The sequence below is a fragment of the Nonomuraea sp. NPDC049309 genome (assembly GCF_043196965.1).
GTDB classification, from domain to species: domain Bacteria; phylum Actinomycetota; class Actinomycetes; order Streptosporangiales; family Streptosporangiaceae; genus Nonomuraea; species Nonomuraea fastidiosa.
On record NZ_JBICSH010000002.1, the window covers coordinates 686,036 to 798,739 of the forward strand.

General features: G+C 71.1%; 106 protein-coding genes and 3 tRNA genes (2 of these 109 only partly in view). 55 read left to right on the top strand and 54 right to left on the bottom strand.

The window, feature by feature from the left end; translation table 11 throughout:
* Both ACGFIM_RS17125 and ACGFIM_RS17130 read left to right on the top strand, forming a co-directional pair.
* Positions 1-1,308: the end of a HAMP domain-containing protein gene (locus ACGFIM_RS17125; protein WP_393201060.1), read on the top strand. The gene continues 2,898 nt to the left of window position 1, outside the view; 1,308 of the gene's 4,206 nt are visible here — the last part of the coding sequence; its start codon lies beyond the left edge, outside the window; the stop codon is at positions 1,306-1,308.
* Between the two features lie 3 nt (positions 1,309-1,311).
* Positions 1,312-1,941 (top strand): response regulator, encoded by a 630-nt coding sequence (locus ACGFIM_RS17130; protein WP_364061926.1) that lies wholly within the window; start codon positions 1,312-1,314, stop codon positions 1,939-1,941.
* Positions 1,942-2,036: 95 nt separating this feature from the next.
* Here ACGFIM_RS17130 and ACGFIM_RS17135 read toward each other — a convergent pair whose 3' ends face one another.
* Positions 2,037-3,524 carry an NYN domain-containing protein gene (locus ACGFIM_RS17135; RefSeq protein ID WP_393201063.1) on the bottom strand — a complete coding sequence of 496 codons (1,488 nt, stop codon included), beginning with the start codon at positions 3,522-3,524 and terminating at the stop codon, positions 2,037-2,039.
* Between the two features lie 180 nt (positions 3,525-3,704).
* On the bottom strand, positions 3,705-6,353 hold the full coding sequence (locus ACGFIM_RS17140; RefSeq protein WP_393201065.1) for a sigma-70 family RNA polymerase sigma factor: 2,649 nt from the start codon (positions 6,351-6,353) through the stop codon (positions 3,705-3,707).
* 605 nt (positions 6,354-6,958) lie between these two features.
* On the opposite strand from ACGFIM_RS17140, the gene pyrE reads away from it, so the two are divergent.
* Positions 6,959-7,492 carry an orotate phosphoribosyltransferase gene (gene pyrE / locus ACGFIM_RS17145; RefSeq protein ID WP_393201067.1) on the top strand — a complete coding sequence of 178 codons (534 nt, stop codon included), beginning with the start codon at positions 6,959-6,961 and terminating at the stop codon, positions 7,490-7,492.
* Between the two features lie 181 nt (positions 7,493-7,673).
* Here pyrE and ACGFIM_RS17150 read toward each other — a convergent pair whose 3' ends face one another.
* Both ACGFIM_RS17150 and ACGFIM_RS17155 read right to left on the bottom strand, forming a co-directional pair.
* Positions 7,674-8,129, bottom strand: a complete 456-nt coding sequence (locus tag ACGFIM_RS17150; protein ID WP_393201069.1) for a hypothetical protein — start codon at positions 8,127-8,129, stop codon at positions 7,674-7,676.
* 49 nt (positions 8,130-8,178) lie between these two features.
* Positions 8,179-8,892, bottom strand: a complete 714-nt coding sequence (locus ACGFIM_RS17155) for a DedA family protein (protein ID WP_393201071.1) — start codon at positions 8,890-8,892, stop codon at positions 8,179-8,181.
* 187 nt (positions 8,893-9,079) lie between these two features.
* On the opposite strand from ACGFIM_RS17155, the gene fbaA reads away from it, so the two are divergent.
* The 3 genes from fbaA to ACGFIM_RS17170 all read left to right on the top strand — a co-directional run bounded on the left by fbaA (position 9,080) and on the right by ACGFIM_RS17170 (position 11,930).
* Positions 9,080-10,102, top strand: a complete 1,023-nt coding sequence (gene fbaA, locus ACGFIM_RS17160) for a class II fructose-bisphosphate aldolase (protein WP_393201073.1) — start codon at positions 9,080-9,082, stop codon at positions 10,100-10,102.
* Between the two features lie 34 nt (positions 10,103-10,136).
* Positions 10,137-10,547 carry a DUF3151 domain-containing protein gene (locus ACGFIM_RS17165; RefSeq protein ID WP_393201075.1) on the top strand — a complete coding sequence of 137 codons (411 nt, stop codon included), beginning with the start codon at positions 10,137-10,139 and terminating at the stop codon, positions 10,545-10,547.
* Between the two features lie 99 nt (positions 10,548-10,646).
* A complete protein-coding gene (locus ACGFIM_RS17170; protein WP_393201077.1) occupies positions 10,647-11,930 on the top strand; it encodes an adenylosuccinate synthase in 1,284 nt (427 codons plus the stop codon).
* A gap of 4 nt (positions 11,931-11,934) precedes the next feature.
* On the opposite strand, the gene ACGFIM_RS17175 is transcribed toward ACGFIM_RS17170, so the two are convergent.
* The gene (locus ACGFIM_RS17175) at positions 11,935-12,582 is read right to left on the bottom strand and encodes a GNAT family N-acetyltransferase (RefSeq protein WP_393201079.1); all 648 of its coding nucleotides are present in this window, start codon (positions 12,580-12,582) and stop codon (positions 11,935-11,937) included.
* A 49-nt stretch (positions 12,583-12,631) separates the two neighbouring features.
* Between ACGFIM_RS17175 and ACGFIM_RS17180 the strand changes: the two genes are divergently transcribed.
* Positions 12,632-13,597 (top strand): glycerophosphodiester phosphodiesterase family protein, encoded by a 966-nt coding sequence (locus tag ACGFIM_RS17180; protein WP_393201081.1) that lies wholly within the window; start codon positions 12,632-12,634, stop codon positions 13,595-13,597.
* A gap of 40 nt (positions 13,598-13,637) precedes the next feature.
* Here the strand turns inward: ACGFIM_RS17180 and corA are convergent, their stop codons facing one another.
* Positions 13,638-14,678 carry a magnesium/cobalt transporter CorA gene (corA, locus tag ACGFIM_RS17185; RefSeq protein WP_393201083.1) on the bottom strand — a complete coding sequence of 347 codons (1,041 nt, stop codon included), beginning with the start codon at positions 14,676-14,678 and terminating at the stop codon, positions 13,638-13,640.
* Positions 14,679-15,655: 977 nt separating this feature from the next.
* Between corA and purD the strand changes: the two genes are divergently transcribed.
* The 5 genes from purD to ACGFIM_RS17210 all read left to right on the top strand — a co-directional run bounded on the left by purD (position 15,656) and on the right by ACGFIM_RS17210 (position 22,349).
* The gene (gene purD, locus ACGFIM_RS17190; protein ID WP_393201085.1) at positions 15,656-16,876 is read left to right on the top strand and encodes a phosphoribosylamine--glycine ligase; all 1,221 of its coding nucleotides are present in this window, start codon (positions 15,656-15,658) and stop codon (positions 16,874-16,876) included.
* A 113-nt stretch (positions 16,877-16,989) separates the two neighbouring features.
* Positions 16,990-17,826: a phosphoribosylaminoimidazolesuccinocarboxamide synthase gene (locus ACGFIM_RS17195; protein ID WP_393201087.1), complete on the top strand. Its 837-nt coding sequence runs from the start codon at positions 16,990-16,992 to the stop codon at positions 17,824-17,826.
* Between the two features lie 76 nt (positions 17,827-17,902).
* Positions 17,903-19,168, top strand: coding sequence for a UDP-N-acetylglucosamine 1-carboxyvinyltransferase (gene murA / locus ACGFIM_RS17200; RefSeq protein ID WP_393201089.1), 1,266 nt, complete (start codon positions 17,903-17,905; stop codon positions 19,166-19,168).
* A gap of 200 nt (positions 19,169-19,368) precedes the next feature.
* Entirely contained in the window at positions 19,369-20,658 is a 1,290-nt protein-coding gene (locus ACGFIM_RS17205) for a GTP cyclohydrolase IIa (protein WP_393201091.1), read from the top strand.
* A gap of 731 nt (positions 20,659-21,389) precedes the next feature.
* Positions 21,390-22,349, top strand: coding sequence for an EamA family transporter (locus tag ACGFIM_RS17210; protein WP_393201093.1), 960 nt, complete (start codon positions 21,390-21,392; stop codon positions 22,347-22,349).
* Here the strand turns inward: ACGFIM_RS17210 and hisC are convergent, their stop codons facing one another.
* From hisC to ACGFIM_RS17240, 6 genes are all read right to left on the bottom strand, one after another.
* Positions 22,350-23,408: a histidinol-phosphate transaminase gene (gene hisC / locus ACGFIM_RS17215; protein WP_393201095.1), complete on the bottom strand. Its 1,059-nt coding sequence runs from the start codon at positions 23,406-23,408 to the stop codon at positions 22,350-22,352.
* A 47-nt stretch (positions 23,409-23,455) separates the two neighbouring features.
* Positions 23,456-24,139, bottom strand: a complete 684-nt coding sequence (locus tag ACGFIM_RS17220; protein WP_393201097.1) for an NUDIX domain-containing protein — start codon at positions 24,137-24,139, stop codon at positions 23,456-23,458.
* 57 nt (positions 24,140-24,196) lie between these two features.
* Entirely contained in the window at positions 24,197-25,996 is a 1,800-nt protein-coding gene (locus ACGFIM_RS17225; protein ID WP_393201099.1) for a DUF4434 domain-containing protein, read from the bottom strand.
* Between the two features lie 28 nt (positions 25,997-26,024).
* Entirely contained in the window at positions 26,025-27,125 is a 1,101-nt protein-coding gene (locus ACGFIM_RS17230) for a glycosyltransferase (protein ID WP_393201101.1), read from the bottom strand.
* Positions 27,126-27,144: 19 nt separating this feature from the next.
* Complete coding sequence (locus ACGFIM_RS17235) at positions 27,145-28,392, bottom strand: nucleotide sugar dehydrogenase (protein ID WP_393201103.1); 1,248 nt, start codon at positions 28,390-28,392, stop codon at positions 27,145-27,147.
* Between the two features lie 130 nt (positions 28,393-28,522).
* Positions 28,523-30,208 (bottom strand): glycosyltransferase family 4 protein, encoded by a 1,686-nt coding sequence (locus ACGFIM_RS17240; RefSeq protein ID WP_393201105.1) that lies wholly within the window; start codon positions 30,206-30,208, stop codon positions 28,523-28,525.
* Between the two features lie 56 nt (positions 30,209-30,264).
* Between ACGFIM_RS17240 and wecB the strand changes: the two genes are divergently transcribed.
* From wecB to ACGFIM_RS17255, 3 genes are all read left to right on the top strand, one after another.
* Entirely contained in the window at positions 30,265-31,395 is a 1,131-nt protein-coding gene (gene wecB, locus ACGFIM_RS17245; RefSeq protein ID WP_364061858.1) for a non-hydrolyzing UDP-N-acetylglucosamine 2-epimerase, read from the top strand.
* 54 nt (positions 31,396-31,449) lie between these two features.
* Positions 31,450-33,486, top strand: coding sequence for a glycosyltransferase (locus tag ACGFIM_RS17250; protein ID WP_393201108.1), 2,037 nt, complete (start codon positions 31,450-31,452; stop codon positions 33,484-33,486).
* Between the two features lie 83 nt (positions 33,487-33,569).
* Positions 33,570-34,535: a winged helix-turn-helix domain-containing protein gene (locus ACGFIM_RS17255; RefSeq protein WP_393201110.1), complete on the top strand. Its 966-nt coding sequence runs from the start codon at positions 33,570-33,572 to the stop codon at positions 34,533-34,535.
* A 1-nt stretch (position 34,536) separates the two neighbouring features.
* Here ACGFIM_RS17255 and ACGFIM_RS17260 read toward each other — a convergent pair whose 3' ends face one another.
* Positions 34,537-35,211 (bottom strand): hypothetical protein, encoded by a 675-nt coding sequence (locus ACGFIM_RS17260; RefSeq protein WP_393201112.1) that lies wholly within the window; start codon positions 35,209-35,211, stop codon positions 34,537-34,539.
* A gap of 249 nt (positions 35,212-35,460) precedes the next feature.
* On the opposite strand from ACGFIM_RS17260, the gene ACGFIM_RS17265 reads away from it, so the two are divergent.
* The 6 genes from ACGFIM_RS17265 (at position 35,461) to ACGFIM_RS17290 (ending at position 41,486) form a co-directional block, all read left to right on the top strand.
* Positions 35,461-37,029 (top strand): hypothetical protein, encoded by a 1,569-nt coding sequence (locus ACGFIM_RS17265; RefSeq protein WP_393201114.1) that lies wholly within the window; start codon positions 35,461-35,463, stop codon positions 37,027-37,029.
* Positions 37,026-37,886, top strand: a complete 861-nt coding sequence (locus tag ACGFIM_RS17270; protein WP_393201116.1) for a PrsW family intramembrane metalloprotease — start codon at positions 37,026-37,028, stop codon at positions 37,884-37,886. The genes ACGFIM_RS17265 and ACGFIM_RS17270 overlap by 4 nt, the downstream gene beginning before the upstream one ends.
* Positions 37,887-38,110: 224 nt before the next feature.
* A complete protein-coding gene (locus ACGFIM_RS17275) occupies positions 38,111-40,144 on the top strand; it encodes a nitrate- and nitrite sensing domain-containing protein (protein WP_393201118.1) in 2,034 nt (677 codons plus the stop codon).
* 13 nt (positions 40,145-40,157) lie between these two features.
* Positions 40,158-40,565 (top strand): roadblock/LC7 domain-containing protein, encoded by a 408-nt coding sequence (locus tag ACGFIM_RS17280; RefSeq protein ID WP_393201120.1) that lies wholly within the window; start codon positions 40,158-40,160, stop codon positions 40,563-40,565.
* The gene (locus ACGFIM_RS17285) at positions 40,562-40,933 is read left to right on the top strand and encodes a DUF742 domain-containing protein (RefSeq protein ID WP_393201122.1); all 372 of its coding nucleotides are present in this window, start codon (positions 40,562-40,564) and stop codon (positions 40,931-40,933) included. Before ACGFIM_RS17280 ends, ACGFIM_RS17285 begins: the two co-directional genes overlap by 4 nt.
* Positions 40,914-41,486 carry an ATP/GTP-binding protein gene (locus ACGFIM_RS17290; RefSeq protein WP_393201124.1) on the top strand — a complete coding sequence of 191 codons (573 nt, stop codon included), beginning with the start codon at positions 40,914-40,916 and terminating at the stop codon, positions 41,484-41,486. The genes ACGFIM_RS17285 and ACGFIM_RS17290 overlap by 20 nt, the downstream gene beginning before the upstream one ends.
* 22 nt (positions 41,487-41,508) lie before the next feature.
* On the opposite strand, the gene ACGFIM_RS17295 is transcribed toward ACGFIM_RS17290, so the two are convergent.
* The 4 genes from ACGFIM_RS17295 to ACGFIM_RS17310 form a co-directional block, all read right to left on the bottom strand.
* Positions 41,509-41,883: a DUF742 domain-containing protein gene (locus tag ACGFIM_RS17295; RefSeq protein WP_393201128.1), complete on the bottom strand. Its 375-nt coding sequence runs from the start codon at positions 41,881-41,883 to the stop codon at positions 41,509-41,511.
* Positions 41,880-44,141: a nitrate- and nitrite sensing domain-containing protein gene (locus ACGFIM_RS17300; RefSeq protein WP_393201131.1), complete on the bottom strand. Its 2,262-nt coding sequence runs from the start codon at positions 44,139-44,141 to the stop codon at positions 41,880-41,882. Before ACGFIM_RS17300 ends, ACGFIM_RS17295 begins: the two co-directional genes overlap by 4 nt.
* Positions 44,142-44,197: 56 nt before the next feature.
* Entirely contained in the window at positions 44,198-44,875 is a 678-nt protein-coding gene (locus ACGFIM_RS17305) for a DUF998 domain-containing protein (protein WP_393201134.1), read from the bottom strand.
* Positions 44,876-45,085: 210 nt separating this feature from the next.
* Positions 45,086-46,501 (bottom strand): xylulokinase, encoded by a 1,416-nt coding sequence (locus ACGFIM_RS17310; protein WP_393201137.1) that lies wholly within the window; start codon positions 46,499-46,501, stop codon positions 45,086-45,088.
* Positions 46,502-46,518: 17 nt separating this feature from the next.
* Between ACGFIM_RS17310 and ACGFIM_RS17315 the strand changes: the two genes are divergently transcribed.
* The gene (locus tag ACGFIM_RS17315; protein ID WP_393201140.1) at positions 46,519-47,088 is read left to right on the top strand and encodes a hypothetical protein; all 570 of its coding nucleotides are present in this window, start codon (positions 46,519-46,521) and stop codon (positions 47,086-47,088) included.
* 403 nt (positions 47,089-47,491) lie between these two features.
* Here ACGFIM_RS17315 and ACGFIM_RS17320 read toward each other — a convergent pair whose 3' ends face one another.
* Both ACGFIM_RS17320 and ACGFIM_RS17325 read right to left on the bottom strand, forming a co-directional pair.
* Positions 47,492-47,680 (bottom strand): hypothetical protein, encoded by a 189-nt coding sequence (locus ACGFIM_RS17320; protein ID WP_043619667.1) that lies wholly within the window; start codon positions 47,678-47,680, stop codon positions 47,492-47,494.
* A 59-nt stretch (positions 47,681-47,739) separates the two neighbouring features.
* On the bottom strand, positions 47,740-48,189 hold the full coding sequence (locus tag ACGFIM_RS17325) for a MarR family winged helix-turn-helix transcriptional regulator (RefSeq protein ID WP_393201143.1): 450 nt from the start codon (positions 48,187-48,189) through the stop codon (positions 47,740-47,742).
* A 61-nt stretch (positions 48,190-48,250) separates the two neighbouring features.
* On the opposite strand from ACGFIM_RS17325, the gene ACGFIM_RS17330 reads away from it, so the two are divergent.
* The gene (locus tag ACGFIM_RS17330; protein ID WP_393201146.1) at positions 48,251-48,760 is read left to right on the top strand and encodes a VOC family protein; all 510 of its coding nucleotides are present in this window, start codon (positions 48,251-48,253) and stop codon (positions 48,758-48,760) included.
* A gap of 45 nt (positions 48,761-48,805) precedes the next feature.
* The gene (locus ACGFIM_RS17335) at positions 48,806-49,102 is read left to right on the top strand and encodes a hypothetical protein (RefSeq protein ID WP_393201149.1); all 297 of its coding nucleotides are present in this window, start codon (positions 48,806-48,808) and stop codon (positions 49,100-49,102) included.
* A gap of 162 nt (positions 49,103-49,264) precedes the next feature.
* On the opposite strand, the gene ACGFIM_RS17340 is transcribed toward ACGFIM_RS17335, so the two are convergent.
* Positions 49,265-50,545, bottom strand: coding sequence for a TIGR04013 family B12-binding domain/radical SAM domain-containing protein (locus ACGFIM_RS17340; protein WP_393201152.1), 1,281 nt, complete (start codon positions 50,543-50,545; stop codon positions 49,265-49,267).
* A 15-nt stretch (positions 50,546-50,560) separates the two neighbouring features.
* On the bottom strand, positions 50,561-51,142 hold the full coding sequence (locus tag ACGFIM_RS17345; protein ID WP_393201155.1) for an NADPH-dependent FMN reductase: 582 nt from the start codon (positions 51,140-51,142) through the stop codon (positions 50,561-50,563).
* 82 nt (positions 51,143-51,224) lie between these two features.
* Between ACGFIM_RS17345 and ACGFIM_RS17350 the strand changes: the two genes are divergently transcribed.
* From ACGFIM_RS17350 to ACGFIM_RS17370, 5 genes are all read left to right on the top strand, one after another.
* Positions 51,225-51,557, top strand: a complete 333-nt coding sequence (locus ACGFIM_RS17350; protein ID WP_393201158.1) for a winged helix-turn-helix transcriptional regulator — start codon at positions 51,225-51,227, stop codon at positions 51,555-51,557.
* A gap of 511 nt (positions 51,558-52,068) precedes the next feature.
* Positions 52,069-53,202: an MFS transporter gene (locus tag ACGFIM_RS17355; RefSeq protein ID WP_393201161.1), complete on the top strand. Its 1,134-nt coding sequence runs from the start codon at positions 52,069-52,071 to the stop codon at positions 53,200-53,202.
* Between the two features lie 250 nt (positions 53,203-53,452).
* Positions 53,453-54,520 carry a S1 family peptidase gene (locus ACGFIM_RS17360; RefSeq protein ID WP_393201164.1) on the top strand — a complete coding sequence of 356 codons (1,068 nt, stop codon included), beginning with the start codon at positions 53,453-53,455 and terminating at the stop codon, positions 54,518-54,520.
* A gap of 292 nt (positions 54,521-54,812) precedes the next feature.
* A complete protein-coding gene (locus tag ACGFIM_RS17365; protein ID WP_393201167.1) occupies positions 54,813-55,469 on the top strand; it encodes a class I SAM-dependent methyltransferase family protein in 657 nt (218 codons plus the stop codon).
* A 449-nt stretch (positions 55,470-55,918) separates the two neighbouring features.
* Positions 55,919-57,283, top strand: a complete 1,365-nt coding sequence (locus ACGFIM_RS17370; RefSeq protein WP_393201170.1) for an amino acid permease — start codon at positions 55,919-55,921, stop codon at positions 57,281-57,283.
* Between the two features lie 319 nt (positions 57,284-57,602).
* Here the strand turns inward: ACGFIM_RS17370 and ACGFIM_RS17375 are convergent.
* Positions 57,603-57,692 (bottom strand) — tRNA-Ser (locus tag ACGFIM_RS17375).
* 280 nt (positions 57,693-57,972) lie between these two features.
* A complete protein-coding gene (locus tag ACGFIM_RS17380; RefSeq protein WP_393201173.1) occupies positions 57,973-58,536 on the bottom strand; it encodes a YceI family protein in 564 nt (187 codons plus the stop codon).
* A 105-nt stretch (positions 58,537-58,641) separates the two neighbouring features.
* Here ACGFIM_RS17380 and ACGFIM_RS17385 point away from each other — a divergent pair, with 105 nt between their 5' ends.
* On the top strand, positions 58,642-59,130 hold the full coding sequence (locus ACGFIM_RS17385) for a MarR family winged helix-turn-helix transcriptional regulator (protein WP_393201176.1): 489 nt from the start codon (positions 58,642-58,644) through the stop codon (positions 59,128-59,130).
* Positions 59,131-59,214: 84 nt separating this feature from the next.
* On the opposite strand, the gene ACGFIM_RS17390 is transcribed toward ACGFIM_RS17385, so the two are convergent.
* Entirely contained in the window at positions 59,215-59,709 is a 495-nt protein-coding gene (locus ACGFIM_RS17390) for a SigE family RNA polymerase sigma factor (protein ID WP_393201179.1), read from the bottom strand.
* 217 nt (positions 59,710-59,926) lie between these two features.
* Between ACGFIM_RS17390 and ACGFIM_RS17395 the strand changes: the two genes are divergently transcribed.
* Together ACGFIM_RS17395 and ACGFIM_RS17400 are read left to right on the top strand one after the other, a co-directional pair.
* Positions 59,927-60,874, top strand: coding sequence for a hypothetical protein (locus ACGFIM_RS17395; protein ID WP_393201182.1), 948 nt, complete (start codon positions 59,927-59,929; stop codon positions 60,872-60,874).
* Between the two features lie 5 nt (positions 60,875-60,879).
* On the top strand, positions 60,880-61,671 hold the full coding sequence (locus ACGFIM_RS17400; protein ID WP_393201185.1) for a MauE/DoxX family redox-associated membrane protein: 792 nt from the start codon (positions 60,880-60,882) through the stop codon (positions 61,669-61,671).
* Positions 61,672-61,773: 102 nt separating this feature from the next.
* Here ACGFIM_RS17400 and ACGFIM_RS17405 read toward each other — a convergent pair whose 3' ends face one another.
* Positions 61,774-62,955, bottom strand: coding sequence for an AAA family ATPase (locus ACGFIM_RS17405; protein ID WP_393201188.1), 1,182 nt, complete (start codon positions 62,953-62,955; stop codon positions 61,774-61,776).
* Between the two features lie 344 nt (positions 62,956-63,299).
* Here ACGFIM_RS17405 and ACGFIM_RS17410 point away from each other — a divergent pair, with 344 nt between their 5' ends.
* The gene (locus ACGFIM_RS17410) at positions 63,300-63,761 is read left to right on the top strand and encodes a MaoC family dehydratase (RefSeq protein WP_364061759.1); all 462 of its coding nucleotides are present in this window, start codon (positions 63,300-63,302) and stop codon (positions 63,759-63,761) included.
* Here the strand turns inward: ACGFIM_RS17410 and ACGFIM_RS17415 are convergent.
* The 6 genes from ACGFIM_RS17415 to ACGFIM_RS17440 form a co-directional block, all read right to left on the bottom strand.
* A complete protein-coding gene (locus ACGFIM_RS17415) occupies positions 63,756-64,016 on the bottom strand; it encodes a hypothetical protein (protein ID WP_393201192.1) in 261 nt (86 codons plus the stop codon). The genes ACGFIM_RS17410 and ACGFIM_RS17415 overlap by 6 nt on opposite strands.
* On the bottom strand, positions 64,013-65,593 hold the full coding sequence (locus ACGFIM_RS17420; RefSeq protein ID WP_393201195.1) for a radical SAM protein: 1,581 nt from the start codon (positions 65,591-65,593) through the stop codon (positions 64,013-64,015). Before ACGFIM_RS17420 ends, ACGFIM_RS17415 begins: the two co-directional genes overlap by 4 nt.
* Complete coding sequence (locus tag ACGFIM_RS17425) at positions 65,590-66,321, bottom strand: prolipoprotein diacylglyceryl transferase (RefSeq protein WP_393201198.1); 732 nt, start codon at positions 66,319-66,321, stop codon at positions 65,590-65,592. The genes ACGFIM_RS17420 and ACGFIM_RS17425 overlap by 4 nt, the downstream gene beginning before the upstream one ends.
* A 1-nt stretch (position 66,322) precedes the next feature.
* On the bottom strand, positions 66,323-67,033 hold the full coding sequence (locus tag ACGFIM_RS17430; RefSeq protein ID WP_393201201.1) for a hypothetical protein: 711 nt from the start codon (positions 67,031-67,033) through the stop codon (positions 66,323-66,325).
* Positions 67,034-67,925: 892 nt separating this feature from the next.
* Positions 67,926-68,570, bottom strand: coding sequence for a response regulator (locus ACGFIM_RS17435; RefSeq protein ID WP_393201204.1), 645 nt, complete (start codon positions 68,568-68,570; stop codon positions 67,926-67,928).
* 202 nt (positions 68,571-68,772) lie between these two features.
* A complete protein-coding gene (locus tag ACGFIM_RS17440; RefSeq protein ID WP_393201207.1) occupies positions 68,773-70,044 on the bottom strand; it encodes a sensor histidine kinase in 1,272 nt (423 codons plus the stop codon).
* A gap of 318 nt (positions 70,045-70,362) precedes the next feature.
* Between ACGFIM_RS17440 and ACGFIM_RS17445 the strand changes: the two genes are divergently transcribed.
* Both ACGFIM_RS17445 and ACGFIM_RS17450 read left to right on the top strand, forming a co-directional pair.
* Complete coding sequence (locus tag ACGFIM_RS17445) at positions 70,363-70,569, top strand: DUF4352 domain-containing protein (RefSeq protein ID WP_393201210.1); 207 nt, start codon at positions 70,363-70,365, stop codon at positions 70,567-70,569.
* A gap of 198 nt (positions 70,570-70,767) precedes the next feature.
* A tRNA-Arg gene (locus ACGFIM_RS17450) sits at positions 70,768-70,840 on the top strand.
* 137 nt (positions 70,841-70,977) lie between these two features.
* Here the strand turns inward: ACGFIM_RS17450 and ACGFIM_RS17455 are convergent.
* Both ACGFIM_RS17455 and ACGFIM_RS17460 read right to left on the bottom strand, forming a co-directional pair.
* Positions 70,978-71,748 (bottom strand): hypothetical protein, encoded by a 771-nt coding sequence (locus ACGFIM_RS17455; RefSeq protein ID WP_393201213.1) that lies wholly within the window; start codon positions 71,746-71,748, stop codon positions 70,978-70,980.
* A 200-nt stretch (positions 71,749-71,948) separates the two neighbouring features.
* Positions 71,949-72,311, bottom strand: a complete 363-nt coding sequence (locus ACGFIM_RS17460) for a tyrosine-type recombinase/integrase (protein WP_393201216.1) — start codon at positions 72,309-72,311, stop codon at positions 71,949-71,951.
* 329 nt (positions 72,312-72,640) lie between these two features.
* Here ACGFIM_RS17460 and ACGFIM_RS17465 point away from each other — a divergent pair, with 329 nt between their 5' ends.
* Positions 72,641-72,913: a CPCC family cysteine-rich protein gene (locus ACGFIM_RS17465; protein ID WP_393201219.1), complete on the top strand. Its 273-nt coding sequence runs from the start codon at positions 72,641-72,643 to the stop codon at positions 72,911-72,913.
* A gap of 388 nt (positions 72,914-73,301) precedes the next feature.
* Here ACGFIM_RS17465 and ACGFIM_RS17470 read toward each other — a convergent pair whose 3' ends face one another.
* The 3 genes from ACGFIM_RS17470 to ACGFIM_RS17480 all read right to left on the bottom strand — a co-directional run bounded on the left by ACGFIM_RS17470 (position 73,302) and on the right by ACGFIM_RS17480 (position 76,157).
* On the bottom strand, positions 73,302-74,543 hold the full coding sequence (locus ACGFIM_RS17470; protein ID WP_393201222.1) for an MFS transporter: 1,242 nt from the start codon (positions 74,541-74,543) through the stop codon (positions 73,302-73,304).
* Positions 74,544-74,898: 355 nt separating this feature from the next.
* On the bottom strand, positions 74,899-75,549 hold the full coding sequence (locus tag ACGFIM_RS17475; protein WP_393201225.1) for a hypothetical protein: 651 nt from the start codon (positions 75,547-75,549) through the stop codon (positions 74,899-74,901).
* Positions 75,546-76,157, bottom strand: a complete 612-nt coding sequence (locus tag ACGFIM_RS17480) for an RNA polymerase sigma factor (protein WP_393202578.1) — start codon at positions 76,155-76,157, stop codon at positions 75,546-75,548. The genes ACGFIM_RS17475 and ACGFIM_RS17480 overlap by 4 nt, the downstream gene beginning before the upstream one ends.
* Positions 76,158-76,266: 109 nt before the next feature.
* Between ACGFIM_RS17480 and ACGFIM_RS17485 the strand changes: the two genes are divergently transcribed.
* From ACGFIM_RS17485 to ACGFIM_RS17495, 3 genes are all read left to right on the top strand, one after another.
* Complete coding sequence (locus ACGFIM_RS17485) at positions 76,267-78,771, top strand: glycoside hydrolase family 2 TIM barrel-domain containing protein (RefSeq protein ID WP_393201228.1); 2,505 nt, start codon at positions 76,267-76,269, stop codon at positions 78,769-78,771.
* 111 nt (positions 78,772-78,882) lie between these two features.
* Positions 78,883-79,974, top strand: coding sequence for a DUF6745 domain-containing protein (locus tag ACGFIM_RS17490; RefSeq protein ID WP_393201231.1), 1,092 nt, complete (start codon positions 78,883-78,885; stop codon positions 79,972-79,974).
* A 10-nt stretch (positions 79,975-79,984) separates the two neighbouring features.
* Positions 79,985-80,425: a hypothetical protein gene (locus tag ACGFIM_RS17495; RefSeq protein WP_393201234.1), complete on the top strand. Its 441-nt coding sequence runs from the start codon at positions 79,985-79,987 to the stop codon at positions 80,423-80,425.
* A 36-nt stretch (positions 80,426-80,461) separates the two neighbouring features.
* Here the strand turns inward: ACGFIM_RS17495 and ACGFIM_RS17500 are convergent, their stop codons facing one another.
* The 3 genes from ACGFIM_RS17500 to ACGFIM_RS17510 form a co-directional block, all read right to left on the bottom strand.
* Positions 80,462-81,442, bottom strand: a complete 981-nt coding sequence (locus ACGFIM_RS17500) for an LLM class flavin-dependent oxidoreductase (RefSeq protein ID WP_393201238.1) — start codon at positions 81,440-81,442, stop codon at positions 80,462-80,464.
* A gap of 219 nt (positions 81,443-81,661) precedes the next feature.
* Positions 81,662-82,990: a glycoside hydrolase family 6 protein gene (locus tag ACGFIM_RS17505; RefSeq protein WP_393201241.1), complete on the bottom strand. Its 1,329-nt coding sequence runs from the start codon at positions 82,988-82,990 to the stop codon at positions 81,662-81,664.
* Between the two features lie 250 nt (positions 82,991-83,240).
* Positions 83,241-83,801 carry a TetR family transcriptional regulator gene (locus tag ACGFIM_RS17510; protein ID WP_393201244.1) on the bottom strand — a complete coding sequence of 187 codons (561 nt, stop codon included), beginning with the start codon at positions 83,799-83,801 and terminating at the stop codon, positions 83,241-83,243.
* Positions 83,802-83,900: 99 nt separating this feature from the next.
* Here ACGFIM_RS17510 and ACGFIM_RS17515 point away from each other — a divergent pair, with 99 nt between their 5' ends.
* The 6 genes from ACGFIM_RS17515 to ACGFIM_RS17540 are packed head-to-tail and all read left to right on the top strand — an operon-like array spanning position 83,901 to position 88,280.
* Positions 83,901-85,712 (top strand): MDR family MFS transporter, encoded by a 1,812-nt coding sequence (locus ACGFIM_RS17515; RefSeq protein ID WP_393201247.1) that lies wholly within the window; start codon positions 83,901-83,903, stop codon positions 85,710-85,712.
* On the top strand, positions 85,709-86,131 hold the full coding sequence (locus ACGFIM_RS17520; protein WP_393201250.1) for a hypothetical protein: 423 nt from the start codon (positions 85,709-85,711) through the stop codon (positions 86,129-86,131). Before ACGFIM_RS17515 ends, ACGFIM_RS17520 begins: the two co-directional genes overlap by 4 nt.
* A complete protein-coding gene (locus ACGFIM_RS17525) occupies positions 86,128-86,364 on the top strand; it encodes a hypothetical protein (RefSeq protein WP_393201253.1) in 237 nt (78 codons plus the stop codon). Before ACGFIM_RS17520 ends, ACGFIM_RS17525 begins: the two co-directional genes overlap by 4 nt.
* A 16-nt stretch (positions 86,365-86,380) precedes the next feature.
* Positions 86,381-86,857, top strand: a complete 477-nt coding sequence (locus ACGFIM_RS17530) for a universal stress protein (protein ID WP_393201256.1) — start codon at positions 86,381-86,383, stop codon at positions 86,855-86,857.
* Positions 86,858-86,886: 29 nt separating this feature from the next.
* Positions 86,887-87,633, top strand: coding sequence for a M15 family metallopeptidase (locus ACGFIM_RS17535; protein ID WP_393201259.1), 747 nt, complete (start codon positions 86,887-86,889; stop codon positions 87,631-87,633).
* An 11-nt stretch (positions 87,634-87,644) separates the two neighbouring features.
* Positions 87,645-88,280, top strand: coding sequence for an NUDIX domain-containing protein (locus ACGFIM_RS17540; protein ID WP_393201262.1), 636 nt, complete (start codon positions 87,645-87,647; stop codon positions 88,278-88,280).
* A 4-nt stretch (positions 88,281-88,284) separates the two neighbouring features.
* On the opposite strand, the gene ACGFIM_RS17545 is transcribed toward ACGFIM_RS17540, so the two are convergent.
* Complete coding sequence (locus ACGFIM_RS17545) at positions 88,285-88,635, bottom strand: STAS domain-containing protein (RefSeq protein WP_393202580.1); 351 nt, start codon at positions 88,633-88,635, stop codon at positions 88,285-88,287.
* 28 nt (positions 88,636-88,663) lie between these two features.
* On the opposite strand from ACGFIM_RS17545, the gene ACGFIM_RS17550 reads away from it, so the two are divergent.
* Positions 88,664-88,750 (top strand) — tRNA-Ser (locus ACGFIM_RS17550).
* A gap of 1 nt (position 88,751) precedes the next feature.
* Here the strand turns inward: ACGFIM_RS17550 and ACGFIM_RS17555 are convergent.
* Entirely contained in the window at positions 88,752-91,595 is a 2,844-nt protein-coding gene (locus ACGFIM_RS17555) for an AAA family ATPase (RefSeq protein ID WP_393201265.1), read from the bottom strand.
* A 114-nt stretch (positions 91,596-91,709) separates the two neighbouring features.
* Here ACGFIM_RS17555 and ACGFIM_RS17560 point away from each other — a divergent pair, with 114 nt between their 5' ends.
* Positions 91,710-92,666: an NAD(P)H-quinone oxidoreductase gene (locus ACGFIM_RS17560; protein ID WP_393201268.1), complete on the top strand. Its 957-nt coding sequence runs from the start codon at positions 91,710-91,712 to the stop codon at positions 92,664-92,666.
* A 5-nt stretch (positions 92,667-92,671) separates the two neighbouring features.
* On the top strand, positions 92,672-93,190 hold the full coding sequence (locus ACGFIM_RS17565; protein WP_393201271.1) for a bacterial proteasome activator family protein: 519 nt from the start codon (positions 92,672-92,674) through the stop codon (positions 93,188-93,190).
* A 369-nt stretch (positions 93,191-93,559) separates the two neighbouring features.
* On the opposite strand, the gene ACGFIM_RS17570 is transcribed toward ACGFIM_RS17565, so the two are convergent.
* On the bottom strand, positions 93,560-94,357 hold the full coding sequence (locus ACGFIM_RS17570) for an HAD family hydrolase (RefSeq protein WP_393201274.1): 798 nt from the start codon (positions 94,355-94,357) through the stop codon (positions 93,560-93,562).
* 224 nt (positions 94,358-94,581) lie between these two features.
* Here ACGFIM_RS17570 and ACGFIM_RS17575 point away from each other — a divergent pair, with 224 nt between their 5' ends.
* Positions 94,582-94,785, top strand: a complete 204-nt coding sequence (locus ACGFIM_RS17575; protein ID WP_080043977.1) for a cold-shock protein — start codon at positions 94,582-94,584, stop codon at positions 94,783-94,785.
* A 654-nt stretch (positions 94,786-95,439) separates the two neighbouring features.
* Entirely contained in the window at positions 95,440-96,984 is a 1,545-nt protein-coding gene (locus tag ACGFIM_RS17580) for a hypothetical protein (RefSeq protein ID WP_393201277.1), read from the top strand.
* Between the two features lie 39 nt (positions 96,985-97,023).
* Here the strand turns inward: ACGFIM_RS17580 and serS are convergent, their stop codons facing one another.
* The 4 genes from serS to ACGFIM_RS17600 all read right to left on the bottom strand — a co-directional run bounded on the left by serS (position 97,024) and on the right by ACGFIM_RS17600 (position 101,114).
* Positions 97,024-98,286 carry a serine--tRNA ligase gene (gene serS / locus ACGFIM_RS17585; RefSeq protein ID WP_393201280.1) on the bottom strand — a complete coding sequence of 421 codons (1,263 nt, stop codon included), beginning with the start codon at positions 98,284-98,286 and terminating at the stop codon, positions 97,024-97,026.
* Between the two features lie 181 nt (positions 98,287-98,467).
* Positions 98,468-99,388 carry a prephenate dehydratase gene (gene pheA / locus ACGFIM_RS17590; protein WP_393201283.1) on the bottom strand — a complete coding sequence of 307 codons (921 nt, stop codon included), beginning with the start codon at positions 99,386-99,388 and terminating at the stop codon, positions 98,468-98,470.
* Between the two features lie 75 nt (positions 99,389-99,463).
* Positions 99,464-99,886, bottom strand: coding sequence for a DUF4446 family protein (locus ACGFIM_RS17595; RefSeq protein WP_393201286.1), 423 nt, complete (start codon positions 99,884-99,886; stop codon positions 99,464-99,466).
* A 22-nt stretch (positions 99,887-99,908) separates the two neighbouring features.
* Entirely contained in the window at positions 99,909-101,114 is a 1,206-nt protein-coding gene (locus tag ACGFIM_RS17600) for a glycosyltransferase 87 family protein (protein ID WP_393201289.1), read from the bottom strand.
* Positions 101,115-101,239: 125 nt separating this feature from the next.
* Between ACGFIM_RS17600 and ACGFIM_RS17605 the strand changes: the two genes are divergently transcribed.
* Positions 101,240-103,774 carry a hypothetical protein gene (locus ACGFIM_RS17605; protein ID WP_393201292.1) on the top strand — a complete coding sequence of 845 codons (2,535 nt, stop codon included), beginning with the start codon at positions 101,240-101,242 and terminating at the stop codon, positions 103,772-103,774.
* Here the strand turns inward: ACGFIM_RS17605 and mptB are convergent.
* From mptB to ACGFIM_RS17625, 4 genes are all read right to left on the bottom strand, one after another.
* Positions 103,677-105,362, bottom strand: a complete 1,686-nt coding sequence (gene mptB / locus ACGFIM_RS17610) for a polyprenol phosphomannose-dependent alpha 1,6 mannosyltransferase MptB (protein WP_393201295.1) — start codon at positions 105,360-105,362, stop codon at positions 103,677-103,679. The two genes, ACGFIM_RS17605 and mptB, sit on opposite strands and share 98 nt — an antisense overlap.
* 212 nt (positions 105,363-105,574) lie before the next feature.
* On the bottom strand, positions 105,575-106,117 hold the full coding sequence (locus ACGFIM_RS17615) for a DinB family protein (protein WP_393201298.1): 543 nt from the start codon (positions 106,115-106,117) through the stop codon (positions 105,575-105,577).
* Between the two features lie 39 nt (positions 106,118-106,156).
* Complete coding sequence (locus tag ACGFIM_RS17620) at positions 106,157-106,885, bottom strand: glycosyltransferase family 2 protein (protein WP_393201301.1); 729 nt, start codon at positions 106,883-106,885, stop codon at positions 106,157-106,159.
* A gap of 46 nt (positions 106,886-106,931) precedes the next feature.
* On the bottom strand, positions 106,932-107,279 hold the full coding sequence (locus tag ACGFIM_RS17625) for an STAS domain-containing protein (RefSeq protein ID WP_345393493.1): 348 nt from the start codon (positions 107,277-107,279) through the stop codon (positions 106,932-106,934).
* A gap of 187 nt (positions 107,280-107,466) precedes the next feature.
* On the opposite strand from ACGFIM_RS17625, the gene ACGFIM_RS17630 reads away from it, so the two are divergent.
* On the top strand, positions 107,467-107,856 hold the full coding sequence (locus tag ACGFIM_RS17630; protein WP_393201305.1) for a hypothetical protein: 390 nt from the start codon (positions 107,467-107,469) through the stop codon (positions 107,854-107,856).
* 18 nt (positions 107,857-107,874) lie between these two features.
* Here the strand turns inward: ACGFIM_RS17630 and ACGFIM_RS17635 are convergent, their stop codons facing one another.
* Positions 107,875-108,972, bottom strand: coding sequence for a sensor histidine kinase (locus ACGFIM_RS17635; protein ID WP_393201308.1), 1,098 nt, complete (start codon positions 108,970-108,972; stop codon positions 107,875-107,877).
* Positions 108,973-109,051: 79 nt separating this feature from the next.
* A complete protein-coding gene (locus tag ACGFIM_RS17640; RefSeq protein WP_393201311.1) occupies positions 109,052-109,747 on the bottom strand; it encodes a response regulator transcription factor in 696 nt (231 codons plus the stop codon).
* Positions 109,748-109,841: 94 nt separating this feature from the next.
* On the opposite strand from ACGFIM_RS17640, the gene ACGFIM_RS17645 reads away from it, so the two are divergent.
* From ACGFIM_RS17645 to ACGFIM_RS17655, 3 genes are all read left to right on the top strand, one after another.
* Positions 109,842-110,015 carry a hypothetical protein gene (locus ACGFIM_RS17645; protein WP_393201315.1) on the top strand — a complete coding sequence of 58 codons (174 nt, stop codon included), beginning with the start codon at positions 109,842-109,844 and terminating at the stop codon, positions 110,013-110,015.
* Positions 110,015-110,212, top strand: a complete 198-nt coding sequence (locus ACGFIM_RS17650) for a DUF6412 domain-containing protein (RefSeq protein WP_393201318.1) — start codon at positions 110,015-110,017, stop codon at positions 110,210-110,212. Before ACGFIM_RS17645 ends, ACGFIM_RS17650 begins: the two co-directional genes overlap by 1 nt.
* 321 nt (positions 110,213-110,533) lie before the next feature.
* The gene (locus ACGFIM_RS17655; RefSeq protein ID WP_393201321.1) at positions 110,534-111,175 is read left to right on the top strand and encodes a YidC/Oxa1 family membrane protein insertase; all 642 of its coding nucleotides are present in this window, start codon (positions 110,534-110,536) and stop codon (positions 111,173-111,175) included.
* On the opposite strand, the gene ACGFIM_RS17660 is transcribed toward ACGFIM_RS17655, so the two are convergent.
* Positions 111,159-111,590 carry an ATP-binding protein gene (locus ACGFIM_RS17660; RefSeq protein WP_393201324.1) on the bottom strand — a complete coding sequence of 144 codons (432 nt, stop codon included), beginning with the start codon at positions 111,588-111,590 and terminating at the stop codon, positions 111,159-111,161. The two genes, ACGFIM_RS17655 and ACGFIM_RS17660, sit on opposite strands and share 17 nt — an antisense overlap.
* A 142-nt stretch (positions 111,591-111,732) precedes the next feature.
* Positions 111,733-112,704 carry the 3' portion of a PAS domain S-box protein gene (locus ACGFIM_RS17665; protein WP_393201327.1) on the bottom strand. Its footprint extends 897 nt past the window's final position, so only the last 972 of its 1,869 coding nucleotides appear in the window; the start codon falls outside the window, past its right edge — the gene reads right to left on this strand; it ends in the stop codon at positions 111,733-111,735.

The window sequence follows — 112,704 nt, forward strand, 5'->3', positions numbered from 1 at the left end:
GAGCTGCGCACGCCGCTCAACAGCCTGCTCGTGCTGGCCAAGCTGCTCACCGAGAACGCCGAGGGCAACCTCACCTCGCAGCAGGTGGAGTTCGCGCGGACCATCCACAGCGCGGGCTCGGCGCTGCTGCAGCTCATCAACGACATGCTCGACCTGTCGAAGGTCGAGGCCGGCCGGATGGACATCCACCCCATCCAGGTGTCGCTGCCGAAGATGGTCGAGCTGCTCGAAGCCGCCTTCGCGCCGGTCGCCCAGGACAAGGGCCTGGACTTCAGCGTGGAGATCGAGCCCGACGTGCCGCAGGAGCTGCGCGCCGACGAACAGCGGCTGCAGCAGGTGCTGCGCAACCTGCTGTCCAACGCGGTCAAGTTCACCCCGCGCGGCGAGGTCAAGCTGCGCGTCTCCAGGGCGGCGCCCGGCGTGCAGTTCGACGACGACTCGCTGCACGACGCCGAGGACCTGCTGGCGTTCCAGGTGATCGACACCGGCATCGGCATCGCGCCCGACAAGCGCGACGTCATCTTCGAGGCCTTCCGCCAGGCCGACGGCACCACCAGCCGCAAGTACGGCGGCACCGGCCTCGGCCTCGCCATCTGCCGCGACATCGCGCGGCTGCTCGGCGGCGAGATCCACGTGGACAGCGAGCTGGGCAAGGGCAGCACGTTCACGCTCTACCTGCCCGCCTCCTACACCGGCCCGCTGGCCGCCACCGACGGAAGCTCCGCCTCGCGGCGCCAGCTCATGACGCCGCCGCCGGAGGAGGTGACCACCACCGCCGCGACGACCAGCGCCGCGCCCGAGCCGCCGATGCCGCTCGACCTGCCCATGCCCGAGCTGGTCGAGCCGCCCGTCGAGACGCCCAGCAAGTGGCAGGGCGACGACCCGCTCAACGGCGCGAAGATCCTCATCGTCGACGACGACATCCGTAACGTCTTCGCGCTGACCAGCGTGCTCGAACGCCACGGCTCCACCGTGGTCTACGCTGAGAACGGGCGGGAAGGCATCGAACAGCTCGAACGGAACGAGGACGTCGCGCTCGTGCTGATGGACATCATGATGCCGGAGATGGACGGCTGGGCCACGACCTCCGCCATCCGCCGCATGCCGCAGTTCGCCGACCTGCCGATCATCGCCCTGACCGCCAAGGTCATGCGCGGCGACAGGGAGAAGTCCATCGCGTCGGGCGCGTCCGACTACGTTCCCAAGCCGGTCGACGTCGACCGCCTGCTCGAGCGCCTGCGCGGCTGGCTCAGCCGGGGAAGCGGCGGCTCGGCCGACACGTCCACAGCGCCATCCGAAGGGTCGTGATCGATGCCGGAGCGTGCCAAGATCCTCCTCGTCGATGACCGCGAGGAGAACCTGATCGCCCTCGAGGCCATCCTCAGCTCGCTCGACCTGGTGCCGGTGCGCGCCAGATCGGGCGAGGAGGCGCTGAAAGCGCTGCTCAACACCGAGTTCGCGCTGATCCTGCTGGACGTTCGCATGCCCGGCATGGATGGCTTCGAGACGGCCGCCCACATCAAGCGGCGCGAGCGCACTCGCAACATCCCGATCATCTTCCTGACCGTGGTGGACAGCGCGCCCGACTACGCCTTCCGCGGCTACGCGGCGGGCGCCGTCGACTACCTCACCAAGCCGTTCGACCCGTGGGTGCTGCGGGCGAAGGTGTCGGTGTTCACCGAGTTGTACAACATGAACAAACGGCTCGCCGAGCAGGCCAGCATGCTGCGCGACCGGCTCAGCGGCGAGCTGCCGCCCGGCGCGGGCGACCAGGCGTCGGTGCTGCCCGAGCTGTCGCGGCGGCTGACCGCCGTCGAGGACGAGCTGGCCAGGGTGCGCGAGCTGGCCCGCAAGTCGCAGGACCCGGCGCTGGCGGTGCCGCTCGCCGACCTCGCCGACCGCGTCGCCCGGCTGCGCGCGGGCTTCGACGCCCTCTCCTGACCTCCTCCGCCCGCCTGCACGACCCCAGGCGGGTGAGGGTCAGTCCCTCTCCTGACCTCCTCCGCCCGCCTGCACGACCTCAGGCGGGGTGAGGGTCAGTGGCGAGCGCGTTCCAACGCGTCCCAGAAGCCGCGCCGCAGGGCGTGACGCACCTCATCGTGCAGCAGGAAGTCGATCGGCAGCGACGAGCCCTGGAGCAGGCGGGCCTCCAGGTCGGAGGGCATGCGGGGCTTGCGCGCGAGCACGGCCTCCAGCCAGAGCGCGGGCGCGTCCCGGGCGACGGACTCGCCGAAGTCGTGGCCCTCTCGGTGCGCGGACTTCACGGCCTCGGCCAGCGTGGTCGCGCCGGCCGTGGCGGCGGGCGGCGGGTTGACCGGGGCGGGCTGCGGCCCGGTGTAGGGGCCGAGCTGCGCCGGCTGGTAGGTGCTGCCGCTCGACTGGGCGGGCTGCTGCTGGTAGCCGCCGCTCGACTGCTGCTGCTGGTAGGAGGTGCCCGGCTGCGCCGGGAACTGGCCGGTGTTGCCGTTGCCGTTGCCGCTCTGCGACGACTGCGGCTGCGCCTGGACGGGCGCGGTGGCGGTCGGGTTCGCGGGCGCGGGCGGCGGCGTCTGCGCCGGCTGTTCGGGCTGATAGTTCGCGTACGTCGGCAGCACGGGCTGCGACTGCTGCTGGCCCGGCGACGGCCCGTTGGACGCCGCGTGGCTGCCGGTGGACGAGGAGCCCGGCTGCGATCCCGCGGCGTGGCTGCCGGTGGGCTGCGGCGCCTGCTGTGACTGCGTCTGTTGAGCCTGCTGCGCTTGCTGCGACTGCGGCTGCTGGACCTGCTGCGCTTGCTGCGACTGCGGCTGCTGGACCTGCTGCGGCTGCTGGACCTGCTGGGGCTGCGGCAGGGGCGGCAGCGAGGACGACGACGACGGCAGCGACGGCTGCTGCGACGGCTGAGCGGGCTGGGGCTGGGGCTGGGCCGGCTGAGCGGGCGGCAGCGAGTGGGCGGCCTGCCCGTTGCTGAGCGGCTGGTGGCCGTTGGACGCCTCGGTGGCGCCCGAGACGAGCGTGACGTACGGCCGCAGATGGACCGCTCCCAGCTCCACGAGGTCGTCGCACTCCTGGCGCAGCGAGCGCGAGACGGCCCAGCCGCCCTCGGCGGCGATGTGGATCACGGTGACCCGGATGCCCAGGTCCTGAGCGTCGCACACGACCTGCGCCAGGTCCTCGTCGCCGCTCACCACGACCGCGTCGCAGATGGCGTTGTTGCGGGCGAGCGTCATCAGGTCACGATGGACCTGGGCGTCCACGCCCTCGCGACGGCCCGGCCTGATGCGCGAGAGCCGCAGCTTGAGCCCGGGGATGTCGGCCAGCGCGTCGTGCTCTGGAGTGCGGCGGCCCTCGACCGTCGCCTCGTACCAGTAGCAGCGCAACAGCGGCAGCCCGGTGCGCTCACGCGACAGGCTGGTCATCAGCTGGAGCAGCCCCGGGTAGTCCCAGGCGACCGCTTCACGATGACGCGTGCCGTGCACGGCCATCGCGCCATCGGCCAGCAGATAGCCAGCGTCCACGAACAGCGCGCAGCGATCCACTGACACCGCCCCTTTCCTGGTGGTCCGACCTTGCTGGCTCTGCACCGTCAGAGACCGGACTCGGCGGCCCTCTCTCAGGGTAATGAAAGCAGGTGATCGCGCGAGGCCTAATCCCGACGATTCGAATAGCACTCGCCGTCCCACCAGAGCAATCAGCCGAACCGTACCAGTTTGTCCCGTTCACGGTCACCGCCTCGCCGGTACGCTCACCGCGACCGCTCCGAACAGCACCACGTCCTTGTCCGTGACGATCGTCAGCCCGGGATCGGCGCCCAGCACGGCGGTGACCGTGTCGACGTCCACCCCGAACGTCAGCTCCGGCACGCCGCGCGCAGAGCCGTCGAAGACGTTCTCGCGGTCGCGGTCGCCGCCCACCGGGGTCAGCGCGCCCGTGCCCAGCGAGACCTTGTCGCCCCGCAGGTCCACATCACCCTCCCAGACGACCAGCTCCGCCCTGGCCGGCGCTTGCGCGGGCGTGAGACCGCCGAGCGGGAAACGGACGCGTTTCGACGCGCCGCCGATCACGGTGGCCGTATCGAGCACCACGGCCTGGCCGTACGGCTCGCCAGGGTCGGCGACGACCAGCACCAGGCTCCACCCCGCGTGGCGGGCGGGGCCCTCCTCCATGGGGGCGTCGGCGGCCCAGTAGGTGCCGCTCTTGCCGACCAGGTGGGTGACGTCGGCGAACGCCTGGTAGACCGGGCCGAGCGGCAGCTCGCGCACCGCCGCGTCGGCGGGCTTGACCGTCACGTAGCGCCGCCGCCCCGGAGGCCGCAGCTTGATCGGGCCCGCCTCGCCGCCCGCCGCCGACCAGTACAGGCCCGCCCACACCACCTTGCCGCCCTTCGGCAGCGTCAGCTTCGCGCCGCTCGACGACCTGGTCTCCGGACGGTCGTCGAGGTCGAGCGCCATCATCGGCCACAGGTCGTTGTCGCGCTGCGCGCCCGCCCGCCTGCGCGCCTCGGCGCAGCTCGTCACCTCGCGCGGGCAGCTCAGCAGGGTGTTGCCGATCGCGCGTACCGTCACAGGACCGTCGGTGGCGAACCTGGCGGGCGCGCCGGACGCGCGTACACCGTGCCTTGCCTTCGCCTGCACGCGCAGCGGCCCCGCCGCGACCCGGACCGACGGGCCACCGCCCTCCGGCGCCCTCTCGGCCACCAGGACCCGCAGGAACACCGACGTCCCCTGTCCCGCGGCCAGCGGCTTCCTCGTGCACCTGGCCCCGCTGGAGGACGGCCGGCAGCTCCACCCGTCCATCGTGATCTTCGGCCCGGAGGCCCCGCCGGGCTTCTGCCCGCCCGCCCCACCGGATTTCGGCGGGGCCTCATCCGACCTCCGCCCGACCGCACCCTCGACCCCCGCGGACGCCATCGCCCCAACCCCGCGACCCGCCGCCGCCTCGGCCACCGCTCCGCCCCCGCGACCGGCCGCACCCTCGACCGCCCCAGAGATCGCCGCGCCACCCTCCCGACCGGCCGAGGCGGAGACCCCCTGAGCGGACGAGACCCCGGACTCCCGCCGCCCGGAGGAGACCGTGGAGGGGCGAGCCGCCGAGACCGCGAAACCGGAGCGGGCCGCCGAGGAGGGGATGAGGGTCACGCCGGACGGCAGGCGCACGTCGGCGGACAGGCTCTCGCTCACCGAACCGCCGTAGTTGTGCAGGCGCAACGCGATGAGGCCGGTCTCGGCGCGAACGAGCGAGCCCATCGGCTCGATCGTGACCCGCAGCCGGGCGGGGCCGGGCTTGGGCGTCCTGGCGGGCGGCGGCACCCTGGCCGGCGCCTCGCTCGGGCTCGGCGCGCGTACCGGCACGGGGGTGTCGGAATCGGACGGCGCATCGACCGGCACCGGCTCGGGCATGATCGGCGACTGCGCGACCGGCGTGGCCGCCGGAGGCGCGGCCTGCAGCGGACGTTCGTCGGAGACCAGCAGCAGCCCGGCCGCCGTCGCCACCAGCACGGCCATGCCGCCCGCCATCATGGCCTGCTGCTGCCTGGGCGTCTGCCGCAGCCGCCGCAGCACGCCGAGCAGGCCGCCCGCGCCGCCGGTCGCCATCGCCTTGGCCAGCGCCGCCGCGTAGCCGCCGAACATCGGCCCGGCGATCAGCGGGCCCACCATGACGCGCAGCCCGCGGTTGACGTCGGCCAGCTCGAGCAGCACCCCATGGCACTCCTCGCAGGACTTGACGTGCTCGTCGACCGCCTTGGACTCGCGCCTGGCCAGCCCGCCGCGTACGTAAGCCCCCATCGTGCCCAGCACCGGCCGGCACTCGCGCCGCGGCGGCGCGCCCAGGTGCAGCTGCAGGTACGCCTGCCGCAGCCCCTCCCTGGCCCGGTACGCCAGCGCCGCCACGCCGTTGGCCGACAGGCCGAGCAGCGGCGCCACCTGCGCCGGCTTGGCCCGCTCGACCTCCGTGTGCCACAGCACGGCCCGCCACCGCTCGGGCAGCGACAGGTACGCCCTGGCGATCAGCGACTTCTCCAGCCCCGCCAGCGCGGGATCGATGAACGGCACCCCCGGGTCGTACTCCTCGATCTCGCCCGTGCTCACCTCGCGGCTCTCCACGCGCGAGCGGTCGTGGACCGTGCGGCGCACGACGGTCAGCAGGTACGTGCGGAAGCTCGTGTCGGGCCCGCCGCCCCTGCCCACCAGATCGAGGATCTTCGTGAACGCCTCCGCCACCACGTCCTCGACCTCGGCACTCCTGACGAGCTGCCGGGCCATGGCACGCGCCGCCACCACGTGACGCTCGTAGAGCTGCCCGTAAGCAGGGGCATTGCCCTCCCTGACCGCTTGAAGGAGCTCTGCGTCGCTCTGTGCCGATTCGGTACCCATAGTGACCTCACGATTACGCGGGGTTGCCCGCGCAATCATTCCGCACTCCCCCTGTTGACTAAACCGCACACGCCCCTTTACTCCACGCGACCGCGCCCTTGAGTCCGGCGACCGGCATCCCGACCGCCCACGGGCCGAGCCCCGACAAGGGCCCCACGGGAAGAACAGCGGCAAGAGCGGCGGCAGGGACAGCTGCGGGGAGCGCAGCAGCAGGTGCGGCCGCGGGGAGCGCAGCGAGGCCGGCGGCGGTGAGCACAGCGCGGCGCGAGCACCGCACCGCACCGCACCGACGTCACGCCTCAGCGGGTCCGAGCGAGAGGCACGGGCGATCCGCACCTGGCGACGCAGAGATCGGCCCAGGCGAAGGCGAGCGCACGCAAGCGGCCTTGCCACGCCTCGCGGCGCGGGAGCCCCGCCGAGCACGGGGTCAGCAGACGGCAGCGGCGCTACCGCGCCTCACAGCGTGGGGGCGTCGCGGCCGAGGGGCGAGCGGCGGAGGCCGGACGGTGCGGGTGCGGCGTGGCGGCAGGACCGCGGAAGGTGCGGGTGTGGCGGGTGGTGTACCGGCGGGGGGCGGGGGTGGGCCGGAGCCTAAGCTTGGACGCATGACGGATCGCGATACCCTCCTGGCCGAGATCACGAAGAAGGCCATCGTGCACGGCAAGGTCATCCTGTCCTCCGGCAAGGAGGCCGACTTCTACCTCGACCTGCGGCGCATCACGCTCGATGGCGTGGCGGCGCCGGTCGTCGGCCGCGTGATGCTCGACCTGACCGCCGACCTCGACTACGACGCCGTCGGCGGGCTCACGATGGGGGCCGATCCTGTGGCGGTCGCGATGCTGCACGCGGCGGCGGCGCGCGGCCGTACGCTCGACGCGTTCGTGGTGCGCAAGGCGCAGAAGACGCACGGCCTGCAGAAGCGCATCGAGGGGCCGGAGGTCAAGGGGCGGCGGGTGCTGGTCGTCGAGGACACCTCGACCACGGGTTCGTCGCCGCTGACGGCCGTGGAGGCGCTGCGCGAGGCGGGCGCCGAGGTGGTGGCGATCGCGACGATCGTCGACCGAGGCGCCGCGGAGCGGATCAAGGCCGAGGGGCTCGAATACCGCTCGGCGTACACGCTGGCCGATCTCGGACTTTGAGCACAATGACGCAGGCCGGGGCTGGTCTCGGGCTTCGAACGCCCTGCTTCAGATCAGGGCCGGTCTCGGGCTTGTGACACATCGCTGCAGGCCGAGGGCGGTCGCGGGTATTGAACGCGCCGTTGCCGGCCGGGGCTGATCCCGGAGTCACGCCGGGGGCGGTGGAGGCCGATTCGCGGGGTCAGCCGGGGGCGGTGGCGGTGAAGGCTTCGCGTTCGCCGGGAGCGCCCTGGGGGCGGAGTTCGCCGTTCTCCGTGACGCGGACCGTGGCGGCGTCGGTCAGCACCACGTCCAGCTCCGGCTCGAAGTAGCTGACCTCCTCGCCCCGCGCCATGTCCCGGTACAACAGCACGTCCCCACCCGGTACGCGGACCGTGACGAGGGGGCAGGTCTCGGCGATGCATTCGATGCGTACGGTGGGCACCCGCGCGCCGGCGGAGGGGGTTTCCGCGTCCGTCTCGGCGCCTTCGTCGGGCGCCGGCGATGAGCGTCCGCGCGCGGTCTCACCGGCTGTGTCGCCGAGCACGCCGAGCAGGGCGCGGCCGCCGACGAAGAGGAGTGCCACCACGGCCAACGCGGCCACGACGAGGAGCGCTAATCGGGCGAGGCCCATCGGTTCAGACCTGTGGCGTCCCACAGGGGGCAGCGTACCTGGAGACGATCCGCCCCGCCCGGCTCACGAACGGTCAGTATTGGCCGTCGAAGCCCGTGGGCACGCGGTGGTGCTTGCCGTTGGGCTCGGGGAGCCGCTTGCCGGCGCGGCGGTGCTTGATGGCCTCGACGATGATCGGGATCAGCGAGATGAACACGATCAGGAAGACGCCGGGCAGGATGTACTTGTCGATCTGCTTGGGGTCGACCTGGGCGCCGAGGAAGTTGCCGAGCAGGATGAGGCCCTCGACCCAGACGACGCCGCCGATGACGTTCCAGATGAAGAATCGCTTGGGGCTCATCTGCAGTACGCCGGCGACGGGATTCATGAACGTGCGGACGATCGGCACGAACCTGGCCAGAATCACCGCCCTGGCGGGACCGAACTTCTCGAAGAACTCCTCGGCCCTGACGACGTGTTCGCGCTTGAACAGCCGGGAATCGGGTTTGTCGAACATCTTGCGGCCGAAACGCATGCCGAGGAAATGCCCGAGCTGAGCGCCCGCGATGGCGCACAGCGGCGTGCCGATCACCAGAACGGGGAAGGAGAGCGGTTCGATGCCCATGCCCTGGGCGACCGAGGCCGAGCTGAAAATCCCCGCGGCCACCAGCAGCGAGTCGCCGGGCAGGAAGAACCCAAGGAGCAGACCCGTTTCAGCGAAGATGATGGCGAGAACGCCGATGGTGGCGAAAGCGCCCAGAATGGTCAGCCACCATGTCGGGTCAAGGAGATTCAAGAGCCAGTCCACGGCGGAGAGCCTACCTGTAGCCGGGATGCGGCAGTTGACCTTCAAGCATGCTGTCACCGCCATCCACCGTCAAACGCGCGCCGTCTCCACTACCGACCATGAAGCGCGCGTTGTCTCTACCACAGCGGGTAGTGAGCCGGGATACTGGGCCCTGGCGCGAAGCCGCAACTTCTCAGGGAGATGAATCATGCCTATTGCGACTCCAGAGGTCTACGCTGAGATGCTCGACCGGGCCAAGGCCGGCGGATTCGCCTACCCGGCGATCAACGTCACCTCCTCGCAGACGCTGAACGCCGCCCTGCGTGGCTTCGCCGAAGCCGAGAGCGACGGCATCATCCAGGTCTCCACGGGCGGCGCCGAGTACCTCTCGGGCAGCACCGTCAAGGACATGGTCACGGGCGCGACGGCGCTCGCGGAGTACGCCCGGGTGGTGGCGGCGAAATACCCGGTCACGGTGGCGCTGCACACCGACCACTGCCCGAAGGACAAGCTCGACGGCTACATGCGGCCGCTGCTCGACATCTCGATCGAGCGGGTCAACAAGGGTCTCGAACCGCTGTTCCAGTCGCACATGTGGGACGGCTCTGCCGTACCGCTCGATGAGAACCTCGAGATCGCCAAGGAGCTCCTGGACAAGTGCGCCAAGGCGCGCGTGATCATGGAGATGGAGATCGGCGTCGTCGGCGGTGAGGAGGACGGCATCGTCGGCGAGATCAACGAGAAGCTGTACACGACTCCCGAGGACGCGCTGGCCACCGCCGAGGCGGTCGGCCTGGGTGAGAAGGGCCGCTACATGCTGGCGGCGACGTTCGGCAATGTCCACGGCGTCTACAAGCCGGGCCACGTCAAGCTGCGGCCGGGCGTGCTGAAGGAGATCCAGGACGCGGTGGGCGCCAAGTACGGCAAGGACAAGCCGTTCGACCTGGTCTTCCACGGCGGGTCCGGCTCGCTGCTGGAGGAGATCCACGAGGCCATCTCGTACGGCGTGGTGAAGATGAACATCGACACCGACACCCAGTACGCCTTCACCCGCCCGATCGCCGACCACATGTTCCGTAACTACGACGGCGTGCTGAAGGTGGACGGCGAGGTCGGCAACAAGAAGACCTACGACCCCCGCTCGTACGGCAAGGCCGCCGAGGCCGGCATGGCCGCCCGCGTGGTCGAGGCGTGCCAGCACCTCAAGAGCGCTGGGACGAAGATCTCATAGTCATGTGGGCGGCCCGGCGGGTATGACTTGTCCTATGGAAAACCTTCTCGCCGGGCCGCCCCCGACCAAGCTGCCGGACCTGCCCGAGGCCAGGCAGGCACTGGAATCCGGTGCCAAGGCGGCCGACGTGGCCGCACGTTTCCCCGCCTATCCGGCTGCGTGGGCCGCGCTGGCGGAGGAATACTTCGCCCAGGGCCACGCCGTGACCTCTTACGCCTTCGCCCGCACGGGCTACCATCGCGGGCTCGACCAGCTGCGCCGTAACGGCTGGAAGGGACACGGCCCCATCCCTTGGGAGCACGAGCCCAACCGCGGCTTCCTGCGCTGCCTGTACGCGCTGCACCGCGCCGCTCAGGCGATCGGCGAGAAGGACGAGGCCGAGCGTTGTCTGCAGTTCCTCAAGGACAGCACGGAGACCGGGTACGACGCGCTGACCAAGGCCTGACCCTTGGGACGAATAGGCACGTTCGGGTAGTCTCTCTACGCAAGAGCCCCTGTCGCGCTTGCGCCAGGGGTTTTCGTTTTGTGCTCGGGAGACTGAACCATGCCGGCTGCCGTACTCGTGGGTGCCCAATGGGGCGATGAGGGCAAGGGCAAGGCCACCGACCTGCTCGGTGGCGACGTCGACTATGTCGTCCGCTATCAGGGGGGCAACAACGCGGGTCACACCGTGGTCATCGGTGATCAGAAGTACGCGCTGCACCTGCTCCCCACGGGGATCCTGTCACCGGACGTCGTTCCGGTCATCGGAAACGGCGTGGTGATCGACCCGGGTGTGCTGCTCGGAGAGATCGACGGGCTCGCCGAGCGGGGCATCTCCGCCGAGCGGCTGCTGATCTCGGCGAACGCGCACCTGATCATGCCGCACCACAAGGCCCTGGACAAGGTGACCGAGCGCTACCTGGGCAAGGCCAGGATCGGCACCACCGGGCGTGGCATCGGGCCTGCGTACGGCGACAAGATCGCCCGGATGGGCGTGCGCGTCCAGGACCTGCTCGACCCGGGCATCCTGGCGAAGAAGATCGAGGTCGCGCTGACCGAGAAGAACCAGGTGCTGACCAAGGTCTACAACCGGCGCGGCATCGACCCGGCGGCGGTGGTGGACGAGTACCTCGCCTACGCCGAGCGGCTCAAGCCGCACATCGCCGACACCTCGCTGGTGCTGTCGAAGGCGCTGGACGAGGACAAGTTCGTGCTGCTGGAGGGCGGCCAGGGCACGCTGCTGGACATCGACCACGGCACGTACCCGTTCGTCACCTCCTCCTCGCCCACCTCGGGCGGCGCGTGCGCGGGCGCGGGCATCCCGCCGAACCGGCTGACGAAGATCATCGGCATTCTCAAGGCGTACACGACGCGCGTCGGCTCCGGCCCGTTCCCGACGGAGCTCGAGGACGAGATGGGCGAGTGGCTGCGCACGACCGGCGGTGAGTACGGCGTGACCACCGGCCGCAACCGCCGCTGCGGCTGGTTCGACGCGGTGATCGCCCGGTACGCGACCCGGATCAACGGCATCACCGACTACTTCCTGACCAAGCTCGACGTGCTGTCGGGCCTTGAGCGGATCCCGGTGTGCGTGGCGTACGACGTGGACGGCGTGCGGCACGAGGAGATCCCGATGACGCAGACCGACTTCCACCACGCGGTGCCGATCTACGAGGAGCTGCCCGGCTGGCAGGAGGACATCTCCAGCGCCAAGTCGTTCGAGGACCTGCCGCCGAACGCGCAGGCGTACGTGCGCGCCATCGAGGAGATGAGCGGCGCGCCGATCTCGGCGATCGGCGTGGGCCCCGGCCGCGACCAGACGATCGTGGTGCGCCCGCTGGTGTGAGCGGCTACGCCGTGAGCACGGCCGCCGTCATGGGGGTGTGCAGCGTCCACCCGAGCGTGGAGTAGAGCGCACGCCCCTGGGCGGTGGCCACCAGGACGCCCTTGGTGGCGCCCATCGAGGTGGCCGCTGTCGCGATCGTCTTCATGACGACGGTGCCGAGGCCGCGGCGGCGGTGGTTCGCGGCGGTCTCCACCTGGTCGACGACGGCGGTCTCGCCGGCGATGGCGAACTGGCCGCGCGCGGCGACCTCGCCCGCCGCGGTCAGCACCCGGGCGACGGTGACGCCCGCCCGCGTGGTGACGGCCAGCGTGTAGCCGTCGGGCGCGGGCACGGGGTCGCGGGCCAGGCGGGCGGTCATCATGAACTCCGGGTCCTGCACGGCCCAGGGCTCGGGCAGCAGCGGTGCCATGGCCTCGGGCGGGGCGCAGAGCTTGAGCCAGGTGCCCGGCGTGCGGATGGTGGCCGTCAGGCGGCGGAGGATCTCGGGCGTCGGCGCCGAGACGATGTGGCGGGCCACGTGGCCGGGCAGCCCGACGTCCACGCGCAGGCCCCACGGTTCGCGTACGGGCCGGGGCGCTTTACGGGAGATGACCCAGCCGTCAACCCACGCCCGCACTGTCGGGAAATGGGCTGATTTGAGAACCTCCGTCATGACGAACAGCCTATTGTCTGGCCTGAACCATCCGACCGGGCGTATCAGGATGAAAAGGACACGGCGTGGCACTGCCTTCAAGGGCCTCCGGCCAGGTAGGGTCCCGGGTGTGCGCGTTGAGATACATGGTCACCGGGGGGCTCGCGGCCTCTGGCCGGAGAACACCCTGCCCGGGATGAGCCGCACGATGGAGCTGGGCGTCCACGCGCTGGAGCTCGATGTCGCGCTCACCGCCGACCGCCGCCTCGTGCTCACGCACGACCTGACGGTGTCGGCCGTCACCAGCGCCGACCGGCGTCCGGCCTATCCCGGCGATCCCCTCTACCCCTACGTCGGCAAGCCCATCAACTCCCTGACGCTGGCACAGCTGCGCACGCTCGACGTGGGCGTACGCGTGCCGCGGCACCCCAACGACCCGTTCGCCATGACGCAGGTCCCCATGCCCGAGACCCGCATGCCGACGCTCGGCGCGGTGCTGGGGCTGATCAACGCCTACGACGCCGACGGCGTACGGGTGCACGTCGAGCTGAAGTCGGACCCGACGCGTCCGCACCTCACGTCGGACCCGCACATGTTCACCGAGCTCGTGCTCGAAGAGCTCGAACGCCACCACAGGCTGGACAACGCGGCCATACTCAGCTTCGACTGGCGGATCATCAGGCACGCCGAGAAGCTCGCGCCCGGCACGCGGCGCTTCGCGCTCATCGAGCTCGACACCCTGCACTGGAACGAAGGCGTCGGCGACGACGTGCCCGCCGCGGCGCGCGACGCGGGCGCCACCACGCTCTCGCCCGAGCACATCATGGTCGACGAGACGCTGATGGCGCAGTGCGCGGCCGCCGGGCTCGACGTCGCGGTGTGGACCGTCAACGACACCGCCCTGGCGGCGCGGATGCTGGACCTGGGCGCGGCCGGGATCGTCACCGACTACCCCGACCGGATGCGGGAGCTGTGGCGGGAGCGGGGGCTGGAGCTGCCCGAGCCGGTCGGCCCGCTCAAGCCTGTCGGCGTGTGAGCCGCACCGGGGCTCTTACAGCCGGCCGTCGCGGTGGCCTTCAGAGCCAGCCGTTACGGCGGAAGCCCCGGTGCAGCAGCACGCAGACCGTCACCATGACGCCCAGCACCGCCGGATAACCCCACACCTGGTTGGTCTCGGGCATGAAGTCGAAGTTCATGCCGTAGATGCCGGCGATCATCGTGGGCACGGCCAGGATGGCCACCCAGGAGGAGATCTTGCGCATGTCCTCGTTGGCGAGCGCGTTGGAGCGCGCCAGCGCGGCCTGCAGTATCGAGTTGCACAGCTCGTTCGACGACTCCACCTGCTCGCACACCCGGGACAGGTGGTCGCCGACGTCGCGGAAGTACTCGCGCATCTCCGACGGGATGGCGCGGCGCTGCGGCAGCGCCTGAAGCGGCGCCTGAAGCGGCGTCACCGCCCGCTTCATCTCCAGCATCTCGCGCTTGAGCTGGTAAATGCGGTTGATGTCGCGGGAGCTGACGTCGGCGAAGACCGTCGCCTCGACCTCCTCCAGCTCCAGCTGCATCAGGTCGGCCACCTGGAGGTAGTGGTCCACCACGTGGTCGGCGATCGCGTGCAGCACGCCGGACGGGCCGCGGCTCAGCAGCTCCGGCTTGTCCTCAAGCCGCTCGCGCACCCCGCCGAGCGGACAGTGCCGGCCGTGGCGCACCGTCACCACGAAGTCCGGGCCGAGGAACATCATGATCTCGCCGGTGGCGATGATCTCGCTGCCGTCGCCCGGCTGCTCGTGATCGAGGTAGGCGACCGTCTTGAGCACCATGAACAGCGAGTCGCCGTACCGCTCGACCTTGGGGCGCTGGTGCGCCTTGACCGCGTCCTCGACCGCCAGCGGGTGCAGGCCGAACACCCCCGCCAGCCACTCCACCTCCGGGGCGGCGGGCTCGTGCAGGCCGACCCAGACGAAGGCGTTCGCCTCGTCGGAGGTCGCGTTGTGCTCGCGTACGAGCTCCAGCGCCTCGACGATGCCGGGCGCGGGCATCTTCTTGCCCTGAACGTAGGCGCCGAACTCGACGACGGAGTCGCCCGGCGGCACGCGCACCGGCGCCGCGGGCTTCACGTGCTGATGCTTGGCACGCGTAGGTACGGAAGAGTGTCGGTTGATGCGACGGAAAAGGGTGGACGAGCGCATGGCAGTCCCTTTCCGCCCGACCAGGCACGCTCCACGCGCGACGAAGTCACCTCAATCAAACACAGATGCGTGGAGGCACGATCAGGCTGCCGAATTGGAGTGGTCGGGGGTATTCACGGCGTACGTGTGCGAGCACGTACTGCTGGGATCACCAGGATTCATCCCGGACCACCTCCAATCACAAGAGACGCCGTAGAGCCGCCTTAACCTACCACAGGCGGGAAGAACCCATCCGACGATACTCGCCCCCAGGCCCCCGCCGACGTAGAACTCCACAAAGTTTCTTGCCTATTCCCCTTCCCCACAGAAGACCTCCGCCCCTCCCGCCCCTCCGCAAACCGGAGAGAAGTACGGCGAGCCGGGCCGGACGCGGTGCCGTACCGGAGGCACGCAAGCGCCTCCGAGAGCGAAGACCCGCACATCGGACCACCCCCTGAGCGACCGATCCGGGCGGCCCTCCCCTGCAGAGAACTCGCCGTACTTCGGTGCTGTCCTTGGGGGAGAAAGGGAACTCCGGAGGCGGGAGGGACAGGTAGGGCTCGCCGCCGCTCGGCCCGAGCCCGGCCCGCCGCGAGCCCGGCCGACCCGCCACACCCCGACCCACCGCAGCCCGATCCGAGCCGCCGCAGCCCGTCACGATCCGCCACAGCGCGGCGAGCGCGGCCGGCGCAGGCGGCCCACCACCCTCCTCCTCGAAAGGACAGCACCGAAGTGCGATGGGAGGCTTAGGAGCGGGACGTCAGCCAGGCGGGGCCCGGCCCGTTCACGGTGAAGGGCGGGGGCCCGGGGGCGGGGCGCACATCCGCCGGAACCGGGGCAACATCCCCCGAGAGGGGCCGGCGGGCACCCCAGGGGCGGGTGGGCGGGGGAGTCGGGGGCGGTGGCGGGCCTGCGAGAATGGGGCGGTGCGCGTTCTAGTCATTGGATCCGGAGGGCGTGAGCACGCCCTGTGCCGTTCACTCAAGCTCGATCCGCAGGTCAGCGAGCTTCACTGTGCGCCAGGCAATCCTGGCATCGAGGAGGTCGCCACCGTCCATCCCGTCGATCCGCTCGACCCCGAGCAGGTGGCGGGGCTGGCGACCAGGCTGCGGGTCGATCTGGTGGTGATCGGGCCGGAGGCGCCGCTCGTGGCCGGGGTGAGCGACGCCGTACGCGAGGCGGGCTTCGCCTGCTTCGGTCCTTCGCGGGACGCGGCGATGATCGAGGGCTCCAAGTCGTTCGCCAAGGAGATCATGACGGCCGCCGACGTGCCGACCGCGCGTTCGCGCACCTGCACGACGGAGGCGGAGGCGGCGGCGGCGCTCGACGAGTTCGGCGCCCCGTACGTGGTCAAGGACGACGGGCTCGCGGCGGGCAAGGGCGTCGTCGTGACCGAGGACCGCGACAAGGCGCTCGCCCACGCGCGGGCCTGCGAGCGGGTGGTGATCGAGGAGTACCTCGACGGGCCCGAGGTGTCGCTGTTCGCGCTGTGCGACGGCAGCACGGCGGTGCCGCTGCAGCTCGCCCAGGACTTCAAGCGCGCCTACGACCGCGACCAGGGTCCCAACACCGGCGGCATGGGTTCGTACACGCCGCTGCCGTGGGCGCCCGACGGGCTGACCGAGCAGGTCATGCGGGAGATCGTGCATCCGACGATCGGCGAGCTGACCCGGCGCGGGCTGCCGTACCAGGGGGTGCTGTACGTCGGGCTGGCGCTGACGTCGAAGGGCCCGAAGGTGGTGGAGTTCAACGCCCGCTTCGGCGACCCCGAGACGCAGGTGCTGCTGGACCGGCTGGAGACGCCGCTCGGCGGGCTGCTCATGGCCTGCGCGACCGGTGAGCTGGGGCTGGACCCGGTCTTCAAGGACGGCTCCGCGGTGTGCGTGGTGGTGGCGTCCGAGGGCTACCCGGACTCGCCGGTGAAGGGCGACGTGATCCGCGGCCTGCAGTCCACGGGCGATGCGTACGTGCTGCACGCCGGCACGGCGTGGAAGGACGGCGAGATCGTCTCGGCCGGCGGGCGGGTGCTCAACGTCATCGGCCACGGGCCCGATCAGGAGAGCGCGCGGCGGGCGGCGTACGAGCTGGTCGATCGCATCGAGATGCGCGGGTCGCACCACCGTACGGACATCGCCGCCGTGAAGTGACGTGACGGCGCGGGCGAGGGTCGCACGGGTCGCACGGCCCCTCGCCCGCGCCGGCCCCGGCCGGGCGCGACCCCTCGCCTGCCGGGGCGGCGGGCCGGTGGCAGACTTGACCCGTGAAGCACGTGCACTCTGGCAAGGTCCGCGATCTCTACGAGACGGACGACGGCCTGCTGGTGATGGTCGCGTCCGACCGGATCTCGGCCTTCGACCACATTCTTGAGCCCGACATCCCCGACAAGGGGGCCATTCTCACCCAGCTTTCGCTGTGGTGGTTCGACCAGCTCAAGGACGTCGTGCCCAATCATGTCGTCAAGCGCGGCGACGACGCGCGCAGCGTGGTGTGCAGGCCGCTGAAGATGGTCCCGGTCGAGTGCGTGGCCAGGGGCTATCTGACGGGCGGCGGGCTGAAGGAGTACCGCGCCACGGGCACGGTGTCGGGGGTGCCGCTGCCGCCGGGCCTTGAGGACGGCTCCAAGCTGCCCGCGCCCATCTTCACGCCGTCGACCAAGGCGCCGCAGGGGCAGCACGACGAACCGATCTCGTACGAGCGGGTGGTGGCGGAGGTCGGCGCGGAGACCGCCGAGGAGCTGCGCAGGATCACGCTGGCCGTCTACGAGCGCGGCGCCCAGATCGCGGCGGAGCGCGGCATCATCGTGGCCGACACGAAGATCGAGCTGGGCTGGGACTCCGACGGCGTGCTCACGCTGGGCGACGAGGTGCTCACTCCGGACTCGTCGCGTTTCTGGCCGGCCGACGAATGGCAGCCCGGCCGCAGTCAGACCTCTTTTGACAAGCAATTTGTACGCGATTGGCTGCTATCGCCCGAATCCGGATGGGACATTTCCACCGGAAACCCCCCACCGCGCCTCCCTGACCACATCGTCGAGCGCACCCGGCAGCGATACCTAGAAGCGTATGAGCGCATCACGGGGGCTCCCTTTAGCGGATGATTCGGCTGGGTCGACTGGTGTGAGCGACTACTGTTGGCCCGTCCGAGCCTCACCGGAAATCAAGGAGCCGCACGAAATGGTCCGTTACCGCGTGCGCGGTGGCAACGCACTGCGTGGAACCGCGTTCATCCAGGGCGCGAAGAACGCCGTGCTTCCCATGATCGGTGCGGCCCTGCTCGCCGCCAAGGGCCGCACCGTCCTGCGCAACGTGCCGATCATCGAGGACGTGCGCCGCGCGGTGGAGCTGGCCGAAGCGGTCGGCGCGTACGTCGAACTGCACGAAGCCGAGCGCACGCTGGTCATCGACGCCTCCAAGGTCAGCAGCCCCGTCCTGCCCGCCGAGATCGCCCGGCGCTTCCGCGGGTCGGTGCTGTTCACCCCCGCGCTGCTGCACCGCCTCGGCGAAGCCGTCGTGGAGGGCGTCGGCGGCTGCAACCTGGGCAGCCGCAACCTCGACTTCCACTACCTCGGCTACAAGCGCCTGGGCGCGGTCGTCGACGAGGGCGAGACCGTCATCCGCGTCAAGGCGGCCGGCCTGACCGGCGCCACCCTCTACCTCGACACCCCGTCCCACACCGGCACCGAGAACCTCATCATGGCCGCCTGCCTGGCCAAGGGCCGCACGGTGATCGAGAACGCCGCCCTCGAGCCCGAGGTGCTCGACGTCATCGACATGCTGGACAAGATGGGCGCGCGCATCAGCGGCGGCGGCACGGGCTTCATCACCGTCGAGGGCGTCGACGAGCTGCACGCCGTCGAGCACACCGTCATGCCCGACCGCCTCGACGCCGGCGTCTTCGCCATGGCGGCGGCGATCACCCAGGGCGAGCTGAGCCTCGTCGGCACCGGCCTCGACCTCGGCGTCGTGCGCTACAAGCTGGAGCAGATGGGCGTCGAGTTCCACCGCCAGGGCGCCGTGCTCCACGTGCGCTGCGACGGCCCGCTACGCCCGATCAACATCATCACCGACACCTATCCCGGCTTCGCGACCGACCTGCAGTCGCCGATGATGACGGTCGCGGCGCTCGCCGACGGCACCAGCTACATCCACGAGCGCATCTTCGACGGCCGCTTCGCGCTGGCCGGCGAGCTCAACAAGATGGGCGCCGACGTCGAGGTGGAGGGCAGCAGGGCCATCGTCCGCGGCCGTACGCCGCTCACCGGAACGCACGTGACCGCTCACGATCTGCGATCGGGCATCGCGCTCGTGCTGGCCGGGCTGGCCGCCGAGGGCGAGACGGTGATCGACTCCGGTTACCTGATCGACCGCGGCCATGCACATCTCGCGGCCCGAATGCGTGCTCTCGGAGCGGACATTACACGAGAGATTTCTGAGCGCTAAAAACGCCAGAAAAGTGGCGTTGAGCTGCTAAAACACGTTGTCGGACGGTCAAGCTGAACGGCTTTCCGGAAAAGTCGGGCGTGACATTACGGCCCCCGCGAGCGATCGTTCCAAAAGAGAGCACTGCAACGGACGGCAGGATGGGACGAACATTGGTCGAGAGGGCCGAAGAAACTCCCCGAGTGTCACGCCCGGGCGCTATGACACCGGACCTCACCATCGGCGTGGTCGGACCCCACGACCTGGTCGAGCGAGTCATGCTGATGGGACACGCCGCGGCGCCGCTGCCGTGTCGCCTGGTCGCCGCGGCCTACCGCGACGAGCAGGAGGCGCCCGACAAGGTGACGCGGCTCGGTCCCGGTGTCGACGCGTGCCTGTTCGCCAGCCCGGTCCCCTACGACCTGGCCCGGCGTTCAGGCGTGCTGACGATGCCCGCGACGTACGTGCAGCTCGGCGGAGCGGCACTGGTGGCGGCGCTCGCCAAGGCGGCGCTCGACACCCGCATCGACCCGAAACGGGTCAGCATCGATGTGGTCACCAGGGCCGACGTCGAGGAGGCGTACACCGACCTCGGCATCCCCGCGACGGACGTGCACAGCCGCGACGAGCCGGGCGCCACCGGCACCATCGCGGCCTACCACGAACGCCTCGCCCGGCAGGGCGCCACCACGGGCGCGCTCACGTGCCTGCCCGCGGTGGCCGAACGCCTGCAAACGGCGGGCGTGCCCGTCATCAGGATCCGGCCGACCTCGGCGGCGGTCCGTACGGCGCTGCACACCGCGGCGCTGCTCGGAGCGCACCACCGCCTGGAGGAGTCGCAACTCACCGTCGTGCTGGTGGAGGTGCCGACGCTGCGCGAGCCCGTACGGCGTGCGGCGCCCCGCTACTGGCGCGACGAGCTGCGGCTGTCCCTGCACCGGCTGCTGGTCCAGGAGGCGAACCGGATCAACGCCACCGTCTGGCCCATCGACGATCACAGCTATCTGGTGACCGCCACCAGAGGCTCGGTCGCGGCGGCCACGGACGGGTTCAGGGTGTTGCCGTTCGCCGCCAGGATCAGGGACGAGCTGGGGCTGGCGGTCGAGGTCGGCGTGGGCATGGGCCGCACGACGCACGACGCCGAGTCGCACGCCCGCGCCGCGCTTGCGCGCACGCAGGCGGGCAAGCAGGCACAAGGCTTCGCGGTGGACCGCGAGGGCCGGGCGCTGATCCCGGCTCCGCGGATGCCGCCGAGCGGGGCCACCGCACTGAAACCGAAAGGAGTCGAGGTACTGGCCCGGCTGGCGGCCAAGCTCGAAGGCGGCGACACGGTGGTCGACGCCGAGGGAGCGGGCAAGATGCTCGGGGTCACGCCGCGTACGGCACGGCGGTTGCTGCGCACGTTGGTTGACGAGGGACTCGCGTGGCCGCTTCCGCCGAACCGCACGCCGCAGCCGGGGCGTCCGCGCCAGCTCTACCGGCTGATCGTGGAGAAGCTCGGGCCCCGCTGAGCCGGGACGACGAGGCCGGTCCGCTCTGTGCGGGCCGGCCTTCTTTCTTGGTCCGGCTTTCTTGGTCCGGACGTTGACCGGGGTGTGTCCGCTTCGGGGACATTGCGGGCGCACTTTTGTCAACGGATTGGTTGACCCGTGGAGATGCGGGTATGTTCTCCGACGCCCCCGATCGACGGGATTCGGACGGGGGCACCAAATCCCCATCGTCGTCGGCGCTCCGGTGCGTTGATCCCGCCCGACACGGGGGCGTTTTTCGTACCTTTTTGTACCTTTTCTACGGCGATTCCGTCTGATTGCGGGAATGACGATCGGGACCGGTCCATGGAGTAGCGGCTATGCGCGCCTGTACGCCACCGTGAGCGTCCGCCACCGCACGGGCGGCTCTGGGGGATTCGGCCATCCTGAACGCCCCCCAGAATCGGCCCTGTAAGCCCTCCCTGCCCGGATCCGCCCCCTTGCTCCGGCGAGGCCGAGCGGATAGCCCGGCGCGGAGCGCGCCCACCCGACGGCCACCGCACGGCCGCGAGCGTGAGGGGCGCGGGGCGCGGGGCGCCAGACCGCGAGCGCGGGGCGCGGGGTGTGTGGATGGGCGCTTGGGAGCGGAGCGGGCCGGTGGGGTGGGCGGGCGTCCGGGATGCTCCAGGGCGTCGGATAGGTCAGGGGGTGGGAGGTCTGAGGCGGAATATTCGCGGGTGATTTGTCATGCCCGAGCTGTACAGTCATGAGCCATGAGTGCAAACGCTCCTGTCAGCCGATCCCCGCTCCTCGTCTGGGGCGCGCTGGCGATTGTTTACGTCGTGTGGGGCTCGACGTACCTCGGCATCAGAATCGCGATCGAGACGCTGCCGCCGCTGCTGCACGGCGCCACGCGGTTCGTCACCGCCTCACTCCTGCTGGCGGCGTTCCTGCTCATCACGAAGGGCAAGGCCGCGTTCACGATGACGCCGCGCCAGTTCGGCGGGGCCGCGCTTGTCGGGTTGCTGCTGCTGACCGGCGGCAACGGCATGGTGGCCGTGGCGGAGCAGCATATCTCCAGCGGGCTGGCGGCGCTGCTCGTGGCCAGCGTGCCGCTGTGGCTGGTGGTGTTCCGGATCATCGCCCGCGACCGGCCGGCTCTGCTGACGGTGGCGGGGGTGCTGGTCGGATTCGGGGGCGTGGCGGCGCTGTCGCTCAGCGGCGGCGGCGAGGAGGCCGGTACGACCGGGATCGTGGTGATCCTGCTGGCCTCGCTGTCGTGGTCGATCGGCTCGTTCATCTCCAGCCGCATCCCGATGCCGCCCAACGTGTGGACGGCCAGCGCGGTGGAGATGCTGGCGGGCGGCGCCGGGCTGGCGGTCGTCAGCACCTCGATCGGCGAGCACGCCGACCTGGCCGCGGTGTCGGTGCGGTCGTGGGCGGCGCTCGCCTACCTGGTGCTGGTGGGCTCGCTGGTCGGTTTCACCGCGTACACGTGGCTGCTCGGCAACGCGCCGATCTCGCTGGTCTCCACGTACGCCTACGTCAACCCGGCCGTGGCCGTCGTGCTGGGCGTGCTGGTGGTGAACGAGCACGTGACGGCGCAGATCGTGCTCGGCGGCGTGGTGATCCTCATCGGCGTCGCCCTGGTGGTCTCGACAGAGCGACGCGCGAAGAAGGCACCGGCCCCCGCACAGGCGGGCGAGACGACGACCAGCCCGCAGAGCGCCTGATCAGCGGGGGAAGCGCTCGGCGACGGCGAGGAAGGCGTCGTTGGCCTCGGGCGAGCCGATCGACACCCGCACGCCTTCGGGGTGGAACGGCCGCACCGCGACGCCCTCGGCGGCGCAGGCGGCGGCGAAGTCCTGGGTACGCTCGCCGAGCCGCAGCCAGACGAAGTTCGCCTCGGTGGGCGGGACCGTCCAGCCCTGGCCGATCAGCGCCTCGCGGACGCGGGTGCGCTCCTTGACCACCTGCTCGACCCGGTCGAGCAGCTCGTCCTCGGCGGCCAGGGAGGCGATGGCGGCGACCTGGGCGAGGTGGTTGACCGCGAACGGCACCATCGTCTTGCGCACGGCGGTGGCCACGGGCTCGTGCGCGATCATGTAGCCGACGCGCAGCCCGGCCAGGCCGTACGCCTTGGAGAAGGTGCGCAGCACGGCGACGTTGGGCCGGTCGCGGTAGAGGGTCAGGCCGTCGGGCACGTCCTCGTCGCGCACGTACTCGCGGTAGGCCTCGTCGAGCACGACCAGCACGTCCTGCGGCACCCGGTCGAGGAACGACTCCAGCTCGGCCCTGCGGATGGCGGTGCTCGTCGGGTTGTTCGGGTTGCACACGAACACCATGCGGGTCCTGTCGGTGATCGCCTCCGCCATGGCGTCGAGGTCGTGGTCCTCGCCCGCGAGCGGCACCCGTACGGACGTCACCCCGGCCAGGTCGGCGAGCAGCGGGTACGCCTCGAACGACCGCCAGGCGTAGACCACCTCGGCGCCCGGCTCACCCACCGCCTCGAAGAGCTGCTGCGCCACGGTCACGGAGCCGGCGCCCAGCGCGACGTGCTCGGCCGGGACGGAGAAGCGCTCCGCGATGGCCTCGGTCAGCTTGACCGCGCCCGCGTCGGGGTAGCGGTGAATGGTCCGCGCGCCCTCGGCGATGGCCTCCACCACGGAGGGCAGCGGCTCGTACGGGGACTCGTTGGACGACAGCTTGTACGACCGCCCGTCGGGCGCGACGACCGCCTTGCCCGGGGTGTAGGGGGCCATGGTGTCCAGAATCTGGCGGAAACGAGGCATGGCATCACCTTAAGAGGAACGGCCGGGTGTGGCATCACCCGGTCCACTCATTGTTCGAGACCGCCCTGTTCCTTGAGACTGCGCAGCATGGGCGGGTGGAGCAGCTCGGCGGGGCCGCGGCGGTAGAGCTTGGCGGGCCGCCCGCCGTCGCGGGTGGTGGTGGCGCCGGTCTCGACGAGGAAGCCCTCGGCCTTGGTGACCTTGCGGTGGAAGTTGCGCGGGTCGAGCGTGCGGCCCCAGACGATCTCGTAGACCCGCCGCAGGTCGGCGACGGTGAACTCGGGCGGGCAGAACGCCGCGCCGAGCGAGGTGTACTCGAGCTTGCCGCGGGCGCGTTCGACGCCGTCGAGCATGATGCGCCGGTGGTCGAAGGCCATCACGGTCAGCGAGTCGATCGGCTGCCAGCTCATGTGGGCCTTCTCCGAGGCCGGCAGGTCGGGGGCGAGGCCGAGGTAGGCGACGCTGAGCACGCGCTGGCGCGGGTCGCGGTCGGGGTAGCCGTAGGTCTGGAGCTGCTCCAGGTGCACGGGCGCGCCGGGCAGCCCGGCGCGTTCGGACAGGATGCGGTGGGCGGCGGCCGGCAGGTCTTCGTCGAGCTGGATGAATCCGCCGGGCAGCGACCAGCGGCGCAGGAACGGCGGGTTGTCGCGGCGCCACACGAGAGCGCTCAACGCCTGGTTGCGCACGGTGAGCACGACCAGGTCGACACTGACCGGGATGCGCGGGACCATGCCCGGCACGTTACACGCATTCGTATGAACGCAGCGAACCGTGCGTCGACCGGCACGTCATGCCGGTGCCGCGATGCGGACGTGCAGCTGCTCGGTCGTGGCCTGGCCCGACGGCAGCCTGACCCCGATGCGCACCCATTCGCCGGGCGGCACCCGCGTCCAGTCGAACGGCACCCACGCCGCCGCCATGCCCTCGGGCAGCTCCTCCTCGATGGGGTCGCGGTCGAGGTAGCCGGTGCTCGCGATGTCCCGCTCCTCGGTGCCGCCGGACCACTGGATGGTGACGGTGCCGAGGTCGAGGTTGTAGCCGCGGACCTCCACGCCGTCGTCGGCCTCGCGGGGCCGCCTGATGGCGTCCACGGCGATGGGGCGCTGCCAGTCCTTGATGACCTCCTGCTCGATGGACGGCTCGCCGCACGTCATGAAGTCGCTCCACATGTAGGAGACGATCTTCTGGACGTACCGGCCGGCCATCGTGACCGCCTGGTCGAGGCGCTGCTTGTCGGTCTTGCCGCGGGTGCCGGTGGGCGCGCACGGCTTGTCGCCGGACGGCTCGAAGACCTCGACGTTGGCCCAGAGCTGCACGTGGTGGCCCTCGTCGATCATCTGGTCGCGCGCCTCGGACATCGCGCGGTAGTAGTCGCGGGTGGAGCCGTGGTAGGCGGTCCCGTACGTCGACTCGCCCACCACCGGCCGCAGCCGCTCGTCCACCTCGGTGTCGCGCTCGTCCGGCCAGAACAGCCCCACCTTGCCGGTGCCGCGGCTGTCCTGCGGCGCGATGATGCCGACGCCGGTGCGGGCGAGCGCCTTGAAGCCCTCGGCCACCTGCTTGGGCGTCTGCCCGAACGCCACCCGCTTGCGCGCGTCGAGGTAGGGGCTGATGAGGATCGGCTTGCCCGGCAGCTCCTGCTGCACGATGCGGTGCTGGTCGGCGTAGACCTCGAGCGTCGGGTTGCTCGCCAGCGTCGCCGACATCTGCACCTCGAACGGCTGGTAGACGCCGCCGAGCGACTCGCGGTCGGCGAAGCGCCGGCCGTAGTCCTGCAGGATGCGCCTGGTCAGGGTGGTGAGCGTGCCGATGTGGCGCTTCTCCGCCCGGGTCGGCGTCTGGTGATCGCGCGGGGCGAGCGGCAGCGCCGGGAAGATCCGCATGCCGAACCGGTCGCCCAGGTCGAGCAGCTCTCTCAGGCTGTCGGACGGCGATCCGGCCACCAGGATCATGTCGTACGACTGCGCCTTGCTGCTGAAGTCGCAGGTGGCGTCGTCGGAGCCGTCGGCCTGGGTGATGAGCCGGTAGTAGATGCGCTTGCCCGCCTCGATGGAGTGCTCCATCTGCGGGCAGCGGTACAGGCCGGGGCCGAACGCCTCGTCGGTCCTGTAGACGTACACCCGGCCGATGCGGTTCTTGGGGTTGGCCGCCTTCAGGTCGCGCTCGGCGGCGTCGTGGCAGCTCATGCCGTCCTCGACGCAGGCCTGGTACAGCGAGTCGATCTCGCCGTCCTTGGTGCGCACCTGGCCGGAGGCGGTGACCGTGCGGAACTGCAGGCCGTAGCCGATCCTGATGATCGTGTCGCCGCCGACGCGGTGGATCTCCTGGAGCTGCTTGCGCCAGGTGCAGGGGTTCGACTTGGGGGTGATCCAGTAGCCGGTCACCGCGTACGGGGCGATCTCGCCGGTGTCGAACGTTCCACAGGGGTCGGTGAACTCGCTCACCTTCGGCGTCGGCAGCGTGCTCGACGGCTTGGCCACCGGGGACCGCGCGGCCGTCGGCTCGGAGCCGCCGAACGGCAGGACGAGCACCACCGCGGCGATCACCGCGAGGATGGCTGCGCCCGCGACCAGTAAAAGCCAGCGCACGTTCAGGAACCTACCCGCCCCTCGTGGGTCACGACTTGAGCGGCGGCTTGACCCCGGCCCAGGCCTCCAGCTGTGCCACGAACCGCTTGGCCGAGTTGGGCCAGTGGTGGTTCGCGCGGGCCGCCGCGTAGCCGCGCGCCCCCTGCCGCCGCCGTTCCTCTTCGTCGTCCCGCAGCGTCAGCACCGCCTGGGCGACCGCCTTCGGGTCCTCCCATGGCACCACGACGCCGCTGTCGTAGCGCTCGACCAGCTCGACCGCGCGCGGCGACGGCGTGGTGATGACCGGGATGCCGTGCGCCATGTACTCGACGATCTTCGTCGGCATCGAGTGCCGGTAGTTGGGCTCGTCGTGCAGCAGCGACAGGCCGGCGAGCGCGCCGTCGAGCCGCTTGAGCGCCTCGTCGTTGGGCATGAAGTCGCGCCACTCCAGCAGGCCCTCGGTGACGGCCTTGTTGAGTATGGGGCGGCTCTGCGGGTCGGCGTACCCGATGAGCTCGACCGCGACCCGGTACGGCTGGAGCAGCTTGGCGACCTCGACCGCCTCGCACACGCCGCGCGCCCGCGACAGCCACCCGAGGTAGACCACCCGGTCGTCGCCGGGCGGCGTCACCGTGTCGGGCACCCACGTCTCGTTGGGCACGATGAGGTGGGCGTGCTTGAACCGGCCCGCGTACGCCGTCTCGGCGAGCAGCAGGTGCAGGTGCCGCTCGGCGGTGCCCTCCAGCAGGCGGGCGAGGAAGCGTACGGGCGGGCGCAGGATCGCGGGCAGCCACGGCTTGAGCGAGAGTGTGGCGGGGGTGTCCTCGTGGACGTCCCACACGACGGGCGGCCTGTTGCGCACGCCCCACACGGCGAACAGCAGCTCGGGGTCGTGGATGAGGACCAGGTCGACCTTGTCGCGCATGCGCTTGAACAGCCGCCGCGCCGCGAGCACGGCGGCGATCCGCTTGCGCTGGGCCGCCCGCGGCAGGTCGACGCCGTTCACCCAGGGCCTGGGGACGACGCCGTGCGCGGTATAGGAGGCGGCGTACGTGACCTCATGACCGGCGTCCACGAGAGCGCGGATCTGCCGATGCAGGATCCTCGCGTCCTCGGGGTTATGCACCACCGTCATGACGAGCACGTGCACTGCGCGCAGCCCTCCGTCGCTACAGCCGCTCGACGCGTTCACCCTCGGCGAGCACGCCGCGGGTATCCAGCACGAGCTTGGCCTTCGCCTCGACCATGTCGAGATCGAACGCGGCATGCTGCTGCAGCAGCAGCGTCACGTCCGCGCTCGTCACGGCCTCCGCCAGATCCTCCTCACGCTTGATGGGCGTGCCGTCGACCGACCACTCCTTGACGTAGGGGTCGGCGAACGACAGCTCGGCGCCCAGCTCCAGGAGCGCCCGCGCCACCGGCAGCGCCGGGGTCTCGCGCTCGTCGGCGATGTCCGGCTTGTACGTGACGCCGAGCAGCACGACCTTGGAGCCGTTGACCGCCTTCTTGTGCCGGTTGAGCAGGCGCTGGGCGCGGGCGACCACGTACGACGGCATCCGCTCGTTGATCTCCTGCGCCAGCTCGACGAACCGGAACGGGTAGCCGAGCTTGCGCACCGTGTACGACAGGTACGACGGGTCCACGGGGATGCAGTGACCGCCGACGCCGGGCCCCGGCAGGAACTTGTGGAAGCCGAACGGCTTGGTGGAGGCGGCCTCGATGGCCTCCCACAGGTCGATGCCCAGCTCGTCGCAGAAGATCGCCATCTCGTTGACGAGCGCGATGTTGACGTGCCGGTAGGTGTTCTCGAGCAGCTTGGCCATCTCGGCCTCGCGGGTGCCGCTGACCGGCACGACCCGCTCGACGAACCGCCCGTAGAACGCCATGGCCCGGTCACGGCAGGCGAGGGTGTAGCCGCCGACCACCTTGGGCGTGTTGCGCAGGCCGAACTTGGGGTTGCCCGGGTCGATGCGCTCGGGCGAGAAGGCGAGGTGGAAGTCCTCGCCGGCGACGAGGCCGGACGCTTCGAGCAGCGGCCTTGCCACCTCGTCGGTGGTGCCCGGCCAGGTGGTGGACTCGAGCACGACGAGCGTGCCCTTGGTGAGGTTGCGGGCGACGGCCTTGGTCGCGCCCTCCACGGCGGACAGGTCGGGGCGGTGGTCCTCGTCCAGCGGGGTGGGCACGCAGATGACGATCGTGTTGCTTCTGGCCAGCACGGTCTCATCGAGCGTGGCGCTGAACCCGTTGGCCAGCATGTGCTCGAGGTCGGCGTCGGTCAGGTCGTCGATGTACGACCGCCCGGCGTTGAGCGAGTCGACCTTCACCGGGTCCACGTCGAGGCCGACGACCCGGAGGCCGGCGCTCACCGCCTCCTTGGCGAGCGGCATGCCGACGTAGCCCAGACCGATGACAGCCAAGTCGATTTCTGTCACAGCTGTGCCTTTGGGAGCCGGAAACAACACTTCATGGTGGCAAAGGTTATCTCAAGTCCACCTAGCTCACGCCTAATGCGAGCGAACCAGTCACAAGAGACAGCCATCTGAACGGTCAACGTTCGGTAAGTGAACGGTATAGAGCCTGATAAGTCTCGGCAACGCGGCTCCAAGTGCGCTTGGCCGCGACCTCGGCCTTGCCCGCCTCGCCCATCTCCCTGCGCTTGGCGGGGTCGTCGCGCAACCCGGCGATGGCCTTGGCCAGCGCCTCAGGATCGCCTGGTGGCACGAGCATCCCGGCGCCGTCGGTGCCGATCAGCTCGGCCAGCGCGGGCAGATCGCTCAGCACGACCGGCTTGCCGAGCGCCATGGCCTCGACGGGTTTCAATGGCGTAACAAGTCGGCAGACCCGGAGGTCCTCGCGCGGGCAGGCGAAGATGTCGATCGCGTCCTGGGCCTGCAGCGCCTCGTCGGGGCCGACCCTGCCGGGCAGGATCGCGTCCTTCAGCCCCAGCTCCTCGACGAGCTGGAGCAGGTTCTCGCGCTCGGTGCCGTCGCCGACGAGCAGCACGCGCACGGGAGAGCCCTCGTCGCGCAGCAGCGCCGCCGCCCGCAGCAGTGTGGCGAATCCCTCATAGGCCACGATGCTCGACACCGAGCCGACGACGATCTCGTCGTCGGCGATGCCGTACGCGCTGCGGAACGAGGCGCCGTCGTACTGCGCCGTGAGCAGCGAGTCGTCCACGGCGTTGGGCGCGAGGTGGATCTTCTCCCGCGGCACGCCGCGCTCGACGATCTCCTGGGCCATGGTCTCGGCCAGCGTGACGACCGCGTCGGCCTCGCGCATGAGGAACGCCTCGCGCTCGCGCTGCAGCACGTGACGCTGGCTGCCGACCCTGATCGGGTTGCGCGAGGCCCAGGTCTCCTCCAGGAAGCCGCGGACCTCGTAGACGAACGGCGTGCCCGTGCGGTCGCGCACGGCGTGGGCGACCGAGCCGTTGCGGTGGTCGGTGGCCGCGTGCAGGATCTGCGGGCGCAGCTCGGTCACGAGCTTGGTGACCCGGTCGGCGGCCCTGATGATGCGGCCCTGCGTCTCGAACGGCATCTCGATGTGCGGCTCGGGCAGCAGCCGGTGGTAGGGGATGCCGTCGATCTCGTCATACGGCGCCGCGTCGGCGTGGCCCTGCAGCATCGGCCAGCCCCAGCTCGTGACCACGTGCGGGTCGATGCCCGCGGCCTTCTGGGCGGTGACGATGCGGTGGGTGCGCACGGTGTAGCCGGCCTGCGTGTACGGCAGCGCGTTCGTGACGAGGTGGAGCACCCGGTTGGGCACGCGGTTGAGGATGGCGACCTTGGGGGCCGGCGGGATGGGGTCGGGGCTGATCGCCGCCAGCTCGCCCCGGTAGTAGGCGGCCCTGCGCTTGACGAACGGGTACTTGGTGTGGGCCTCGAGCACCGCGGCGGCCTCGCTGATCCGCCCGGCGTCCCAGTGCTCCTTGGCCTCGTTCCACGGGCCCTTGACCACGCGCATGCCGAACTTGCGGACCATGCGGCGGGCCTTGCGGGCGGCCGGCCAGGCGACGCTGCCCACGACGGGACGCAGCCTCGGCGGAAGCGTCTCGGCCGCGGCCTGTGCCACGCGGACCGGGTCGGTCCTGACCTTCGTCCACACGACGCGGGAGACGATGACGGGGTGGTTGACGAACCCCCTCAGAAGCCCACCGACGCCGGCACGGGCGGACTTCGCGGAGACCCGGTCGTTCGTACGGGAGGAGTCTTGACGACTGGCGTCGGATGCCACGGTGGGACCGTACCATAGGCAGCGTTTTTTCCCTTCCGCTATGAAAGGCGAGGTCAATGAGGGAGAACCCCCTGGTCCTGCACGTATTGGGCGCTCGCCCCAATTTCGTGAAAGCGGCCCCGGTGGTGCGGGCACTCGGCGAGCTCGACGTGCGGCAGGGCATCATCCACACCGGTCAGCACTACGACGCGCTCATGTCGGACGTCTTCTTCGCCGACCTCGGGCTGCCCGAGCCGGTGGCCAATCTGGGCGTCGGGTCCGGCAGCCACGCCAAGCAGACGGCCGCGCTGCTCGTCGGCCTCGAAGAGGTCGTGCAGGAGCAGGACCCCGACCTGGTCGTGGTGTACGGCGACGTGAACTCGACGCTGGCCGCCATCCTCGTCTGCGCCAAGCTGGGGGTGCCGACGGCGCACGTGGAGGCGGGCCTGCGCTCCTACGACCGCAGCATGCCCGAGGAGGTCAACAGGGTCGTCACCGACGCCCTGGCCGACGTGCTGTTCGCGACCTCGCCCGAAGCGCTGTCGTACCTGGCGTCCGAGGGCGTGCCCGCCCACAAGGTGCACCTCGTGGGCAACCCGATGATCGACAGCCTCTTCTCCGCGCTGCCCAAGCTCGACCCCGCGCCGATCAAGGCCAGGCTCGGCCTGCCCGGCAGGTACGCGGTGGCCACCCTGCACCGCCCGGCCAACGTCGACACCGCCGAGGCCGCCAAGGAGCTGGTGGACGCGGTGCTGGAGGTCTCGCGGCAGGTCCCGGTCGTGGTGCCGGTGCACCCGCGCGGCAAGGCACGGCTGGCCGAGGCCGGTCTCGTGGACGGCGAGACCGTCAAGGTCATCGACCCTCTCGGGTATGTGGACTTTCTCTCACTCGTACGCGGCGCCGCGCTCGTCGTCACCGACTCCGGCGGCGTGCAGGAGGAGACGACCATGCTCGGCGTCCCCTGCCTGACCGTCCGGCCCAACACCGAGCGGCCGATCACGATCACGCACGGCACCAACCGCCTGGTCACGCCCGCGCTGCTGCCGGTCGCCGCGGAGAAGGCGCTGGCCGACGGCGCCGCCACCCCGGCGGGCGAGCTGCCGGTGCTGTGGGACGGCAAGGCGGGCCCGCGCATTGCCACGGTGATCGCCGCCTGGCTGAAGGGCGACAACCTCGCGCCTGCCTCTCAGGCCAAACGCCCCGAATAGCGGCAAACCCCGCCGTAGTATGAAACACCTCCGCTGAGCGATAGGCGTACCACCATGGCCGAAACCCCCGAACAGCCCACGTATCAACGGCTCGGGCCCGTCAACTGGCTGCCCGAGGAGCGCAAGCTCGTCGAGCGTTACGAGGCGGAGATCAGGGAGCTGCGCAAGCGGCTGGAGATCGCCGAGGCCAAGGCCGCGTACGCGACATGGAAGCTGGAGGCCACGCAGGCCAAGCGCACGTACAAGCTGGGCGAGGCCCTGGGCTCGAAGAAGCCCAGGAAGATCGTCGAGGCGGTGCGGTCGCGGGAGCGCGCGCCCAAGCCGCCGATGCCGGTCAGCGAGGCCATCCAGCAGGCCGAGAACCGGCCGCCGCTCGTCGAGGTGCCGGCGGTCAAATGGCCGAAGGGCCCGATCAACCGGCCCGACCTGAAGGTCGCGGTGATCCTCGACGACTTCTCGCGCATGGCCTTCCGCTACGAGTGGGACCAGATCGAGTTCGGGCTCAAGGACTGGCCGGACATCTTCGCCGAGAAGCGCCCCGACCTGCTGTTCTGCGAGTCGGCCTGGCACGGCAACCAGGGCCGCTGGCGCTACCAGATGACCGGCACCAACGCTCCCAAGGAGCCGCTGCGCGAGCTGGTCGCCTGGTGCAAGCGGGAGGGCATCCCCACGGTCTTCTGGAACAAGGAGGACCCGCCGAACTTCGACTTCTTCATCGACACGGCCAAGCTCTTCGACTACGTGTTCACCTGCGACGGTGACATGATCCCGAAATACCGGGAGGTCCTCGGGCACGACCGCGTCGACGTGCTGCAGTTCGCCGCCCAGCCGCGCGTGCACAACCCCATCCAGCAGAACAAGGGCCGCCTGCACGACGTGGTCTTCGCCGGGATGTACTTCCGCGACAAGCATCCCGAGCGGCGCGAGCAGATGGAGATCGTGCTCGACCCCGTCAGGGAGCTCGGCCTGCACATCTTCGCCCGCAACGGCGAGGTCGACGAGAAGTACGCCTGGCCCGAGAAGTACCGGCCGCACATCGTGGGCGAGCTGCCCTACGACCAGATGCTGGCCGCGTACCGGATGTACAAGGTCTTCCTCAACGTCAACTCCGTGCTCGACTCGCCCACCATGTGCGCGCGGCGCGTCTTCGAGCTGTCCGCCTGCGCCACCCCCGTGGTGTCCGGGTGGTCGCGGGCCATCGAGGAGACCTTCGGCGACCTCATCCCCATCGCGCGCGAGCCCGTCGAGGCGTACAACCAGGTGCTCCACCTGATCAACAGCCCCGAGCTGCGGGCCCGCCTCGGGCACCTCGCGATGCGCGAGGTCTTCGACAAGCACCTGTTCTCCCACCGCGTGGACCAGATCCTGCAGAGCCTCGGCCACAAGGTGACGCCGCGCTCGCGCTCGATCAGCGTCGTGCTGCCCACCAACCGCGCCTCGCAGATCGAGCACGCGATCTCGTCGGTGGCCAAGCAGCGGCACCGGCCGCTCCAGCTCGTCATGGTGCTGCACGGCCTCGACATCGACCCCGTCGTGGTGGCCGACAAGGCCAGGATGGCCGGCGTCACCGACGTCGTCGTCCTGCCCGCCGACCCCTCGCTCAGCCTCGGCGCCTGCCTCAACCTCGGCATCGCCGCCGCCGAAGGCGAGCTGATCGCCAAGATGGACGACGACAACCTCTACGGCGAGCACTACCTGTCCGACCTGGTCAGGGCCTTCGACTACTCCGATGCCGAGCTGGTCGGCAAGGGCGCGCACTACGCGTACTTCGAAGGCATCAACACCACGATGCTGCGGCTGCCCGGCCTGGAGCACCGCTACTCGTGGCTGGTGCAGGGCGGCACCTTCCTCGGCAAGGCGGACTTGTTCCGCAAGTACCAGTTCGCGGACATCACCCGGGGTGAGGACACGCACCTGGTCCGCCGGCTCAAGGAAGACGGGGTCAAGATCTATTCCGCCGACCGGTTCAACTTCGTGTACTGGCGCAGCGCCGACACGAAGATGCACACCTGGCAGGCCGACCACATCAAGCTGACCCGTAACGCCCAGTTCTCCTTCGTCGGCCGCCCGGACGACCACGTCCTCATCTGAGACGTCATGTGACGCAGCGTCACCTAAATCTACATATGATGACGAAGCGATAAGTGTGACGTAGTGGGTGAAGGGGCGCGTTCGTGCATACGAGCCTGCTCATCGAACGCATCGACCGCGTGCCGGTGACGGTCACCCTGACGCCCGGCCTGTCGATGCTCGCCTTGATCACCGACGCCCTGGCGGGCCGCGCGCGCGGCGCGCCCGAGTCGTGGCGGCGGCTGGTGCGCTCGGCCGCGCGCCGGCCCGACCCGACGGTGGTGCGCTCGCTCGCCAGCCCCGGCTTCAGTGTGCTGCCCGACCTCGTGCTGCCCGGTGAGTTCACCCGCGACCTCACCGTGCCCGACCAGCTCGACATGCTCCGCGACCTGCCGGGCGACGCGCTGGTCGCGGAGGTGGAGACGATCGTCGGCGGGCGCCCGCCCGAGCACTGGCGGCCCGCGCTCACGCAGCCGCAGCGCTGGCTGCACGGCTACGCCGCCCTCCTGGAGGAGGTCTGGTCGGCGATGCGGCCGGTCTGGGAGCGGGCGCGGCCGCTGCTGGAACGCGAGGTCGAGCGGGTGGCGGTGGCCGCCGCGCGCCGCTCGCTCGACGTCCTGCTCAACAGCCTGCACCCCAACTGCCGCTACCGCGACGACACGCTCAGCTTCCCCGACTTCGAGCCCGAGCACTTCACGATCGGCTCGCGCGGCCTGGTGCTCATGCCCATGCTGGCCGGCCCCGAGGCGCTCATCTCCCGCCTCGACGGCCCCGAGGCCGTCTGGCTCGGCTACCCGCTGCCGGGCGCCGACCTGCCGCCGTGCCGGCGCGAGGACCGCCTGCGCCTGCTCGTCGGGGACGTGCGCGCGGCCATCCTGATCGCGCTGGAGCGCCCCCTGACCATGGGCGCGCTGGCAAGACGCGTCGACTACGCGCCCAACGCCGTCAGCTACCACTGCAACCGGCTGGAGTCGGCCGGGCTGATCTCCCGGCGGCGCGACGGGCGGGAGATCTACGTCGAGCGCACTCCCCGCGCCTCGGTGGTGGTGGACCTCTTCGCGAGCTGGTGAGCTATCTGCTCGCCCTGGCGAGGTTCTGGTCGGCGAGGTCGGCCAGCTCGTAGAGGCCCTTGGGTTTCACCTGGCGGCCGACGACGAGCATGGACATGACGGTGGTGCCGCGCCTGATCATGACGGAGCCGATCTGCGCGTTCTGGTCGCCGCCCTTGGCGGTGGTCAGGTAGGCGCGGGACTGGTCGCCCTTGGCGGGCATCTCGAGCGTGCGCGTGGTGTACGTGACCGGCGTGCCCCCGACGTCGGCCGTGTACGAGGTGCACTTCTCGGGCAGCGCGGCGGGGAAGTCGGGCTCGGGCAGCGATACGACGGCCTGGCTGATGGAGCCGCGCTCGGCGGAGAAGGCGACCACGGCGGCGGGCGACTGGGCGATCTCGGCCTTGGCCGCGTCGAGCTGGGCCGCGCCCGCGCACTCGGGATGCTGGAGCTTGGCCTGGCGTACCGCCTCCAGGCCCTGCTGGGTGGACTTGAGCGAGCCGAACGCGCCGGTCTCGGGCCCGTAGGCGACCTGCATGCCCTTGGGCACGGGCAGCAGGGCGGCGCGCAGCCGGTCGGTCTCGGCGGCCGACGGCGCGGACGGCGCGGTGGCGGCCGGGGCGGGCGGCTTGTCGGCGGCGGAACATCCGGCGAGTACGAGTGCGCTCAGAAATATGCCGGAAACTGCTTGACGCATGGGTTCTCCATTTCACTCCAGCGGCATTGAGAAACGTTAGAGGAAGTGGCGCGCGAGGGGCCGTACAACGGCGCTATCCGCGGTATTACGCGGCTTCGTGAGCCATTTACCGTTCGCCCTGCGCAACGGGCTTCACCTCGGCTGATGCATCCACAAAGCGGCATCATCCGTAATGGGGCGGGCAAAATGTTCGCCGATGCGCTGCGCGTCCCTGTGCGGCTTTTCCCGGGCGCTGCCGATGATCGCGGCATGAGCCTGACCCCGCGCGATCTCGGCATGGACGTTCCCATTTCCCGCCGCGACTTCTTCGACGGGATCGCCGCCGGCTGCGTGGCCGCGACCGTCGCCCCGTCCGCAGCCCCGTCCGCGGCCCCGTCCGCCGCCCCGTCCGCCGCCGTGCCGGCGCGGGCGGCCCAGCAGCCCTCAGGGCCGCCCGCGCCCCGTACGCCCTTTACAGTGCTCGGCGACACCGGTGAGGCGCTCAGCGTCCCGCACGCGCTGCGAGACGGGCGCTTCTGGGCGCACGCGGGCACCCCCGTGCCGACGGGCGAGCGGTACGGGCTGGTGGTCGTGGGCGCGGGCCGCAGCGGGCTGGAGGCGGCCGCCGAGTGGTCGCGCCGCCGGCCGCGCGACCGCGTGCTGGTGCTGGACAACCATCCCGAGGGCGGGGCGCGGCGCGAGCCGCTGCGCAGGGGCGTGGCGTTCGACGCCGTGATGTGCGACAGGGAGAGCTTCGGCGCGGACACGCTCGTCACGCTCTCCGGCCCCGGCTGGATCGACCGGCTGCCGATCGACGGGCAGGCGCGCGAAGACCTGCGCACCCTGTACGGCGACCCGCCCGACTGGCTGCCGGGCCTGTCGGCGGAGGCGAAGGAGGAGCGGCTGGCGGGACTGACGTACTCGGCGTTCCTGCGCGAGGTGTGCGGCGCGCACCCGGACGCCGAGCGGTTCTGCCGCACCATGTCGGCGCCCGAGTGGGGCTACGACACGCGGGCGTTCGGGGCGATCGACGCCTGGGGCACCGGCTATCCGGGCTTCGGCGGGCTGGGGCTGGACCGGTCGAGGCCGTCACGGTACAACTCGGCGACCGTACGGGCCGAGTGGCACGGAGCGTCCCGTACCAGACCGGCCCCGCCGGACGTCCCCGTGCGGTGGTCCAGCCCGGTGGTGTCGGTGCGCGACGGCGCGCGTGCGGCGACCGTCGGCTACTTCGACGGCCACCTGGTGCGCACGGTCGAGGCCGGGGCCGTCATCCTGGCCTGCCCGAGCGCGGCCGTCCCGTACCTCGTGCCCGATCTGCCGGAGGAGCGGCGCAGGGCGCTGTCCAGGGCCGTGCGCGTGCCGCTGCTGACCGCCGAGGTGCGCCTGAGCGACCCGGAGGCGTGGCGGCGGCTGGGGGTGCGCAGGGTGCGGTGGACGGGGGCGTACTGGTGCGCCGCCGAGTTCGCGCCGCCAGACCGGGTGCGGCTGCTGGCCGCGCCGTGCCGTTCCGAGCTGGGTCCCGACGCGGGCTCGGCGGCGGGGCGGCGCGAGCTGTTCAGGACGCCGTACGAGGTCTTCGAGCACACCGTGCGCGATCAGCTCGCCAGGCTGCTCGGCCCGGCCGGTTTCGACCCGGGACGGGGCATCGCGGCGATCACCGTGCACCGCTGGGGGCACGCGATTCCCCCGGAATATCGGCGGCCCTGGCATGAGTTCCACCCGGACGGACCGTCCCCTGCGGACGCGGCGCGCGGGCGCTTCGGCCGGATCGCGATCGCGGGCTCCGACGCGGGCGACGGAGCCGCCGTGCTCGCCGTCGAGGAGCTGACGAGATGAAGAGACTGTGGTTGCGGATCTTCCTGACCGGCTTCGTCCTGTGGCTGGCGACCGTCGTGGTCACCGCCTGGACGGCCAACTCCAACCTCGTGCCGACCGTGGTGCTGATCGGCAGTTTCCTGGTGCCGGTGACGTTCGTGGTCTGGGCCTACGGGCGGGGCCGCTCGCCGGTGGTGACCGTCGAGCTGCTGTTCAAGGCGTTCATGATCGGCGGGGTGCTCGGGGTGCTCGGGGCCTCGCTGCTGGAGAGCTGGCTGATCCGCCCGTCGCTGCTGATGTACGTGCTGGTGGGCCTCATCGAGGAGGGCGTCAAGCTGGCCGCGCTGGTGTTCGTCACCCGTCACGTGGCCAGGCGCTTCACCAGGGACGGCGTGGTGCTGGGCGCGACCGTGGGCTTCGGCTTCGCCGCGTTCGAGAGCGCCGGGTACGCCTTCAACGCCCTGTTCACCGCCGACGGGCTGTCGCTGACCCAGCTCGTGGAGACCGAGGTGCTGCGCGGCATCCTCACCCCCGTCGGCCACGGCCTGTGGACGGCCATCGCCGGCGGCGCGCTGTTCGCCGCGCGCGGCCGGTTCTCCGCGCCGGTGCTGACGACCTACCTCGGGGTCTCGCTGCTGCACGCGCTGTGGGACTCGATGAGCGCCATCGCCATCGCGATCACGCTCGTGCTGACCGGGCGTCCGTGGCAGTTCGAGCTGCTGCGCATCGGCCGGCTGCCGGATGTGACGGCCTGGCAGGTGCACGTGTACACGGTGGTGAACTGGGCGGGACTCGTCGTGATCTCGCTGGTGGCGCTCGTGTGGCTGTGGGGTGTGCTGTCCGGAAGAGGCCGCGAGAGGGAGATCTTGTCCCAATAATCACGGGAATGAACGCGTTCCTCCCACTGCGCCGGAAGCATAATCGGTGCTAGTCTCCTGTGCGATCTTCCGGAGGTGTATTTACACAAGGTGTGGAAATGCCCCCGACTCGAGGTTGGGACATGGGCTCGCGAAACCGGTCTATTCGGTTCAAGATCTTCTTATTACTGCTGCTACCCCTCCTGTCTCTGAGCGCGCTGTGGGGTTTCGTTCTCAACCTCACCATGGGCGACGCACAGTCACTGCTTCGCGCGAACACCCTCTACTCCACCATCGGCGTCACCTCCATGGACCTGGGAACACAGCTCCAGGCCGAACGCGTACGCTCCGCCGAGACGGTCACAACGCGTCAACTCTCCGACGTGGTACGCGCCCAGCGAGCCCGCACCGACCGCTCGGTCGCCGAGTTCCGCAAGGCCGTCACCGAGGCGGGCGGCGCCGTGGACGGCACACTCCGCCGCCCGGTCCAAGCCCTCGACAAGGCGCTCGACAACCTCACCGCCATCCGGGCCAACATCGACAACGGCTCCGCGTCGCGGCTGTCGGGGCTCAACGCCTACAACCGCATACTCGACGCCCTCTTCGCCGTCTACGACCACATCGTCACGCTCCCCGACCTCAAGCTCTCCCAGCAGGCGTCATCGCTGCAGGCCATGGGCCACGCCAGGGAGTACATCTCCAGGGAGAACGCGCTCCTCGTCGGCAAGCGCGGCGGCCGGCGGCTCACCGAGGCCGAGGCGACCGCCTTCACCGAATACGCCGCCTCCAGGAAGTTCCTCTACTCGCGCGGCCTCGCCGGACTCGACGTGGCGCTGCGCAGGCCGTACGAGCAGGTCTTCGCCACCGAGCCCTACCTGACCTTCGTCTCGCTCGAAGACCGCGTGATCAAAACGGGCGCGCCGCCGCAGAACATGACCGCCTGGCACGAGACCATGGACCGGCTCGCCTCCCGCCTCGACGACCTCAACGCCTCCTCCACCGCCATCCTGGCCGATCGCGCCTCCAGCGCCGCCGCCTCCACCCTCGCCAGGATCTCCGTCGCGGGCGGCCTCGGGTTGATCGCCGTGCTCGCGTCGATCATCATCTCTGTACGCTTCGGTCGTCGCCTCGCAGGAGAGCTGGCCGGGCTGCGTGCCGCCGCGGTCGAGCTGGCGCAGCAGCGGCTGCCCTCGATCGTGGCGCGGCTGCGCAAGGGTGAGGACGTCGACGTACGGAAGGAGGCCAAGCCGATCAAGGTGAGCGGTTCCGCTGAGATCACCGACGTGGCCGGGGCCTTCGGTTCCGTGCAGCGCACCGCCGTGGACGCGGCGGTCGGCCAGGCCGCGCTGCGGCGCGGGATCGGCCAGGTCTTCCTCAACCTCGCCCGCCGCAAGCAGGGCCTGCTGCACCGCCAGCTCGCACTGCTCGACGGCATGCAGCGGCGTACGCACGACCCCGACAGGCTCGAAGAGCTGTTCCGCCTCGACCACTTGACCACCCGCATGCGTCGGCATGCCGAGAGCCTCATCGTGCTCTCCGGCGCCGCGCCGGGACGGGCCTGGCGCAAGCCGGTGCCGGTGATCGACATCGTCAGAGCCGCGATCGCCGAGGTCGAGGACTACACCCGCGTCTCGGTCGAGACCATGCCGGCCGGGGCCGTCGAGGGCACCGTCGCCGCCGACCTGACCCACCTCGTCGCCGAGCTGATCGAGAACGCCACCATCTACTCGCCGCCCGACACCACCGTCCAGGTGCGCGGCGACCTCGTCAGCAACGGCTACGCCATCGAGGTCGAGGACCGGGGGCTGGGGCTGTCGCCCACCGACTACGCGCGCTACAACGCGCTGCTGTCCAAGCCGCCGGAGTTCGACCTGGCCGACAGCGACAGGCTCGGCCTGCTCGTGGTGGCCACGCTGGCCCAGCGGCACGGGATCAACGTGCTGCTGCGCCGCTCCCCCTTCGGCGGCACGACCGCGATCGTGCTGGTGCCGCGCTCGGTCGTCACCGAGCAGAGCGCCCTGGAGGCGGCGGGCGGCGACGGCAAGGCCGAGCTGCCCAGCCGTACGCGGAAGAAGGCGCTGGCCGTCGTGACCTCCGGCACCCACAACGGGCTGCCGCGACGCGTCCGCCAGGCCAGCCTCGCACCGCAGCTCAAACAACCACCGCCGGAGCAGGAGCGGCAGGCAGAACGCTCTCCCGACGAGGTACGCGACCTGTTCTCCGCCTTCCAGCGGGGAACCCAACGCGCCCGAGAAGAAGCTCCTGAGGAGGGGCCATGACTAAGGGGGATGCATGACTGTGCCGACCGCCAACACCGGTGAGCTCAACTGGCTGCTCGACGACCTTGCCACCAGGGTCGCCGCGGTGCGCCAGGCGGTGATCCTGTCGACCGACGGGCTCGCCGTCGGCCACTCGAAGGGTTTGACCCGTGAGGACGCCGAGCACTTGGCCGCCGTTGCCGCCGGTTTCCAGAGCCTCGCCCGAGGCACGGGACGGCATTTCGGCGGTGGTGACGTGCGCCAGACCATCGTGGAGATGGAGTCGGCGTTCCTGTTCGTCACGGCGGCCGGCCAGGGCACGTGCCTGGCCGTGATCGCCGAGGCGAACGTGGACGTCGGCCAGATCGCATACGAGATGGCGATGCTGGTCAAGCGGGTGGGCCAGCACATCACGACCAATCCGCGCGCTGGAGCGTCATGAGCGACGGCCCGCAGTGGTTCGATGAGGAGGCGGGACCCGTCGTCCGCCCCTATGCTCTGATTCGCGGCAGAACACGGTCGTCGGGCGACATGTTCGACCTCGTGGCCACCGTGCGCACCCTCGGCGACCCCGAGGCGGACGGCGACGACCTCGGCCCCGAACAGCGGCACATCCTGCGGGCAGCGCGAAACCCGATCTCGGTGGCCGATCTCGCCGTCGAGCTCGACCTGCCCGTCGGTGTCATCCGGGTCATGCTGGGTGACATGCGTGACAACGGCCTCATCTCGGTGACGTCGCCCTCCGCCGGAGGTGCGCGGTCGAATGAGCGCATTCTCAAGGAAGTGATCAATGGACTCCGTGCTCTCTGAGGACCCCGTCGCGCTCAAGATCCTGGTCGCGGGCGGGTTCGGCGTCGGGAAGACCACCCTGGTGGGGTCGATCAGCGAGATCAAGCCGCTGCGCACGGAAGAGGTGCTCTCCGACCGCGGGATCGGCATCGACGACCTCGACGGCGTCGAAGGCAAGAACACCACGACCGTCGCGATGGACTTCGGCCGCATCACGATCCGCGAAGGGCTGGTCGTCTACCTGTTCGGCACCCCCGGACAGGAGCGGTTCTGGTTCATGTGGGACGAGCTGTCCTACGGCGCGCTGGGCGCCGTCGTGATCGCCGACACCCGGCGGCTGACCGACTGCTTCCCCTCCGTCGACTACTTCGAGCAGCGCGGCACACCGTTCGTGGTGGCCGTCAACTGCTTCGACGGCGCCCAGCGGCACAGCGTGGAGGACGTGCGCATCGCGCTCGACCTGGACGACGACGTGCCCGTCATGCTCTGCGACGTGCGGCGGCGCTCGTCGGCCAAGGAGGTCATGATCACGCTGGTCGAGCACTCCTTGCGGCAGCTCACCTCGGCCAACTGACGGCCCGCGCGCCCCTGACCCGCTACAGGGCACGCAGGCCGTTGATCACCTCGCGGAGCAGGCTCTCCGACGGGGTGGCGGCCTTGTCGCGCGGCGGGCGCACCGTGACCAGGTTGTGTTCGAGCAGGTCGCCGATCAGCACCCGGACGACACCGACGGGCAGGCCGAGATCCGAGGCGATCTCGGCGACCGGCTTGTTGTGACCCGACACGCAGCCCAGCAGCCGCCGGTGCTGTGCGCTCAGCTCGGCCTTGGCCGGGGCGGGCGCCCCCGTCAGCACGACGGTCGCCAGCAAGTCGACCTCGGCGGAGGCGGGCCTGGTGCGTCCGCGCGCGACCGCGTACGGCCGCACGACGGGCCCCGCCTCCTCGTCAACCCACTCGTGCTCGCGGCTCACGATCGAGATCCCCCATCCTGCTCGCTTTCCTGCCGGCCGCGCTGCCAGCCCGACTGGAGCGAGGAGAGCAGCGCCCTGGCCTCCTCAGGCGAGCGCTCCTCAGCGGCCGGAGCCGGCCCCTGAGCCGGTCCCTGAGCCCGCGTCTGGCCGTTGCCGGGCTCAGGAGCCCGCCTCAGCCGCTGCCGCTGCGGCAGCCCCGTGGTGCGCTCACGGCGCGGCAGCTGCTGGGGTGGCGGGTCGTCCTGGGGCGGCGCCTGCTTCGGCAGCACCGCCCCGGCGTTGTTGCGCTTGCTCGTACGGATGCGGCGCGGCAGCCCGCCAGGCCCGGTGGGCTCCGACCTGACCACCGACACCGGGACCGGCTCGGGCTCCGGCGGCGCGGGCGGCGCGAGCGGCTCCACCAGCGAGGCGGGCACGAGCACGATCGCGGTGGTGCCTCCGTACGGCGACGGCTTGAGCGTGACCTTCACTCCGTGCCTGGCCGCCAGCATGCCCACGACGGCGAAGCCGAGCCGCTCGGTCTGGGAGGGGTCGAACTCCGGCGGGCTGGCCAGGCGGGCGTTGATGGCCCTGCGGGTCTCCTCGTCCATGCCGAGGCCGCGGTCTTCGATCTCGACGGCGAAGCCTCTGCCGACCATCTCGCCGTGCACCGAGACCTCGTTGTTCGGTGAGGAGAAGGAGGTGGCGTTCTCGATCAGCTCGGCGAACAGGTGCATGAGGTCGGCCACGGCCGCGCCGGAGACGCCGCACTCCGGCATCGGGTAGACGCGCACCCGCGTGTACTCCTCCACCTGGGCGGCGGCGCCGCTGAGCACGTCCTCGATCGGGATGGGGCCGCGCCACCTGCGGCCCGCCGAGCCGCCCGACAGCAGCACCAGGCCCTCGGCGTGGCGGCGCATGCGGGTGGTGAGGTGGTCGATCTTGAACAGCCGCTCGAGTGCTTCCGGCTCCTCGGTCTCGCGCTGCATCTCGTCCAGCAGCTTGAGCTGGCGCTGCAGCAGCGACTGGCTGCGCCGTGCCAGGTTGCGCAGCGCCTCGGCGATGCCCTCGCGCAGCCTGGCCTGCTCGACGGCGGCGTCCACGGCGGTGCTCTGCACGCTGTCGAAGGCCGCCGCGAGGTCCTTGACCTCGCTGGTCGCCTTCTCGCCCACGGTGATCGGCGGCGCCTCGGTCGCGATGTCGACGTCGTCGCCCTTGCGGAGCTTGGCGACGACGTCCGGGAGCCTGATCTCCGCGAGGTCGAGCGCGGTACGGCGCAGCGCGCCCAGCTCGCGGGCGAGCCTGCGGCCGACCCGCACCGAGATGACGATGGAGAAGACGACCGCGATCAGGCCGAGCGCGCCCGCGACGCCGGCCCGCACCAGGACCGCGACGCCCGCGGGCTCCATGCGGGCCAGCAGCTTGTTGCCGGTGTTGGCGATCGCCTGGCGGTACTCGCCGCGCACCTGGTCGGAGATGCCCCGCCACAGGTCGAGGTCCATGGGCTGACCGTTGATGTACGCCTCCAGGAGGTTCTCCATGGTGACGTAGCGGGAGCTGTAGTAGAGCTTCTCGAACGGCGCCCGCAGCTCGGTGTCGAGGTTGGCCAGGGCCTTGGGGAACTCGTACTTCCTGGCGCCGTCGAGGCTGGCCAGCATGTGCACGTCGTGCATGCCCGCCTTGCCCTTGGAGGCGATGACCAGGGCGTGCTCCCTGGACAGCAGCTCGCGGGCCTGGTCGGCGGCGATCAGGCCCTGGGCCTGGAGCGCGAGCTCCAGGTCGGTGCTGACGGTCAGGCGGGAGTAGAGGAGGTGGATCTCGTCGGAGATCCTGGCGTACTCGGTGACCAGGGTGCTCGGGGTGAAGCGGCGGTCGTCGGCCTTGCGGCGGATGTCGGGCAAGCGGTCGATCGTCTCGAAGACGGTCGAGAGCTGGGTCTTCATGTCCTCGGTCAGCGCCGACTGCGTGTCGTCGGACATGGCGGCCTGGCGGAAGTTCTTGACGCGGTCGTCCACCTTGGCGCGGGCCTTGGCGATGGCGTCCTCGTCACCGCCGGATCCGGCCAGGCGCTCGGCCGTCTCCAGCCGCTCGGTCTGGAGGTCGGCGATCAGCCAGTCCGCGTGGTTGATCACACCCGTCCAGATGGTCTCGACCTTGAGCAGGTTGAGCGCCTCGCCGACCGTGGTGCTCGCGGCGAAGCCCCACAGCGCTACCAGGGAGACCAAAGGAACGACGAGCAGCGTCGAGATCTTGAATCGGATGGATCTGCCCGATGCCATGACACCTGCTCCCGGATAGAAGATCGCGGGAGAGAATAGCATCGAAACACATGGTTTTAAGATCGACTAGCGATAAATCCGTGATATGTCGGGAAATTTATCGCCTTGCGAGTGCTCCGCTGCCACGTCAGCACCAGCAGCCGACCGGCCAGTACGGCGAGCAGCGCCACCTCCGCGCCCAGCAACAGCCGCTCCACGAGACCGATCATGACCCGCTCGCCCGGCAGCGCCACGTAGGTGATCGCCAGCAGCCCGAACCCCCCGGCCAGCGACACCCACTCCACCGCCCGCGCCACGGGCTTCCAGCGGGCGTCTGAGGCCAGCCTGGGCACCAGCAGCGCACCGGCGGCCGGGAGGCTCACGAACGCCGCCACGGACGCGCACCGGTGGATCTGCGCCGTCAGGTCGAGGTCCTGGCCGATGGGTGTGGTCGGGACGGCCGCGGCCACCACCAGGGCGCCCGACCACACCATCAGCAACCGCTCGGGCCACCCCCGTACGGGCGCCCCCGACGCCCGCAGGCCCAGCAGCAGCGCAAGCGACCCGATGCCCAGCACGGCCATCGCGGTCTCCGTGACGCCCCCGCGGTCGGCCACGGCGTACTCGCTGACCGTGATGTTCACGAGGTCGAGCCGCTGATCGGGGACGAGCTGCCCCGCCACCACGGCCACCACCGAGAACAGGATCGCCGCACAGGCGATCCAGGGGCTGAGCCTCTTCACTGCTGCGGTCATGCACCCCACTCTTTCGCCGGAGCGGGGATGTACACATCGGGCCTTTACCCCTATCCACCCCTGACCCGACCCCTAGTGACCACCCCTGAACCCCCCTAATGATCATTTACGGGTCGGAAAAATCCGATCACCGAAAATCCCGGCCCCGTACCCGGAAATACGGCGCCCCCGCCGGCGGCGCATGCCGGCAGGGGCGTCAGGAAATCGCGATCAGTCCAGGATGTGGCCGGTGGCGCGGTGGTAGCGCTCGCGCAGCGACGGGACGGGGTCGCCGGTGTACGTCCGCGCCTCCCCCGTGCTCCAGTCCGGCGGCTCCGTGACGAGCGTGGCCGCCTGGTACGCGGCGCCGTCGGCGACGTACTCGGCCGGCGGCGGCACGGTGATCGGCAGCCCGAACACCGTCGGCGCGATGCGCCGCACCGCCTCGGAGCGCGCCGCGCCGCCGATGAGCAGCACGCGCTCCGGCCGCATGGCGAGCGCGTCGAGCGCGTCGGCGAGCCCGCACAGCATGCCCTCGATGGCCGCCCGCGCCAGGTGCGCGGGCGTCGAGGTGGCCAGCGTCAGCCCGTGGATGGAGCCGGTGGCGGTGGGCCTGTTGGGCGTGCGCTCGCCCTCCAGGTACGGCACCAGCGTCAGCCCGTCGGCCCCCGGCGGCGCCTGGAGCGCGAGCTCGCTCAGCTCGTCGAGCGAGACGCCGGTGATGCGGGCCGCGGCGTCCATGACGCGGGCGGCGTTGAGCGTGCAGACCAGCGGCAGGAACCGCCCGGTCGCGTCGGCGAACCCGGCGACCAGGCCCTCCGGGTCGGCGCTCGGCGTCTCGGAGACCGCGAACACCGTGCCGGAGGTGCCGAGCGAGACCACGACGTCGCCCGAGCGCGCGCCCACGCCCAGCGCGGCCGCCATGTTGTCGCCGGTGCCCGGACCGACCAGGATCGGGCCCTCGTTCGCGGCCTCGGCGGGCCCGAGCACGCGCGGCAGCTTCGGCACCGTGCCGAGCGCGGCCTTGAGCAGGTCCGTGCGGTACGTCCCCGTCGCGGGCGACCAGTAGCCGGTGCCCGAGGCGTCGCCCCGGTCGGTGACGAGCCTGTCGAGCGACGGCGTGGGCGCGTCGGCCCAGGCCTCCACCGAGAACGGCCCGCTCTCCAGCGCCCCGATGAGCCGCCAGGTGAGCCAGTCGTGCGGCAGGCACACGGCGGCGGTGCGCGCCACGCTGTCCGGCTCGTTCTGGGCCAGCCAGCGCAGCTTGGTGACGGTGAACGAGGCGACGGGCACCGACCCGACCGCCTCGGCCCACGCCTGCGGCCCGCCCAGCTCGGCGATCAGGTCGTCGGCGGCCTGCGCGGAGCGGGTGTCGTTCCACAGCAGCGCCTCGCGCACGACCTGCCCGGACTCGTCCAGGCACACCATGCCGTGCTGCTGCCCGCCCACGCTGATGGCGGACACGCCGTCCAGCCCGCCGGCCTCGTCGATGGCCTGCAACAGCGCCGTCCACCAATGGGACGGATGTACTTCCGTACCGGCGGGGTGGGGGGCTCGGCCCTGCCGCACCAGCTCACCGGTGTCCGCGTCTCGAATGACGACCTTGCAACTCTGCGTGGAGGAATCGACCCCTGCGACCAGCGTCACCCACGAACTCCTAACAAGTGCTCCAGCGCAAGCTGGGTGAGATGCGTGAAATGGTAGCCGCGGGCGGCATCTGCCACGATAACGATGTCACCGCCCACGCGACCGACCGGCCTCTCGCCACAACGGACCAGCGCCTCACCGCCACCGGCCCGCGCCTCGCCACGACCGACCAGCCTCTCGCCACAACGGACCAGCGCCTCACCGCCACCGGCCCGCGCCTCGCCGCGGCCGACCGGCGTCTCGCCGTAATCGAGCGTGGGCGCCGCGCCCCCGCGCCCGCCCCGGCGCGCGGACGCCTTCGCCCGGCCTCGCACACGTCCGTCTTCGCGCGGCGCGGCATACGGACGACGCCGTGCCCGGCACACGGGCGTCTTCGCACCCGGGGTGACACACGGCGCGACCGGCGCGGCATACGGATGCCACCGCGGCGCGGTCGTACGGCCGACGCCTGGAGCCACCCGTCGCCGCGCGCCACGGTTTCCGCCGGTGAAGGCGCCGTCGCGGAAGACGGCGCACGAGACGGCACGGAAGACATCGCAGGACACGGCGCGGAAGACGGGGCGCGCGGACAGGCCGGCGGCGGCTGAGAACACGTGCACGCCGGTCTCGGCCGGTGCCCTGCCGGAGTTCCTGCTCGCGCGATCGGGACCGGTGGAGAGCAGGACATCGCGGGTGAGAAGGCCGCACGCCCGTCCGAGGAATGCGCGGCTTCGGCGAGGACGAGGAGCGCCCGAACGAGGAACACGCGGGTTCGGCGAGGGCGACGCGCCCGAACGAGAAATGCGCAGGTTCGGCGGGGGCGAGGGGCGCCCGTGCGGCGTCACCGCACCGATCGCGCGCCCACCGGCCGGCCGTCCGTGGGCCGGACGTGACACGACCGTCAGGGCGAGGCTTGTCCATGGTTCGATGCTCCCCCGGTGATCGGTCGCGCACAACCGTGCCGAGCGCGATCGCGCGATCGGAAGGGCCCGCCGCCGGGCGCCCCGCGACTCAGAGACCGGAGGGATCGCGCCCCACGCTGATCTCCTCGGCGATCTTCCGGATCTCCGCCACCTCGAGGCCGGGAGCCTTGGGCAGATGGCGCAGCAAAGCGTCCATCACCACGGGGACGGGCTGGCCGGCGAACCGGCCCGCGATCCCGTGAACCGCCCTGAACAGTGCCTCTTCGGTGTCGTGCATCGGCCTCTCCTCGGTCGGGTACCCGGCAACGCTACGACCTCCGCCCGACAGTTTTCTCGCTAGCGCTCCAACGTGTTCCTGACGGCCGAGCAAATCTCGTCCAGCCGGCGCACCTGCTCCGGCGTGAGGGCGTCGAACAGGCTGCGCCGCACCTCCTCGACGTGGCCTGGAGCGGCGGATTCGAGCACCGCGAACCCCTCGTCGGTGAGCACGGCGAAGTGACTGCGGCGGTCGGAGCTGTCCTGCTCCCGGCGCACCCACCCATGCTCTTCCAGGCGGCGCACGGCGTGCGACAGGCGGCTCTGCGAGCAGCCCGCCTTGGCCGCGAGGTCGGACATGCGCATCGTGCGGCCAGGCTGTTCCGACAGCACCGCGAGGATCACGTAGTACGTGTGCGGCATGCCGGCGTCGCGCTGCATCTGCCGCTCGAGCGCCTCGTGGACGAGCCGCGTCGCGGCCAGGAAGTTGCGCCACGTGCGCTGCTCATCGTCATCCAGCCATCTGGTCACCCTCCCAATTTAGTTGCACGCTCATATACTCAAGTCCGGGACCCGTCGAAAGGGGCGAACCATGCCGGTCCAGCGGCTGAACCACGCCGTCCTGTACGTACGCGACGTGGAGGCGAGCATCGCGTTCTACCGCGAAGCCCTCGGATTCGACATGGTGATGAGCATGCCGGGCGCCGCCTTCCTCCAGGCACCGGGCTCGTCCAACGATCACGACCTCGGCCTGTTCCAGATCGGCCCCGCCGCCGCGCCGTCGCCCGCGGGCCGCACCAGCGTGGGGCTCTACCACCTGGCCTGGGAGGTGGACACGCTGGAGGAGCTGGAGCGCGTCCGCGCCAAGCCGGCCGAGCTGGGCGCGCTGGTGGGCGCCTCCGACCACAGCACCACCAAGGCGCTGTACGCGCGCGATCCCGACGGGCTGGAGTTCGAGGTGTCCTGGCTGGTGCCCGCCGCGCTGCTCACCGAGGAGACGCTGGCGGGCCGCACGCGGGTGCGTCCTCTCGACCTCGACGCCGACATCAGGCGCTACGGCGCGCGGACCAGGGGCGGCGTGGGGGTGTCGATTCCCGCCTGACGTACCGTGGAGGTATAAGCCCTCTGGTCATACGGAGAACCGGCCATGCCAAGCGATCCTGACCATGTGGTCGACGCCATCGACGGCGTCGTCGAGGAGTGGGAGACGCTGAGCGCCGACGCCATGCGCTGGGCGCCGCCCGAGAGCAAGCGCCCCGATCTCATGACCGAGGTGAACGAGATCTTCGGGCCGCTCGTCAACGCCGTCACCCATGCGTTGCGCCCGATCGGCGACGCGTTCGAACGGGTGCTCACGTCGCTGGAGGAACACGTCGACCAGGCGATGATCGAGCCGGGCGAGCGCGGGGAGCGCGGCGAGGAGGCCGACCGGCGCGGCGAGTGAGGCCCGGTGCCCGGCGGCGCCCTCCGCGATCGCGCGCCCGGCCGCCAACAGGCCCAAGACGACCGCCGCCCGGCCGCCAACAGGCCCAAGACAGCCGCCGCCCGGCCGCCAACAGGCCGAAGGCGGCCGCATACGCGCCCGCAGCCCGTTTCGCTCGGCGCGTCAGCCCGTGCGGCGGCGTCTGGTCCTGCGCGGGTAGGCCTTGGCGGTCTCGGCCAGGCGGGCGGCGTGCTCGGCCTGCTTGCGCCAGTGCCCGTACGCGTCGCCGCGCTGCGCCAGCCGGTCGAGCTCGCTCATCGTGCTCAGCGGAATGAACGCGGGCTCGGCGTCGCGCCACGGCGTGCCGGGCAGCGGCATGAACGTGTGGGTGTGGATGCGGGCGCCCATGTCGGCCAGCTCCCCGGCCAGGGCCAGCGACTGCGCCTGGTCCTCCGGCGACTCGCCGGGCATGCCGAAGATGAAGTCGACGTTCGGCCGGAAGCCGTGCTCGACCGCGATCCTGACGGCGTCGCGCACGGGTGAGGTGCCGTGGCCGCGTCCCGAGGCGGCCAGCACCTTGTCGGAGCCCGACTGGGCGCCGATGATGATGTTGTCGTTGGCGACGTACCGCTTGAGCAGCCGCATCGCCTCCGGGGTGACGTGCTCGGGCCGCACCTCGGACGGGAAGCTGCCGAAGAACACCCGGCCGTGCGGCGGCAGCTCCTCCTTCACCCCGGCCAGCAGCTCCTCGACCTTGTCGAGGTCGGGGTCGGGCCCTGGCGAGCCGTAGGAGAGCGAGGTGGGCGTGATGAACCGTACGTCCCGCAGCCCTCTGTCGACCATCGAGCGCACGTGCTCGCGCACGCTCGCCACCGACCGGTGCCGGAACTGGCCGCCGAACATGAACGGCGTCTGGCAGAAACGGCACGTGTAGCGGCAGCCGCGGGTGATTTCGATCGGCCCGTGCCTGCCCACGAACGACGGGAACGCGTCGAGCGGGAGCTGCGGCGCCGGCCTGGTGCGCAGCGCGACGCCGTCGGCGTCTCTGATGGCGAGACCCGGCACGCTGGTGAGCGGCGCGTCGGCCTGCAGCGCGCGGACGAGCGAGATGATGGTGGATTCCCCTTCGCCGATGCCGGCGAGGTCCCACCCGGCGTCGATGACCTGCTGGGGCTCGGCGGTGGCGTGGACGCCGCCCGCGATGTGCAGGCCGCGGCCGTCGCTGAGCTTCTTGACCGTGGCGAGCTCGGCGGCCATGGCCTCGGCGTCGGGAGAGTAGAACGACCAGAGCGTGATCACGCGGTCGGCCGTCGTGGCCTTGATGTGTTCGGCGGTCTCTTCCGGGGTGGTGCCGAGCCGTAGCTCGTGTTCGACCTTCGCGGTCTCCAGGGCGGCGAGCAGGGCGTGCACGCCGTACGTCACCGCCTTGCGATATCGGACCACCACACAGACTGCCAGCGCCACGTCCGGCAGCGTAGCTCAGGCGTGGGCGAGCCGCATCGCGCGCAGCGGCTCGGTGAGCTTGGCCAGCTCGGCCAGCATGGCGTCGGCCCCCTGCTCCATCTCGGGGGTGGGACGCAGCTTCCTGTCCTCGGTCAGGTGCTGGGTGACGAACGGAATGATCACGCCTTCGAGCACGGGCACCATCTTCATCGTGCTGACGACGTGGCGCAGGCCGGTGACGGCGCGGGTGCCGCCGGAGACGCCGCCGTAGCTGACGAAGCCGGCCGGCTTGTGCTGCCACTCCAGGCACAGGTAGTCGAGGGCGTTCTTGATCGAGGCGGGGAAGCTGTGGTTGTACTCGGGCGTCACGAAGACGTACGCGTCGCCACGCTCCACGGTGGCGCTCCACTCCTTGGTGTGGCTGTTCACGTACTGGCGCAGCCTGGGGTGGTTGGGCTCGTCGAGCAGCGGCAGGGCCACCTCGGCGAGGTCCACGAGCTCCACGTCGAACAGGCCCGATGCCGCGGCCTTGCCGTGGAACCACTCGGCCACGGGGCGGCCCGTGCGCCCCGGTCTGGTACTGCCGACGATGACCTGCAGGACAGGCTTGACTTCCATCATTACTCCTGGTGAGGCGGGTTTTCGTTGCTCAACATTATTGAGGAGCTACATATTCCTGAGCAAACGCTACACTGGAATCATGAGCCCTCCGTCCGTCTGCACCCGCTTCCACATCGCCCTGGAACTCATCGGCGCGCGCTGGTCAGGGGCGGTGATCAGCATCATCTTCAAAGGCGCGCACCGGTACGCCGACATCAAGGCGGCCATCCCCGGCATCAACGACACGATGCTGGCCAGGCGCCTGCGCGAGCTGGAGTCCGCAGGCATCATCGAGCGACGGGTGCTCGCCACCTCGCCCGTACGCGTCGAATACCACCTGACCGAAATGGGGCAGGAGCTGCGCCCCGTCGTCGACGAGCTGGTCACGTGGGCGCACAAGTGGATCCCGCTGCCCGAGACCGCCTCCGCCTGACCGCCGCGCTTTCCGCAGCCACGACGGGCCGTCCGGCCCCGCAGACCCTCCCGGCTTCGCGACCCCCGGCGCGTTTGCGACTCCCCCGCTCTCCGCAGACCGTCGCTTTCCGCAGACCTCCGGTTTCCGCAGACCGTCGCTTTCCGCAGACCTCCGGTTTTCGCAGACCGTCGCTTTCCGCAGACCCCAGCTGTCCGCGAACCCTGCTATCCGTAAACCCCGCTTCCCGCGGACCCCGTTGTCCGCAGACCTCGCTGTGCGCAGACCCCACTGTCCGCAGACTGCGTTGTCCGCAGACCCCGCTATTCGCCTACGGCGCTTTTTCGCCTACGGCCGACGCCCCTGGCGCGAGCGGATCCGTCGCCTAGAATCGACGGCATGACCTGGCGACATTGATGCCTGACCAGCGGATCCAGCAGCGGATCCAGCACAAGGGGCCGGCGCGGGGCGCGCGGGCCTCCGAGCCGACGAGCACTCGGAGCCCCGTTCGATCCGCCCCCTGGAAGGCCTCATGCTCGTCGCTTCGTTGTACGCGTACGCGTTCCTCAGCGAATTCATCCTGCTCTACCCGGTATACGCGCTGCTGTTCACCGATACCGGTCTCTCCCTGGCCCAGGTCTCCAGCCTGTTCGCCATCTGGTCCGTCACCGGCCTGCTGCTGGAGATCCCGTCCGGCGCCTGGGCCGACGCCGTCTCCCGCCGCCTGCTGCTCTGCCTCGGCCCGCTGCTGAGCGGGCTCGGGTTCGCGCTGTGGGTGCTGTTCCCCTCCTATTGGGCCTTCGCCGCCGGCTTCGTGCTCTGGGGGACGGGCGAGACGCTCGTGTCCGGTTCGTACGAGGCGCTCGCGTACGAGGAGCTCGACCACCGCGGCGAGGCCGATCGCTACGCCACGGTCATCGGCCGGGCCACCGCGGCGGGCCTGATCGCCACCGCGGCCGCCATGGCGCTCGCCGTGCCGGTGTTCGCCGCCGGTGGCCATCCCGCGGTCGCTGCGGCCAGCGTGGCGGCCTGCGTCCTGTGCGCGGCCACGGCCCTGACGCTGCCCGAGCACCGGGTGCGCACGGAGGCGCCGTCGTACCTGGCCGTGCTGCGCGAGGGCGTCGCGCGGACGCGGGCCGATCGGCGCGTCACGCACGCGGTGCTGCTCGTCGCCTTCGTGGTGGCGGTCTGGGGCGGTCTTGAGGAGTACGTCCCGTACCTCGCGCTGGAGGCCGGGGTGCCCAAGGCCGCGGTGCCGCTGCTGGTCCTGCTCGTCACCTTGGGCGTCGCGGCCGGCGGCATGCTCGCCGGGCCCGCCGAGCGGCTGCCGCCGCGAGCGTACGGGCTGCTGCTCGGCCTGGCCGCGCTCGCCCTGGTGGCGGGGGCGCTCAGCAGGCACGTCGTCGGGTTCGTACTGGTCGCGCTGGCGTTCGGGGCGTTCCAGCTCGCCGGGGTGCTGGCCGACGTACGGCTGCAGAACCGCATCAGCGGGCCCGCGCGGGCCACGGTCACCTCGGTGGCCGGTCTCGGCACGAACGTCGTGACTCTGGGGACCTATGGCGCGTATGGGGGGCTGTCAACTCACGCGTCCAATGGGACGACGTTCGCGCTGCTCGCCCTTCCGTACCTGATCATCGCCCTGTTCACCGCCCGCGCTCCCCGATAGCGGGCTGAGCGGCACCACCTGCGGCCGGAGCCAAAGATCGGCTCCGGCCGCAGGTTTCGGACGACATTTATGTGATGTGAGATAGGTCCATAATGGGAGCCATAACACCGAAATAGTTTCCTTTCGGTATCTGAACATCGCGCGCCACAGCCGTTAACTTGACAGCACCCCCACCCGAGGAGTGCACATGTTGAGTAAGCGCTGTGCGCTGGCAGGCGGGCTATTCGTCGCCGTCTGCCTGGCAACCCCCATGAGCCCGGCCTTAGCCGACCCGGCACCTCAGACGGCCTCCCCCGCCGCACCACCGGAGATGATCGACGCGCTCGAACGCGACCTCGGCCTCTCCGAAGACCAGGTCATCACCCGCCTGGCGAACGAAGAGCGCGCCGCCGCCACCGAGAAGAGCCTCAGCTCCGAGCTGGGCAACGACTCCTTCGGCGGCGCCTGGCTCAACGACGACGCGACCCAGCTGAACGTCGCCACCACCGACCCGGCGGAGGCCCCCGCCATCGAGGCGCGCGGCGCCAAGCCCGTCGTCGTCAAGCACTCGCTCGCCGAGCTGAACGGCATCATGGCCAAGCTCGACCAGGCCCCCGAGAAGGTCAGGGCGGGCGCGGCGCTGTGGTACGTGGACGTGAAGACCAACACCGTCTCCGTCCAGGCGCCCACCGTCGAGGCGGCCCAGGCCCTCGCCGACGCCGCGGGCGTCGACAAGAGCGCGGTCAACGTCTCCGCGACCACCGAGCAGCCGAAGCCGCTCATCAACATCATCGGCGGCAGCCCGTACTACATCGGCTCCAGCCGGTGCAGCGTCGGCTTCGCGGTCACCCGCGGCAGCACCCCCGGCTTCGTCACCGCGGGCCACTGCGGCCGGGCCGGCCAGACCACGAGCAACCCGTCGGGCACCTTCCAGGGCTCGTCCTTCCCGGGCAACGACTACGCCTGGGTCGCCGCTCCGGGCAACACCGTGACCCCGTACGTGCGCGGGTCCGGCGGCGCCAACGTGACCGTGCGCGGCTCCACGCAGGCCTCGGTCGGCTCGTCGATCTGCCGCTCCGGCTCCACCACCGGCTGGCGCTGCGGCACCATCCAGCAGCACAACGCCAGCGTCACCTACCCGCAGGGCACGGTCACCGGCCTGACCAGGACCAGCGCGTGCGCCGAGCCCGGTGACTCCGGCGGCTCCTTCATCTCCGGCAACCAGGCGCAGGGCATGACCTCCGGCGGGTCCGGCAACTGCACCTACGGTGGCACCACCTACCACCAGCCGGTCAACGAGGCGCTGAGCGTGTACGGCCTCACCCTCGTCACCGGCTGATCCTCCGCCTCCGCGGATATGACGCGGCGCGCCCTCACCGGGGGCGCGCCGCTTCGCGTTCCCCCGGGCCACACCCCGCAGCCACCCTGGTCCGCGTCCCCTTAGCCGCTCCCGGCCGCGGCTGCGACCCCGCGCGCGATCTCGGTGATCGGCGGCGCACCGAATTCGCGGTCGCCCCTCGCGCACGGCGGTCCCGCGTACCGGATCCCCCGCCGCCCGCACCGCGCGGGGCGGGGCGTCCGGGCGGCCAAGAACGCGAGACCGCCGCCAGATGCTTTCGTAGGCTTCGACCATGGATTGGCTGACCTGGCACGACAAGTACGACGTTCCCGGCTCCTACATGGCCCAGCGCTTACGTGTCGTCCAAGAGCGCATCCGCCTCGCCCTGGACGAGTCCCCACCTGGCCCGCTGCGGCTCATCAGCCTCTGCTCCGGCCAGGGCCGCGACGTGCTGGGGGTGCTCGCCGAGCATCCCCGCCGCGACGACGTCCGAGCCCGCCTCGTCGAGCTGGACCCGCGCAACACCGCACTCGCCTCGGAAACGGTCGCATCGCTCGGACTCGACCAGGTCGAGGTGCTGACGGCCGACGCCGCGCTCACCGACCAGTACCAGGACATGGCGCCCGCCGAGATCGTCCTCGTCTGCGGCGTGTTCGGCAACATCACGGACGAGGACATAGAGAACACCGTCGACACCTGCCGCCAGCTGTGCGCCACCGGCGGGGTGGTCATCTGGACCCGCCACCGCCGGCCGCCGGACCGGGTGCCGCTGATCTGCCGCTGGTTCGAAGAACGCGGCTTCGAACGCGCATGGGTGTCGCCCCCGGAGGCCGGCTTCGGCGTCGGCGTCCACCGCTTCACAGCCGACCCCCTCCCCCTCGTGCCGGGGCGGCGCATGTTCACGTTCAACGACGAGGTTCGCAAGGACGCGCCGTCCGGGCACGAGTGACGCGAATCCCGATCAGATCGTCTCCGGCTCAGCAGGCCGCTGACGTACGGGCTGCTCCGAAGGGGTCGTCGGCGACGTAACACCACCGCGCGTTCGCGTCCCCTGCCGGCGACGTCCGTGGCGGTCCCCTCGATGTCCACAGGGACCGTCACGGCCAGCGCCGCCGATGACCCAGTCCGCGCGCGGGCGCGGTTGAGCGCGTGCTACCTGCGTGACGGCAGGCGGCGGTGGCGCTCAGTTTGCGGCATCCCCACCACCGCAGGCACTACTCCACACTGTCCAACTTCGTCGAGAAAGTTGTCAGAATCGGGCACTTGGCGACATTCATCACACAGCCCCACCCTTCCGTCATAGCGCAACGGGAAGGAGAAGCAATGGACGGCCGCGCTACCGGTTCCCCTGGTTCGGCTCCCCGCTTGGCCGGTGCTCTGGGCAAACGCCATCTCAGCATGATCGCGATCGCCGGTGTGATCGGAGCGGGCCTGTTCGTGGGCAGCGGGGCCGCCATCAGCCAGGCCGGACCCGGCGTTCTGGTCTCCTACGCCGCCGCCGGCCTGCTCGTGGTGCTGGTCATGCGGATGCTCGGCGAGATGGCGGCCGCCAACCCCGACACCGGCTCGTTCTCCGCGTACGCCGAACGGGCGATCGGCCCGTGGGCCGGGTTCTCGATCGGCTGGCTGTACTGGTGGTTCTGGGTGGTCGTGCTCGGCGTCGAGGCCACGGCGGGCGCGGCGATCGTGCACCGCTGGCTGCCCGTGGTGCCGCAGTGGACATGGGCGCTTCTGCTCATGGTCGCGCTGACCGTCACCAACCTGGTCTCCGTCCGCTCGTACGGCGAGTTCGAGTTCTGGTTCGCCTCCATCAAGGTCGCCGCGATCACGGTGTTCCTGCTGGTCGGCGTGGTGGCGATCGTGGGACTGCTGCCCGGATTCCCCGCACCGGGCCTGTCGAACCTCACCGGGCATCAGGGCTTCTTCCCGAACGGACCGGGGCACGTGTTCGCCGCGATGCTCGTCGTGGTCTTCTCCTTCTTCGGCGCCGAGATCGCCACGGTCGCCGCGGGCGAGTCGGCCCACCCCGAGCAGGCGGTGCGCTCCGCGGTGCGTTCGGTGGTGTGGCGGATCCTGGTGTTCTACCTGGGCTCCATCGCGGTCGTGGTCACGCTGCTGCCCTGGGACGACGCGAGCGTGGTCAAGAGCCCGTACGTCGCGGTGCTGGACCGGATCGGGCTGCCCGCCGCCGGCGTGGTGATGGACGCGATCGTGCTGACCTCGGTACTGTCCTGCCTGAACTCCGCGCTGTACACCGCCTCGCGGATGGCCTACTCGCTGGCGGTGCGCGGGGACGCGCCCAAGGCGTTCGGCAGGCTGTCGAACGCGAAGGTGCCGGTCGTGGCCGTGCTCGTGTCGACCGTCGTGGGCTTCGTCGCGGTGTTCTTCAACTACGTCTCGCCCGACACGGTGTTCCTGTTCCTCACCAACTCCTCCGGCGCCGTCGCGGTGTTCGTCTGGCTGGTGATCGCGTTCTCGCAGCTGCGGATGCGCCGGGTGCTGGAGCGTGAGACCCCGGGCAAGCTGACCCTGCGCATGTGGGGCTATCCGTACCTGACCTGGGCGTCGATCGCGGGCATGGTCGCCCTGCTGGTCGGCATGCTCTTCGACGACGGGAACCGGTCGCAGCTCGCGATGAGCGTGGCCGTGGCCCTCATCGTCGTAGGCGTCGGCGTCTGGCGCCAGCGCGCGGGGCGGCGCGTGACGGTCGCCGAGGCCCTCGCCCCGGACGCCGCCGTGCCCGACGGATCCACCGCCCGCTGACCCTGAAGCGACCGGCGCGCGCCTCCCCGCCCGCCGGTCGCTTCCGTACGTACGGGCGGAAGCCCGGCGCCGCCTGCCGGGAAACTCTCGACGCGCTCCCCGGCCCGAAGGACGCGGCGCTGTGGACACCCCACCGCCCGTCGCCGCGGCGCTGTGGACGCCTCGCCGGCCATCGCGAGCGCTGTGGACGACGCCTTCGCAGCCGCCGGAGCAGCGCTGTGGATGTAGGGGCGGCCGTTGCAACCCGAAGTGCGACTCACCGTCCCCAGAACACCAACGAGGCCCTCTCCCCGTATTCGGGAAGAGGGCCTCTCACGTGCGGAGGATGAGGGATTTGAACCCTCGATGGGCGGTAAGCCCAAACCGCATTAGCAGTGCGGCGCCATAGACCTGACTAGGCGAATCCTCCTGGAAGCCAGTGTGGCTCAGCACAGCGTACCGGCCTTCTGGCGAGGCGGCAAAGCGATTGCTCCGCGGGCCTCCATTCCACGTTATCAACAGGCTGTGGGTAACTGCCTGTGGATGAAGCCCGCCCAGTGTTGAGGCGGGCTTCAGGGCTGTGGATAACCGGGTTTTCCACAGCCCCACAGGGCAACGTCCCCGAGAACGGGGTTCGGTTCTCGGAGGTACGACTCGGCCTCCGGGTGCCGGGAGCCGGCCATCAGGCGACACCGTACGTCCCTGGAGGGTCAGGCGGCCGGGTTGGCCTCGCCCTCGATCTCCACCTTGACCTTCTTGCCCACGAGCACACCACCGGTCTCCAGCGTCTGGTTCCAGGTGAGGCCGAAGTCCTCGCGGTCGAACTCCGTGGTGATGGAGAAGCCCCAGACGGCCTGGCCCCACGGGTTGGTGCCGGCGCCGCCGTACTCGACCTTGAGCTCCACCTCGCGGGTGACGTCGCGGATGGTGAGGTCGCCGACCACGGTGAACTCGTCACCCGAGTGGCCGGTCACGCGGGTGCTGCGGAACGTGATGTTCGGGAACTTATCGGCCGCCAGGAAATCGTCACCTCGCAGGTGGGCGTCACGGTCGGCGACACCGGTGTGGATGCTGGCGGCCTCAATGGTCAGCTCGGCGGAGGACTCGAGCGGGTTCTCGGCGATCGTGACCGAACCGCTGAACTTGCCGAAGTGGCCGCGGACCTTGCTGACCATCATGTGCTTGACCACGAACCCGATGGTCGTGTGGGCTACGTCAATGGTGTAGGTACCGGCGGCGGGAATGGTCAGGGACTCCCAGGTACGGGTGGTCATCGGCTCTCCTTGGCTGGACAGTTGCCTCGTGGATTACTGCGGCAACGATTGTCTACCTGAGGAATATTCCTCTCGTCAACTATCGTCGGCTAAGGTGTGAATGTGATGAACGTGGACGACCCTCGGGTGACGGCGATCGGGCTGCTGCACGAAGTGCACGAGGGCTTGATGGAGCGCTTCGCGCCGGTGATCAATGCCGCGGGGTTGTCGGACGTCGACTTCGAGACCCTCATCCGCCTGGCGCGCTCGAAGGGCTGCAGGCTGCGCATGTCCGACCTGTCCGCCCAGACCGGGCTGTCCACCAGCGGGGTGACCCGGGTCGTCGATCGCCTCGAACGCGAGGGCCTGGTCCGCAGGGAGGCCTGCCCCTCCGACCGCCGGGCCTCCTACGCCGCGCTCACCGACGCCGGGCGCGAGCGGCTGGAGGACGTGCTGCCCAAGCACGTCCAGGACATCGAGGACTCCTTCACCGGGCTGCTCGGCAAAGAGGAGCTCGAGGCGTTCCTGGGCAGCCTGCGCAAGATCCGGAACGTCGTCCGGCCCTGCGCCACCGCCGGCGTCACCGAGCCCGCCCCCTCGTCGGCCCGCCCCTGAGCCGCCCTGCTCAGTCCGCCGCGCCCGCCCCGAGCCCCAGGGCCGGCCCGCCGCGTCCCGCGCTCCGACCGAAGCGAGCCACGTTCAGCCCGTCAGGGCGCTTCTCAGCTTGGCCATCGCGCGTGACACCGTGCTCTTGACCGTCCCCACGCTGATCCCCAGCGTCTTGGCGATCTCCGGCTCGGTCATGTCCTCGTAGTAGCGCAGCACGATCGCCGCGCGCATGCGCTCCGGCAGCTCGCGCAGCGCCTGTTCGAGCGCCTCGTGCAGCTCCCCGCCCTGGTCGTGGTGCTGGTGGTGGACGACGACCTCGGGCAGCTCGTCGGAGGGGTACTCCTCCAGCCGGCGCCGCCGCCACTGCGAGATGTTGATGTTGACCATGGCCCGCCGCACGTAGCCGTCCAGCGCTCCCCTGTCCTCGATGCGGTTCCAGGCGAGGTACGTCTTGGTGAGCGCGTTCTGCAGCAGGTCCTCCGCGTCGAGCGGGTGCCCGGTGAGCTGGTGTGCCTGGCGCAGCAGAGCGGGACCGCGCGCCCTCACGTACTCGCGGAACTCGTCTTCCCAGCCGGTCGTCTGCATCGTGGCCAGAATCGCAGCCTGATGCCCTTTTGTGCCCGAACCGCAATTCAGGTTTCGGCCCACCGCAGACAAAGGTAGGTCAAGGTTGGTGGCGGTTTGTACGACGCCGTAGGTGAAGGCACTTCCCCTGGGATGCGTATTTTGCTCTCATCCGGGCCTCACGGCGTGATCAGCCTCCGATTCGTGTGACCCTAGTACCCGAGGCGAGGGAGGGCGGATGGGCTATCCGAGCGTTGAGCGCCGCAGGGTGCTCGCCGCGGCGGCGCTCGGCCGTGAGGGAGGCGTTCCCGGCCCCGAGGCGGGCACCGGCGAGCCGCTTCGGGCCGTGGCCGGCGAGGTGCTCGACGTCAGCCCGCACCTGATCACCATCGAGACCCCGGGCGGCGACGAGGAGCGCCTGGTGATCGCGCCGTGGGCCACCGCCTGGCACGGCGCCGAGGTGGCGCCCGCCGACGTGCCCGTGGGCTCCATGGTGCTCATGCGGGCGATGCGCGACGGACGCGTGGTCGAGCGCATCTGGGCCGACACCACCCGCATCACGGGGACCATCCTGTCCATCGAAGGCCGCAGGGACCTCACCGTTGAGCTCGACTGCGGCCCCCACCGCGGACACCGTACGGTCGTCATCCCCTACCGCGCCTCCGGCCGGCTCCAGGTGCGCCATCCCAGGTTCGAGCCCGGCTACCTGTTCGACGCGATCGGCATCAGGCAGGACGGCGCGGGCCTCGCGCTGCTGCCGGCCACCTCGCAGCCCCCTTACCCGGCGCGGGCGGTGCCGCCTCCGCCTCCGGCGTACGCGGGCGCGCAGTCGCGCATCGCGGGCACGGCCACCTGGTCCGACACGTTCGACGAGGAAGAGCGGGGCGCCGCCTACCCCATGCTGGAGCGCACCGACACGGGCTGCGCGCAGGCGGGGGTGTCGTGCGCGGGCCTGCCGTACCTCTCGCTCGGCTCCCTGCTGCGGGTGCGTAACGTGTGCACCAACCGTTCGGCCAACGTGCCAGTGGTGGCGTGCGGGTGCGTGGCGGGGCGGTTCTGCGACCGGTGTGTGGAGTGCGACACCTCGCCGCGCGGGCGGATCGCGGAGCTTTCACCCACCTCGTACGTCGAACTCGGCGGCGACCTGGTCAAAGGGTGCTTCAACGCGCAGATCGGATTGGGGTGACGTTCGTGCTTGAATCACAGCTTCCGCTCCTGATCGTCATGCTCCTGCTGGGCACGGTGGCGAAGGCGGGCACCGTGACCTCGGGCCGCGAGCCCGGGTCGCTGTCGAGGCTGGGGCCTGCGGTGCTGGTGCCGGGGCGCATGCAGGTCCCGGCGCTGCTGCTGTGCGCGGCGGGCGAGCTGGTGCTGGCGGTGGGGCTGCTGGTCACGACGCATCCGCTGTTCCGATGGGGCACGGTGGCGTTCTTCGCGATGTCCACGTACGTGCTGCTCGAACTGCGCAGGCGGCGGCCTGACGCGGGCTGCGGCTGCTTCGGCGAGGTCAGCTCGGCGCCGGTGGGGCTGCGCTCGATCGGCCGCACGGTGGTGCTGACCGGCATGGCGCTGATGTCGGTGTGGTCGCCGGTGACGGGCTGGACGGCGGCCTTCCAGCTCTCCTGGTTCGCCGCCGCCGGCGTGGCCCTGCTCGTGCTGCTGTCGCCGGAGATCGAGGAGCTGATCGACCGCGTACGCTTCCGCGCCCCCTGCGAGCAGCGCCGCGGACCCGCCGAGTCGGTGACGCTGTCGCGGCTCAGGTCGAGCGGCGCCTGGCAGGCGAGCAAGGAGACGCTGACGTCGGAGGAGCCGTACGACTCGTGGCGGGAGCTGTGCTGGCGGTTCTTCGCCTTCCGCAACCACGACGGCGACGACGTGGTCTTCGCGGTCTATCTCAGCGGGCGGCGCCCGGCGGTGCGGATGGCCGTGGTCAGCGCGGAGGACAGCGAGCCTGTTGCGGAATATACGCCGGTATCGGCCTGACGCTAGACAGCCTTAGATTTCGCTCGACAGGCACGGCGATTTGACTCTATTGGGCTGTCTAGCTTCCCCACTAGACAGCCCAATAGAGGTCTAGGGGCGCGCTCAGATGGGCTGGGCGCGCAGGAACTTGCCGAAGTGCGGCACCGTGAACGCGATCTGGCCGCGCTCGGCGCTGTAGATGAGCCCTTTCTTGATGAGGCTGTCACGGGCGGGCGAGAGGCTGGACGGCTTGCGCCCCAGCGCCTCTGCCACCTGCGCGGTCGCGACCGGCTCGTCGCCGATCTGCGCCATGGCGTGCATGTAGTCGCGCTCGGCCGGCGTGGCCCGCTCGTAGCGGCTGCCGAAGAAGCCGACCGCCAGCTCCTCCTCGGCCTCGGGCGCGGAGACCTTGACGTCTTCGAGGGTGATCGGGCTACGCGGCGCGAGGTCCCACGCGACCTTGCCGTACGCCTGCACGAAGTAGGGGTAGCCGTCGGCCGCCTCGTAGAGCGCGTCGAGCGCCTCGGGGGTGAACTCCACCCCCTCCTCGCGGGCCGGCAGGATCAGCGCGAGGTCGGCCGCCTCACGGTCGAGCTTGTCGATGCGCGCGTACCGGAAGAGCCGCTCGGAGTAGCTCTTGCTCGCCGACAGCACGCTCGGCAGGTGGGGCAGCCCGGCGCCCACCACGATGAGCGGCCCGCCCGACTGCGACAGCTCGTGGCAGGCGGCGCAGAGCGCGGAGACGTCCGCGGGCTGGACGTCTTGCATCTCGTCGATGAACAGCGCGATGCCCACCCCCAGGTCGGTGGCCACGCTCGCCGCGTCGACGAAGAGCTCGGTGAGGTCGATCTCGAGGTCGCCGGAGTCGGCGCGCCCGCGGCTGGCAGGCACCTCGATGCCGGGCGACCAGTGAGAGGTGCCCTTGGCCGCGGACGGGTCACGCATCGCGAACGCCTTGAGCACGCCGAGGAACTCCTCGATGCGCTCGGGCGCGCGGTGGCGCGGCGCCAGCTCGCGGATGGCCATGTGGAGGGCGGCGGCCACCGGCCGCCTGATCGACTGGTCGGGCCGGGCCTCGATCTTGCCCGTGCCCCACAGCCGCTGCATGGCCATGGACTTGAACGTGTTGAGCAGGACGGTCTTGCCGACTCCCCGCAGGCCGGTGACGACCATGCTGCGCTCGGGACGGCCACGGGCCACCCGCTCCAGCACGACCTCGAACTGCTGCAGCTCGCGATCGCGCCCGGCGAGCTCCGGCGGTCGCTGCCCGGCGCCGGGAGCGTAGGGGTTTCGCACAGGGTCCACGCTCTCGGACTTTATTGCCGGATATAGCGGCCGTCTTAGATTTGGGAAGAAAGTGCTACGGCGTGTCCGAGCAGGGGCGGGCGCGCACACCGTCATCGGACACATCCCCTCTCACCAGGCCGAACCTCTGTTCGATTGCGACACCTAAGACTGTAGCGCGGACTCGAACATCTATGCGATGGTTTCGAGTAAAGATCTTGGGAACACCCGGAGCCCCCGGTTCTCCGGCCCGTTTCCCGGCGCGTCGCGCCCGCCCCCAAGCCTCCTCGCGGCGTACGGGACGCCTTCTCACGGCGTACGGCGAAGTTGGCAGGGGTACCGCCCGCGCAATAGCGTTCGTGGCCATGCGGACCTTCGCGAACGTACAGGAACTCAAGGCGGCCGTCGGCGAGACGTTCGGCCCGACCGAGTGGCGCACCATCACCCAGGAGCAGGTCAACACCTTCGCCGACGCCACCGACGACCACCAGTGGATCCACGTCGACGTGGAGCGGGCCAAGGAGGGGCCGTTCGGCGGCACCATCGCCCACGGCTACCTGACGCTGTCGCTGCTGCCCTCGTTCATGTTCTCCATGGTCAAGGTGGAGGGCATCCAGATGGGCGTCAACTTCGGCCTCAACAAGGTACGTTTCCCCCGCCACGTGCCGGTCGGCGCACGCGTGCGCGCGGTCGGCGAGCTGACCGACGTCAAGGGCACCCCGGCCGGCTACCTCGCCAGCCTGAAGATGACGATCGAGATCGAGGGCGAGAAGCGTCCCGCCTGCGTCGCCGAGACCCTCAGCCTGTACGTCCCCGCGGAGTCATAGGAACCCCACGACGATGGCCGCCAGCGCGGCCGCGCCGATGAGCCCGAGGTAGGCCAGCACGAGCCGGGTGTCCCGGAGGAAGCACTTGCTCCTGGACAGCCCCGCTCGCCTGGCCCGCCAATAGCCGGCGAACCCCAGCGCCGCGAAGCCCAGCACCGCCCACGGGCCGAGCAGCCAGGCCAGGAGCGCGACGGTCGCGTACACGCACAGGCGCAGCGGATCGTACGGCTGCGCCTTCTCCTGAGGCTCGGTCATCGTTCCGCCGCCTGCGCCTCGGCCAGGGGCTCCACCAGCGGCAGGCGCCGGCCCTCGGGCATCCGCGCCACCGCCGACAGCCGCTGGCGGGAGAGCTGCGGCCACGCCTGCACCGCGCAGAACGGCGCGCACTGGTCCCGCTCGCCGCGCGTCCCCACGTGCACGCAGCACTGCGTGAGCCGTTCCTCGATCATCGTCGAGATGTCCATGAACGGCTTGATCGTGATCCGCACCACCCGCTCGCCCAGCATCCTGCGCAGCTTCTTGCGCCGGCCGGGCAGCGCCGACGAGGCCAGCGTGAGCAGGGTGGAGATGCCGAGGTCGCAGTTCTCGCAGATGGTCCGCCACAGGTCGCCGATCTGCGGATGCGACAGCGACGACTGCTCCGACAGCAGCCCGAGCAGCGACTCCTGGACGGCGAGGCGCAGCTCGCGCGGGATCTCGGTGTCGGCGATGCGGTTGGAGACCAGGCCGAGGTTCTCCTTGAGCCGGTCGTGGCCGATCAGCGCGGTCAGCGAGCGCCACCGGCCCGCGTCGTCGCGGATCATGTAGCCGACCGAGCAGCAGTGCGGGTGCGAGCAGGGCAGCGCGGTGAGGTCGCGCCAGGTCACCAGCCCGCCGGTCTGCGGGCCCAGGCGCTTGAGCACGCCGGTGTGAGTGAGCCGGTCGTTCGGGTCGATGGCGGCCGACCTGCCGGAGCCGAACTGGGGCTGCAGCGACACGCCCCCGACGAACGGGGTCTCCAGCGCCAGCCGTACGACGTCGCCGATCTCCCCGTCGTTGACGCCGAGCGCGGCGGTCATGACGAGCGTGGTGAAGATCTCACGCTCCGACAACCGGCGAACCGCGTCCGCCTTGATCCTCGTCAGGTCGCCGCCCCGATGGTGCCGGGACGCCTCGGCCGACGTGCCGTCGTACTGGAGATAGACCTCCACCCGCTCCCTGTGCTCGGTGAGCAGGTCGAGCAGCGCGTCGTCCCTGGCGATGAGCACGCCGTTGGTGTTGACGAGGATGCGGGTGATCGGGCGGGCGGTCAGCTCGGCGAGCAGCGTCTTGAGCTCGGGGTGCAGCGTGGGCTCGCCGCCGCTCAGCATGAGGACGTCGAGCTTGCCGTTCTCGCGCGCGAGGCGCTGGTCGACGTTGGCCAGGACGTCCGCCACGGGGACGACGCCGCTCAGGTCGGGCGAGCTGTCGGCGAAGCAGGTGGGGCAGCGCAGGTTGCAGGTCTCGGCGATGTCCTCCAGGAGGATGCAGGTGTGCTGCGTCTGCATCTCCGGCAGGCCCTGGAGGTAGGCGGAGGGGATGGGCAGGAAGTTCCCCGGCGTGTCGGGGATGTGCTGCTTGGTGGGGGCGGTCCACTCCTCCAGGTATGCGAGGATCTCCGGGTCCTCGTCGTACAGGGTGCGGATGAAGCCGTGCTCGCGGCAGCCGCGTTCGAGCCAGACCTTGCCGTCCCGCTCGGCCAGGTATCCGCTCAGCCGCTCCACCCGCTCCAGGTCGCGGCCGTGACAGCTCGGGCAGAACGCGTTCACGTACCGCAGGATGCGATCGCCCCGCAGCCCCATACCAGCACTCATGTCAGGACCTTCCGCTTGAAAAGGGCATCGTAGTAACCGCGCCGCCAGCCGAACGCGAGCCGCACCCCGAGCAGCACCATCCCCGGGACGAGGAACCACTGGGGTCTGGTGAGATCGAGCCACACGGTCTCGTTCGCCCTGGTGAACTCCACGAAGAAGCGGAAGACCGCGTAACCCGCCAGGTAGAGCGTGAACAGCTCCCCCGGCTGCGTGATCCTGTGACGCGCCCAGCGCAGCGCCGCGAACGCGGCGAGCTGGAAAATGATCTCGTAGATGAACGACGGGTGCATCGCCTCGCCGGTCAGGCATCCCGGGCATTCCGGCGTCGTGGGCGGCGCGTGCACGCCCCACGGCAGATCCGTCGGCCGGCCCGGCGCCTCCGTCAGATGGCAGCCGATGCGGCCCACCGCCATCCCCAGCGCCACCGCGGGGGCGAAAAGGTCACCCGTGCGCTCCTTGTAGCCGATGATCCGCTTGGCCACCAGCACCCCGGCGTACGCGCCGGTCAGGCCGCCCAGGATGCTGCGCGAACCGTACAGCCACAGGTCCTTCAGGTTCAGCGTCTCCATCCAGCCCGCAAGCCGCATCCCGATCGCACCGCCCACCAGCGCCCCGGCCACCGCCACCAGGGACTGCTCGTTGAGCGCCCCTCTGCTGCGCGCCTCGCGGACGAACACGACCCCGGCCACCAGCACCCCGAGGCCGACGAAGATCTCGTGGTACGGCATGTCAGGTGTACAGGTCCGGATTGAGGCCCGTGCAGAAGCCCGCCGACATGATCGACCACAACGCCCACCCGACCATCAGCCCGAGGCCCAGGCCCCGCGCCCACGGCCTGCGCACAAAGCACAGCCCGATGCCCGCCACCAGGCCGACCGCGGCCAGGATCACGGTGCCGGCGATCACGTACGGGTTGTGGCTGCCTTCGGCGTTCACGGCGGCGAAGAAGACGAAGAAGCCGATGGCCGCGTTGAGGACGCTGTAGACGGCCAGGCCCGCGAAGAAGAAGGCGACCACGATGCCCGCCTTGTTGCTCGCCGTGGGCGGTGGGGGTGGCGGGCCGAAGGCGTGCGGCGGGAACTGCCCGCCCGGCGGCGGGAACTGCCCACCCGGCGGCGGCCCGCCGTACGGGCCCTGGCCTGGCGGCGTGGCTCCGTACGGCGGCTGACCCTCGTACGGCAGCTGACCCTCGTACGGCGGCTGACCCTCGTGCGGCGGCCGGCCCTCGTACGGCGGCCGGCCTGACGAGGCGGCTCCGTCCGGCGGCTGCCACGATGGGGTGTGCCCGTACGGCGGCTGCCCAGGACCGGCCGCCCCAGGCTGCGCGTGACCGGCTGCGGGCCCGTACGGCGACTGCCCGGCGAACCCGCCCTCGTACGACGGACCGCCGCGCCCCTGCGGCGGCTCGGCGCGCAGCGGGTAGGCGTTGTCGGGCGGCACGAACGTCGGCCGCCCCGCCCCCTCGCGACCCGCCTCGCCTTCACCCGGGGCCTCGTCGCCCCGCGCGCCCTGGCGTGACTCGCCCGCGTGAGCCGCATCCGCGCGCGGTTCACCCGCATTCCACGGGTCTTCGTCCGGCAGCGGCATCGGCCTCGGGACGCCCGGCGGAGGCGGGATGGCGGCGGGCGTCCCGGTGGGCGGAGGCATCATGATCGGCCGGCCGCTGGGAGGCGGCGGCACCGCCGGCCCACCGGACGGCTCGGCGCCGGGAGGCGGCTGGATCACCGACCCATCCGGCGGCGGCAGGAACCGCGGCCGCTCAGCGGCCCCGCCGTCCTCCGCCGGCCCGCTCCCGGACACGTTCTCCTGCCCCGCCGAACCGCCCAGAGCCTCCTCAGACCCCGCAGGCCCGGCCGACGCCCTTTCCTGGTCGTTCGCCGCACCGGCCGGAACACTCTCAGGCGATCCGCCCGCGGGCGAGGCCCCGGACGCCGCCCCTCCAGCCGACCGGCCTTCCTGGCCCGGCCGTCCAGGCCACGGCATGTCACGCTGCGCCGGCCCGGCCGACGCGCCCTCCTGGCCCGGCCGTCCAGGCGACGGCATGTCACGCTGTGCCGGCTCGGCATCCCCCTGCCCCGGCAGTTCGGGCTCCTCGTCAGGTCCCGGCGGCGGTGTCGTGGTCATCGGCTCGGTCCACCCCCCTCGTCGTCACGCTCAGACCAGTCGCCATGATCAGACCCGGCATCCGCAAGCGGCATCCGGTCAACGCCTTCACCGCCCGTTCACGCCGGCGGCGAGCCCGTACCGCATGAGGCCGGGCACCGACGACCGGGACAGCAACGACAAAACGCTCACCCCGCACACCCTACGGCCCGACAGCCCGCTTGCCCCGTTACGCACCCTCCGAGTAATAGATCGCCGCCTGAACCCTGCTCTTCAGCCCCAGCTTGTTGAGCACCCGGCTCACATGCGTCTTCGTGGTGGCCTCCGCCATGTCGAGCTCCCGGGCGATCTCGGCGTTGGACAGCCCCCGGCCGATGCAGGCGAGCACCTCGCGTTCGCGCGGGGTCAGCGCGGCCAGGTCCGCACCGCCCTCGGGCCTGCGCGCCGGTGCCGGCGCCTGCTCGGCGAAGGCGGCGATCAGCTTCCGCGTCACTGCGGGCGAGATGAGCCCGTCGCCGCGCGCCACCACGCGTACGGCCTCCACCAGGGAATCGGCGTCGGTGTTCTTCAGCAGGAACCCGGCCGCGCCCGCCCGCAACGCGCCGAACACGTACTCGTCCACGTCGAACGTGGTGAGGATCAGCACGTCACAGACCCCCGCCAGCTCGCGGGTGGCGGAGATGCCGTCGAGCCGCGGCATCCGGATGTCCATCAGCACGACGTCGGGCCGCAGTTCCTTGGCCATGGCAACGGCCTCGACCCCGTCGGCGGCCTCGCCCACGACCTCGATGTCGTCGGTCCCCTCCAGGATCAGCACGATGCCGACCCGGACCGCCGCGTGATCGTCGGCGACGAGCACCCGTACAGCCACCATCCACCTCCACCACAAGTCGAAGGAACCCCGTCACTCACCTTCACGGGCGAGCCCCGGCTCACGGCACCCGGCCCCGCGAACAGCACCCGCCACGAGCCCCCAGCCCCCGGCGCCCGGCTCCGCGAACAGCACCCGCCACGAGCCCCCAGCCCCCGGCGCCCGGCTCCGCGAACAGCACCCGTCACGGCCCACGCAGCACCGGTCATGGCCCGCCCCCGGAAGCCGCCGCAGGGTCGGCCTCCGCCGCGGCAGGCAGCACCGCCGTCACCCGCCACCACTGCGCACCGGAACCGTCCGCACCATCCGCCGCCGAGCCCACGGCAGCCCCCGGAGCCGACCCCGCCGGCGAGCCCGTAACAGGACCGGCCTCGAAGGAGCCGCCCACCAGCAGGGCCCGCTCGCGCATCCCGACCAGCCCGGCCCCCACGCCGAGCAGGCCCTCCACCCCGCTCGCCCGGCCTTCGCCGCCGATCCGGTTCTCCACCCGCAGGGAGACCCGCCCGCCCCCGTCGCCGCCCTCGTACGAGACCCGCACCCGCACCGGCGACTCGCCGTGCTTCATGGCGTTCGTGAGGGCCTCCTGGAGGATGCGGTAACCGGCCAGGTCCACGGCCGCCGGCAACTCTCGTACCTCCCCCTCGACCCGCATCTCCACGGACATCCCCGCCTGCCGCGCCCGATCGACCAGGGTCTGGGCGTCCGCCAGCCGGGGACGCGTGGCCTCGCCCTCCCCGTCGTCGCCCTCCTGCCGCAGCAGCCCGATCATGGCCCGCATCTCGGCCATGCCCTTGACGCTGTTCTCGCGTACGGACTCCATGATCGACCGCACCGTCTTCGCGTCGAGATCCTTGCGGGACAGCGCGGCCGTGGACTGGATGGCGATGGCGCTGAAGTGGTTGGCGATCAGGTCGTGGAGCTCGCGGGCCATCCGCGTACGCTCCGACGTGACGGCCGCCTGCCGGTCCAGCTCGGCGAGGCGGGCGACCTGCTCGGCCCGCGCGCGTTCAGCCGCCGCCCGGTCGCGGTGCTCGCGCAGCACCAGCGCCGTCGTGACCGGCGTGATGAACACGAGCCCCGCCTGGATGCCCATGACGGCCAGCGTCCGCCAGTCGGAGTCGAGGATCCCGGCCAGCGCGCCCGCCACGACCGCCAGCACGGAGCAGACCCCCAGCAGCACGCGGGCGAAGCGGGCGGGACCGTAGAGCGCGGCGGCGTACAGGTTGTCGGTGAACACCAGCACCGTCCCCAGGGACGGCCCCACGAACCCGTCGATCGTCACCCCCACCACACCCAGCCCCAGCGAGACGAGCGGCGCCCGCTGCCGCACCAGCACCCCCGCACAGGTGAACGCCAGCGGCACCACCAGCACCCACGAGGGCACGCCACGGGGCAGGTAGGCGTTGCCCACGATCAGCAACACGCCCGTCGCGAAGGCCACCGCGGCCCCCAGCACCACTCGCCACATGCCTCCCATCCCACCACCTCCCACCGGCCTCGGCCTCCTGCGAAGGTCCGCCTGTGGATACACCCTTCGATGTATCCACAGCCGCTGCGGGAAGACGGACACCGACCCGCTCCGAGCGCCCTCACCCCCGCCCAGGGCCTGCACGACCTCCACGCCCCACCACGACCACCGCCCTCCAGACCGGCCCCGCCCCGTCCCACGGCCTGCACGACCCCACTGCCGCCGCCAGCCGTAACAGACCGGCCCCGCCCCAGCCGCCCGGCTACGGCTACCCGCCCCCACCGGAAGAGGTCCAGCGCCCCGACCGTTCTGATCATCCTGGGCGTCGTGGCGCTCGTCTTGTTCGGCGGATGCGCCGCGCTGGAGCCGCAGGCGTTCACGTCGGCGGCCCAGAAACTGCACGCCGACGGCAAGGAGTACGACGCCGACACCGGCGCCTCCATCTACGCCGAAAACTCCAAGAGCCTCTACGAGAAGATCAACCCCGGCAACTCCGTACGCGGCGTCGTCCTGTTCGACATCCCCCGGACCTGACCCCGAGACGATCGAACTGCACGACTCGCTCTTCTCCGGGGGCGTCCGCGTCTCCCTGTCCTGACCACACCGGCAGGCCCGTCCCGCCGTCCTGTGATCCGTTCGGCCGGGACGGCGCTCAGACGGCTAAAAGCACTGTGCGACTCTGGTAGAGTCTTCTTGTCGCTGAGGCCGGGCAGGTCAAAGCGGCAGCGCCAAGCGGCCGTAGCTCAATGGATAGAGCATCTGACTACGGATCAGAAGGTTAGGGGTTCGAGTCCTCTCGGCCGCGCATCAGGTCGAAGGCCCTCTGGGATGATCCCGGAGGGCCTTTGTCGTGGCCGTACAGCAGCGTCGTACAGCAACGCAGCCCGACACAGCCGATCCCTCGCGTACAGCTCACGCCTCACAGGACGCCGACCGCTGCACTCAGGCGTCGTCGAGGCCCTCTCGCAGGCGGCGCACCCAATCCTCGGGTAAGACCTGCTCAAGTCGCTCCCTGCTGGTCTCCAACAACCCCTCCTTCGCCAAGGGGAGGAGGGCGCCGTCCTGGACGGCCTTGTGCTTCTCGGGCGCAGGGCAGATCAGGACGGCGAGGATCCGGCATCCTCGTTGGATCTCCTCGGCCCCCGCTGTGTCGATCATGCTCGTGATGGACTTCCATGCCGTTCGTACGGCAAGTCCCACCAGTGCATCGAGAAGGACACTGCGTCCCTCGGCTTTCCGAGACTGCAGGACGACCGCCGTCACGTACTCTGGGACTCGGTCGATGGCCTTCGAGAATGTCTCGATGGCCTCGGCCACGGCGACAAAAAGATCGCACCAGAAGTGATCAGTGAGTTGCTTTCTAAGCTTTCGGGGCCTGGTCCCACCGAATTGCTTATCGAGCTCCTGGATTACCGGGCCGGCAAGGAGGTTGCCGATAGCCTGAATACGGTCGATGGTGTCGGGGTTTTCGGATAACCAGTCAATGAGATCGACTGTGGCACTATCGGTGGCTGCTATCCGCCTATACCTTGGCGGCTTCTGTTGAGCTTCGGCCCAAGCTCGATCGCTGTCATCTCTCGCCTGCCGACGAGCGGCAGGAGAAGGGTCCCGGGCCCACTTGAGATCATTGGTCCAGCCGTGTTGCGTCCCTCCGCAGGCAGAACACGCGCAGTTGTGCCCCTTGGCCCGTTCACAGATCACAGGGTGCGTCATCCGCCCTCCGCCCCATCCGGCAGGCAGTGAATTGAGCGCTTCGCTGGAAGCCCTCTTCTTTTGAATCACAAGCAGCGAAAAGCGAAATGACCACCGTAGCCAGTCCGACATATCTCTTCGGCTAAGACGGGGTCCGGTGCACACAGATAGGCCCTCTGGGATATCCCCAGAGGGCCTATGTTGTAGCACTGAGGGATTAGTTACATATCGCTTGAACGGTCGAGGCTCCGGTTGAGCCGGTCAAGCGCCTTACGGGTTTCAGGACTGGGAATCTGCGTGTAGACGTCCATGGTCATCGAGATCTGCGAGTGGCGCAGGATGCGCATGGCCACGCGAGGGTGAACGTCGAGGGCGGCCAGAAGCGAGGCACAGGTGTGGCGGGTGTCGTGGACGCGGATGCGCAGGACACCCGAACGCCCGACCAGCGTCGACGTCCTCGCCCAGCGCCTCTCGCAGAGCCGCGTCCCCGCTCCGGCCGCCCCGGTCGGAGAGATCATCTGAGCGACGAGCTGGTCAAGCTCCACCAGGGTGCGCCGCCGATCGACGGGATCGACGGCCGTCACAAGAAGCCCCTGCTTGCGGAGGCGAGCGACGATCGCCTACACGTGACTCTGCACGGTGCCGGTGCGGGACGCGCTATCGCCCACGGAGGTGCCCGGTACGTCAGGACGTCGGCGAGCACGGCGCTCTCGCCAGGCGGCATGTCCGGATAGTCCTTCTTCGCTGCCGCATTCCGCGCCACGTCAGTTGCATCGTGAACGATTGATCCATGCGTTCAGGGGTCGTCAGCGGGCCTTGTGCGCGAGACCATCGGGGTGAGCACCGTACGGATGGACGCTGCTTGTGAAAGCCGAGGAGCCGACACGCCCCGATGTGATCGCAGGGGGAAGATATGATCACTCGCCCTAGAAGAGACGAGCCGTATCCGTGTCCGTGCTGCGGGTTCCTCACTCTCCATGAGCGAGGCGGGTACGAGATCTGTCCTGTCTGTTTCTGGGAGGACGACGGGCAGGACGATGACGACGCCGACGAGGTCTACGGGGGCCCCAACTCCGACCTGAGCCTCACTCAGGCGCGGCGGAACTTCGCCGAGTTCGGCGCGTACCGCCGGCAGGTCCTCGTCCATGTCCGTCCCCCTCTCCCCGAGGAGTATCCGGGCAGGTGAGGGATTTCGTTTCGCGGGCGAGGCTCGTGGGGACCTGCTCGAATCGTCGCGGGATGGTCAGACGGACGGTCACCGCGTTCGCGTGAAGCGCCCCGCCCGCTGCATCGGCGGGCGCCGCGCATCGCCTGCTCTTCGGCATCGTCCAGCCGGCGCCGGTGCCACCGTGCGAACCCCATCCGGCCGCCGTCCTCGTCGATGAGCGGAAAGAATCCGCCGCCGTCGGCGGTGTGGTCGCCCGGCAGCTCCACGCGGAGCCGGGCCTCCAGCGCGGCCGGTTCGCCAGGGGTCAGGGGCGGCTCAAGCGTCCCAGGACCGAAGACGTCGGCCAGCCGGGCGAGCCTGTCACGTACGTCCGACCAGCCACGACTGGCGGTATCGGTCGGGCGGGTCACCCGGTGGGCTGGGCGGCCGGGTGGTTGCGGAGCAGGCCGGCGCTGTTCAGCCGCCACACGCCGTACAGCATGGCGAGCAGGGTCAGAGCGCCCGAGCTGATGACGGCCGTACGGGCCTCCAGGATCACGCCGGGCGTGCCGATGAGGTAGCCGGCGGTCACGCAGGTGTTGGCCAGCACGCGCCAGTACGCCCAGGCCCGCCCGTGCATGTCCGGCGGCACGTGGTGGTGGATGACGTTGCGCACGCCGACGTTGTGCGCGCCGTTCCCGAAACCGCCCAGGACGAAGACGACGGCGATGATCAGGGCGACCGGGACGAGGCCCTCGACGAGCAGCGCGCCGCCCATGAGCGCCGCGCCGCCCAGCACCAGCACGAGGTGCCGGCTGCCGATCCCGCCCCAGCCCGCGACGAGCGAGCCCGGCAGCGAGCCGAGCGACCACGCCGACAGCAGGAAGCCGTAGAGGGTGTCGCTGCTGGTGATGCCGCGCAGGTAGAAGACCCCGGCGACGCCCTGGAGGGCGGTGCAGAAGACCACGGCCGCGAGGATCGGCAGGAGCGGGCGGATGACCGGCGACCGCCACATCACCTTCATGCCGTCGAGCGCCCCCGCCATCGAACCGCCGCCCACGGACAGACGCTGGTCTCTGCCCGCGGGCACCACGAACCAGACGACGAGCGAGACCATCACGAACGTCACCGCGTTGAAGCCCAGCAGCCACCCGTTCCCGTACGCGGTGTGCAGCGCGCCGCCCAGGCCGGGACCCACCAGCGTGGAGAGGGACGTGGCCGCGGTGAGCCGGCTGTTGGCCTTCTCCAGCCCCGTACGGCCGGCCACGGCGGGCAGCAGCTTGAAGCCCGCGGCCGAGGAGATCACGCCCAGCACGTTCGCCAGCGCCACCATGAGCACCCGCGCGTGGAAGAACGGGGTGGCGGCGGCCCCGGCGAACAGCACCGCCTGGACGAGCACCGCCACCAGCCAGGCGCGCTTGGCGTCGGTCCGGTCCACGAACGCGCCGAGCAGCGGGGCGAGCAGCAGCGGCGGTACGAGCTCGGCGAGGTAGACCTCGGTGACCCACCACGACGGGCCGCTGTCGGCCGCCTCCAGCACCAGCGACAGGGTCGCCATGCCGTCGCCGAGCGTGGAGACGGCGGTGCCGGCGAGCAGCATGGTCAGGGCGCCGGGGACCTCGCGTCCCGAGCCGCGATGCCGCTCAGGGGCTTCTGGGTCTTCTCGCATCAGAAGCAGGACCCTAGGCTCGCCGTACGCCGCCGGGCAATCGAATTTCGCCCTCGCCCGATCTCCAGGAAAGCCCGCCGCGCGAAGCCCTTCCGGGGAAGCCTGACGCTCGAAGGCGGGGCAGCCCGCCGCCCGGTCTGCGGGGTGACCCGCCGCCGTTCGCGCACATCGGCGCGGTCGCCGACGCGCTCGCGGTCATCCGCGAGAAGAGGGGCACCCGCCGCACCCGCCCGGCCCCCTGACGCCTGGGCCGTCGCGCGCGCCCCCTCCCGGCGCGCGCGACCTCTCCGGCATCGGGCTGGGCACCGGCCGGCGCCCGGCGATCGATCGTGGGATCGATCTCACGCGGCCCGCATCAGCCGTCCCAGCCGGGCGGCGGGCCGAGCGGGGCCTCGTCGCTGTCCACGAGGGTGCAGGGCTCGACCGGGCCGTTCGAGAGGTTCGCCCAGATGCCGGCCACGCGCTCGTCGTCGGAGACGCTGAACTCCAGCACGGCGGTCTGGCCCGGCTTGACCGCGCCCGGGTCGATCTGGAAGGCCCTCTCTTCGGTCTTGGGCGGCCAGATCAGGAACGGCCGGCCGTCGGCCGGGTTCTGCGCCTCCTCGCGGGACAGGAAGGCGGTGCTGCGCGGCTGCGGCGAGCAGCGCTTGCCGCTGGGGATGTAGTCGACCACCGCGTTCACCCCCATGGACCGGAGCGTGGCCTCCAGCGGCTTGGGGTCCTTGGCCTGCTCGATGGTGATGGTGAGGGTGCCGTCGGGGTTCTTCGACACCGCGTACGCGGGCGTGCCGCCGCCGAGCGCCACCGGGATGCCCACGGCCGCCGCGGCCGCCAGGGCGAGCGCGGGGACCAGGAGGGCGGGGCGTGGCAGCCGCCGGGGGCGGGCCGGTCTGCGGATCTCCGACATGACGAACTCCTTGATCAGACGGTGCCGGCCGTCGGGAAGCCGCGGTTCCGCCTCGAACGGCAGCAGCTCGGCCAGCGCGTCGCGCTCGTCAGCGTTCATCGCTTCTCCTCCCGTACGGACCGGGCCACGTGTTCGTGGTCACCCGTTACCTGTCGCCGCGCGGCGGGGCGTTCCCGTTCTTCTGCGGCGAGTTTCTCCAGCTTCTTGCGCGCCCGCGACAGCCGGGACCTGACGGTGCCCACGGCGACGCCCAGCGCCTCGGCCGCCTCGGCGTGGCCGAGCCCCGACCAGACGCACAGCGCGAACACCTCCTGCTCCTGGCGGCGCAGCGCGCCGAAGGCCCGCCGGATCGCGGCCAGCTGCTCGGCGGCCTCGATGCGGCCGACGAGCTCGTCGGTGAAGTCGGGGATGCGCTCGCCGCGCGGCATCCTGGCCAGCGCGTCCTCGTACCGGCGGGCGGCGCGGCGGAGGTTGCGCGCCACGTTGGTCGCGATGCCGAGCACCCATGGCCGCAGGCTGCCGCCGTCGGCGTCGATCCGGTGCCGGAGGCGCCAGGCCTCGAGGAAGGTCAGGGAGAGCACATCTTCGGCGGCCGACCAGTCGCCGGTCAGGCGGAAGGCATGGGCGAAGACCGGCCTGGCCGTCTCCTCGTAGAGCGCCTCGAACGCCTCGGCATCCCCGTCACGTATACGGGCGCGCAGTGACATATCCACACACAATCACTGTCCGTCGGGCGGGGGACGTTCCCGTTGACCGTGCGGACGCGCCGCCCCTAGCATCACATGGGAACGTTGCCACATCCCATCGAAAGGCGCCATGTCCGCTGCGTCATCTGTCCGCGTTCTCGATCAGGGCTGGGAGCTGCGCGGTTTCCTCGGGGACGACTGGCAGCTGCACCGCGCTCAGCTGCACGCGCGCGAGGGCGCCGCGGGCGGCTGGGTGCCCGCGCGCGTGCCGGGGAGCGTGCTCGCCGACCTGCTGGCGGCCGGCGAGGTGCCGAGCCCGTACGTGGGGCGGCAGAGCATGCTGTCGGAGTGGGTGCCGCAGCGGACCTGGGTGTACCGGACGCGGCTGGCCGCGCCTGAGCCCGGACCAGGGCGGCGGGCGTTCCTGGAGTTCGACGGCATCGACTACGCGGCGGCCGTCCACCTCGACGGCGAGCGGATCGCGAGGCACGAGGGCACGTACGTGCCGCTGGTCGTGGAGGTCACCGGCCGGCTGGGCGGCGAGCACGCGCTGGCCGTGGTGATCGATCCGGCGCCGGTGAGCGAGCCGCAGGTCGGCTACACGGACAAGGTGAAGGTCCACAAGGGGCGCATGGGGTACGGCTGGGACTTCTGCCCCCGCCTCGTGCACCAGGGCCTGTGGGGCGAGGTCCGGTTGCGGACGACAGGCGCGCTGCGGCTGGCGGACGTGTGGGCCCGGCCGTCGCTCCACGGCGACACGGGCAAGGTCGCCGTCCGGCTCGGAACGGACGGCGACGGCCAGGGCAGCGCCGAGCTGACCCTGCGTACCGCGGAGGGCGAGGTCGTCGCCACCGCCACCACCGAGCCGGGCGGCACCACCGAGCTCACCGTCGCCCGCCCCCGCCGCTGGCACCTGAACGGCGATGGCGATCCCTGCCTGTACACGCTCACCACGGTCCTGCGCGACGCGACGGGCGAGGTCAGCGACCGGCGCGAGACCAGGATCGGCTTCCGCGACGTGCGCTTCACCCGCGACCCCGGCGCCCCCGAGGGCTCGCTGCCCTACCGCCTGACCGTGGACGGCCGCCCCACGACCATCAAGGGCTGGAACTGGGTCCCGGCCGACGCCCTCTATGGCGCCGTCGGCCGGGGGAAGCTCCGCCACCTTCTCACGCTGGCCCGCGACGCGGGCGTGACCATGCTGCGCGTCTGGGGCGGCGGCCTCATCGAGACCGAGGCGTTCTACGACCTGTGCGACGAGTACGGCATCCTCGTCTGGCAGGAGTTCGCCCAGTCGAGCTCGGGCATGCTGAGCCTGCCCAGCGACGACCCGGCGTTCGTGGCGCGGATGGCCGCCGAGGCCGAGCGCATCGTCCCCGCACGGCGCAACCATCCGAGCCTGGCGATCTGGTGCGGCGGCAACGAGCTGCAGCGGGCGGACGGCGTGCCGCTGACCGACGCGGACTCGCCGGTGCTCGCGGCGCTGCACGAGGTGGTGGCCAGGCTCGACCCCGATCGCCACTGGCTGCCGACGTCCCCGACGGGTCCGGTGTTCGGCAACACGCTGCGCAGCGTCCGCAGCGGCCCCGAGCACCACGACGTGCACGGCCCGTGGGAGCACCAGGGGCTCGACGACCACTACCGCCTCTACGACGAGGGCCGGGCGCTGCTGCTCAGCGAGTTCGGCGTGGAGGGGATGAGCAACCTGCGGGCGATCGAGTCGGTGGTGCCCGCGCCGGAGCGCCGCCTGCCGACTCACCGCAACCCGGTCTGGGACCACCTCGGCCGCTGGTGGAACAACGAGCCGCTGGTGCGCGCCGCGTTCGGCGACGCGATCGCGGACCTCGCCACGATGTCGCGGGCGAGCCAGTTCCTGCAGGCCGACGGCCTGCGCTACGCGATCGAGGCGAACCGGCGCCGCCCCGAGAGCTGCGGGGTGCTGCCGTGGCAGCTCAACGAGTCGTTCCCGAACGGCTGGTGCACGGCGTCCGTCGACTACTTCGGCGAGCCGAAGGCGGCCTACCACTACGTGCGCCGCGCGTACCGGCGGGAACACGTGTGCGCGGCGCTGCCCGCGCCCCGCATGACCGAGCTGCGCGCGACCGTCTGGGCCTGGTGGGAGCGCGGTCCCGCCGAGGTCGAGGCGCGGGTGCTCGGCCTCGACGGAAGCGTGCGCGCCGAGCGGCGCTGGACCGCCACCGCTCCTGGCGAGACCGGCGAGATCGGCGAGATCGCGTGCGCGCCGGGGCCGGGGAGCTTCCTCCTCGATCTGTCCGTACGCCGGGAGAACGCCCGTACGATCACCAACAGGTACGTCCTGACCTGCGGCCCCGATTTCGCCGACCTGCTCGCGCTGCCCGAGGCGAGCGTCACCGCCGAGCTGGAGACCGGCGCGGACGCGTGGACCCTGCGGCTGCGCCACGAGTCGGGGCCCGTGGTGCCGTTCCTGCGCCTGCTCGACGACCGGCCCGCGTCCGCACCCGGCTGGGTGCGCTGGGACGACAACGCCTTCGACCTGCTGCCCGGCGAGGAGCGCGTGCTCCGCGCCACCTGGGACGGCGTGCCGCCGCACGACCGCGCGGTCCGGCTCGACGCGTGGAACCTCCCGCCGATCACCCTCACCGAGAAGGGCTGACCGGAAAACGGCAGCGCACGGCCACCGGCGAATGGGTGGACATCGGCCGCCCCCTTCTGTCACCATTCCATTCATGATCATGCGAAAGGAGGGCGCCTCCGCCCGCGCCCGGTGAGCCACGTCCCGCAGCGGGAAGCTGCCGCCACGCTCCGTGACCGATGGCTGGGCCGCTCGCTCTCGACGCGGCCCGCGGACCGCCCGGCCGCCGAAGCCGCCATCTCCGCTCTCTACCGGCACATCGGTCTGTCCCCGCCCCGATTTCACTGGGTCACCTCGCCTGCCGCCGCGTTCGCGACCGTGCCCGCCGGGCTGCCGCCGGGCCGCCTCCTCGAGCGGGTGGACGCATGGCCGCTCGCGCAACGCCTCATCGAGCTGCGCCACCGCCTGTACGGCGCGGTCAGCGCCCGCATCCGCAGGGGACAGTACGCGATGGAGCGGGAGTTGCGGGACGAGGTGTATCAGCCGCTCCTCACCACCACCAGCCGCTGCCTGCTGCCGGCCGTCCGCAGCGCGCACAACGCGGGCTCGCGGGACGAGGTCTGGTACCGCACGCTGTGCGTCTCCTGGGTCGCCCACTGCGACGCCCTGCGCCGGATCGCCGGCGTGGCGCTGCCGGAAGAGCTGACGAAACAGCTCGGCCTGTGGACCGCCGTGGCCACCGCGTGCCACTGGTGGTGGCCGTCCGAGCACGTGTGCGTCGTCTCCGAACGTCCCGCCGAGCTGCACACCGAGCCGTGGACGGAGACCGGCGAGCGGCGACCGCACCGCGACGACGGCCCGGCGATCAGGTACGCCGACGGCTGGGCCGTCCATGCCTGGCACGGCACCGTGGTGCCGTCCTGGGTGATCGACGACCCTGCCGCCGAACGCATCTCCCTGGAGCCCAACGCCGAGGTCAGGCGCTGCGCGATCGAACGCATCGGCTGGCCCGCCTACATCGAGCAGGCCGGGCTGCGGCTGGTCGCCACCGCGCCCGACCCCGGCAACCCGGGCTCCGAGCTGCGCCTCTACGACGCGGCATACCACGACAGGGGCCGGAACGCGCGGGTGCTGCTCGCGGTCAACGGCTCGGCCGAGCGCGACGGGCACCGCAAGCGGTACGGCCTCCTCGTGCCCGGCTCCTTCGACGATCCGCTCGCCGCCGCCGGCTGGACGTACGGGCTGTCCGGCGAGCAGTACGCCCAACTCCTACGCAGAACCTGAGGTGATGTGCATGACAGTGACGCTGGCCGCGCTGGCCCGTCAGACCGGGATGACCGTGCTCGACCACCTGGAGCAGGAGATCCAGATCCCCGTGCTCGACGGCCCGCAGGCCCAGGGCGACCTCATCGTGGTGCCGCTGCGGCTGGTGTCGTCGGCGGTGCAGATCCGCGACGATCCCCGATGGCAGGCCGTGCCGCCCGAAGGCATCGAGCTGCTGCGCGGCGAGGCCGGCGGCAACCCGCACACGCTGGTCGCCGAGCCGGGCACCTGCCGCTGGACGGTGAACATGACCGACGCGGACGGCCTTGCCATCGGCGTGTTCTCCGCCTCCGCCCCCGTCTACCTGCTGCATCCCGAGCACGGCGGCTCCGGCTGCGCGCCCGGCACGTACGTGGTGCGCCGCCAGCGCGAGCACGACGGCCGCCGCCGCGCCCGGCTGGTGGCCGACTAGCGGGACGGGCTCGAAGGAGCCGGCTGCAAGGACCGGTCAGAGCCCCCAGGCTGCGGCGAGCAGTTCGGCCGAGCGCAGCCACACCTTCCTGTCGACGGCGGAGAATGCCACGATCAGCTCGTCGGCCCCGGTGTGCTCGGCGAACCGCTCGACGTACGCCTTGACCTCGGCGGAGTCGCCGACGGCCGTGTATTTCATCATTTGCACGATCTGCTGCCCCGCCGGGGAATCGAGGATCACGTCCGCCTCCTCGGGCGTGAACGTGCGCCCGCGCCCGAGGAACCTGCTGACCCGCAGCCGCTTGGAGGCCAGGAACTGCTCCTGCGCCTCCTCGCCGGTGTCGGCGGCGATGACGTTGAGCGCGGCGATCACGTACGGCTTGTCGAGCTGCGCCGACGGCTTGAACTCGCGCCGGTAGAGCGCGATGGCCTCCTCCAGCGCGGCGGGCGCGAAGTGCGAGGCGAACGCGTACGGCAGGCCGAGCGCGGCGGCGAGCTGCGCGCCGAACAGCGACGACCCGAGGATGTAGAGCGGCACGTTCGTGCCCCTGCCCGGGGTGGCGTGCACGCCGGGGATACGGGTCTCGCCGGTCAGGTAGCCCTGCAGCTCCAGCACGTCCTGCGGGAACGAGTCCGCCGACGACGGGGTGCGGCGCAGGGCGCGCATGGTCTGCTGGTCGCTGCCCGGCGCGCGGCCGAGCCCGAGGTCGATGCGGCCGGGGTGCAGGGTCTCCAGCGTGCCGAACTGCTCGGCGATGGTCAGCGGCGAGTGGTTGGGCAGCATGACGCCGCCCGCCCCGAGGCGGATCGTCCGGGTATGAGCGGCCACGTGGGCGATGAGCACGCTGGTGGCGGAGGAGGCGATGCTGTCCATGTTGTGGTGCTCGGCGTACCAGATGCGCTTGTAACCGAGCTCCTCGGCCCGCTGAGCGAGGGCCACGCTGGCGGCGAAGCTGTCGGCCGCCGTCTCGCCCTCGCCGATGTGCGCCAGATCAAGGATGGACAGCGGCAGAGCCATGAGTACGAGCCTTTCGCAGAGCGGGATTGACCTGGTCGTGGTCAACAGCCGCGCCCGCACGGTTATTTCGTCCCGTGATGAGAGGCACCGCGCGCAAGGGGCCCAAAGGACTCGCGGGAAAAGGCCGAGCCCCCGCAGGCGTCCGGCGGGGGCTCGGCGAGTGCGCGCCGGTCGGGTGCGCGCGCAGGCCGGAGGAGGGTGCGCGCGCGGGGCCGCGCGCTAGGAGGCGGCGCAGGTGAGCGCCGACGGGTCACCCGAACCGCCGCTCGCGATGAAGCCGAACGAGGTCGTCGCGCCGGGTGCCAGCGCGCCGTTCCAGCTCAGGTTGGTGACGCTGACCGTGCCTCCGCCTGTGGACAGGTCGCCGTTCCACAGCTGCGTGATCGTCTGGCCGCTGGGCGGCGTCCAGGAGACCTTCCAGCCGCTGATGGGCGCGTCGCCGGTGTTGGTGACCGTGATCTCGCCCTGCAGGCCGTCGTTCCACTCGCTGGCCACCCGGTACGTCGCCGTGCAGCCCTCGGTGCCCGGCGTCGGCGTCTCGGTCGGCTCGGTGGGGTCGTCGGTGGGCGTGATCGTGGGGTCGGGCGCGGCCATGGCCAGCTCGTACGCCCGCTGCGGCACGAACTGCCCGGCCGGGGCGATGCACCCGTCGGACTCGCCCGGCGGCTTGACCCACAGGAAGGCGTCGATCGCGGAGTCGCCCGTCTCGGTGGTGCTCCAGGTGCCGGTGGCGCGGCCGTCCGGGTCGCACCACTCGCTGCCGGACGGGCCGTTGCCGTTGCGGCTGGTGTCGATGACGGCCTTGAGGCTGTTCACCCCGGTCGCGGCGATGACGCTCTTCGCGTACGAGATCAGGCCCGGCGTCGAGCGGTAGTTGGAGGTGTTGACCGCGATGCCGTCGGCGCTGTTGGCGACGTCCGCGCCGACCAGCCTCGAGGCGGCCTCAGACGCCGACAGCCAGGCGTCGTGCCCGATGTCGAAGTACACCTTGACCTGCGACGAGGTGGCCTTGAGCGCCTTGCCGGCGTAGGCCATCGACGCCTTCACCTCGGCCTGCTCCGAGGCGTCCATGCAGTTGGTCATGATGGCCAGGGCGTCGGGCTCCAGCACGATCGTGGCCGGCCGGCCGCCGAGCCCGGCGGCGATCTGGTCGATCCAGGCGCGGTAGGCGGCGTGGTCGGGGGCGCCGCCTGCGCTGGGGCCGCCGCAGTCGCGGTTGGGCATGGCGTACACGGCCATGATGGGGATCTTCCCGGCCGCCGCGGCGGCACCGACGTACTCGTCCACCTGGGCGCGCACGGTGTCCGGGTTGTAGGTGGCGAACCAGCGGCCCTGTGGCACCGCGGCGATCCTGTCCCTGATCACCGGCGTGCGGCTGTCGTCGGGGTTGGCCGCCACCCATTTGGCGGCGTTGCTCTGGGGATCCACGTAGAAAGCGGAGTCTGCGGCGGCCTGGGCGGTGGTGGAGGAGGCGGCGATGACCGCCCCCGCCGCGGCCGTGGCGATCGCTGTAAGGAGCGCCGCCAGTGCGGGCTTTCTGCGAGACATGAACGATCTCCGTCCGTCGTGTGGGAGCGCTCCCACCGGCTCTCAGGATGGTAGGAGCGGCCCCCGTCAGGACAAAGACCTCCGATCGCTGCGAACGCCGTCCTCGCAGGTCGGCGCGGCTGCGGACGGTGAAACTTTCAACCGCCGCACGGTGAACGGCGGCCCGGCACCCGAGGCCGGGCCGGCGCACCTGAGGCCGGATCGGCGCGCCCGCAGCCTGACCGGGGTGCCTGAGGCCGGATCGGCGCGTTCAGATGTTCAGGCACGCCTTGAAGACGGCGGTGAGGCGGTCGACGTCGGCCTGCGTGGGCTCCTCCGGCCCCAGGCGGCGGCGCGTGGCGCCGACGCCGAGCAGCACCGCGGTGGCCATGCGGGCGCGGGCGTGGGCGTCGGGCCCGGACAGTCTGGCCTTCAGCGGCTCGACCACCGCGGTGATCAGGCGTTCCCTGGCCACGGCGTGCACCTCGGGGTGGCCGGCCGAGCGTTCGAGCGTACGCAGGATGGGGCTGTCCGGCGGCCGGTGCATGCGCTCCGCGGTGTACTCTGCGAGCTTGCGCGGCAGGTCCTCTTCCTCGCCCTCGAACAGCTCGCTCAACGTCGGCTCGCCCTGCAGCACCGCGCCGAAGAGACCGGCCTTCGAGCCGAAGTAGCGGCCGACCAGCGCGACGTTGGCGTCGGCCGCCGCCGCGATCATGCGTACGGTCACCTGTTCGTAGCCCTGCTCGCCGAAGAGCGTGCGAGCCGCCTGCAAGATCCGCTCCCGGGTGGCCTCACGGTCGCGTGGCCTGGCCTCAGTCACCTGGGGACTCATGCCCGCACTCTACTGAACGGACACCCGACTTACCGCCCGGCTAGTAAACAGTCGTATACTCCTGGTGGATAAACAGTACGAAGGGGATGTGGTGTTGTCTTGGTAGCGCACGCACCGGCCGCGTCCCCCGCGAAGCGGCACTACACCCACCGCGAGATCCTCGAAGTCCTGTCCGGGCTCATGCTGGCGATGCTGACCTCGATGATCTCGACTTCCGTGGTGGGCACCGCGCTGCCGACGATCGTGGGGGAGCTAGGCGGTCAGGATCAGTACTCATGGGTCGCCAGCGCGACCATGCTGACGATGACGGTCTCGACGCCGTTGTGGGGCAAGCTGTCCGACCTGTTCGGGCGCAAGCTGCTCTTCCAGACCGCGCTGGCGCTGTTCGTGGCGGCCTCGATGGTGGCCGGCATGTCGCAGAACATGGGACAGCTGATCGCCGCGCGTGCCGTCCAGGGCCTTGGTGTCGGTGGTTTGTCGGCTCTGTCGCAGGTGATCCTGGGTGACATCGTCTCGCCGCGCGAGCGGGGGCGCTACTCGGGCTACATGGGCGCCGTCTTCGGCATCTCGACGGTCGCGGGGCCGTTGCTGGGCGGCTTCATCGTCGACACCGAGTGGCTCGGCTGGCGCTGGTGCTTCTACGTGGTCGTGCCGTTCGCCCTGGTGTCGTTCTTCGTCATCCAGAAGGTGCTGAGGCTGCCGCGGGTCAAGCGGAACACCTCGATCGACATCTGGGGCGCCACGACGATCACCGCCAGTGCGAGCGCGCTGATGCTGCTGCTGACGCTGGGCGGCAACGAGTTCGAGTGGAACTCGCCCTGGACGTACACCCTCGCCGCGATCGCCCTGCTCATGCTGGCCCTGGCGGTGCTGTCGGAACGGACCGCGGGCAACCCGATCCTGCCGCCCCGGCTGTTCCGCAACCGGACGTTCGTGCTCACCAGCGCCGCCTCGCTGTTCGTCGGTATGGCGATGTTCGGCGCGATGATCTACCTGCCGCAGTACCTGCAGATCGTCAAGGGGCTCAGCCCGACGAACTCGGGCCTGATGACGCTGCCCATGGTCGCGGCGCTGTTCCTGTCCGGTGTGATCTCCGGGAAGATCGTCACCCAGACCGGGCGGTGGAAGATCTTCCCGGTGGCGGGCCTGCTCATCGTGGCCTGCGGCCTGTTCCTGCTGTCCAGGCTGCACGTCGACTCCAGCGAGTGGCTCATCGGCTTCGACGTCGCGGTGCTGGGCATCGGGCTCGGCCTGTCCATGCAGATGCTCATCCTCGCCGCGCAGAACGGCTCCGAGCTGCGCGACATGGCCTCGACCACGTCCGGCGTGTCGTTCTTCCGCTCCCTGGGCGGCGCCGTCGGCGTGGCCGCGTTCGGCGCGATCCTGACCAACCGGCTCAAGGACGAGATGGCCGAGTTGCTGCGCGAGGCCTCCATCAAGCTGCCCGGCGGCGGTGGCGACGTCAAGCTCGGCAGCCCCGACGCCATCCGGCATCTGCCTGGACCGATCAAGAACATCGTGCTCGAGGCTTTCACGCGCGGCCTGGAGACGGTGTTCCTCGTGGGCGTGCCGATCGCGCTGCTCGGCTTCGTCGCCACGCTCCTGCTCAAGGAGCTGCCGCTGCGCAGCACGGCCGCGCCCGCCGCCCCGGAGCCCAAGCCGCTCAGCAAGGACGACCTCGTCCTGGCGGGCCTGCTGCTCGAGCTCATCGCCCAGCGCGTCGAGCGGGCCAACGGCGAGCCGTCCGCGCTGCTCACCGCGGTCGCCAAGATGGCGCCGCCCGACGACCGCACGGAGCGCGACCGGGCCAGGTCGGTCGCGCAGAACGTGCTGCGGCCCACCTCGCGCGCCCTGATCGCGCAGGCCACGCCGCCACAGAAGGACCTTGTCTCAGGAGGAATCACTCAATGATTCGCAAGTTCGTGGGTGCCGTCACCGCGGCCCTGGCCGCCATGGCCGGGCTGTGGCTGATGATCGCGCCCTTCGCCCTCGGCACCCAGCCGGAGGACGCCGACTGGACGAACGCCACCCAGTCGGAGTTCTTCACCGGCCTGGGCGTGGCCGTCGTGGGCGTCGTGGCCGTGATCGCGTTCGTGTCGGCCATCTACGAGGACCTGGTGGCGCGCGGACTGGTCGTGCCGAAGCCGCGCCGCGTCGAGCCGGAGCCCGAGCCCGTGCCGGCCGCCGCGCCGCAGTCGTCGTCCGCCGAGCTCGCCACCCTGCTCGCCCCGCTCGTCGAGGCGCTGCGTGAGGACCTGAACGCCCGCAGCGGCGGCGAGCACCGCCAGAACGGCAGGACTTCCCTGGTCGGAGTGGAGGAGAACCGATGAAGGCCAAGCTGGGCGTGGGCGCCCTCGTGCTGCTGTTCCTCGGCGGCCTCTGGCTCGTCGCCGCCCCCTTCGCCGTCGGCTACCAGCCGCGCGGCGCCGAGTACGTCGACGCCACGGTCAACGACCTGTGGCTCGGCGGCATCATCGCCGGCATCTCGTTCGTGTCCCTCGTGATCTACGCGGCCGACGCCCTGCGCGAGCTGGCCGGCCGCGGCAAGCACGCGGACGCCTGACCCACCGGAACATGCCGTGTCCGGCAGTGGTGCGGACCCGCGCTGGGAGCCCGCCTCGCGCAGGCTCCCCGAAGGGCAGTTCGAGATCGGCAAGGACGGCGCCGGTCTGCTCGTCGTGGGCTTCGACGGATCGGGCCCGAGCCGCAACGCCCTCGCGTATGCGGCCGGGCTCGCCCGCAGGGACGACGCGGCCCTGCTCATCGCGTTCGTCGAAGCGCTCAACACGCAGACGCTGTGGTTCTTCGCCGGGGCGCCCATCATCCCCGACTCTGCGGCCGACCTGACCGAGGACCTCAAGGACGAGCTGCGCGGCTGCGGGGTGCCCTGGCAGTTCGTCAGCGTGCGCGGTGACGCGGCCCGCGAGCTCGAGGCGCTGGCCGACACGTACATGGCGGACGCCATCGTGGTGGGCCGCTCCCGGTCCTCGTGGCGCGGCTCGGTGGCGGCCAAGCTCGCGAAACGCTCCCGCAGAACGGTGCTGATAGTGCCCTGACCTGGCCTGACGTCGCATATGGTGGCGAGATGAAACGTGTTGCCGCCATGGCGTTCGTGGTGCTCGCGTCCGTTTCGTGTGCGGAGTCGGGCGCGGGGCAGCAGGCCGCCGCGCCGGCCGAACCGCCGCGCTCGTCCACGCCCGTGACCGCCACGGCAGAACAGACCGCATCGGAGCGTTCCACGGCGACGCCGAGCCCGACGGCGCCGCCCCCGTTCACCTCGAAGGTCTCGCGGATCTCCCGCGACCGCCTGCCCTACTCCTGGCGGCCCGGCTGCCCCGTCCACTACCGCGACCTGCGGCTGGTGACGCTGTCGTACTGGGGGTTCGACGGCAAGCCGCACACCGGCGAGCTGGTCGTGCGCAAGACCGTCACCGGCGACATCGAGAAGGTCTTCAAGAAGCTGTACGACCGGCGCTGGCCGATCCGCAAGATGAAGCTGGTGGACGCCTACAAGGCCGACGACTACGCCTCGATCGACGACGACAACACCTCGGCCTTCAACTGCCGCCGGGCGACCGGGTCGAGCAACTGGTCCAATCACGCGTACGGCGAGGCCATCGACGTCAACCCGCTGGAGAACCCGTACGTCACCGCCGGCGGGAGCACCGCCCACCGCAACGCCAGGAAGTTCACCAAGCGCCCGATGAAGGGTAAAGGTGTCATCAACCCCGGCGATCGGGTCGTGAAGACGTTCGCCGAGGTCGGCTGGGAGTGGGGCGGCTACTGGTCGGGCGCCAAGGACTTCCAGCACTTCTCCAAGGGCGGAGGCTGAAAGGACCCCTCATGACGGCGAAGGACGGCGACGGCTGGACCGAGTGCGCCCGGGGCCACCGGCACTGGGGCGTCCACGGCGCCTCCGGGCTCCTGGTCGTCCACCACGACGATCGGGGCGTCCCGTACGTGCTGCTGCAGAAGCGCTCACTGCGCTGCCACCACGGCGGCACCTGGGCACTGCCGGGCCGCGCGCGCGACAGCCACGAGGACGCCGTCACCACCGCGCTGCGCGAGGCCCGCGAGGAGGCCTCCCTGGGCTTCGACCCCGAAACGCTCGTGCTCGACGTGGCCAACATCGTCGGCGCGCGGGCGGAGCGCGGCTGGTGGAACGACCGCCTGGGCGCGGCCACCCGGCTGCTGCGGGCCGTCTCAGGGCTGCGGCTGAGCCACCCGGTGCTGGCGCAGTGGTATCCGCGCGTGGTGGCGGTCGTGGAGGGCGCGGCCAGGAGCGCGCCCGAGGTACCCGGTATTCAGGTGGTGGCCGCCATGGGGAGCGGCGACGACGCGATCGTGGGCGTCGTACGCCGGGCCAGGCCGTGGGAGCGCGTGCTCGTCGTCACGGCCGACCGGGGGTTGCGCGGGCGCGTGGAGGAGCTGGGGGCGCAGACCGTCGGTCCCAAGTGGCTGCTGTCGCAGCTGCCCTGAACGTTCACGGTTCGGCGACGGTCACGTGGTCGAAGGCGGGCTCCAGGCCCGTGACGTCGAGCACCCGCCGTAAGACCCCGTGCACGCCCACGATGCCCAGCGACCCCGACTGGGCCGCCACCCTGCGCCGGTGCTCCACCAGCACCCACAACCCGCTGGAGTCGCAGAACTCCAAACGCTCGGCATCGACCACCACCCGCACTCGGCCCTCAGCGAACAACGCCAGCAAAGTGTCCTTGAGCAGCGGCGCGGTGGACTTGTCGAGGTCACCGGCGAGGCACACGCACGCATCGCGGCCACCCCGCTTCACCTCGACGTCGAGATCCGCCACCACCTGAACGTACACCGCTGCCATCACAGCCGCTATCGTGGTTTCCGCACAGGGAGGGTTCGCATAGTGGACGAGTGCAGCCGCCTTGAAAGCGGCCAGGTCAGCGATGGCCTCGTGGGTTCGAATCCCACACCCTCCGCTCAGTCGCGGATCCCCGCGAAACCGTCGCCCACGCTGGCGGCGAGCTGCAGGTAGGCGTCCCTGGTCGCCTCCTGCAGCCGGTCCAGGTCGATCTCCGCGCCCTCCTCCAGGTGCGGGTCGTACGGCACCCTGATCACCTCGCGGCAGCGCGCCGCGAAGTGGGCCTCCAGCTTCTTGATGTCCACCGCCGACTTCGACCTCGGCCGCACGCTGCACAGCACCACGGTGGCGTTCTTCACCAGGTCGCCGTACTGATGCGCCTCCAGCCAGTCGAGCGTCGCCGACGCCGCCCGCGCGCCGTCCACCGACGGGGAGCTGACCAGCACGATCTGGTCGGCCATGCCCAGCACGCCGCCCATCGCCGAGTGCAGCAGGCCGGTGCCGCAGTCGGTGATGCAGATCGAGTAGAAGTTCTCCAGCACCTGGGCGACGGCCTGGTAGTCCTCGCCGCTGAACGCCTCCGACACCGACGGGTCGCGGTCCGAGGCCAGCACCTCGAGCCGCGACGGCGCCTGCGAGGTGAACGCCCTGATGTCGACGTACCGCTTGACCTGGTCGCGCTCGTTCAGCAGGTCGCGCACGGTGGCCGAGGTCTCCAGCTCCACCTTGTCGGAGAGCGTGCCGCGGTCGGGGTTGGCGTCCACGGCGATCACGCGGTCGCCGCGCACCTGCGCCAGCGTCGCGCCCAGGCCCACCGTCGTCGTGGTCTTGCCCACGCCGCCCTTCAGGCTCAGCACCGCCACCCGGTGGTGCCCGGTGGTGACCGGGGTACGGGCGCGGGTGATCAGCTCGCGGCGGCGGCGCACCTCCGGGGGCTCGCCCGGCTTGATCCAGCCGCCGGAGGCCTTGTAGACCAGGCGCCGCCAACCCTTGGACGGGGCGTTGCGCCGCCCGCGCAGCAGCGTCTCCGGATCGAGGCTGTCGGCCGTGGGACGGCCGGTCACCGGAGGCCTGGACGGCGCGCTGAACACGGGGGCGGGCGCCGGGCGGCGGTTCTGGCGCACCTGCGGGATGTCCCGGTCGGCCGGGCGCCACTCGGGCTGCTCGGCCCACTTCGGGCGTTCCTCCGGCCGCTCGGCCCACTGCTCTTCCGGCTGCTCGCGTACCCACTGGGGGCGCTCTTCCGGCCGCTCCTGGCTCCACGTCGCGGCCTCGTCGCCCTGGCCCCAGCCCGGGGCGTCCTCGCGCCGGCCCTGGCCCCACGCGGGGGCTTCGCCCTTGCCCCACGACGCGGCGTCGTCGCCCTGGCCCCAGCCCGGGGCGTCCTCGCGCTGGTCCGCTCCCCACGGGGACGACGCGTCCTGGCCCTTGCCCCACGACGGCGAGGTCTCGTCACCGCGCGGCACGCCCCACGACGGCGCGGTCTCATCGCCGGCCGCGTCGCTCCACGGCGAGGCCGCACCGGCGCCGTCGGCGTCCCAGCGCGGGCCCTTGTCCTCCGCGGACCCCTCCGGGCGGTCCTCGCCCCACTGCGGGGGCTTCGCCGCCGGGTCCTTGCCCCATTCGAAGTGCTCCGGCAGGCCGGCCCAGGCGGCCGGCCGCTCCTGCCGTTCCCGAGGCTCGGGGGCCGCTCCTTCGGCGTCATCGGCCTGCGCGGCCTTCCCCGCCTTCGCGGACTCACCCGACGTGCCGGATGCCGCGGACGCGCCGTCCCAGCGCGAAAACGACTCGGCCTGCTCCCTGCTCCACTGCGAGCCCTCCTGCGCCCACTGCGGGATGCCGGTCGGGGGCGTGTCGGCGTTCGGCGCGGCCGGGCCGTCCTCCGCGGCGGCGTCCCACTGGGGGCGCTCGGCGCGCGGCAGGGTTTCGGAGGCGTCCGAGGACCATGCGGAACGCCCCGCGGCCGGCTGCTCATCCGGCTCCCCGGACGTCTTGCTCGCCCGCTCCTTGACGGTCTCCTTGGCCGCGTCCCCGGCGGCGTCCTGCGCCGCGTCCTTGGCAGCGTCCTTCGCAGCGTCCTTGGTCGCGTCCCCGACAGCGTCCTGCGCCGCGTCCTCGGTCAGGCCCTTGGCCGGGGCCTCGACCTGGTCCTCGGCCGGGTCCTCAGCGGCGTCCCCGGCCGGCTCGGCGGCGGCCTCCCGGCCGGGTGCCCGCTGCCCCCGCGCCGTCGCCGGCTCGGTGCGCGCCCTGGTGCCGGCCGTGCCCGCGTCCCCGGCGGCGTCCTGCTCGTCGTCGCCCCGCGTACCGGCGGCTTCGGGCTCCGCGCGCAGCGGCTCCACGCGAACCGTGTCATGGGCCGTTTCATGGGCCGTGTCATGAGCCGTGTCATGGGCGGAAGGCCCGTCGTCCGAACCCGGCCAGTCGGAGGCGGGCGGCCACGTGGCACCCTCCGTCCTCCCCTCCGGCTGCGGCGGGGTGAACGGCAGCGCGTACGTGTCGGTGTCGTCGGCCCTCGGCAGCGGCTTGAGCGGCGCCAGGAACGGATCGTCCACGCTCGGCGCGGCGCTCGCCCGAGGGTCGCCGGCCGCGGGGCCCACCGGCCACTCGCCGGAGCCGATGCGGCTCGCCGGAATGTCACCGGCCGTCACGGCACCGCCGTACACCTCGGTCGCGGAACCGCCATACGCGTCAGCGGACCCGTCGTACGCCTCGGCGGAACCGCCGTACCCTTCGGCAGGGCCGCCGTACGCCGAGTCCACCGCCGCTCTGAACACCGGCGGCGGGGTCGTCTCCTGCTGCTGCCGCACCAGCGCCCACGGGTCCGCGGGGTACGGGGACGCGACCGGCTCGTCGACCGGAGCTGACGACGCGCTGATGGAGACAGGGGTCTCCTCCGTCTCCTTGATAGCGTCAAGCCAGGCGAGCTGTTCCTCGAGAGATTCTTCTCGATCGTGTCTTGCCACCGTGTTCCCCCTCGGGTGGGTCTAAAGGGGCAGCAAACACATTGCAGGGTAACGCCACCTGCTGCCATGCAGCCCGGCAACCCACAAGTTCTTTGCCCGGCTACCGTGGTTCGCATGCGAGCCATTGAGATCGTCAAGCCAGGCGGCCCAGAGGTGCTGGAATGGCGCGAGGTGCCGGAGCCGCAGGTGGGGCCGGGAGACGTGCTGATCGACGTCACGGCCTCCGCGGTCAACCGCGCCGACGTGCTGCAGCGGCAGGGATTTTACGATCCGCCGCCGGGGTCGTCACCGTACCCGGGGCTTGAGGTCTCGGGCGTGGTGGCCGCGGTCGGGGCCGACGTCGAGCAGTTCAAGCCGGGCGACGAGGTGTGCGCGCTGCTCGCCGGCGGCGGTTACGCCGAGCGCGTAGCCGCGCCCTGGCAGCAGGTCATGCCGGTGCCCGACCGCGTGCCGCTGCGCGAGGCCGCGGGGCTGCCCGAGGTGGCCTGCACGGTCTGGTCCAACGTCTTCATGATCGGCCGCCTGCGCAGGGGCGAGACGCTGCTCGTGCACGGCGGGGCCAGCGGCATCGGCACGTTCGCGATCCAGCTCGCCAAGGCGCTCGGCAGCCACGTCGTCACCACCGTCGGATCGGCGGCCAAGGCCGAGCGGGTCAAGGAGCTGGGCGCCGACGAGGTGATCAACTACCGCGAGGAGGACTTCGCCGACAAGGTCAAGGCCGACGTCATCCTCGACATCATGGGCGCGAAATACCTGGACAGGAACGTCCGTTCCCTGAAGACGGGCGGCCGGCTCGTGGTCATCGGCCTGCAGGGCGGCACCAAGGCCGAGCTCAACCTCGGCGTTCTGCTCGCCAAGCGGGCCACCGTGCACGCGACGACGCTGCGCGCGCGCCCCGTCGACGAGAAGGGGGCCATCGTCCGCAGCGTCGTCGAGAACGTGTGGCCCCTGATCGGAGCGGGGGCCGTGCGTCCGGTCGTGCATGCGGAGGTGCCGATGTCCGAAGCCGCCGAAGCCCACCGAATGTTGGATTCGGGAGAGCACGTCGGCAAGATCCTGCTAGTACGGTGAGTGTTATGAATGCTGAGGACAACAACACCCCCCACGTCGTGGTGGTGGGCCCAGATTTCCAAAGTCACGGCGACGGCGGTGAAGACGATCGCTCGGTGACCAACCTGGTCGAGCAGCCCGCCAAGGTGATGCGCATCGGCAGCATGATCCGCCAACTCCTCGAGGAGGTGCGCGCGGCTCCCCTCGACGAGGCCAGCCGCAAGCGGCTGAAGGAGATCCACGAGTCCTCCATCAAGGAGCTCGAAGACGGTCTCGCGCCGGAGCTGGTCGACGAGCTGGAGCGGTTGTCGCTGCCGTTCACCGACGACAACGGCACGCCGCCGAGCGATGCCGAGCTGCGCATCGCGCACGCCCAGCTCGTCGGCTGGCTCGAAGGGTTGTTCCACGGCATCCAGACCACGCTGTTCGCACAGCAGATGGCCGCCCGCGCCCAGCTCGAGCAGATGCGCAGGGCGCTGCCCACCGGTGTGCCCCAGGGTGAGGAGGCACAGCGCCCGCACGGCGGCTCCGGCCCCTACCTGTAGGCCCGCTCCAGGGCCTACAGGGCCCCACAGTCCTCAGACATGAAGCCGCCCTGACCAGGGCACCACAGACGCGGAGCCCGGTCAGGGCACCGCTATGCCCTGACGCACCGCCTCACCCGCCTCCCCGAGGCACCGCCGCACCCGGAGACACCGCCTATCCGAGGCGCCGCCTCACCACCTACCCGAGGCACCGCTGCGCCCAGGCACCGCTGCGCCCGGGCCCGGGGCACCGCCTCCCCGCCGGCACCGCCTCCCCGCCTGCCCGAGGCACCGCTGTCCTGGGGCGTACCGCCCGCCCGAGGCGCTTCTCCCCGGAACCGCCCACAGAGGTCAGGCACGGGCCCGGAGGCCAGGCGCCAGGCGCGGGCGTCAGGGGTACAGCTTCTCGATGACCTGGGCGACGCCGTCGTCGTCGTTGGTGGCGGTCACGTGATCGACCGCCGCCAGCACGAGCGGATGCGCGTTGGCGACCGCGTACGACGTGCCCGCCCAGCTCAGCATGGGCAGGTCGTTCGGCATGTCCCCGAAGGCCACCGCCTGCGACGATTCGATCTCATGCCGCTCGGCGAGCGCCGCCAGGGCGGTCGCCTTGGTCACGCCCCTGGCGCTCATCTCGATCAGTCCCCTGCGGCTCGAGTGCGTCACGGTCACCAGATGGCCGACCAGCTCGTGGACCGTCGCCTGCAGCTCGTCGGGGTCCATGCGGGGGTGCAGGGCGAGCAACTTGGCGCATGGGCGAGAAGTGACCGAATCCACACGTTTCACGTCCCGTGTCCGGTCCAACCTGCCTGGACGGAAATCCGACTCATGCGCAAAACCGGCTTCATACTCGACCGAAAATACGAGTTCGGGCACGTTCGCTCTTAGCTGAGCGACGACTTCCTCGAGTACATCGACGCTGATCAGGTGAGATTCCACTATCCGTTCGGTATGCAGGTCGTAGATCAGCGCCCCGTTAGCACAGATGGCCAGCCCTCGGTGACGCACCGCACTCGCCACCCCGCCCATCCACCGGGGCGGACGCCCCGTCACGAACGCCAGGACCGCCCCCGATTCCTCGACCCTGCCGAAGGCGGCGACCGTGCGGGGAGACACGGTTCCGTCCGTACGCAACGCGGTGCCGTCGAGGTCGGTGGCCACTAGCCGCGGTGCGAGATCGCTCTGCATAACAGGTTCCAGTTTGCCTGGTGATGCCGGCGGACAGAAATCTTCGTTGGGACGGGAACACCAACGCTCCAGAATGGTGTTAGATGTGATGGCGTTGTATTAGCTGATCCCGTAGTGAAAACCAGCATGACTTTGTCTGAGCCACCCCGGGGTGCTTGCTGTACGACACACCGGGACCCACGAGGTGTGGGTCCCATAGATTCACATCCTGAGGGAGAGCTTTTATGGCTCAGGGAACCGTCAAGTGGTTCAACGCCGAAAAGGGCTTCGGCTTCATCGCCCCGGACGGCGGTGCGCCGGACGTGTTCGTGCACTTCTCCGAGATCGTCGGCAACGGCTACCGCAGCCTTGAAGACGGCCAGCGGGTCGAGTTCGAGATCACGCAGGGCCAGAAGGGGCCGCAGGCCTCTCAGGTCCGTGCCCTCTGACCTGTAGCAGCGAGACAGGCCGGAGTCCGTTCCCAGCGGGCCCCGGCCTTTCGCTTGTCCTGGGGACCTTCACCCGCCCGCCCCGCACACCCTCCCCCACGCCACAACATCCTTCGACCCGCCTCCGCCTGCTCCGCAGCATTCTCCCGCCGCCCCACGGCACCTCGGCCCGCTCCGCAACATCCTCAGCCCGCTCCGCACACCCTCCACCACCCCACGGCATCCCCGGCCCGCTCTGTGGTCCATCCCACGGCTGGGTGCTCCTGCCCCGCTTCCGAGGCTCGTCCCTCTGGCCGTAGACGCGCCCTTCCGAACTGCCCAGGAGGTCCTGGACCAGGACGCCGCACCCCCGTGCCGCCAGGCATCGCAGCGGTCTCCGCTGACGTCCCGGTGCGAGGAGAGCCCGGCGCGGACGGCAGGTTCCCGGTGCGGAGGGCCGGCGAGAGCGAGGCCTGACGCGGGTGGCGTGGCCCCGGCTCGGGCGGCAGTGGTGTTCTGGCGCACGTGGGCGCCCCTGGGTTCTCGCCCCGCGCTGCGGCGTCTTGTGGTGGTGTCGGGTTGGTCACGACTGTGACTCGACTCACACGTGCTTTGAACCGCCTTCTCCGCACACCGGTCAATTGGGGTATGAGGTACGCGTGGTTGTGCCACCCCGTGACGGTTGCCGGGGTACTCCTGCTGCTGATCAACGACCACCTGCTCAAACCGGCCTTTCCCGGGATCGTGACGGGCAAGCTCAGCGACGTGGCGGGGCTGGTGATGGCCCCGGCGCTGGTCGCCGTCCTGCTCACCCGCCCGGCGGCAGCGCTGGCCACCCGCCTCCGAGTCGCCTTCCCCCGTGTGGAACAGCACATGGTCCACGCCGAGCGGCCGGGTACGGAGCTGCTGCGGCGGAGCGACGTGGCGGCGGTCGTCCTGACCGGGCTGCTCTTCGCGCTCGTCAAGACCACGGAGACGGGCGCCGAGACCGCCTCCCAGGTGTGGACCTTCCTGGCGGGCCCGTCGCGCGTCCTGGCCGATCCTACGGACCTGCTGGCACTCCCAGCGCTCGCCGCCGCCTGGTGGGCGCGGAACCGCAGCCTGCGCCGCCCGCCCACCGCACGGTGGCGGGTCGTGGTGACGATGCCGCTGGCCATGGTGGCGGTGACCGCGACCTCCGCCATGCCGGCCCACTCGTCGCCGAACGAGGTCACGGTGGACGACCGCGGCCGCCTGCTCGTCCAGACCGTTTATGGCGTCACTTACGTCTCGGAGGACGGCGGCGGCACGTGGTCGCTCGAACCCTCCGCCCAGGAGGGCAAGAAGGGGCAGAGCGCCCAATGCGTACCCAAGGAGGCGACCCGCTGCTACCGGGTCACCGGCGATCGCACCGGCGTCGACCAGTCGGACGACGGCGGCATCACCTGGCGCCCGTCCTGGCGCCCGTCCGACGATGACACAAGGCGCCTGAGCAGGCTGTACAAGGGCAGCACCGGCCTCGTCACCTCCCTGGCCGTGCAGGCGCGCCCCGGTGGCCACGTCGTGGTCGCCGCGAGCGGTCCTGACCTGGTGCTGGTCCGCGACACCTCGGGCACGTGGCGGCACGTCCCCCTGAACGGCGATCCCCCCGAGGTGCCGCTGACCACCGAGCTGGTCTGGGCGTGGCTGCTGGCGGCGTGCACGCTGCTCGGGTTCGTGGGGGCGGGGCTGCGCCGCCACGTCCGTGCGTACCTGATCGTCGCCGTCATCACCTACGCCGGGTTCGCGGCATTCCTGATCGGCTGGCTGGACCCGTCGTTCGGCTCGCCGAACGGGACCATCGGGACGCTCATGATGCCGGCCGGGCTCTACGTGACTCTGCTGTGCGGCGTGGCCTGCCTCGGCGCCGCGGTCAGCGGAGGGGCGCGCGCCCTGCCGGTCTCGGTCGGCCTGCTCGGGGCTCCCCTGGTCTTCGCCGCCGTCAAGATGCCGTTCCAGGCCTGGTCGAGCGGGGCTCTCGCCTACGAGGCCGCCACCGCCGTCGCGGCGCTCCTGACCTCGGCGGTGCTGGTCGCGGGCACCCTCATCGTACGGCGCGCCGCCCGCGACACGGTCCCCGCCGACGTCCTCGTCCCGCCGGACGGACCTGTGCCGCTCGCGCGGCACGACGCCCTCCACCCGGGGACGCGGGACCCTCACGTACGACACGACACGACCCCCACCGACGGGCAGGGGTCGTGACGGTCACGCGGACGGCGCGAGCCGCCCCAGGATGACGGCCTACTTGGGCGGCTCGAGGACGTCGAGCCCGACATACGGCCGCAGCGCCTTGGGCACCACCACCGAGCCGTCGGCCTGCTGGTGGTTCTCCAGGATGGCCACGATCCACCGGGTCGTGGCCAGCGTGCCGTTGAGTGTGGCGAGGTGCTTGGGCTTGCCGTCCTTGTCGCGGTAGCGGACGCCGAGCCTGCGCGCCTGGAACTCGGTGCAGTTGGACGTCGAGGTCAGCTCGCGGTAGCGGCCCTGGGTCGGGATCCAGGCCTCGCAGTCGAACTTCCGCGCCGCCGACATGCCGAGGTCGCCCGCGGCCGTGTCGATGATGCGGTACGGCACCTCGATCTTGGCCAGCATCTCCTTCTCCCACTCGAGCAGCCGCAGGTGCTCCTCGTGGGCGTCCTCGGGACGGACGTAGGAGAACATCTCGACCTTGTCGAACTGGTGCACCCGGATGATGCCCCTGGTGTCCTTGCCGTACGAGCCCGCCTCGCGCCGGAAGCAGGACGACCAGCCCGCGTAGCGCAGCGGCAGGGCGTCGGCGCTGAGGATCTCCTGGGCGTGGTAGCCGGCCAGCGACACCTCCGAGGTGCCGACGAGGTAGAGGTCGTCTTCGGGCAGCCGGTAGATCTCGCTGTCGTGGGCCACGGCGAAGCCCGTGCCCTGCATGGTCTCGGGCTTGACCAGCACCGGCGTGATCATCGGCGTGAAGCCGGCCTCGATCGCCTGCTGCATCGCCATGTTGAGCAGGCCGAGCTGCAGCCGCGCACCGACGCCCTTGAGGAAGTAGAACCGCGCGCCCGACACCTTGGCGCCGCGCTCGGTGTCGATGGCGTCGAGCGCCTCGCCCAGCGCCAGGTGGTCCTTCGGCTCGAAGTCGAACTGGCGGGGCTCGCCGTGTGTCTCCAGCACGACGTAGTCGTCCTCGCCGCCGGGCGGCGTGCCCTCCTCGACGAGGTTGGGGATCGTCCGCAGCAGCGCGTCGAGCTCGGCGCCCAGCTTCTCCGCCTCGGACTCGGCGGCCTTGACCTGGCTCGCGAGGTCTTTGGCCCGCTGGAGCAGCGCGGCCTTCTCCTCACCCTGCGCCTTGGAGACCGACTTGCCCATGCTCTTCTGCTCTGCGCGCAGAGACTCGAACGAGGTCAGCGCCGATCGGCGGCGCTCGTCGAGGTCGAGCAGCGTGTCGACGACCGAGTCGTCCTCACCGCGGGCACGCTGCGACGCCCGTAGCCGGTCAGGGTCCTCACGAAGGGTACGCAGGTCAATCACAAGGAAAGGCTACCGGCGTACGGCGCCTGACCGCCCCTGGATATCCACCGACGCTCAGGAAACCTTCGCCACGGCCCGGCCACCTGCCCGTTCACGCGGAAAACCCGCCGAGGCGCACGGCGAGCCGGACGCCCGGGCACGCTCGATGAGCGCCGAGGCAGACTCCCGCGACCGCGCGGCGTCAGATCTCGCCCGCGCGCACCTTCGCCAGCCACTCGGCCGCCTCGGTGAAGTCGGAGTCGGAGGTGCCGCGCTTGATCTGCGGCTTCAGCCCGTCGGCGCGCGGATAGCTGCCGAGGAAGCGCACCTCGCCGCAGATCCGGTGGAGGCCGGCGACGGCCTCACCGACCCGGGCGTCGGCGATGTGGCCCTCGAAGTCGAAGTGGAAGAAGTAGCGCCCGATGCCATCGCCCGTCGGCCGGGACTCGATGCGCGTGAGGTTGACCCCGCGTACGGAGAACTCGGTCAGCATCTCCAGCAGCGCGCCTGGATGATCGTCGGCGAGGAAGACGACCAGCGTGGTGCGGTCGGACCCGGTCGGCTCGGGCAGCGGCCCCGGCCGCGCGACCTTGACGAACCTGGTCACCGTGTCGGACCTGTCACCGATGTCGGAGGCCAGCTCGACCAGCCCGTAGTGCTCGCCGGCGATGCGCGCGGCGATGGCCGCGTCGTACGGCGACCCCGGCAGCGCCACCTCCTGCGCCGCCGCCGCCGTCGAAGGGGCGGACACCACGACCGCGTCGGGCAGCTCGCGGGCCACGAACGCGCGGCACTGCGTGATGGCCGCCGGGTGGGTGTAGACCCGCTTGATGTGGGGGATCTCGGTGCCCGGCCGCGCCAGCAGCGAGAACTGCACCGGCAGCAGCAGCTCGGCGTTGATCACCAGCGGCTCGCCCCATGCGAACTCGTCGAGCGTCGTGGTGATGGCACCTTCGATGGAGTTTTCCAGCGGGACCACGGCGCCGTCCGCCTCGCCGGAGCGTGCGGCGTTGAGCGCGGCGCTCACGTTGGCGCAGGGCAGGCGTTCGGCCGTGGGGTCGAGGAGCCGCAGGGCCTCTTCGGTGAAGGTGCCTTCCGGCCCGAGATAGGCGAGCTTGGGCATGCGTCCAGGGTAGCCCCAGGTGAAGGCGTCCGCGGCCGTTTCGCCCGGCGGAGAATCCGCAGGTCGGGGCCCTGTCTACGGGGTTTCGGACACCGGAGCGGCCACCAGGGGCCCCAGGCCGAGCCGAGCCGCGCGCACCGCCTCTTCCTCCTCGGGCGACAGCGGCTCCTGCCCCTTGCCGCCGACCACGGGCCGCACGTACGTGCGGGTCTCGCTGCGCCCGTTGATGGACGTCAGCACGATCCCGTCGCCCAGCCCGTTGATCATCGCCACCGAGAACGACAGGCGCCCCGACATCTCCGACAGCGCGTCGTACCGGCACACGGCGACGTCCCTGATGGCCTTGAGATCGCCCCGGCCCGCGCCGAGCTGCTGCCTTGCGAGCATCCGCCGGCACTCCTCGGCCGTGGCCCTGGCCTGCCGCAGCGCCGCATAGCCGGCCAGCACCCCGCTGACCCCGGCCGCGACGCCCACGATCACCCAGATGGTAACGAGCACGCCACGAAGAGTAACGGCAAAGTCAAGCGGGCCGCCGCCGTTTCGGCAGCCAACGCACGAGCAGCCACACCAGTGCCAGCGCGCCGAGCCCGAACCCGTTCTGCACGATCTTCCCCAGGACGAGGCTCACGCCCGGGATCTCCGCCGCCTTGAGCGACACCCCCCACCACGGCACCGGCACCACGTAGTACAGCCACACGCCGGCCGCCACGCGCAGCCGGACCGGGTCGGTCCCGTCGCCCGCGATCGCGGCGAGCACCACGACCACCCACGCCAGGTGGTGGATCCAGGCCACGGGCGACAGCAGCACCGCCATCAGCCCGACCAGCGCGACCGCGGTCATGTGATCGCCCGCCCGGTACGCGTCGCGCGCGCCGCGGAACCCGTACCAGCCGACCGCCGCCACGATCAGCACCCACAGCACCGAGGTCAGCGCGTCCGGCCAGTAGAGCCGGATCAGCATGCCGCGGATCGACTGGTTGGTGGTGGCCGCGTTCGCGCCGAGGCGCTCGGGGTCGAGCAGCGCCCCGAACCAGAAGTCCACCGCGTCCTGCGGGATCACCGCGAACGGCAGCAGCGTCAGCAGCGCCGCCGTGAAGCAGGCCATGAAGAACGTCCGCCACTGCTTGGTGATCAGCAGGTAGATGAGGAAGACGCCCGGCGTCAGCTTCACCGCCGTCGCGAGCCCGATCAGGAACCCGCGGGGCCACCACGGCCGCCGCGCCACGCAGTCGGCGACGCACAGCGCGACCAGCAGGATGTCCACCTGCCCGAACCTGACCTGGTCCCGGATCGGCATCACGTACGTGCACAGCACCATGAGCAGCGCGAACACCCACGGCGCGTACTTGCGCAGCGTCTCCCGGGTCAGCAGCGGCCGGAACGCGAACCCCACGGTCACGCCCAGCGCCACGAAGATCCCGGCCGTCCACACCCACTGCGCGGTCTCCCATGACATGGCGGCCAGCGCCACCGCCAGCATCGCCGCGACCGGCGGGTAGGTGAACGGCAGCAGTTGCGGGGCCGGGGTGACGTAGTCGTAGACCGGCTTGCCGTCGAGCAGCATCTGCCCGCCGGTGCGGTAAACGTCCAGGTCGACCAGGCGCTGGTCGTCGGGGTTGGTGAGCCACTCGTACACCAGCGGCGCCGCGGCCGCCGCGACGAGCAGGGCCGCGACCGCCCACGCCCACCACTGCCGCCGTCTCACCCGTACCTCGCCACTTGTCACGGTGTGGCACGTTACCGTGGCTGTTGTTTGATCGAGGGCAGACTACTGGGGGTCCGTACATGCCGAACGCCACGCCGTGCCCGGATCGGCGCGGGAAGCGGCTGAGCGCGCGTGTCCGCCACCTCATGGCCCTGCTGGCCCTCACGCTCCCCTTGGCCCTCACCACGCCCGCCGCCGCGCAGCCGGCACGACCGGCGGCTTCGGCGGCCTCCCCCGGCACGCCGGCCACCGCCACCGGCAGCGTCACCGGCACGAGGGACGCGACCGCCCTGCGGGGACGAGTGGCCCTGATCGGCGTCCCCGGGCTGGAGTGGAGCGACATCGACCAGAGCCGGACCCCCAACCTCTGGCGCCTGGTGTCGGAAGGCTCGTCGGCGTCGCTCTCGACCCGCGCCGTGCCGCCTGCAGGCCGTGGCATCACCTGCCCCGTCGCCGGCTGGCTGACGATCTCGGCGGGCCGGCGAGCCGGTACGCCGGACGGGGGCTGCCCGGCCCCGCCCACCCCGCGGCGGAACGGCGAGGGCGCCGCGGTCCCCGGCTGGCAGGCCCTGGCCGCCTACCAGGCGGAGACCGGGTACGCCGCCCGCATCGGCACGCTGGGCCAGATCGTCGCGGACGGAGGCGGCAAGGTCGCCGCCATCGGGCCCGGCGCCGCGCTGGCCGCCGCCAACAAGTCCGGAAATATCGACAAATACGCCCCCACTCCTTCCGCCCTCGGCGACCCCGCCCCGTACAGCCTGATCGTCTTCGACGTCCCCGACCTCGCGGCCGCCTGGGCGAAACAGCCCCGCGACGAGCACGGCATCCCCACCGGCCTTCCCGCCGCCACCCGCAGGACCGCCGCCGCCGAGGCCGACCGGCGCATCGGCGACCTGCTCGCCCTGCTCCCGCCCGGCACCACGACCCTGCTGGCCGGCATCTCCGACATCACCCCGAACGCCCACCTCCACGTCGCCATCGCCACCGGCCCCTCCCCGGACGGCTCCACATACCGCCACGGCTTCCTCACCGCCACCTCCACCCGCCAGGACGCCCTCGTCACCATCGGCGACCTCACCGCGACCGCCATCCAGGCCCTCGGCCTGACCGCGCCCCGCGAGGTCGTCGGCCGCCCCTGGCAGCCCGGCGGCCCCGCTCCCGCGACCCCCGCCGACGTGGTGACCGAGCTGGCGGACGAGGACCTGGCCAGCCAGGTGCTCCGCGATGTCCGCGGCCCGTTCTTCACCGTCCTGGTGACCGCCCAGCTCCTCTTCTACGCGCTCGCCGCCCTGACCCTCCGCCGCCGCCGACTCCCCGCAACGCCCACCCCGGCGGTCGATCGGCCATCAGCCGGGGCAGAGCCGGCCCCCGCACCCGGCCATCCGGCGGAAGGCACCCCGACCGTCCCCGCGGAAGGCACCCCAGCCGTCCCCGCGGAAGGCACCCCGACCGTCCCCGCGGAAGGCACCCCAGCCGGACCGGCGCCGACCCACGACCACCCGTCAGAAGGCACCGCCGTGCCGCTCCCCACGGAACCGACCGGCACGGCCGAACCCACGATCACCCCCGGGCAGACCCCGCCCCTGACCGCCACCGGCGGCCAGGCGAGCACCTCGAAGGTCCTCAAGTCCGTCCAGATCGTGGCCGTGATCAGCGGAGCGATCGCCGTCTCGACGTTCCTCGCCCAGCTCATCCCCTGGTGGACGTTGCCGGTGCCCATGCTGTCGGTGATCGTCACGATCGTCGGGATCGCGGCGCTCATCACCGCCGCAGCGTTCGCGGGCCCCTGGCGCGCTCACGTGCTCGGCCCGCTGACCATCGTCTCCGCCGTCACCTCCGTCGCGCTCCTCCTCGACGTCATGACGGGCTCGACGCTCCAGGTGAACGCCGTGAGCGGCTACGAGCCCGTGACCGGCGGACGCTTCTACGGCTTCAGCAACATCGCCTTCGCCATCTACTCCACCGGCACCATCCTCGGCCTGGCCGGGATCGCCCACTGGCTGCTCGGCAGGAGGGTGCCGAGGACCGTGGTGGTGACGCTGTGCGCCGCGTACGGAGGGTTCGCGGTGTTCGCGGACGGGTGGCCCTCCTGGGGTGCGGACTTCGGCGGCGTGCCGGCGTTCGTGATCGGCCTGGCCGTCTTCCTGATCATGCTGTCAGGTAAGCGGGTGTCGCCGCTGCGGCTCCTGCTCGTGGGGCTGGCCGGGGCGGCGCTCGTCGGCGCCCTGTCCGTGATCGACTGGCTGCGCCCTGAGTCCCAGCGCACCCACCTCGGCACGTTCGTGCAGCAGATCATCGACGGTGAGGCGTGGACCGTCGTCGGCCGCAAGTTCGCCGCGATGGTCGGCGTGACCGTCGGCAACTGGTCGCTGACCCTCCTGTCGCTGGTGGCGCTGGCCTTCCTCTTCCTGGTGCTGGCCCGTCCTTCGCGCTGGGGCGTCGCGGCGCTCGGCCTCGCGTACCAGATGGCGCCGACGCTCAGAGCGGGCCTGTTCGGCGCCCTCGCGTGCGCGCTGATCGGCTTCCTCATGAACGACTCCGGCATCGCCATCCCCGCCATGGCCCTGACCGTCGCCGTGCCGCTCACGCTGGCCGCCTGCGTTCGCGCCCTGCAGCTCGCCACGCCCACACCACCAGCGCCACCGTCAGAGCCAGCAGCGCCCAGCCGATCTGCGGCCTGACCACCGTGCGCAGCCATTCGAGGTCTTCGGGCTGCCCTTCGACCCTGGCGGGCAGGTACGCCAGCGACAGCGCCAGCAGGTGCGCCACCACGAGCCCGTCCAGCGCGGACGCCCCCACGAGCACCAGCATCCCGAGCGCCAGCCCGTCGTACCAGGGCAGGATGTAGGGCGTCGCGAACAGGTACGCCACCACCAGCGCCATGGCCACGACCGGCGCCTCCAGCCCGTGGCCGTCCCGCGCGGAGGCGGGGTCGGGGCACCGGGCGAGCGGACCGCGGGCGCCGGTCCATCCCGTGCGTACCGCGAGCCGCAGCAGCGACCAGGCGATGAGCGCGAGCACCAGCAGCGACCCGACCTGGATGGGCCCCCGGTACGCGCTCCCCGTGCCGACGATGGCCTGCAGCCGGCCCTGCACGAGCTTCCAGAACGACGCGTGGGAGATCGCCTTGCTCGTACGGGTGATCGGCTCGAGGGCGTCGAGGCCGACGACGGCGTACCCGATGACCACCACCGCGACCGCACAGCCCGCCATGACCGCCAAACGGCCGGGGCGGCGGCGGAGCTCCCAGGCGGGGCCGAGCGCGACGAGCCCGGCGTTCACCTTGATCGCAACGCCGAGCCCGAGCAGGACCCCGGAGCCTGCGAGGCGGCCCCTCGCCAGCAGGGCGGCGACCATGCAGGCGATGGCGAGGGTGTCGACGTGCATGCCGGCGACGAGGTGGTAGAGCAGCAGCGGGTTGGCCGTCCACAGCAGCGCCGCCCGCAGCCGCCTGCGGGGGTCGTGCCGGGTGAAGCGGTCGATGAGCAGCCCCGTCGCGATGAACGCCGCCGCGTTGAACAGCGCCAGGACGAACATCGTCAGCCGGACCGAGTCGCCGCCTATCCAGCTCGCCACCGCTTGCAGGGCCGTGGCGACCGGCCCGTAGACGCTCGGCTCCTCCCGCCAGGGCTCCTCGACGGCGTCGGCGACGGGGTCGCCGGGGAGGTCCGTAGCGCCGTGGGTGTACGGGTTGAGGCCCAGCGTGACCATGCGGCCGTAGGCGGCGTAGTTGAGGTGGTCACCGGAGCCGGACGGCGGCAGGAACGCCAGCACCGCCGCCGCCACGCACCCGATGAGCACGAGGGTCTTCGGGCTCGGGAACGCGCCCGGCGGCCGGCGCGACCCCTTGGACGGATGCTCGGGGATCGGGGCTGACGGCTGCCCGGAGACCGGAGGGCCGTACGAGGTGTCGCCCGCGGACGGCCGCCCGGAGACCGGAGGGCCGTGCGAGGTGTCGCCCGCGGACGGCCGCCCGGAGACCGGAGGGCCGTGCGAAGTGTCGCCCGCGGACAGTGCCGGCAGGGCCGCCAGGAGGCCCAGGCCGCCCAGCAGCAGGGCGGCCACCGCCAGGATGATGACCAGGTGCGGCTCAGGCGCCGACTCGAGGGAGTACGGCGGCTGCCAGGCCGGGCCTGGGAGCGCGGGGACCATCGCCGACGGGCCGAGGAGCCCGATGGTGATGGTCAGCAGGATCGAGGCGGCGATCGCCGCCATGGCCGGCCCGGCCGACCGGCCTCGCCCCTGCCCGCGCCGCGCTTGCGAAGTCACCGGGAAATTCCAGCACACCCGCGACACGGCCCCCGCCCGCCCTGCTCCGTCTGTGGATGACACTCATGGGAACCCCCACCCTGTGGACAACCGGCCCCGGTACGGGACTACGAGCCGGCCGACAAGGTCCGGCGACGCGCCGCTCACCGGCGCGATCGAGGCGTCCCCGGGCACGAGCGGCGTGGAACACGGGCGGCCGGATCCGCGGGAGGCTACTCGCCCGTCAGCCCGTCCACGGACTCCCGGATGAGGTCCGCGTGCCCGTTGTGCCGGGCGTACTCCTCGATCATGTGCACCAGGATCCATCGCAGGGTCGGTGTCCGCCCGTCCGGCCACTTGCGCCGGGCGGGCTGGTCGAGCCCGCCGCCGCCGGCCAGCGCCTCGTCCAGGAGCTTCCGGGAGCGCGCGACGGCGTCCTCCCACAGGCCGCGAAGCTCCTCAGGGGAGTCGGAGGCGGCCGAGCGCCAGTCCCAGTCCACGTCGGCCTTCCAGTCGACCGTGGTCCACAGCGGCTGGCCCTCGCGGTCGTGCAGCATGCGGGCGAACCAGTGGTCCTCCACGTACGCCAGATGCTTGAGCATCCCCCCGAGCGTCATCGCCGACGCTCCCACGGTGGCGTTCAGGCCTGCGGAGCCGAGGCCACTGCACTTCCAGGCCAGGGTCGCGCGGTGGAACTCGAGGTAGCCCACGAGCATGCTGAGCTCGTCGCCGGCAAGGGGAGGTTCGGGACGGCCCTGCTCATCGGTGACGGTCATGGCCGGCAAGTGTAGGGGTGACGCCTGGTAGACCGCATTTCAGCGCTTGGGACGAAGTTTGTCCAGATTTTGCACGATCACCGGCTCCCTCACCGCGAGTGCCCGCGCGACGTCGCGGAGCTGGCGTGCCCGGTGGAGCTGGGAGCGCCAGTCGGTGCCGGTGGCGCGGTGGGCCATGTCGACCTCGACCTCCTTGACGCGGAACCCCTTGCGCAGCAGGTCGATCGTCAGCGCCGTCTCCACCCCGAATCCGTGCGCCAGCGGGCGCGCCGCCTCGAAGGCCGCCCTGGTCAGGCAGCGCTGGCCGTTGAGCGGCTGGGTGGCGTCGAACCCGGTGGCGCGGCGGATGCCCTCCTTGGACAGGCGGACCACTAACCCGTGGCCGCCGAGCTTCACCCTGGTGGTGAAGACGGCGATGGTCATGTCGGCCTCGCCCGCGCGTACGGGCTCGATGAGAGGCGCGGCGGCCTGGGCGGTGTCGCCGAGGTCCGCGTCGAGGAACAGCAGGTGGCGGGGGGAGCCCTCCTCGTCGAGGAGGCGTACGGCCTCGGCCCCCGTCTCCATGGCGGCGGCCTTGCCGCGGTTGCGGCTGTGCCTGACGACCCGCGCGCCGGCCGCGCGCGCGATCCTGCCGGTCTGGTCGCGCGAGCCGTCGTCGACGACCACGACGAGATCGACGCCGGGCAGGGCCGCGGCGGCCTTGACGGTGGCGGCGATGCGGTCCGCCTCGTCGGCGGCCGGGATGATGACCGCCGTGTCACCGCTCATCGAGCCGCACCTCCTTCGCACGCGGCGCAGCCGCGATCGCGTTCTCTCATGATCCCTCGGTGATGAGGAACTCCTGCGGCACCTCTTCGTGCACGGTGAACACCGAGTCGAGCCCGGTGACCTGCAGAATCTTCCGTACGGCGGGACGCGGCGCGGCGACCTCGAGCGTCCCTCCCTGCTCTTTCATCCGCTTGAGCGCCGAGAGCAGGACGTTCATCCCCGTGGAGTCGCAGAAATCCACGGCGGACATGTCGATGACCACCCGGCTAGGCCCTTCCTGCAGCAGCCGCGTGAACTCGGACTGCAGGTGGGGCGCCGTGTAGAGGTCGATTTCCCCGGTGACCGCGACGAGCGCGCACCCGGCATGTGATCGAGTCGAGACCTTGAGCTCCACATGGGCAGGCTAGCGGCGCTGAGGCTTCCGGTCACGTTGTCACGCCGATAGGGCGAGCACAGGTTTTTGTCCTCCGTTTGGGCTCCATGAAAACGGAGAGTACGCGAAGCTTGACAGCGTGACACCGGAACCGCCACCGCTTCACGGAGAGGGAGGGGCTGGGGCAGGAGCGACGAGCCCCGGATCGATGAACGCCGACGAACCCGAAGATCCTCAGCGTCAGGGCCTCCGCGAACGCCTGGAGACCATCCTCATCACCACAGAGAAGGCGACCTCATGGCACAAGGAAGCAGGGCACCTGCGCGGCCTGGTGAACCATGAGGGCTACGTCCCCATCCGCGCCCGCCTCGCGGTCGAGGACCTGGAGTTCCTGGCCGGGGCGCGTACGGAGCTGCTCAGGTTCGCGGAGCTCGGGCTGAGGCTGCTCGACCTGCATCAGCCGCGCGACGCGGGCGGCATCACGAGCGACGCCGCGCATCCGATCCTGCGGTGCAGGAGCTGCATGTGGCGCTGGCCTTGCCCGACATTTCGGGCGATGTCGGAGTCGTTCGGCCGCGACCTCACCGACGGCTCCTGACGTCGGATGTCCTGCGGCTCAGCCGACCAGGGGGAGGCGTATCTCGAAGCGGCAGCCTGGTCCGTCGTTGACCACGCCGATCTCCCCGTCGTGCGCCTCCACGATCCCCTGCGCGATGGCCAGCCCGAGCCCGGCGCCGCCGTCGGCGGTGGGCGTGCGCGCGGCCTCCCCCCTGAACGCCACTTCGAACACCCGCGGCAGGTCCTCCTCGGGGATCCCGCCGCAGCAGTCGCTGACCGACAGGCAGGCCATCCCCGACTCGACCGCCGCCCGCAGCACCACGGGGCGGTCGGACGGGGTGTGCCTGATGGCGTTGACCACGAGGTTGCGCAGGGCGCGCCCCAGGGCTCCGGCGTCGGCCTCCACGGGCACGGCCGCGGCGGCCTCGGCGGTGAGCACCACCCCCTTGGCCCTGGCCAGCGGCTCGGCCACGGCGAGCGTGTCGGCGACCAGGTCGGCGAGGCCGATGCGCGAGCGCGACAGCCGCAGCGCCCCGGCGTGGATGCGCGACAGCTCGAACAGGTCGTCCACCATCGCCGACAGCCGCTCCACCTCCGCCTTGATCTGCCGGTGGTAGCGCCTGGTCGTCTCGGGGTCGGTGACCACGCCGTCCTCAAGGGCCTCGGCCATGGCGCGCATGCCGGCCAGCGGCGTGCGCAGGTCGTGGCTCACCCACGCCACCAGCTCCCGCCGCGCCCCTTCCAGCGCCTGTTCCCGCGCGTAGGCCTCCTCCAGCGTGTTGGCGATCGTCTGCAGCTCGGCGGGCAGCCCGCGCGGCGCGGCGAAGGGCAGGTCGCGTACGGCCGCCACCAGCCGCCTGCTCTCCTGGACCACCCGCCGGGCCAGCACGAACGCCACCCCGAGCCCCACGAGCCCGCCCACGGCCACCACGCTGAGCACGAAGTCCTTGGTGGGCCCCTCGATGATCATCATGTTGATGATCGCCACCACGCCCGCCAGTGTGGCCGCCACCGCGACCACCACGACGACGGCCATCATCACGCCGATCGACCGGGTGCGCAGCCGCCACATCAGCCAGACGCCCGCCAGCGCGATGAGCAGCCCCAGCCCGGCCGTGACCGCGATGACCACGGGCAGATCGCCAGGATGAGGCATCAGAGGCTCTCCAGGGGCTCATGGCCGGGCATCGCGGGCTCGGCGCCTCTCCGGGGCATCAAGGGGCCGCGGCCGGACATCACGGGCTCTCCAAGGGCTCGTAGCGGTAGCCGACCCCCCACACCGTGACGATCCTGCGCGGTTCCGTCGGGTCGGGCTCGATCTTCTCCCGCAGCCGCCGTACGTGGACGGTCACGGTGGACGAGTCGCCGAACGACCACCCCCACACCTGGTTGAGCAGCGCCGCCCGGCTGAAGGCCTGCCGCGGGTTGCGCATGAGGTAGGCGAGCAGGTCGAACTCGCGGGCGGTGAGCAGCACCTCCTCGCCGCGCAGCCGTACCTCGTGGGCTCCGACGTCCACCACCAGGTCGCCGTCGCGCAGCACGCCGGTGCCGCCGGTGACGGAGGCGCCGCGCGCCCGCCGCAGCACGGACTGCACGCGCAGCGCCAGCTCGCGGGGGCTGAACGGCTTGGTGACGTAGTCGTCGGCGCCGGTCTCCAGCCCGACGACCCGGTCGATCTCCTCGCCGAGCGCGGTCAGCATGATCACGGGGACCGGCCAGCGTTCCCTGAGCCGCCGGCACACCTGGAGACCGTCGATCTTGGGCAGCATGAGGTCGAGGACCATGAGGTCGGGCGGGTTGGCGAGCGCCCTGCGCAGCGCTTCCGCGCCGTCGCCGACGCACTCCACCTCGTGACCGTCGCGCTCCAGATAGCGCGCCACGACCTCGGACACCGTGGGATCGTCGTCCACCACCAGGATGCGCGTGTTCACGCCTTCACGGTAAGGCCACCCTGCCGGAAACAGTGGGGTACGTCATGGCTTCGTAAGGGTCGCGGATCATGCCCCGAGGACGTACCGTTACTGCATGGGTAAAGTCGTGATGCTCGTTCTGGGCACCCTGCTCGGGCTCTTCGTGCTGTTCACCTTCATCCTGCCGATGCTGGTGGGCCTGATCAAGCTCGCGCTGATCGTCGGGGTGATCGCCCTCATCGTGTTCGTCGCCGTCACCGTCGTCGGCAAGACCTCCCGCTCAGCCTGATGCAGCTGCTGTTCGACCCGTGGCTGGTCGGGATCACCATGGTGGTGATCCTGCTGCTGGCCACGTGGGCGGCCGCGCTGCTGTCCGCCCTGCACGGGGAGCCGCTGAGCTTCCCCCTCTCCTACGCGCGCCGCACGGCCTTCCAGCGGCTGCGCGATCCCGACGCGGCCGGGCGGCCGCGTCCCCGCGCCCCTTAGGCGCGCCCCGCGTCCCGGCGTGCGCACGTCGGGCGGGGCTCTCGGCGCTTGCAAGCGCTCCTGGGCGCTTCCGCGCTTCTCGGCTTCTCGGCTTCTCGGCGCTTCTCCGCGCCACTCGCCGCGCTTCCGCGCTTTCCGCGCTTCTCGCGATCCGCGAGCCCCGTCGAGCGGGGCTTGCTCGGCATGACGAGCGAGCCCGTCGTCATCACCCCGCTGCAACGGGTCCCCTTCGCCGATGGGAAACCCGCCGAACGGCATCCCTTCCGCCGCGAGGAGACCCGTCCAACGGGGATCACCTTCGCTCAAAAGGATTCAGGGCTCATGATCGACTCTCTTGTCACGTTCGTCATCGACGTCTCAGGCGGCAGCGCCGCGCTCGGCATCGTGCTGTTCACCCTGGCCGTACGCCTGCTGCTGCTGCCGCTCAACGTCCGCCAGGCCCGTACGGCGAGGATCCGCGAACGCCTCGCGCCCAAGCTCCGCGAGCTGCGCGAGCGCCACGGGCGCGACCCTGAGCGCCTGGCCAAGGAGATGACCGCCCTCTACGCCAAGGAGGGCTCGTCGCCGTACGCCGGGATCCTGCCGTCGCTCGCCCAGGTGCCGTTCCTGTGGCTGATGTACCGGGTGGCCACGCATCCGACGGCGCTCGCCGGGCACACCCTGTTCGGGGCTCCGCTCGGGGAGCAGCTCGCCGGCGTCGTCGCCCATTTCGGTCTGGCCAGCGCACCGTTTTTGGTCTTCGTATCGGTCATCGCGCTGGTCATCGCGGTGGCGTGGCTCTCCGCCCGCCAGATCAAGGTCGCGGAGGAGCAGCCGGAGCCGATGAAGAAGATCATGCCGCTGCTGCCGTACGGTTCGGTGCTGGCCGCGCTCGTGCTGCCGCTGGCCGCCGGGCTCTACCTGCTCGTCTCCGCGGCATGGGCGACGGGCGAGCGCGCGGTGCTGGCTAGCCGGCCTCTCTGAGCGCCGCGACCTGCTCGTTCACCTTCTCACTCGGCGCGGGCAGTATCGCCCACACGGTCGTGGTGTCGCCGTCGTGCCTGACCCCCCAGCTCTCGGCGACGTACTCCACGATGCCGAGCCCTCGTCCCCCGAGCGAGGACAGCGTCGGCCGGCCCGCTCGGGGCTCGGTGGCCGCGCCGCCGTCGCTGACCGCCACCTCGATGTGATCGTCGCTGCGCAGCCATGCCACCCGCACCATGCCGGACGGCAGCGGGTGCGCGTGCCGCAGCGCGTTGCTCAGCAGTTCGCTCACCACGAGCACGGCATCGTCGATGGCCGAGGTGAAGACCCCACTGTCCTGCAGATCAGTGCTCAGACGCTGGCGGGCGACGGCAACGCTGGACGGCGCGTACGGCAGCAGCACCACGCTTGACACACCCACCTCCCCGTTCCCTGTGCCCCCCGCGGGAACACTCCCCGGTACGACCGAAATGCCCCGTTACTCGATCCCAGAAACCGCATCTCGATCACAGCTTGTACACATTGGAAGATAGATCAGCGCAACCGTGACCACCTCGTTACCGCATCGGTGTGTCGGATCCGATAGAGGAAGAGCTCCGCAGAACCAGCCGCATTCTGGTGCCCCCTCCCGGTCTCGGATGCGCGCTCACGTCTCCGCCCTGTGCACGTGCGAGGCTGCGGACGATGTAGAGACCGAGCCCCACTCCACCAAACCGTCTCCGGTCGCCGCTGTCCACCTGGACGAAGCGCTCAAAGATACGTTCGCGGTCAGACGGGGCGATCCCCACCCCCTCGTCGTCCACGACGACGACCACCTTGTCGTCCTCCGGCCAGGCCGCCACGCTGATCAGCCCGCCCTTCGGCGAGTACTTGAACGCGTTCTCCAGCAGCTGCCCGAGCAGGATGTCCGTGGCCAGCGCGTCGCCCAGCACGCGCGGCAGCCCTTCGGGTACGTGCACCTCGACCCGGTGCCGGTCGGACAGCTCGGGCAGCCCCAGCGTGGCCGCCACGATGCGCTCGCGCAGGTCGAACTCCTCGATGCGGACCTTCAGCTCGTCCGCCCCCGCCCGCGCGCCGAGCAGCAGGTGGTCCATGAGCACGCCCAGCGACTTCGCGCGCTCGGCGATCGTGTGCACGGCCGAGCGGCGGGCCTGGTCGGTCATGGCGTCCCAGCGCGAGTCGAGCGTGCTGGCGAAGCCCCGCACGATGGTGATCGGGGTGCGCAGCTCGTGGCTGGTCGTGGCGAGGAACAGGTCCTTGGCCTCCTCCAGCTCCTTGGCGGCGGTCACGTCGCGGAAGTCGACGACCACCTCGCCGGTCTCCTCGATCCGCGCGCTCACCACGTCGAGCCAGCGGCCGTTGCCGAGCTGGAAGGTGCCCTTCTCGCCGGCCTTGGGCAGCGGGAACGGCGGCGGACCGCCGATGACGGACTCCGCGGGCAGCGCTGTCAGCTCGGCGGCGGCCGGATTCCAGCGCACCACGTTGCCCTCCTGGTCGAGCACGGCGATGCCGTCGGCGCTCGCGTCGAA

Bases quoted from the DNA above. Each gene is read 5' to 3' on its own strand.
- ACGFIM_RS17130 (WP_364061926.1), top strand. From the start codon at position 1,312: ATGCCGGAGCGTGCCAAGATCCTCCTCGTCGATGACCGCGAGGAGAAC.
- ACGFIM_RS17140 (WP_393201065.1), bottom strand. From the start codon at position 6,353: ATGGGTACCGAATCGGCACAGAGCGACGCAGAGCTCCTTCAAGCGGTC.
- pyrE (WP_393201067.1), top strand. From the start codon at position 6,959: ATGACGGATCGCGATACCCTCCTGGCCGAGATCACGAAGAAGGCCATC.
- fbaA (WP_393201073.1), top strand. From the start codon at position 9,080: ATGCCTATTGCGACTCCAGAGGTCTACGCTGAGATGCTCGACCGGGCC.
- ACGFIM_RS17165 (WP_393201075.1), top strand. From the start codon at position 10,137: ATGGAAAACCTTCTCGCCGGGCCGCCCCCGACCAAGCTGCCGGACCTG.
- ACGFIM_RS17170 (WP_393201077.1), top strand. From the start codon at position 10,647: ATGCCGGCTGCCGTACTCGTGGGTGCCCAATGGGGCGATGAGGGCAAG.
- ACGFIM_RS17175 (WP_393201079.1), bottom strand. From the start codon at position 12,582: ATGACGGAGGTTCTCAAATCAGCCCATTTCCCGACAGTGCGGGCGTGG.
- ACGFIM_RS17180 (WP_393201081.1), top strand. From the start codon at position 12,632: ATGAAAAGGACACGGCGTGGCACTGCCTTCAAGGGCCTCCGGCCAGGT.
- murA (WP_393201089.1), top strand. From the start codon at position 17,903: ATGGTCCGTTACCGCGTGCGCGGTGGCAACGCACTGCGTGGAACCGCG.
- ACGFIM_RS17205 (WP_393201091.1), top strand. From the start codon at position 19,369: ATGACACCGGACCTCACCATCGGCGTGGTCGGACCCCACGACCTGGTC.
- ACGFIM_RS17210 (WP_393201093.1), top strand. From the start codon at position 21,390: ATGAGTGCAAACGCTCCTGTCAGCCGATCCCCGCTCCTCGTCTGGGGC.
- hisC (WP_393201095.1), bottom strand. From the start codon at position 23,408: ATGCCTCGTTTCCGCCAGATTCTGGACACCATGGCCCCCTACACCCCG.
- ACGFIM_RS17220 (WP_393201097.1), bottom strand. From the start codon at position 24,139: ATGGTCCCGCGCATCCCGGTCAGTGTCGACCTGGTCGTGCTCACCGTG.
- wecB (WP_364061858.1), top strand. From the start codon at position 30,265: ATGAGGGAGAACCCCCTGGTCCTGCACGTATTGGGCGCTCGCCCCAAT.
- ACGFIM_RS17250 (WP_393201108.1), top strand. From the start codon at position 31,450: ATGGCCGAAACCCCCGAACAGCCCACGTATCAACGGCTCGGGCCCGTC.
- ACGFIM_RS17260 (WP_393201112.1), bottom strand. From the start codon at position 35,211: ATGCGTCAAGCAGTTTCCGGCATATTTCTGAGCGCACTCGTACTCGCC.
- ACGFIM_RS17265 (WP_393201114.1), top strand. From the start codon at position 35,461: ATGAGCCTGACCCCGCGCGATCTCGGCATGGACGTTCCCATTTCCCGC.
- ACGFIM_RS17270 (WP_393201116.1), top strand. From the start codon at position 37,026: ATGAAGAGACTGTGGTTGCGGATCTTCCTGACCGGCTTCGTCCTGTGG.
- ACGFIM_RS17275 (WP_393201118.1), top strand. From the start codon at position 38,111: ATGGGCGACGCACAGTCACTGCTTCGCGCGAACACCCTCTACTCCACC.
- ACGFIM_RS17280 (WP_393201120.1), top strand. From the start codon at position 40,158: ATGACTGTGCCGACCGCCAACACCGGTGAGCTCAACTGGCTGCTCGAC.
- ACGFIM_RS17285 (WP_393201122.1), top strand. From the start codon at position 40,562: ATGAGCGACGGCCCGCAGTGGTTCGATGAGGAGGCGGGACCCGTCGTC.
- ACGFIM_RS17290 (WP_393201124.1), top strand. From the start codon at position 40,914: ATGGACTCCGTGCTCTCTGAGGACCCCGTCGCGCTCAAGATCCTGGTC.
- ACGFIM_RS17300 (WP_393201131.1), bottom strand. From the start codon at position 44,141: ATGGCATCGGGCAGATCCATCCGATTCAAGATCTCGACGCTGCTCGTC.
- ACGFIM_RS17305 (WP_393201134.1), bottom strand. From the start codon at position 44,875: ATGACCGCAGCAGTGAAGAGGCTCAGCCCCTGGATCGCCTGTGCGGCG.
- ACGFIM_RS17320 (WP_043619667.1), bottom strand. From the start codon at position 47,680: ATGCACGACACCGAAGAGGCACTGTTCAGGGCGGTTCACGGGATCGCG.
- ACGFIM_RS17330 (WP_393201146.1), top strand. From the start codon at position 48,251: ATGCCGGTCCAGCGGCTGAACCACGCCGTCCTGTACGTACGCGACGTG.
- ACGFIM_RS17335 (WP_393201149.1), top strand. From the start codon at position 48,806: ATGCCAAGCGATCCTGACCATGTGGTCGACGCCATCGACGGCGTCGTC.
- ACGFIM_RS17345 (WP_393201155.1), bottom strand. From the start codon at position 51,142: ATGGAAGTCAAGCCTGTCCTGCAGGTCATCGTCGGCAGTACCAGACCG.
- ACGFIM_RS17350 (WP_393201158.1), top strand. From the start codon at position 51,225: ATGAGCCCTCCGTCCGTCTGCACCCGCTTCCACATCGCCCTGGAACTC.
- ACGFIM_RS17355 (WP_393201161.1), top strand. From the start codon at position 52,069: ATGCTCGTCGCTTCGTTGTACGCGTACGCGTTCCTCAGCGAATTCATC.
- ACGFIM_RS17360 (WP_393201164.1), top strand. From the start codon at position 53,453: ATGAGCCCGGCCTTAGCCGACCCGGCACCTCAGACGGCCTCCCCCGCC.
- ACGFIM_RS17365 (WP_393201167.1), top strand. From the start codon at position 54,813: ATGGATTGGCTGACCTGGCACGACAAGTACGACGTTCCCGGCTCCTAC.
- ACGFIM_RS17370 (WP_393201170.1), top strand. From the start codon at position 55,919: ATGATCGCGATCGCCGGTGTGATCGGAGCGGGCCTGTTCGTGGGCAGC.
- ACGFIM_RS17380 (WP_393201173.1), bottom strand. From the start codon at position 58,536: ATGACCACCCGTACCTGGGAGTCCCTGACCATTCCCGCCGCCGGTACC.
- ACGFIM_RS17385 (WP_393201176.1), top strand. From the start codon at position 58,642: ATGAACGTGGACGACCCTCGGGTGACGGCGATCGGGCTGCTGCACGAA.
- ACGFIM_RS17390 (WP_393201179.1), bottom strand. From the start codon at position 59,709: ATGCAGACGACCGGCTGGGAAGACGAGTTCCGCGAGTACGTGAGGGCG.
- ACGFIM_RS17395 (WP_393201182.1), top strand. From the start codon at position 59,927: ATGGGCTATCCGAGCGTTGAGCGCCGCAGGGTGCTCGCCGCGGCGGCG.
- ACGFIM_RS17410 (WP_364061759.1), top strand. From the start codon at position 63,300: ATGCGGACCTTCGCGAACGTACAGGAACTCAAGGCGGCCGTCGGCGAG.
- ACGFIM_RS17415 (WP_393201192.1), bottom strand. From the start codon at position 64,016: ATGACCGAGCCTCAGGAGAAGGCGCAGCCGTACGATCCGCTGCGCCTG.
- ACGFIM_RS17420 (WP_393201195.1), bottom strand. From the start codon at position 65,593: ATGAGTGCTGGTATGGGGCTGCGGGGCGATCGCATCCTGCGGTACGTG.
- ACGFIM_RS17425 (WP_393201198.1), bottom strand. From the start codon at position 66,321: ATGCCGTACCACGAGATCTTCGTCGGCCTCGGGGTGCTGGTGGCCGGG.
- ACGFIM_RS17435 (WP_393201204.1), bottom strand. From the start codon at position 68,570: ATGGTGGCTGTACGGGTGCTCGTCGCCGACGATCACGCGGCGGTCCGG.
- ACGFIM_RS17440 (WP_393201207.1), bottom strand. From the start codon at position 70,044: ATGGGAGGCATGTGGCGAGTGGTGCTGGGGGCCGCGGTGGCCTTCGCG.
- ACGFIM_RS17455 (WP_393201213.1), bottom strand. From the start codon at position 71,748: ATGACGCACCCTGTGATCTGTGAACGGGCCAAGGGGCACAACTGCGCG.
- ACGFIM_RS17465 (WP_393201219.1), top strand. From the start codon at position 72,641: ATGATCACTCGCCCTAGAAGAGACGAGCCGTATCCGTGTCCGTGCTGC.
- ACGFIM_RS17470 (WP_393201222.1), bottom strand. From the start codon at position 74,543: ATGCGAGAAGACCCAGAAGCCCCTGAGCGGCATCGCGGCTCGGGACGC.
- ACGFIM_RS17475 (WP_393201225.1), bottom strand. From the start codon at position 75,549: ATGAACGCTGACGAGCGCGACGCGCTGGCCGAGCTGCTGCCGTTCGAG.
- ACGFIM_RS17480 (WP_393202578.1), bottom strand. From the start codon at position 76,157: ATGTCACTGCGCGCCCGTATACGTGACGGGGATGCCGAGGCGTTCGAG.
- ACGFIM_RS17485 (WP_393201228.1), top strand. From the start codon at position 76,267: ATGTCCGCTGCGTCATCTGTCCGCGTTCTCGATCAGGGCTGGGAGCTG.
- ACGFIM_RS17495 (WP_393201234.1), top strand. From the start codon at position 79,985: ATGACAGTGACGCTGGCCGCGCTGGCCCGTCAGACCGGGATGACCGTG.
- ACGFIM_RS17500 (WP_393201238.1), bottom strand. From the start codon at position 81,442: ATGGCTCTGCCGCTGTCCATCCTTGATCTGGCGCACATCGGCGAGGGC.
- ACGFIM_RS17505 (WP_393201241.1), bottom strand. From the start codon at position 82,990: ATGTCTCGCAGAAAGCCCGCACTGGCGGCGCTCCTTACAGCGATCGCC.
- ACGFIM_RS17510 (WP_393201244.1), bottom strand. From the start codon at position 83,801: ATGAGTCCCCAGGTGACTGAGGCCAGGCCACGCGACCGTGAGGCCACC.
- ACGFIM_RS17520 (WP_393201250.1), top strand. From the start codon at position 85,709: ATGATTCGCAAGTTCGTGGGTGCCGTCACCGCGGCCCTGGCCGCCATG.
- ACGFIM_RS17525 (WP_393201253.1), top strand. From the start codon at position 86,128: ATGAAGGCCAAGCTGGGCGTGGGCGCCCTCGTGCTGCTGTTCCTCGGC.
- ACGFIM_RS17535 (WP_393201259.1), top strand. From the start codon at position 86,887: ATGAAACGTGTTGCCGCCATGGCGTTCGTGGTGCTCGCGTCCGTTTCG.
- ACGFIM_RS17540 (WP_393201262.1), top strand. From the start codon at position 87,645: ATGACGGCGAAGGACGGCGACGGCTGGACCGAGTGCGCCCGGGGCCAC.
- ACGFIM_RS17545 (WP_393202580.1), bottom strand. From the start codon at position 88,635: ATGGCAGCGGTGTACGTTCAGGTGGTGGCGGATCTCGACGTCGAGGTG.
- ACGFIM_RS17560 (WP_393201268.1), top strand. From the start codon at position 91,710: ATGCGAGCCATTGAGATCGTCAAGCCAGGCGGCCCAGAGGTGCTGGAA.
- ACGFIM_RS17565 (WP_393201271.1), top strand. From the start codon at position 92,672: ATGAATGCTGAGGACAACAACACCCCCCACGTCGTGGTGGTGGGCCCA.
- ACGFIM_RS17570 (WP_393201274.1), bottom strand. From the start codon at position 94,357: ATGCAGAGCGATCTCGCACCGCGGCTAGTGGCCACCGACCTCGACGGC.
- ACGFIM_RS17575 (WP_080043977.1), top strand. From the start codon at position 94,582: ATGGCTCAGGGAACCGTCAAGTGGTTCAACGCCGAAAAGGGCTTCGGC.
- pheA (WP_393201283.1), bottom strand. From the start codon at position 99,388: ATGCCCAAGCTCGCCTATCTCGGGCCGGAAGGCACCTTCACCGAAGAG.
- ACGFIM_RS17605 (WP_393201292.1), top strand. From the start codon at position 101,240: ATGGCCCTGCTGGCCCTCACGCTCCCCTTGGCCCTCACCACGCCCGCC.
- ACGFIM_RS17615 (WP_393201298.1), bottom strand. From the start codon at position 106,117: ATGACCGTCACCGATGAGCAGGGCCGTCCCGAACCTCCCCTTGCCGGC.
- ACGFIM_RS17620 (WP_393201301.1), bottom strand. From the start codon at position 106,885: ATGAGCGGTGACACGGCGGTCATCATCCCGGCCGCCGACGAGGCGGAC.
- ACGFIM_RS17630 (WP_393201305.1), top strand. From the start codon at position 107,467: ATGAACGCCGACGAACCCGAAGATCCTCAGCGTCAGGGCCTCCGCGAA.
- ACGFIM_RS17635 (WP_393201308.1), bottom strand. From the start codon at position 108,972: ATGCCTCATCCTGGCGATCTGCCCGTGGTCATCGCGGTCACGGCCGGG.
- ACGFIM_RS17645 (WP_393201315.1), top strand. From the start codon at position 109,842: ATGGGTAAAGTCGTGATGCTCGTTCTGGGCACCCTGCTCGGGCTCTTC.
- ACGFIM_RS17650 (WP_393201318.1), top strand. From the start codon at position 110,015: ATGCAGCTGCTGTTCGACCCGTGGCTGGTCGGGATCACCATGGTGGTG.
- ACGFIM_RS17655 (WP_393201321.1), top strand. From the start codon at position 110,534: ATGATCGACTCTCTTGTCACGTTCGTCATCGACGTCTCAGGCGGCAGC.